An 84,519-nucleotide genomic window follows, 5' to 3' on the forward strand; every position below is an offset into this window, starting at 1 on the left:
GTGACAGGGACACAGCAAGAACGATGGCTTTCATTGGACGCATCCGTGGCGAACACCAGAGCTGCAGCGTACCGCAGCTTTGCGGCAACGCAATGGCAGGGCCTTTGTAGAGTCGAGCTTGCTCGACTGTCTTCTGCAGGCAGTCGAGCATGGCTCGATGTTACGCAAATGAAAGGGCCGCCCGGAGGCGGCCCTGGATGCAGCAGTCGAGCAAGCTCGACTCTACCGCGCGTTCTTCACGTAGGTGTCGAACCAGTTCAGCATTTCCGACACCAGCTGTTCGTTCGATTCCAGCGCGGTGTACCAGTGCGGTTCGTTCGGCAGCATCACCAGGCGGGTCGTGCCACCGTTGCCACGGATGGCCTGGTACAGCTTGCGCGACTGGAACGGTTCGGTGCCCGGGTTGGCATCATCCTCGCCGTGGACCAGCAGCAGCGGCAGCTTGATCTTGTCGGCGTAGAAGAACGGCGACGCCTTCAGGTACACGTCCTGCGCCTGCCACACCGAGCGACGCTCGTTCTGGAAGCCGAACGGGGTGAACGTCTTGTTGTACGAACCGCTGGTCGCCACGCCGGCCTTGAACAGGTTGGTGTGCGCGATCAGGTTGGCGGTCATCAGGCCGCCATGGCTGTGGCCGGTGACGCCGATGCGGTTGCGATCGACCACGCCCATGTCCACGGCCTTGTCCACCGCCGCCTTGGCGTCGGCTTCCAGCTGCTCCAGGTAGGTGTCATAGGCGGTCTTCGGGTCGCCGACGATCGGGAACGAGGCGTTGTCGATGATCGCGTAGCCGGCCAGCAGCATCAGGCGGTACGGCTGCAGGCGGGTGAAGGTCTGCTGCGAACCGGACACCTGGCCGGCCTGGGCGGCGTTGGCGAAGTCGGCCGGGTAGGCATACAGGATGGCCGGCACGCGCTGGCCTTCCTTGTAGCCCGGCGGGGTGTACAGGGTGAAGGACAGATCCACGCCGTCGGCGCGCTTGTAGGTCACCAGCTGCTTCTTGATCTGGCGCACTTCCGGCGTCGGGTCGACCAGCTTGGTCAGCGCAGTGGCCGTGGACGCGAACTGCGCCTCACCGTCCTTGGCGGCGGCAACCGCCTCGCCCTGCTGGCGCACGAACGCATTCGGCGCGTCCACCACCGACTGGTGCCAGGTGAGGTAGCGGCCCGGGGTGTTGCTGAAGCCCAGGAACTGCTCGTAGGCATCGGCGCTGCTGCGGAACAGGCGCTCGCTCTTCAGCGTGCCCAGGTCCAGGCGGTCCAGGAACGGACGATCACCCTGCGGCGATGCGCCCTGCCCGCGCAGGAACACGAAATTGCCTTCCTGGCGCACGACCGCCGCGCCGTTGGGCAGGCGCTTGAACACCAGGTTGCCCGGGTCGCCGTACAGCTCATCGCTGGACATGTCCCACAGCAGGCGGCCTTCCTTCTTCGGCTGGTCGACATCGACGATGCGGGTCTGCACCCAGTGGCGGTTCTCGTCGTTCTCGAACATGAAGGACACCGCCGGGTCCGCCGACCAGGCCAGGCCTTCGAAACGCTGCGCGGTGCGGGCGATTTCCACCGGCTTGCCGTTGAACGGGGCCTTCAGCATCAGCACGCGATCGCGGTGCGGCACGGTCACCTTCCAGTCGCCCTTGTCCAGCGCTTCGGCATAGACCAGGGTGGCCGGGTCGGTGGAGCGCCAGTCGAAACCACGCGGGCCTTCCGGCACGCCGTGCACCGGCACGCGGTCGGCCAACGGCAGGCTGGCGATGGCGGTGGCCTTGCCCGTGGTGATGTCCAGCACCGCCACATCGTTGGCGAAGCGCTGGTAGGTCACCGCATGCGAGAACGGCGGCTTGATCGATTCGGTCAGCACGTGCACGCCATCGGGCGCAGCGTTGACGTCGTTGAAGATGGCGGCGCTGCCGACCGGGCGGACGCTGCCGCTGGTGGTGTCGACCACGGCCAGCTGCGAAGCGCCGTAGTAGGCGAACAGCTTTTCGTCATACGCGCTGGTCAGCGTGTCGCGCGCTTCATAGGTACTGCTTTCGCCGCTGCTGCCCAGTGATTCCTGCGCGTCCGGGCCGGTCGGCACGCCGCCGTCGGAGGGGGCCGCGCCCTGGTTGGCCGGCACCAGCTTCACCAGCAGGTTCTGGCTGCCGCCGAGCCACTGCACGGTGCTGCCGAAGATCGGGTTGAGCTGCACGCCCGGCACCTGCTTGACCTGGCCGGTAGCTGCATCACCCACCCACAGCTGCACGCTGGTATCGACCGCATTCTGGAACGCGAAGTGGCTGCCATCGGCCGACCACTGCGCCGCACCGGCACAGCCCTGCGGCAGGTCGACCTTGGTGGTCCTGCCACTGGCAATTTCAACCACGCTGAAATCGGCCACGCAGGCCGGAATGCCGTAACCGCCGGGAGTATCGTGGCGGCTGCGGTTCTTGGGCTCCAGGCGCACACCGGCCAGCTTCAGGTACGGCTGGGCCACGCGGGCGATGGACGGATAGGTCTGCGCGGTGGTCAGCAGCAGGCGCTGGCCGCTCGGATCGACGTTCGGTGCCGGCGGCGGCGGTGCTTTGAGCACCTTCAGCAGGTGTTCCGGCGGCTTTGCGTAATCGGCAAGCGCCGGGCCAGCGGCCAGCAGGCCGAAGGTAGCAACGGCGATGGCCGCCGCCAGAGAGGTGCGATGGATGAGCATCCTTGATCCCCAGGGGTGTGATTGGGCACCCGCCAGACAGCGGGCATCGGCCGAATCTAGCACCCCGGGGAGGGTTGTGAATGGGCCGGAAGGGCTAGTGGCCGGATGCTGCAAACCACCCCGCCGGGCACCGGCAACCTCCGGTAGCGCCGGGCCATGCCCGGCGGCCACCTGCCCTCGCCTCATTGCTGCGCGTGCAGATCCCAGGTGGTCAGGTAATCGGGGTCGACCACGATCTCGCCGCCCGAACGCAGGCGGTACTCGCCCGGCTCTGCCGGCAGGTACTGGTCCAGCATCGGTGGCAGGTAACGCTCGTGGCCATCGGCCTCGTCGGCCAGCACGACGCCTTCCTCGGCACTGATGCGCAGCACCGTGCCCGAATACTGCTGCTGGTCCCGCATCTGGCCATCACCGCCGTAACGGGTGATACCGACCAGCACCACTTTGCCGATCATCTGCTCGGCCTTGGCATCGTCCAGGGTCGGCAGCAGGGAATTGGATTCGTCATTCATGGGTGCACCTCCAAAGCCTGCAAGAACATCGTGGAAACGCTTGAAGGATGGCAGCTCTAGTACACCACGGCCATCCTGGCCGGTTCATGCTCCCCGGGGATGAATGCTGCCATCGCCAGAGGCAGTGTGAAGTGAAGATGGCGCGCAATGCCGTGCCCGCCGCGCTGCCAGACAGTGGCCGTTACGTTTGGCGACTGCCTGCCCTATGCCTGGCGACCTACGCATTCATCCATGCGCCCCTGGATGCCCCCGACATGCGCGCCGACGACGTGATTCACTGCAGAAGCGCCCGTGAAGCCCAATTGAAGCTGCGCTCATGCAGTGCGAAATAGCTCGTTGGCAGGGTGATCGACAGGCATGCGAGGCCGGATTGCAATGCCGTCGGACTGCATGGCCGCAGGCCATCGAAACGCGTTGCATGCAGGCGCTCCGTCGGCGAATAGGTCAACGCATAGTCGTAGTCGCAGGTGCCGCCGAACGTCGAAGCGGTATAGAACATCAGCGGCTGCTGCAGGCGCAGCGACACCTCCCGCAGCCACGCGCGGAACGCGTCGGGCGCATCCAGGCCGCGCATGTCCATCTGCGTGATGTACGCCTGGAGCTGCGCGCCAACGGCGGCATCGACCGGCGCGGCCCCGGCGTCTGGCCGCAGCCCGTCCCAATGCACGGCACCCGGCATGCGCCCGGATTGGAACCCTTGCGGACTGCCTACGCCGCGAAGCACCAGAAGGCCCTGCTCGCCAACGCTGTGACGATGCTCATCCCCCCGTGCATCGCAGGATGCCACCGGGTCCTTCACAAGGTAGGAGATGTGTGCGAACGGCGATCCTGCTGCCCAGGCTACGGCCCGTTCCGTCGCGGCCAGATAGATTTCGTCCACACCCCACGCCATCGCAATGCTCCATTCCGTTGCCATCCACCCGTGCGCGTACCGTGCGCGGGTGGCCAAGGTAAACTGCGCGCAACCCATCCATCAACGCCCGCCGTGCGAACCGTCCACGCCCTCCGTTACATCACCCCGCTCCGCGAAGGGGGTTCCCTGCCCGCCGTGGTCGAGACCGACGACGACGGCATGGCCGTGCTCAAGTTCCGTGGCGCCGGCCAGGGTCCGAAGGCGTTGATCGCCGAGCTGATCGCCGGCGAAATGGCCCGCTCGGTCGGCCTGCCGATTCCGGAAATCCTGTTCGTGGAGCTGGACAGCGAGTTCGCCCGCACCGAACCGGACCCGGAAATCCAGGACCTGATCCGTGCCAGCGAGGGCCTGAACCTGGGCCTGGATTACCTGCCCGGCGCGATCAACTACGATCCTGCCGCGATGCCGGTGGATGCTGATCTTGCCTCGCGCATCGTCTGGTTCGATGCCTTCACCAGCAACGTCGACCGCACCACGCGCAATCCCAACCTGATGGTCTGGCACCGCAAGCTGTACCTGATCGACCACGGTGCGGCGATGTACTTCCACCACGACTGGGCCAATGCCGGCGACGCCTGCGAAAAGCCCTTCGTGCTGATCCGCGACCATGTGCTGCTGCCGTTTGCCAGCCGCATTGCCGAGGTGGATGCCGAGCTGGCCGCACGCCTGCCCGATGCGGAAATCGAGCGCATCGTCGGCCTGGTGCCGGACAGCTGGCTGGTGGACGAGCCGGCCTTCGACAGCCCGCAGGCTTACCGGCAGGGCTACATCAATTACCTCAAGCATCGCCTGAAGGTGCGTGCGGTGTTCGTGCAGGAGGCCATCCGTGCCCACGCTGCACACGTATGACTATGCGGTCATCCGCGTGGTACCGCGGGTGGAGCGCGAAGAGTTCATCAACGTCGGGGTGATCGTGTCCTGCCCTGGCGCACGCCATCTGGAAGCGGCCATCGAGATCGATGCGGCACGCCTGCAGGCGTTTGCCCCCGCGCTTGATCTGGAAGCCCTGCAACCGTGGCTGGATGCCATCGTGGCCATCTGCCGTGGCGATGCCAACGCCGGCCCGATCGCTCAGCTACCCGCGCGTGCACGCTTCCATTTCCTTACCGCCAAGCGCAGCTCGATCGTGCAGATGTCCAGCACGCACGTGGGCCGCACCGCCGATCCGGCGGGCGTGGTGGAACACTTGATGACGAAGATGGTGCGGGTGCCGCGCTGAGGCGGCATACCGTCAGCCTGGCAGGACCGCCAGGCGGACGCGGGGATCATCCCGCCGCAGCGACAGCACACGCCAGCTGGCCTTGCGCTTGCGTTCGAGCAGGGTTGCCAGGTCGCCGGCATCGGGCCTGCCCTTGCGCGTGTACTTCACCGGGGCCAGCACCAGCAGCGTGACGCGCTCTTGCGGCGGGATCGAGTCGCGCTCGTTCACCGGATTCCAGGGCTTGTCCACCGCCAGCAGTGCGTCGACACCCTCCGGCCACGGCAGATCAGTGAACGCGGGGTCGCTGCGTTCCACCAGGTGCCCCTCGCCGATCGGCCCCTGCGCGAACAGCTTCTCCACCATGCGCGACAGCAGCAGTTCCGGGAATCGCCACACACTGTCATCGGCCAGCCCGGTGCGCGGCAACGGCCAGTTGCCCTGCAGGCAGAGGAACAGCTCGGTCATCGGCGTCCCGGCGCCATGCAGTCCCGTTGTGAACAGCAGCTTGAAGTCGGATTTTCCGTCAATCAGGCTCACGTGCAGGGACGCCCTGGGATCACGCGATACCGGCGAGAACTCCGGCCGCAGCACCGGCCCGGCCGTGTTGTGCACGAAGACGATGATCGATTCGCCCGGTCCCTGCACATAGGGGCCCTCGTAATCGCGCACGCTCCTGCCCCCTTGGTGTTCCAACGTCACCGCCACCGCGGGATGCTTCCAGATGCGCGCAACGTCCAGCGACGACTGGTTCATCTGCCGGTGCAGGCGGTTGACGTCGGCGCCAGCGTGCAGCAGCAGCTCGACGATATCGCCGCGCCCGGCAACAGCGGCGGCATACAGCGGCGGGCAGGCCACCAGCGCGGTGCCATCTGGATTGGCGCCCGCCTGCAGCAGCAAGGTGCAGACCGCGGCGTGACCGCCATTCACGGCAGCCATCAAGGGCGTCGCACCGTCGTTGCCGCTGAAGCTCACGTCCACCGGCAGCCCCCACCCCAGCAGCCAGTGGCAGACCGCTTCCTGGCCGCTCGCCGCCGCCATGTGCAGCACGCTCTTGCTGCCGGCATTGCCGAAATAGGCCAGCCGCAGCAGGACGGGCTGCGCGGCTGCGATGGCGCGCACCACGTCCAGGTCCCCCGCCTCGACGGCGTTGTAGAGGCGAACGAGTTCACTCTCGTGTTCGATACCCAATGCGTGGCGATCGCTCATGCTTCATCCATGAAACCCGTGTAGATCGACCAGCCTATCGCACTGTGCGCCATTCCTGCAGCGCGCGGTCGTGCGGCAACGCTACAGCGGCAACCGCCGGGCGATGTAGTTGACCACGTTGCCCACCGCATCCGGATCAACATTGGCCAGGCCGATGACCACGTAGCCCTGCTCGGGCAGCACGACGATGGCACTGTTCGAACCCGGCGCGCCCCCTTCGTGCCCGAACTGGCGCTGGCTGCCCTGCCCCTGCACCACGAACCCAAAGCCATACCAGCCCTTGTGGTTCTGCGCGGTGGTGGCCTGCTGCAGCAGCGCCGGCGATACCAGCTTGCCGCTGCGCAGCGCCTCGCAGAACTTCAGCATGTCAGCGGCGGTGCTGTAGCCGCCACCGGCCGACATGCCACGCCACGGCAGCGATCTGGTTTCGCGCGTCCATTGGCCTTCCTTCTTCGTGTAGGCAACGGCACGCTGCACGACGTCCACGGTTTCCGGCTCGAAGCCGGTGCCGGTCATGCCTGCCGGGCGCAGGATGTGTTCATCCACATAGGCGTAGTAGGACTGCCCGGAAACGGCCTCGATGATGCGCCCGAGCACGATGAAGCCGTAGTTGGAGTAGGCGTCCTGGCTGCCGGGCGTGAACTGCGGCGCATCCTTGGCGAAACGCTGCACGTAATCATCAAGCGTCTTCAGCGAGGCCGAGTACTGGTCGAAATCATCGCCGAAGAAATCACCCAGGCCACTGGTGTGGGTCAGCAGCTGTCGCACGGTCACGGTATCGGCGACGGCCTTGTTCGGATAGTCCGGCAGGTGCTTGCCGATTGTATCGTCCAGGCTCACTTTGCCTGCCTGCACCAGCTGCAGGATGGCCACCGACGTGAACATCTTGTTGGACGAGGCCAGCCGGAACTGCGTCTGCGCGTCGACCGCCCTGTTCGTGCTGCGGTCGGCCAGGCCATCGTGCCAGTCCAGCAGCACGCGTCCGTTCTGCGCCACCAGCACCGTACCGGACAGCGCGTCCTCAGCGGCCAAGGCGTCCAGCTTTGCGCGGGCGTCGGCCATCAGCTCCGGCAAAGCGACGCGTGCGGGCTGGTACTTTTCCGGCGTGGGTGTGCCTTCCAGCTGGAACAGCTTCAAATGTTCCGGATGGGCCGGGTCCATCTCCGCGGTCACCAGCATCGCACGCTCGGTCTGCTGCGCCAGCACCAGCAGCTTCGCCTGCAGCGGCGCGCTCTCACGCACCTCCAGCAGCTTCAGTGGGCCGGTGGACTCGCGGAACTCCAGGTAATCCTGCGGGGTGCTGCCGTCCTTCTTGGCGTAACGGTCGGCGAACGCCTGCAAGCCTTCAAGGCTGCCGGCATTGAAGGCAGCCAGCCAGTCATCGGCGGCACGCCGTGCCCCGGGAGCGGGCGGCGCAGCGTGCGCGGCCCCCATGCACAACAGCATCAACAGCGCCCAGAACAGTTGGCGGGCGGCGAGACAGCGCACGAACATGGCGATTCCTTCGCAGACGAGTCGTGCGGCCATCCTATCCCAGCGCCAGCGCGTGCCGAGCGGGTAGAGTCGACCGTTGGTCGACTACCGCGCAAAGCGCGGGGCTTTTTTGGCCTGGTCGCAAAGGGCAGTCGACCAACGGTCGACTCTACCCCGGGGGGTCGTCATCCATTGGCCAGCGGCACCATCCCTGCGGGTACTCGCCCAGCCGGGTTGCCAATCCTGCCCTTATGGGGTTAGCCAGAATGTAGCGCGCATGCTTTCGCAGTGATTCCTCACTGCGGATTGCATGGTCGAAGTAGCCCGCCTGCCAGAGGGCCCCGGCGCTTCCGCGATGTTGGTTGATGAGCAAACCGCTGCGTGACTTGAAGCGCTGCACGCAGTAGCCGAGTGACTTTTCGCGAAGCTGGGCAAGCCAATGCAGGTGGTCGGGCATGACCACCCACGCAAGCGACGAGGTCAGCCCTTGTTGGTCCATTGCCTCCAGCACCTGTATCGCGATGCCGGCGTTGGCTGAGTCTTCGAAGATGGGACGACGATCTCTGCAGATCATCGTAATTGCGTACACGTTGCCGATGATGGAGCGGCGGCCGATGAGGAGTTGTGGACTGGGCATGTGGTTGAACATGCCCATGGTGGCTCCGTTCTGGCATCGGCGCGAGACCAGTCATCCCGTAGGGAAATGACTTGGCGCCGACTGGGTAGAGTCGACCGTTGGTCGACTCCCGCGCGAGGCGCGGGGTTTTAGCTGGGTCGCGAAGGGCAGTCGACCAACGGTCGACTCTACCCTCCCCCTGCCCCTCACCGTCATTTCGGTAGGAATATGACCCGGCGCCGACTGGGTAGAGTCGACCGTTGGTCGACTCCCGCGCGAGGCGCGGGGTTTTAGTTGGGTCGCGAAGGGCAGTCGACCAACGGTCGACTCTACCCTCCCCCTCTGCCCATCACATCACTTCGGCAACGCGTAGGCCATCACGTAATCGCCCTTCGGCGTTTCCATGAAGTGGTGCCCGGCCGCCACGATCACCACGTACTGGCGGCCGTCCTGCTCGTACACCATCGGGTTGGCCTGGCCACCGGCGGGCAGCTTGGCGTGCCACAACTCCTTGCCGGTCTTCAGGTCGATCGCGCGCAGCAGATCATCGGTGGCGGCGGCAATGAAGATCAGGCCGCTGGCCGTCACCACCGAACCACCGTTGTTGGGGGTGCCGATTTCAATCGGCAGGCCGGAACGGATGCCGAACGGGCCATTGCCGCGCGCACTGCCGAACGGCCGATCCCACAGCAGCTTGCCGGTGCGCAGGTCGACGGCGCGGATGCCACCGTAGGGCGGCTGCTTGCACAGCAGGCCGGTGAACGGCAGGCGCCAGCCGGCGTTGACGTCGATGGCGTACGGCGTGCCCACCTGCGGGTCGCCCGCACCTTCGGCGCCGCCCTTGTCATGGGTGATCGCCTCGCGCGGCAGCCAGCCCTTGCGGTCGGCCTCCGCGCGCGGCACCAGCCGGTTGTAGTTGGGCATGTCGTTGTAGTTGGCCACGATCACCCCGCGCCGCGTATCGATGGCCACGCTGCCCCAGTCCGAACCACCGTTGTAGCCGGGGTATTCAATGGAATGGTGGTCTGCGCTCGGCGGCGTGTAGAAGCCTTCGTAATGCGCCTTGCGGAACTGGATGCGGCACACCAGCTGGTCGATGGGCGTGATGCCCCACATGTCCTGCTCGGTCAGGTCGTGCTCGCGGCGCAGCGTGTGGTACAGCGAGAACAACTGGGTCGGCGAACGCTGCTCCGGTTCGACGCCACCGGTCGGCACCTTGCGCTCTTCCGCCGGGGTCAGCAGCTCGCCGGTGCGGCGGTCGAGGATGTACATGTCGCCCTGCTTGGTCGGCAGCAGGATGGCCGGCACCTTGCCCTGTGCGGTCGGGTAGTCGATCAGGCTGGCCTGCGAACCCATGTCGTAATCCCAGACATCCTTGCGCACGGCCTGGAAATGCCAGGCGGGCTTGCCGGTGGTCACGTCGATGGCGACCAGCGATGTGGCGTACTTGTTCTGGTTCTCGGTGCGCGAGCCGCTCCAGTAGTCGCCCGCGGAATTGCCCATCGGCAGATAGACCAGGCCCAGCTTTTCATCGCCGGTGGCGGTGGTCCACATGTTCGGGGTGCCACGCGTGTACTCCTTGCCCTGCGCCGGCAGGCCGGTCAGTTCCGGCTGGTCCATGTCCCAGGCCCAGCGCAGCTTGCCGGTCACCGCATCGTAGGCCTGGATGACGCCCGACGGCGCATCGCGGCGCTGGCCGTCCAGCACCTGGTGGCCGGTCACGATGACGCCGCGCACGATGGCCGGCGGCGAGGTGATGGACACATAGCCCGGCGGCGTGTTGCCCATGCCCAGGGTGATGTCGACCTGGCCGTTGTTGCCGAAGTTGGCGCAGGGCTTTCCGCTGTCGGCATCCACGGCGATGATGCGGCCATCCAGGGTGCCTTCGATGATGCGCGCGGTGCAGGCCGGGCGGTTGCCGGGCACGCTGGCCGCGCCGGGGGTCGGCGGCGGCGCCGGCAGTGCCAGATCGGCGGCCGCGTCGGCCAGCGCGGCATCGACCACCGCGGCGCCACTGGGCTGCTCGTAATAGGACACGCCGCGGCACGCTGCGGTATAGGGAATCGAAGCGTCTTTCACCTTCGGATTGAAGCGCCAGATTTCCTTGCCGGTACTGGCATCGAGCGCGATCAGCTGGTTGCGCGCGGTGCACAGGTACAGGCGGTTGCCGATCTTGAGCGGCGTGGTTTCCGCGCCCCAGCGGTTTTCCGGCAGGTCGCCGGTGCGGAACTGCCAGGCCGGTTGCAGCGTGGCCACGTTGTCCGGGGTGATCTGCTGCAGCGGCGAGAACCGTGTCGCGGCGTTGTTGCGGCCCCACGCGGCCCAGTCACCGTCGGCCGGTCGGTCGGAGGGCTGCAGGCCCGTGGTGTCCTCGGTTGGATCGATGCCGGTCGACGCAGCCGCGTCGGGGAACGGCTGGTCGCCGCGCACTTCGCCATGCGGCACGAAGGCCAGCGCGAAGGCCGCCACGAAGACCAGCATCAACACCGCCGCAACACCACGCGATGCGCGACGCGGGAAAGGCTGCTGCAGCGTCGGTGCCAGCAGCGCCATCACGATCGCCAGCGCGGTCACCAGGCCCAGCCGTGGCACCCAGCGCCAGTAGGTGCTGCCCGATTCCCACCACGTCCACAGCAGCGTGCCGACGAAGATGAGGGAGAACAACAGCGCGGCGCTGCGGCGGTTGCCCCACAGCAGCACGCCGCTGGCCAGCATGGCGATGCCGGCGATGGCGTAGTACCAGGAACCGCCCAGCGTGAGCAGCCAGACGCCCAAGCCGCCGATGACCGCGCCGAGCAGGATCAGCAGCAGGGAGAGAACGGTGGCCACCGGGTGCCGGCGACGCGGCGGGAGGGTCTGGCCATCGGGAGGAACAGCAGCGGGGGCGGCAGGCATTTCAGGCTCCAGGGCGCGACCGTGCGGTCGGTTGGACGGGGGGGGCTCCACTGCGGACGGCACCGTCCGCTGGTTCACCGACCGTTATCCGCCCCTGCCTGTGAAATGAATGCGTTCTTTGCCCTGCGCCACGCATGAATACCCGGCACGAGGCGGTCCCCAGACAGCCACGCCGGCAGCCCGCAGACTGCCTCAGGCCTGACCCTCACGAAATACTTACTCGTATTCGCGAAAAAGCAACTCGTTGCGCGCCGAGTGCACCAATTCAGTGTGCCAACGGCAGCGGAACCAGCCTCAATACTCCGCGAGGACTAACCGCGAACGCCTTTAATCAGAGCCGCCAATTGGTCAATGCCATCAAACGTTGACGGAATGTCCGTTCCATCCAGAACCAGCCCGCTAAAAATAAGAGACTCGAACTTACCAAGAACATCCGCCCCCTGACTTCTTATCTTAGAGGCGTAGTCGGAATAGCTTTCAATGAACTGGCAGAGAGATATCCGCAAATCCAACTGAAGAATCTGCGCCTTCACAGATTTATACTGAACAAGAACGACCCTGAAGAAGTACAGGATCATCAGCTCAATCGCAACAATCGAAGGAATGAAGTACATAAGAACACTCTTATGAGCATCCAAATACTCGAGATTCGCGAGAACCATTAGAATTTGAGCTGCGGGCAAGACGATCATGGCTACACCAAGCAACATCAGCGCCGTGAATGCCCCTCTTAGCTCAACAACCTTTTCAGAACGAAGAGCCCTAAATCCATCGACTAGGCCAACGAAATTATACTCTGAAGTTAGATTCTTAATGTTCTCGGAGAGCCCGTCGATTAGAAGCCTTTTTTGTTCAAATTCATCATCCCAAGTCTTCTTTAATTTCTCAGCCTTATCAATCGTACTTGAGAAGTTTTTAAAGCCTTCCAATCCTGGGCTCGACAGCATCTCATGCGCCATACGTGCAGGCATAAGATGCGATGCGTAAATTAGCTGCCTCTTCATCCTCGGAGAGAAGTGAATTAGGTTTTCATCCACAAATCGATGAATTCCAGAAACATCAAAATTCTCCTGAAGTCCCATCCTAAGGTCCGCCTCACACAGGAACCTATAGGAGCAAACAAAAATATCCCCCAGAACCTCTACAGCATCTATTGCCGACAGGCTACTCAAATAATTTTCAATGTCGGACTTGAACTTCTTCCCAACATGGGAAATGTTGTACTCGCAATTGTCCTCAAACGTCTTCCTATTGTCGACAATAAGAGAAATTAGAATAGACAACTGCTTGATGAAATCAGGACTAACATCACCTAGGTACTTGGAATTCGAGATTTCATTATTGAATCTCGACATCAGAGCAATCATTGAATCATCAAAAAAGTACATTCATCCCTCCGAAATTGATATGACACTCCATTTCCGAAACCACAAAGTCATGACTGCGGAAAAAGATGTCGCCTCAAAGATTGCCCTCAACTCCAAACAACGACGCCGGCACAAGGCCGGCGTCGTCGGGTACCTGTCATCGCGGCAGGATCACTCCTGCGCGGCGTCCTCGCTGCTGGCCGCAGCCGGTGCGCCGTCGGTCGTGGCCGGGGCGGCGGCAGCCACCTCGTCCTCGTCCTCGTCGATCGAGGCATCCATGCGCTCCACCGCCTGCAGCTTCTCGTCCTTGGACAGGCGGATCAGGGTGACGCCCTGCGTGTTGCGGCCGACGCGGCTGATTTCCGAGCCGCGGGTACGCACCAGGGTACCGCCGTCGGAGATCAGCAGAACCTCGTCATCGGAACCCATCAGCACCGCGGCGACCAGCTTGCCGTTGCGCTCGGTGGTCTGGATGCCGATCACGCCCTGGGTGCCACGACCCTTGCGCGGGTAGTCCGGCAGCGGGGTGCGCTTGCCGTAGCCGTTCTCGGTGGCGGTCAGGATGTACTGCACGCTGGCGTCGTCGGCGCCGTCGATCACCGCATCGCCATTGGCTGCGATGTCCTCGGCACCGTTGTCGTCCTCGTTCTCGTCCTCGCTGCCGCCGGCACTCTCGGCCACGATCAGGCTGACCACTTCTTCGCCGGCCGGCATCTTGATGCCGCGCACGCCGGTGGCGGTACGGCCCATCGAGCGGACCTTGTCCTCGCCGAAGCGCACGGTCTTGCCGTTCGAGGCAAACAGCAGGATGTCACGCTCACCATCGGTCAGGCCGACGCCGACCAGCGCATCGCCCTCGTCCAGGTTGATCGCGATCTTGCCGCGGGCCAGACGGAAGGCGAACTCGCTCAGCGGGGTCTTCTTGACCGTACCGTTCTTCGTGGCGAAGAACACGAACTGGCCATCGGCGTATTCGCGCACCGGCAGCACGGCCTGCACGCGTTCGCCCGGTTCCAGCGGGATCCAGTTGATGATCGGACGGCCGCGGGCGTTGGAACCGGCTTCGGGCAGCTGGTACACCGGCAGCCAGAACACCTTGCCCGAACTGGTGAAGGTCAGCAGCGTGTCGTGCGTGTTGACCAGCCACAGCTGTTCGATGAAATCCTCTTCCTTGGTCGCCGCCGCACTGCGGCCACGGCCACCGCGGCGCTGCGCGCGGTACACGCTCACCGGCTGGCGCTTGACGTAGCCGGCGTGGGACACGGTGACCACCACGTCTTCCGGCGCGATCAGGTCGAGGATGTCCAGGTCTTCTTCGCTGTGGCGGATCTCGGTGCGGCGCTCGTCGCCGAATTCTGCCTTGACGTTGACCAGTTCCTCGCGGATGACCTGGCGCAGGCGGTCGGGATCTTCCAGGATGTGGATCAGCCCGGCGATCACTTCCAGCAGCTGCTTGTACTCGTCGGTCAGGCGGTCCTGCTCCAGCCCGGTCAGGCGGTGCAGGCGCATTTCCAGGATCTGGGTGGCCTGGATCTCGGTCAGCTGGTAGCCGCCCTCGATCAGGCCCACGCCCTTGGGCAGGTCTTCCGGTCGCGAGGCTTCGGCACCGGCGGCGCCCAGCATCGAACCGACCAGGCCCGGCTCCCACAGGCGGGCGAGCATGCGTTCGCGCGCTTCGTTGGGGTTCGGCGAGGTCTTGATCAGTTCGATCATCTCGTCGATGTTGGCCAGCGCGACGGTCAGGCCTTCCAGCACGTGGGCACGGGCGCGCGCCTTGCGCAGCTCGAACACGGTGCGGCGGGTGACCACTTCGCGACGGTGGCGGACGAAGGCCTCGAGCATCTGCTTGAGGTTCATCAACTGCGGGCGGCCATCGACCAGCGCCACCATGTTGATGCCGAACACCGATTCCATCTGCGTCTGCTGGTACAGGTTGTTCAGCACAACCTCGGCAGATTCACCGCGCTTGATCTCGATGTAGATGCGCATGCCGTCCTTGTCGGACTCATCGCGCAGCTCGCTGATGCCTTCGATCTTCTTTTCCTTGACCAGCTCGGCGATCTTTTCGATCAGACGCGCCTTGTTCACCTGGTAAGGAATTTCAGTGACGATGATCGATTCGCGGCCGTTGTCGGCCACTTCGATATCGGCACGGGCACGGATGCGCACGCGGCCACGGCCGGTGCGGTAGCCGGCGACGATGCCGGCGGTGCCGTTGATGATGCCGGCGGTCGGGAAATCGGGGCCCGGGATGTACTCCATCAGGCCGTCGACATCGATCTCCGGGTTGTCGATCAGCGCGATGCAGGCGTTGATCGACTCGCTCAGGTTGTGCGGCGGGATGTTGGTGGCCATGCCCACCGCGATACCGGCCGAACCGTTGACCAGCAGGTTCGGGAACCGGGTCGGCATGACCGTCGGCTCCAGTTCCTTTTCGTCGTAGTTGGGCTGGAAATCGACGGTTTCCTTGTCGATGTCGGCCATCAGCTCATGCGCGAGGCGCGACATGCGCGCTTCGGTGTATCGCATCGCCGCGGCGGAGTCGCCATCGATCGAGCCGAAGTTACCCTGGCCATCGACCAGCATGTAACGCAGCGAGAACGGCTGTGCCAGACGCACCAGCGTGTCGTACACCGACTGATCGCCATGCGGGTGGTACTTACCGATGACGTCACCGACGATACGCGCCGACTTGAAGTAGGGCTTGTTGCTGTGCGCGTTCAACTCGTTCATCGCGAACAGCACGCGGCGATGCACCGGCTTGAGGCCGTCGCGCGCATCCGGGAGCGCGCGGCCCACGATCACGCTCATGGCGTAATCGAGGTAGCTCTTGCGCATCTCGTCTTCCAGGTTGACCTGGATGATTTCCTTGGCGGTTTCTGCCATTCGGGTTCCGTTGTCTGGTAGCGGTCCAGTCCGGCGCAGCCCTCTGCGGGAGGGGGTCGTGCCGGAACCTCGATTCAACCTGTGGATACTACCACAACAGGCCGTTTTCCGCCTCCCTTTACGGGGATTTTACCGGCACAAATCAGGAACTTAGGGGTCCATGGCGCCCCTGTAGAGCCGAGCCCATGCTCGGCTGCGGTGGATTCCCCGGCTGAGCCGAGCGTCGGCTCGGCTCTACAGGCATCCGACCCCGCGCGGCCTCAGCCGGCGAAGGCGGCGCGCATGTTGTCGGCGGTCGGGTTCAGGATGACGCCGCGCTCGGTCACGATGGCGTCGATCAGCTCGCCCGGGGTGACGTCGAACACCGGGTTCCAGGCGGCGATGCCCTCGGCCACGGTGCGGGTGCCGCCCACGCCGTACAACTCGCCCGGGTCGCGCTGCTCGATCTCGATCTGGCTGCCATCCACGGTCTCCATGTCCACCGTCGAGGACGGTGCCACGACCATGAACTTCACCCCGTGGTGGCGGGCGGCAATGGCCAGCTGGTAGGTGCCGATCTTGTTGGCGGTATCGCCGTTGGCGCAGATGCGGTCGGCGCCGACGATCACCCACTGCACCGCGCCGGTCTTCATCAGGTGCGAGGCGGCCGAATCGGCGATCAGGGTGGCGTCGATGCCGTCCTGCTGCAGCTCCCACACGGTCAGGCGTGCGCCCTGCAGCCACGGCCGGGTTTCACCGGCGAACACGCGGGCGATGCGGTGCTGGGCCATGCCGGCGCGGATCACGCCCAGCGCGGTGCCAAAGCCGGCGGTGGCCAGCGAGCCGGTATTGCAATGGGTGAGCACGCCGCTGCCGGCCTCGATCAGGCCCGCACCCAGCGCACCCATGTGGCGGTTGGCCGCCAGGTCTTCCTCGGCGATGGCCTGGGCCTCGGCTTCCAGCAGCGCCTTCCAGTCGGCGCCGGCGGCGGTCAGGCAGCGGCGCATGCGCGCCAGTGCCCAGGCCAGGTTCACTGCGGTGGGGCGCGAGGCGTTCAGCCGCTGCAGGGCCGGTTCCAGCTGCTGCAGTGCATGTGCACCATCGGCAGCCTGCACGTCGCGTGCCGCCAGCACCACGCCCCAGGCGGCGGCGATGCCGATGGCCGGTGCACCGCGCACGGTCAGTGCATGGATGGCGCTGGCGACTTCGTCGCTGTCATGGCAGACCACGTGTTCGACCACGAACGGCAGCTTGCGCTGGTCCAGCAGTTGCAGGGCATCGCCGGTCCACAGGATCGGGCGGATGTGGTCGTAGCGGGCGTAGTCGAGGTCGGTGGCAGTGTTCATGGGCCCATTGTAGGGCCACGCCCGGCGCGGTTGGAGCCTGCGCGGGCTCAATTCACCGAGAAATCGGCGCGGCAGCCGCCATCCACCCAGATGCCGTTGCGGCTCCAGCCCCAGGTCCTGCCTTCCTCGCAGGGCGTGCCGGACAACTGCTTGATCACCTTCGCCTCGGTGGAGATGGTGGCACCGCAGAAGCGCCGCCGCTTGGACTTGGATTCGCAGGTCAGCTTGCGTGCCACGTCGACGAACCGGCCGTCATCGTCGGCCACTTCGAAATCGCCCTGGCAGCCGCGGCTGGTCCAGACCTCGTTGCGCTTGTAGCCCCAGCCCTGCCCTTCGCGGCATGGCAGCACGGAAAGCTGGCGCAGCAGGCGAACCGGCGCGCCATCCAGCCGCACAGGGCAGCTCTGCGGTCGGCCGTTGGATTCGCAGCGCACCACGCGGCGCACCAGGCGCTTGCCCTTGCCGTCGCTGGCAGCAGTCGTGCCGGCGGCACCCTGCGCGGAACGCGCGCGGAATTCAGCACGGCAGCCCAGGGTCACCCACACGCCACTGCGGTCGGTGCCCCACTCGCTGCCACGGATGCAGGTATTGCTCGACAACTGGCGCACCAGGTCGACGCCGTTGCTGACGTCGATATCGCAGTGCACCCAGCCCATGTCGCGCGATTCGCAGGTCACCACTTCGCCCTCGTAGCCGGCCGGCTGGGCCGACGCCGACGACGGCAGCACGCCGCCCCATATCGCCATGGAGTACACCGGTGCCGCCACGACCGCAAACCACTTGACCAAAGCATTCCCCAACGGAGCGGATGAATCACGATGCCAGTGTCCCGCATCAGGCGTGATAAGACCATCATCGTGCTTGCTGAATCAAGCGCGAAATCCGTCGGTTTTGTTCAGGCGCAACGCACGCGCATGCGTTCAGGCATGCGCGAAATCGAAGGCCAGCACATCGGCGATGCGCGGCGTGCGGTTCATCGCCATCAGCAGGCGATCCACGCCCACCGCGACACCTGCACAGGCGGGCATCGCAGGCAATGCCGCCAGCAAGGCCTCATCGAGCGCCGGCTGCACCTGGCCGCGTTCGTGCCGGCGCTGCTGGTCACGTTCGAAGCGCGCACGCTGCTCGCCTGCATCGTTCAGCTCGTGATAGCCGTTGGCGAGCTCGACCGCCCCCAGGTACAGCTCGAACCGCTCGGCCAGCGCTGGCGTGCCCGCGCGGATGCGCGCCAGCGCCGCCTGGCTGGCGGGCCAGTCATGCACCACGGTCATGACCGCGTCATCGAAGTGCGGTTGGATGCGGTGGGTCATCAGCAGGTCGAGCCAGTCGTCACGGGTCAGGCCCACCGGATCGATGTGCACGTCACCCAGCGCGGTGCGCAGCGCACCTTCGTCCGCATCGAACGGATCGACGCCGGCATGCTGCTGGAACAGTTCACGGTAGCTGAGCACGCGCAGTGTTGCCGCGCGCCCGACCAGCGCCAGCGCCTGGCGCACCAGCTCGGCGGTTTCCTGCACCAGGCGATGGTGGTCCCAGCCCACGCGGTACCACTCCAGCATGGTGAACTCGGGATTGTGGCGGCCACCGGCCTCGCCATTGCGGAACACCCGGCCGAGTTCGTAGCAGTCGCCCACGCCCGCGGCGAGCAGGCGCTTGAGGGGAAATTCCGGCGACGTGCGCAGCCAGCGGCGGCGGCCACCGGCATCGACGTGGCCACTGAAATCGGTATGGAAGCTGTCGATGTTCGGTTCGGTGTTGCCGGCCACCGAGAGGATCGGCGTTTCCACTTCCAGCACATCGCGCTCGGCAAAGAAGCGGCGCACCAGCGCATTGAGCGCGGCACGCTGCTGCAGCGCGCGCAGCAGGGCCTCGCTCACAGGATGCCCTCCGGGCGCGGGTGGTCCAGCGGCAGGGTCAGCAGATCGCGGGTGTCATCGATGTAGCCGCTGGCCAGGTACAGGCGTCGCGCCAGTTCGTTGTGGTGGTTCACTTCCAGGCGCAGGCGGCTGACACCGCGGCCACGTGCACGCTGTTCGCAGGTGGCCAGCGCCTGCTTGCCACGGCCGCGGCCGCGCGCGCGATGCGCCAGGTACAGCTCGTCCAGCAGCATGAAATGGCCGCCCTGCTCCAGGCTGAAGCCCATGGCGATGACCGCGTAGCCGCAGACCTCCCCTGCCTCGTCCAGCCACAGCAGCACTTCGCCGTTGCGCGGGTCGGCCAGCAGTGCATCGACGCCACGGCGCACGCGTGCGTCGTCGAATTCGATCTTGTCTTCGGCGTAGAACTCACGCATCAGCGCGATCAGCAGCGCCTCGTCGGCACGGGTGGCCAGGCGGAAATCCAGCGGGGCGGTCTGCATCGGTTGTCCTCTCATGCGTCAGACCGGGCGCACGCAGCGCCCGGCGGGGTCATTACTCGTGTTCGGCCAGATAGGCCAGCAGGCGGTCTTCATCCCACACCGGCACCCCCAGCGACTGCGCCTTGTCCAGCTTGGAGCCGGCCTCGGTGCCCGCCACCAGGAAACTGGTCTTCTTGGAGACACTGCCGGAGACCTTGGCCCCCAGCGCTTCCAGGCGATCCTTGGCGACATCGCGGGTGAGCTGGGCCAGCGTGCCGGTGAGCACCACGGTCTGCCCATCCAGCGGACCAGCGACGACCTCGGCCAGCGCCGGCGCCTTGGCCAGGATGTGCTGCATCTCGGTCTCCGCCGCCAGCAGCATCGCGCCATGGCCATCCGTGTCCAGCCACTGGGCCACGCCGCGCGCGGTGTCATCGGGCAGGCCGGCGTTGACGAACTGGCCATGCTCGGCGTCCAGCACCGCCTGTGCGCTGGGCAGCACGGCCACCAGCTTCTCCGCACGCAGGCGGGTGATGCCGGGAATCTCGGCCTCCACCAGCAGCTGGGCCAGGTCCAGGCCCTCGCGCAGCTTGGCGCTCGGCGGATGGGCATCGCGGATGCGTACCTGGCCGACCTGCAGCAGCGCATCGATGGCCTGCTGGTTGCCCTGCTGTTCGAAGAAGTGCCCCAGCGAACGCGCCACTTCGCCCCCGATATCCGGCACGCGCTTGAACAGCGGCCACGGCAGGCGGCGGATCAGCGCCAGATCACCAAACCACAGCGCCAGCGCCTTGGCCGTGCTTTCGCCCACGTGCTCGATGCCCAGCGCGAACAGCAGCCGTTCCAGGCTGGCCTCGCGGCTGGCATCGATGGCGGCGATCAGGTTGTCGGCCCACTTGGTCGCGATCTTCTTCGTGTTCCATTCGAACACCACCGGCTGCACCAGCGCCTGCGCGCGCCATGCCGGGTCCTGGCCGTCCAGCTTGAGCACGGCATTGAGCACATCGCCACTGCCTTCGGCCGGCAGGTGCGGCTTGAGGCTGTTGGCCAGCGCCGAGGGATCCTCGGCATCGAGCACCAGTTTCAGGTGCAGCAGCTGGTCGCGGGTCAGCTGGTACAGGTCGGCAACGCGCTTGACGATGCCGGCGTCGACCAGGGTTTCGATGTACTTGTCCCCCAGCCCATCGATGTCCATCGCACGGCGCGAGGCGAAGTGCGCGATGGCTTCCTTGCGCTGCGCCGGGCAGCTCAGTTCGCCCGAGCAGCGCCACGCGGCGGCGCCTTCTTCGCGCACGATTTCCGAGCCGCATACCGGGCAACGGGTCGGCATCTGCCACGGTGTGGTGCCCTGCGGGCGGCGGTCGAGGATGACGCTGACCACTTCGGGAATGACATCACCGGCGCGGCGCACGATCACGCTGTCACCCACGCGCACGTCCAGGCGTGCGATCTGGTCCGCGTTGTGCAGCGTGGCGTTGGAAACGATCACGCCGGCCACTGCCACCGGCGCCAGGCGCGCGACCGGTGTTGCGGCACCGGTGCGGCCGATCTGGATCTCGATCGCCTCGACCGTGGTGCTCTGTTCCTGCGCCGGGAACTTGTGCGCGATGGCCCAGCGCGGCGCGCGCGAGACGAACCCCATGGCCTGCTGGCCGGCGCGATCGTCGAGCTTGTAGACCACGCCGTCGATATCGAACGGCAGGCCGTCGCGGCGCTCGCCGATGTCACGGTAGTAACCGAGCAGACCGTCAGTGCCGTCCACCACCTTGCACAGCTCGCTCACCGGGAAGCCCCAGGCCCCCAGCTGCGCCAGCGTGCCCGAATGGGTGTCGGGCAGTTCACCGCCCTGCACGTCGCCGGTGCCGTAGGCAAAGAAGCTCAGCCTGCGCTGCGCACTCATCTTCGCATCCAGCTGGCGCAGCGAACCGGCCGCGGCATTGCGCGGGTTGGCCAGCACCTTGCCGCCGTGCAGGCGCGCGCGGTCGTTGTAGGCCTCGAAATCGGCACGGGCCATGTAGACCTCGCCGCGCACTTCCAGCACGTCGGGCCAGTCCTGGCCCTGCAGGCGCTTGGGAATGTCGTTGATCTCACGCAGGTTGGCGGTCACGTCCTCGCCGGTGCTGCCATCGCCACGGGTGGCGCCCAGCACGAACGCGCCGTCTTCATAACGCAGGCTGATCGCCAGCCCGTCCATCTTCGGTTCGGCCGAGAACTGCAGGCTGCGGCGGCCGAGGCGCTCGTCGATGCGGCGCACGAAATCGGCCACTTCCTCATCGCTGAAGGCGTTGGACAGCGACAGCATCGGCACCGCATGGCGCACCTCGGCGAAGCGGCCGGACGGGCGCGCACCCACCTGCTGGGTGGGGCTGTCGGCCACGGCCAGTTCCGGGTGTTCGCGTTCCAGCGCCTCCAGCTGGCGTACGAGCCGGTCGTAGTCGACGTCGGGGATCTCCGGCGCGTCCAGCTCGTGGTAGGCGCGGTTGGCCTGGGCGATCTGCCGGCGGAGGTCTTCGGCGCGTTCGGCGGGGCTGGGGCTCATCGGGATCCGGTGTTTCTGGGATGGCCGTGAATTCTACCGCGCCCGGGCGCCAGGCCTCGTAATGCTGGCACCTCTTGGGGTCGGATCCCCGAAGAGGCTCTGACCCCGACCTCGTAGAGTCGAGCTTGCTCGACTGGCCGGGCAAGAGCAGTCGAGCAAGCTCGACTCTACAGACCACGGGTTGCCGCCCGCCCCTACCAGCGTTAGCGTGCTGCGGTTGCCCTCCGGAATCCTGCCCGTGTCCCTGCCCGCTTCCCGCCGCCACTTCCTGCAACTGGCCGGCGTCGGCCTTGTCGCCGCCGGCAGCAGCCTGCCCCGCCTTGGCCAGGCCCAGCCCACCGCGGCACCCGCTGCCGCCGGCCCGGTCCTGCTCAATTTCAATGAGTGCCCGTATGGCCCCTCGCCCGCCGCCCAGCAGGCGGCACGCGACAGCGTTGCCGGCAGCGGCCGGTATCAGTTCGCCCTGGCGGGGCAGGTGCGCGATGCCTTCGTCGCCCAGGCCGGCATCCCGGCCGATCATGTGCGCCTCTACCCGGGTTCCAGCGAGCCGTTGAACCGCGCCGCCACGCTGTGGACCGGCCCGCAGGCCGCGCTGGTGGTGGCCGACCCCACCTTCGAAACGCTCGGTGACATGGCTGCTGCGCGTGGCGCTCATGTGCAGAAGGTGCCGCTGCGCGCCGATGGTTCACACGACCTGCGCGCGATGGTGGCTGCGGCGCATGCGCAGCCGACGGGGCTGGTGTACGTGTGCAATCCGAACAATCCCACCGGCTCGATCAGCCCGCCGGCCGAACTGGCTTGGCTGCTGGCCAACAAGCCGACCAGCACGCGCGTACTGGTGGACGAGGCCTACCTGCAGTACAGCGAGCAGCCGAGCCTGATCGCACAGGTGGCCCAGCGCGATGACCTGATCGTGCTGCGTACGTTCTCCAAGCTCTACGGCATGGCCGGCCTGCGCCTGGGCGTGGCGGCGGCCCACACCGACCGGCTGCGCGAACTGGCCAGCCTGGGCGAGAACCCGCTGCCGGTGCCGGCGCTGGCGGCCGCGCTGGCCAGCCTGCAGGATCCCCGGTTGATCACGCAGCGGCGACTGCAGAATGCCAAGGCCCGGCAGGCCACCATCGCCTGGCTGGGCAAGCGCGGCTTCAGCTGCGTGCCGTCGGAAGCAAACTGCTTCGTGGTGGATGTGCAGCGCGATGGCAACGCGTTCGCCAAGGCGATGGCCGACGCCGGCGTGGTAATCGGCCGCAGCTGGCCGATCTGGCCGCAACGCGTGCGGGTGACCGTGGGCACCGAAGAGGAAATGGCCGCGTTCCGCCGCGCATTCGCGAAGGTCACCGGCGTGCCGGCGTAACCCATCCACGCATGGCGTGGATCTACCCGGGTGGGTGCCGACCGTTGGTCGGGGTGGGTGCCGACCGTTGGTCGGCACACCGGAAAAAACGCGCTTACCAGCGCGGGGTTTTGGTCAGCGGCGGGGCCTGGTGCTGGCGGTCGTAGGCACGCAGCTCGTCGCGGATGTGGGCGATGCGCTGGCGGCCCAGGGCGTTGCGGCTGTCATCCAGCACCACGCCATCGAGCAGCTCGGCCATGCGCTGCACGGTCGGCAGCATCTTTTCCCAGGCATCCAGCGCGGTCAGCGGGGCCGGCAAGGTGAGGAAGAAGGCGATGGCCGGGGTTTCCATGGCGCGGATGTTGGCCATGTCAAAGCTGCCCGGCTTCATGATGCTGGCCATCGAGAAGATCGGGCCGCGCTCGGGATGGCCTTCCACCAGGCGGTGGAACACGTTCATGTGGCCGAACACCAGGCCGGTCTTCTCGGCCGCCACCACGATGTCCTCGCCACGCAGCTGCTCACCGGCGCGGGCGGCCACGAACAACGACACGATCTTGTCGAAGTCCTGGGTCGCGCGCTTGCCCAGATCGCTGCTGCCGGCATCGGTATCGGCCAGGCCAAGCTCGGCCTGCTGGCCTTCATCGCCCAGGCCCGGCTCGCTGCGGGTCTCGGCCAGGGCCACGCCGTCTTCGCCCAGCACCGGCTCGCGGCGCTCGCCGGCAGTCGGTTCGGCGCTCTCCACGCGACGTCCCTGCGGCTTCTTCTTCGGACGGCCAAACAGGAAGATCGCAGCAACCAGCAGCAGGCCGGCGGCCAGGATGCCGATGCGCAACAGTGCCGTGTCGGTCATTCGGTAGGTACTCCGGCTAGTTCATTCAGGTAACTAGAATGGCACGTCATGCCGCGCCCGCCAATCGCGCGGCTTCTTCCAGGTCCACGCTGACCAGGCGGCTGACGCCCGGCTCGCGCATGGTGACGCCCGAAAGCTGGTGGGCCGCCTCCATCGTTGCCTTGTTGTGGCTGACGAACAGGAACTGCACCTTCTCGCTCATCTCCTTGACCATGTTGGCCAGGCGGCCGACGTTGGCCTCGTCCAGCGGCGCATCCACCTCGTCCAGCAGGCAGAACGGCGCGGGGTTGAGCTGGAAGATGGCGAATACCAGGGCCACCGCGGTCATGGCTTTCTCGCCACCGGACAGCAGCGAAATGCTGGACACGCGCTTGCCCGGCGGGCGCGCCATGATGGTCACGCCGGTGTCGAGCAGGTCTTCACCGGTCAGTTCCAGGTAGGCATGGCCGCCGCCGAACAGGCGCGGGTACAGCGCCTGCACGCCGGCGTTGACCCGGTCGAAGGTGTCCTTGAAGCGCCCGCGGGTTTCGCGGTCGATCTTGCGGATGGCGTCTTCCAGGGTTTCCAGCGCGGTGGTCAGGTCGGTGTGCTGCGCGTCCAGATAGTCCGAACGCTGCGAAGCCTCGCCGTACTCGTGGATGGCAGCCAGGTTGACCGGCTCCAGCCGGCGCATGCGGCCATCGATCTGGTGCACGGCCTGTTCCCAGTCGCCCAGGCGGGCATCATCGGGCAGCGCGTTGAGCACGTCCTGCAGCACGAAACCGGCCTTTTCCACCGCGCCCTGCAGGGTCTCGGCGCTGAGCACCAAGGCCTGCTGGTCGAGCTTGCGCTGCGAAATGCGCTCACGCTGGGCCAGTGCCTGCTCGTCACGCTGGTGGCGGGTCTGTTCGTAATTGCGCAGCTCGGCGTCGATGCCATCGAGCAGCGTGCGCGCCTCGGTCAGCACGCGGTCGGCGCGCACACGCTCTTCCAGCGCGTTCTGGTGTTCGGACTGCAGTGATTCAACCGGCGAATCGCCTTCGTCCAGCTGCGAATGCAGTTCGCCCAGGCGCGAATCCAGCTGGCCGCGCTGCGTGCTCATGCGCTCCAGCGCCTGGCTCAGCGATGCCACCTGGGCACGCTGCGATTCCAGGGTCAGGGCCAGGGCATGCGAGCGCTCGCGCACGGAACGCGCCGCTTCGCGGGCCAGGTCGCGCGCATCGGTCAGCTGGCGGCGTTCGCCTTCCAGGCCCTGCCGCGTCGACTCCAGGTCGCCCATGCTGCTGACGGCGTTTTCCAGCCGCGAGCGCGCCTCGCGCGCCTGTTCGCGGTTGATGTCCAGTGTTTCCAGCAACTGCGCCAGCTCGCCTTCGATGCGATCGATGCGCGTGCGCGCCGCTTCCACCTTGCCCTGCTGGCCCTGCAACTGGCCGGCCAGCTCGGACACCGCACGATGGGCCTGGTACAGCGTGCGCTGCGCATCCTCGCGCTGCTGCTCCGCTGCCAGCAGCTGGTCACGGAAGCCAGCGAGCTGCTCTTCCAGCTCGGCCTCGCGGTCCTGCAGCTGTTCGATCTGCTCGCGCAGTTCGTTGATCTCGCGTTCGCGCAGCAGCGCGCCCTGCTCGGCCGCGCCGGAGCGCGACACGCGCAGCCAGCCCTGGCCCAGGCGCTCACCGCCCTGGGTGATGATGGAATCGCCCTCGGGCAGACCGGCCTGCAGCGTCTTCGCTTCGGCCAGATCGCGGGCACCGTGCAGGTGCGCCAGCAGGCGGCGGATCGCGACCGGGCCGCGTACGCGTGCGGCCAGCGAGGTCGCCGCCACCTTCAGCTCGCCGGCGTCGTCGGCCACCAGCGCGATGCGGCCGTCGCCCAGCTCGCCCAGTGCATCGACCAGGCGCGCCGGATCATCCACCAGCACGCCTTCGATCAACTGGCCGAGCGCGCTTTCCACGGCATTTTCCCAGCCCGCGTCGACGTCCAGGCGCTCGCCCACGCGCGCGGCCGAATCCAGCCCCTGCGCCTTCAGCCAGGCCACGGCGGCACCCTGCTCCTGGCCGAGTGCGGCCTGCTGCAGGGTTTCCAGCGAGGCCAGGCGGCCACGCAGGCCATTGGCCTGCTTGCGCAGCTCGGCCAGTTCGTTCTGGCCGGTGCGCTGCTGTTCCTGCACGGCGGCCACGCCCTGCTTGCGCTGCTCGACGTCCTCGCCGAGTTCGTCCAGCGCGGTCTTCTGCGTTTCGTGCTGCAGGTGCAGCTGCTCGAAGGCCTCTTCCAGCGCATCCACGTCCAGCCCGGCGCGCTCGGCGGCCAGCGCCTCGCGGCGGCGGTCGGCATCGAGGATCTGCTTGTCCAGGTAGTCCACGCGGGTACGCTCGACATCGCCGGCGCGCGAAGCTTCCGAACTCTGTGAGGTGTGCTGCTCCCAGCGCTGCTGCCAGCTGGCCAGGCGGTCTTCGGCCTCGCGCAGGCTCTCCTGCTTGAATTCGTTCTCTTCCTGCAGCGCTTCCAGCTGCGGAGTGGCATCGTCGACCGCCTCGCGCAGCACCATCAGCTTGGCTTCGTCGCCGCTGATGTGCTGGCCCAGCTCGGACAATGCCTGCCGGGTTTCATCGCGCGCCTTGTGCAGGCGCTGCGACAGTTCGCGCTGGTGCTGGATCTGCTGCTCGACGCGGGCCAGGGTGCTGCCCACCTGGTAGACGGCGGCCTGCGCGGTATTGAGCGCATCGGCAGCCTCTTCGCGGCGCACGCGCGAGGTCTCGATGCGGGCCTCGGCTTCGCGCTGGTCGGCGATCAGCTGCTGCAGCTTGGTTTCTTCCTGCGAGAGGCCTTCGCGCAGCTTGGACAGGCGGCCATCAAGGCCGCGGAACTCCAGGGTCTTCCACTCGGCATCCTTGACCCGGCGCTCTTCCTGCAAGGCCTGGTACTGCTCGGCCTGCCGGGCCTGGCGCTTGAGGTGTTCGAGCTGCTTGCTGATCTCGTCACGCAGGTCGCCCAGGCGGTCGAGGTTCTCGCGGGTATGGCGGATGCGGGTTTCGGTTTCCTTGCGGCGCTCCTTGTACTTGGAGATGCCGGCGGCCTCCTCCAGGTACACGCGCAGGTCTTCCGGCCGCGCCTCGATGATCTGGCTGATCATGCCCTGCTCGATGATCGAGTAGCTGCGCGGCCCCAGGCCGGTGCCCAGGAACAGATCGGTGATATCGCGGCGGCGGCACTTGGTGCCGTTGAGATAATAGTTGCTGCTGCCGTCGCGGCTGACGGTGCGCTTGACCGAGATTTCGTTGAACGAGGCGTACTCGCCGGAAATCGTGTGGTCCGAGTTGTCGAAGATCAGCTCGACGGTGGCCTGCGAGACCGGCTTGCGGGCGTTGGAACCGGAGAAGATCACGTCGGTCAGCGAATCGCCGCGCAGGCGGCTGGCCGAACTTTCGCCCATGACCCAGCGCACGGCGTCGATGATGTTCGACTTGCCGCAGCCATTGGGCCCCACCACGCCGGTCATGTTGGTCGGCAGGTGCAGGGTGGTCGGATCGACGAACGACTTGAAGCCGGACAGCTTGATCGTGGAAAGACGCATAGAGGTTCCGGACTGGGGCCGGCGAGCGGCCTGCTTACCCTCCAAGTCATTGATCCTGCTGGGATCGCTGGCCGTGGAACGGGTGTGACGCCCTGAGTATACCGATGTGGCTGTGTTCTACGAGGGGCGTGGAACATTACCCGGGCCCGGCCGCGCGGACAGGGGCCCACAAAACAAAACGGGCACCCTTGCGGGCGCCCGTTCTGGTGACACCAGGCCTTGCGGCTTGGGATCAGGCCTTTTCGGCTTCAACCACAACCTTGACGGTGGTTTCGACGTCGGCGTGCAGGTGCACCAGGACGTCGTACTCACCGATGTTGCGGAAGGCGCCTTCGCCCAGGATGACTTCGCTCTTGTTCAGCTCGAAGCCGGCAGCGGTGAAGGCATCAGCGATTTCGCGGGCGCCGACCGAACCGTACAGCTTGCCTTCGGTCGAAGCGTTGGCGGCGATGGTCACGCTCGCGCCTTCCAGCTTGGCCTTGCGGGCGTCAGCGTCGGCGTGGATGGCCTGGGCCTTGGCTTCGTATTCGGCGCGCTTGGCTTCGAACTCGGCCTTGTTGCTCTCGGTGGCCGGAACGGCCTTGCCCTGCGGCACGAGGAAGTTACGGCCGTAGCCCGGCTTCACGTCGACCAGGTCGCCCAGGTTGCCGAGGTTGGTGACTTTCTGCAGGAGGATCAGCTGCATGGTATTGCTCCAGATAAGTTATTCGTTAGCGAGGCGATGCCCCGCAACAAAGGCTGTCCGAATAGCTGGCACAGCGGGGGCGGCACCGGGCCGCCCCGCCGGGCATCAGACGTCGTGGTTGTCGGTGTACGGGATCAGGGCCAGGAAGCGAGCGCGCTTGACGGCGGTCGCCAGCTGGCGCTGGTACTTCGACTTGGTACCGGTGACGCGGCTCGGCACGATCTTGCCGTTCTCGGTCAGGTACTGGCGCAGGGTGTTGAGATCCTTGTAATCGATCTCCTTGACACCTTCAGCGGTGAACTTGCAGAACTTGCGGCGACGGAAGAACTTGGACATGTCAGTGCTCCTTAGGCGGCCGAAGCGGCGTCGTCGCCGGCATCGTTGTCAGCGGCGGGGGTGGTTTCGCCTTCTTCGTCATCACGACGACGACGCTCACCACGCTCGGGCTTGTCACCCTTCTCGTCCTTGCTCTTCATGATCAGCGACTGCTCGGTGTCAGCCTCGTCACGCTTGATGACCAGGTTGCGCAGCACGGCGTCGTTGAAGCGGAAGCTTTCGGTCAGTTCGTTCAGAACGGCCTGGTCGGCTTCGATGTTCAGCAGCACGTAGTGCGCCTTCACCAGGTTCTGGATCGGGTACGCCAGCTGGCGGCGGCCCCAGTCTTCCAGACGGTGGATGGTGCCGTTGCCGTTCTCGACCAGCGACTTGTAGCGCTCGATCATGGCCGGGACCTGCTCGCTCTGGTCCGGGTGGACCATGAACACGATTTCGTAATGACGACTCATGTTTTTCTACCTTTCGGATGTGGCCTTGCGGCCGGACAGCCCCCCGCCGTGGTTACCGCGGTGGGGCAAGGGTTCCCGCCAGGAAGGCAGGAAGCCGCGCATTATGGCGCAGATGGGGGGTGCCGGGCAACCGGCCGGGGCCAGGCAACCTGAACCCGCCCACGGCTACCCCAGATCGACATGAAGGCGGTGCTGGCCGCATTCCAGGCACTGGAACAGGCACCCGACCATCTCGCCATCCCGGCTCAGATGCTCCAGCACCCAGCCGGCATCGCGCGGATTGACCTCGGCCACGTCCGGCCGGACCTTTTCGAGGATGGGCTGAAGGTCTTCGCTGCCGGCGTAACCGAGGAAGGCACACGGCCGTTCACAATGGCTCAGCCAGACCGACTGCTGCCAGGAGGCATAGCCCGGGGTGCGATCACAGATTTCCAGCAGCAGCTCGCGGGCAATGGTCGGCGGCGGGTCGGCCGGGTCCGGCGACACGCCCTCGATATCACTCCAGGCCGTGAATTCGCCCTCATAGCTGGCTGCGGCCCTACCATCGGCGATGCACCAGGGGCACAGATAATCCGGACGCAGGCGCGTATGGAACGGCCCCCGGTAGCGCAGCGTCCGCGGCTCGTCGCAGCAGTCGCAGGTCCCATCGATTTCCTCGAAGGAAAGCGCGTAGGCGTTGGGGTGATAGGTGAAGACCGGTCGTTCCATTCCGTGGATTCCTTCCCTGCCGACCAAGGCCGGCATCTACCCGAGCAGGCTCCGGTAGCGCCGGACCATGCCCGGCGGTCGTCAGGGCGAGGCTCAGGCCTTGTCGGCGTCGGTGGTGAAGCTTTCGCCGCAGCCGCACTCGGCGGTGGCGTTCGGGTTGCTGAACGTGAAGGTCTCGCTCAGGCCGTGCTTGCCGAAGTCGATCACGGTGCCGTCCACCAGGGCCAGGCTCTTGGCGTCGACATAGATCTTCACGCCGTCCTGGTCGAACACGGTGTCGCCGTCACGCTCGTCACGGGCCAGGTCGGTCACGTGGCCCCAGCCGGAGCAGCCGGTCTTGGTCACGCCGAAGCGCAGGCCCAGGGCGCCGGGGGTCTGGGCGACGAAGCGCTGCACGCGCTCGAAGGCGATGGGGGTCAGGCTGACGGCCATGAGGCTCACTCCAGGGGTACGGGGACATTATAAGGAGCCACGGCCGCGAAAAATGCCTCGCAAGCAGAACGCTGCAACCGGTAAACTCCCGTGTTCACAGATCGAGTCGATCAGCAGAGGATTCAAGTCATGACGGTGGTCAGCGTTGAACATGCGCTTGCCGGGAAGATCCCGGAAGGCGGCGAAGTCACGGTACGCGGATGGGTGCGCACGGTGCGCGGTTCAGCGAATCTGGCCTTCGTCAATGTGAGCGACGGTTCCTGCTTCGCGCCGATCCAGGTCGTGGCCAACGACACCCTGGCCAATTTCGACGAGATCAAGCGCCTGACCAGCGGCTGCTCGGTCATCGCCACCGGCACCCTGGTGAAGTCGCAGGGCAAGGGCCAGTCGTTCGAGATCCAGGCCAGCGCGCTGGAGGTGGTCGGCTGGGTCGAGGACCCGCTCACCTACCCGATCCAGCCCAAGCCGATGTCGCCGGAGTTCCTGCGTGAAGTGGCGCACCTGCGCCCGCGCACCAACCTGTTCGGCGCGGTCACCCGCATCCGCAACTGCCTGGCCCAGGCCGTGCACCGTTTCTTCCACGAGAACGGCTTCAACTGGATCAGCACCCCGATCATCACCACGTCCGACGCCGAAGGCGCCGGCCAGATGTTCCGCGTGTCCACCCTGGACATGGTGAACCTGCCGCGCGACGAGAAGGGCGCGATCGATTTCAGCCGCGATTTCTTCGGCAAGGAAACCTTCCTGACCGTGTCCGGCCAGCTGAACGTCGAGGCCTACTGCCTGGCGCTGAGCAAGGTCTACACCTTCGGCCCGACCTTCCGCGCCGAAAACAGCCACACCACCCGCCACCTGGCGGAGTTCTGGATGATCGAGCCGGAAATCGCCTTCGCCGACCTGGCCGAAGACGCGCGCCTGGCCGAAGAGTTCCTGAAGTACCTGTTCCGTGCCGTGCTGAACGAGCGCGGTGACGACCTGACCTTCATCGCCGAGCGCGTGGACAAGAACGCGATCACCAAGCTGGAAGACTTCATCAACGCACCGTTCGAGCGCATCGACTACACCGATGCGGTCAGCCTGCTGCAGAAGTCGGGCAAGAAGTTCGACTTCCCGGTCGAATGGGGCCTGGACCTGCAGACCGAGCACGAGCGCTGGCTGACCGAGGAACACGTCGGCCGCCCGGTGGTGGTGACCAACTATCCCGAGCACATCAAGGCCTTCTACATGCGCCTGAACGACGACGGCAAGACCGTCGCCGCGATGGACGTGCTGGCTCCGGGCATCGGCGAGATCATCGGTGGCAGCCAGCGCGAAGAGCGCCTGGACGTGCTGGATGCGCGCATGGCCCAGTTCGGCCTGGATCGCGAGCATTACAGCTGGTACCGCGATTTCCGCCGCTACGGTTCGGTGCCGCACGCCGGCTTCGGCCTGGGCTTCGAGCGCCTGGTGGTCTACGTCTGCGGCCTGTCCAACATCCGCGATGCGATCCCCTACCCGCGCGCCCCGGGCAGCGCGGACTTCTAAGCCCACCCCCAACGACCACGGAGGTACTGCCCCATGACCCTGTTCTTCGCCCTCTGTTTCGTCGGCGTCGCAGTGGCCGGGTTCAGTGCCTTCGTGATCTTCTGGCCATTGACCCTGGTGCACGTGCGCGACCGGCATCCGGCGCTCGCCGCGCGCTTCGGCAATGGCGCCTTCCTCAAGCCCGATGCCCTGGCCTGGCTGCTGCGCCGCGATTACCGCCAGCAGCCGGACCGCTCGCTGTCCGGGCTGGCGACGCCGGCCTGGGTATCGCTGCTGACCCTGCTGGCCGGACTGGGCATGGCCGCCCTGCTCTGGCTGGTCTCGCTCTGGTAACACACACATGAACGACAACAACGACGCACGTGACAGCTGGTGGCTGGCCAGCCTCGGCAACACCCTGATCTGGGCCCGCCTGCGCGTGCGCCCGGCCGGCACCGCCGAAGTGCTCGACAGCGACGGCAACACGCTGAGCTATGACAGCGAAGACACCGCGCGTTCGCAGCTGTTCGACGCCGAATTCGTCGAGTACGACGGCCTGGACGAAGAAGATGCGCTGGTGCGTGGCTTCAGCCTGCACGAAGTGCAGCCGCCGCAGGCCGGCAGCGATGAAGGCCTGCGCGGGCGCATGATCCAGTCGCTGGGCGCGCGCGCCTGAGGCGCAAATCATGTTCACCCCACGCGACTTCGCCGCGACCGACCTGCTCTGGCTGGATCGCCTGCTGGCGCGTGATCCGTTCGTCACCGTGCTGACCACCGGTGACGACGGCCTGCCCGAGCTGACCCGCGTGCCCGTGCTGTACCGGCGCGACGGCGACCGGATCGAACTGCGCGGCCACTGGGCCCGGGCCAACCCGCAGGCGCGCCACGACGGCGCGGCCAAGGTGCTGGTGGACGGCCCGCATGGCTATGTGTCGGCCAGCTGGTACCCGGACAAGGAAGCCGCCTCACGCGTGCCGACCTGGAACTATGCCGCCGCCGAACTGCGCGGCCAGCTGCAGCGTTTCGACGATACGGACGAACTGGCCCAGCTGGTCTCCGACATCGGCGACCGCTTCGAAGCCAGCGTCGGCCAGGCCTGGCAGTTCGAGCCGCAGCGTGACGACCACCGTCGCCAGCTGCGCGGCATCATCGGCTTCCGCTTCACCGTGGAACAGGTACAGCTGAAGCTGAAACTGAGCCAGAACCACCCCGAGGCCAACCAGCAGGCAGTGATCGCCGAACTGGAAAAGCTCGACACCCCGCATTTCACCGAGCTGGCGCAGTGGATGCGCTGGCACCGCGCGCAGACCGCCGCCAGCGACTGAGCGCATTGTTTCCCGCGAAGGCGCGGCCGGACGGCCACGCCCTTCGCCCACCCGACGCCAGGGACCCGAACATGAAAGACATCCACAAGCTGCTGCAGAACAACCGCGACTGGGCCGACCGCATCGAGAAGGAAGACCCCGAGTTCTTCCACCAGCTGGCCAAGCAGCAGCACCCGGAATACCTGTGGATCGGCTGTTCCGATTCGCGCGTGCCGGCCAACCAGATCATCGGCATGGCACCGGGCGAAGTGTTCGTGCACCGCAACGTGGCGAACGTCGTGGCCCACACCGATCTGAACTGCCTGAGCGTAGTGCAGTACGCGGTGGACCAGCTGAAGGTGAAGCACATCCTGATCGTCGGCCACTACGGCTGCGGCGGCGTGCACGCCTGCCTGCACAACACCCGCGTCGGCCTGGCCGACAACTGGCTGCGCCACGTGGGTGATGTGATGCAGAAGCACACCGCGATCATCGACGCCATCGAGACCGATGAGCTCAAGCACGCCCGACTGTGCGAGCTGAACGTGATCGAGCAGGTCGCCAACCTGTGCCGCTCGACCATCGTGCAGGACGCCTGGGCCCGCGGCCAGAAGCTGATGGTGCATGGCTGGGTGTACAGCCTGAAGGACGGCCGCGTGCGCGAGATGGGCATCGACGTGGGTTCGCAGGAAGACCTGCAGCCGGCTTACGAAAAGGCCCTGTCCTACGTGCCGCGCAAGGGCAAGCGCGACTGACCTCCCAGGGGAACCGACCATGCTCGCCTCGCCGATCAACCTGCACGCCTGGATCGAAGAACACCGCCACCTGCTGAAGCCGCCGGTGGGCAACAAGATGATCGACAACGGCGACTTCATCGTGATGGTAGTGGGCGGGCCGAACTCGCGCACCGACTACCACTACGACGAAGGCCCGGAGTGGTTCTACCAGCTGGAAGGCGAGATGGTGCTGAAGGTGCAGGAGGATGGCGCGGTACGTGACATCCCCATCCGCGCCGGCGAGATCTTCCTGCTGCCGGCCAGGGTGCCGCATTCGCCGCGGCGCCCGCCTGGCGGCATCGGCCTGGTGGTCGAGCGCAAGCGCCTGCCGCATGAGAAGGACGGCGTGATCTGGCATTGCGAGCGCTGCAACCACAAGCTGCACGAAGAGTATTTCCCGCTGCAGAACATCGAGACCGACCTGCCCAAGGTGTTCGCGCGCTACCAGGCCAGCCTGGAACTGCGCACCTGCAGCGAATGTGGGCATGTGGATCCGCTGCCGGTACCGGGCTGAACGTTCGCCGGGCATGGCCCTTGTAGAGCCGAGCCCATGCTCGGCTGCCGGGCCGCGAAGCCGAGCATGGGCTCGGCTCTACAGTTCAACCGGCACGCAAGCGTTCCGGGCGTCGGTCCCACCATCCCAGGCGCTACACTGGCAGCCCCGTTGCAGCCTGTTGCCCGACCATGTCCGACCTGCTCAGCCGCACCCACGCCATCGCCCTGGACGCCGCCGATCCGCTGCGCCCGCTGCGCAATGAATTCCTGATTCCGCGCCATGGCGGCGGCGAACAGACCTACTTCGTCGGCAACTCGCTGGGCCTGCAGCCGCGTGGCGCGCAGGCCGCCGTGCAGGAAGTGATGAAGCAGTGGGGCGAGCTGGCCGTGGAAGGCCACTTCACCGGCCCCACCCAGTGGCTGTCCTACCACCGTCTGGTCAGCGCGCAGCTGGCCCGCGTGGTCGGTGCGCTGCCCAGCGAAGTGGTGGCGATGAACACGCTGAGCGTGAACCTGCACCTGATGATGGTCAGCTTCTACCGCCCCACCACCGAGCGTCCGGTCATCCTGATGGAAGCCGGCGCGTTCCCGACCGACCGCCATGCGGTGGAAGCGCAGATCCGCTTCCACGGCTTCGACCCGGCCGATTGCCTGGTGGAAGTGCAGCCGGATGAAGCCAACGGCACGATCTCGATGGCCACCATCGAACGCGCCATCGGCGAACACGGCCCGCGCCTGGCGCTGGTGCTGTGGCCGGGCGTGCAGTACCGCACCGGCCAGGCATTCGACCTCGATGCGATCACCCGCATCGCGCGCCTGCAGGGCGCCCGGATCGGCTTCGACCTGGCCCATTCGGTCGGCAACCTGCCGCTGCACCTGCACGATGTCGCGCCGGACTTCGCGGTGTGGTGCCACTACAAGTACCTCAACAGCGGCCCGGGCGCCGTGGCCGGCGCCTTCGTGCATGAGCGCCACCACCGCGACACCACCCTGCCCCGCTTCGCTGGCTGGTGGGGCCACGATGAAGCGACCCGCTTCCAGATGGCGCCGCAGTTCAACCCGGCCATCGGCGCCGAAGGCTGGCAGCTGAGCAACCCGCCGATCCTCGGCCTGGCCCCGCTGCGCGCATCGCTGGACCTGTTCGAGCGGGCCGGCATGGAGGCGCTGCGCCGCAAGTCGCTGGCTCTCACCGGCCTGCTCGATGCACTGGTGCGGGCGCGCCTGCCGCAGGTGCTGGACATCGTCACCCCATCCGAGCCGGAACGCCGCGGCTGCCAGCTCTCCTTGCGCGTGCTCGCCGGCCGCGAGCGTGGCCGCGCCCTGTTCGAACACCTGCGCGCCATCGGCGTGCTGGGTGACTGGCGCGAGCCGGACGTGATCCGCATTTCGCCCACCCCGCTCTACAACCGCTACCTGGACGTGCACCACTTCGTCGAGGAAGTGGAAGCCTGGGCCGGCCTGTAAGCCGCTCCCCCACCTCTTGCTGGACAGTTCGTTGATCGCACATGCATCCCGCTCGTTGAGCATCATCGGTGCCGGCCTGGCCGGTTCCCTGCTGGCCATCCTGCTGTCCCGCCAGGGCTGGCGGATCACCCTGTACGAACGCCGTGGCGACCCGCGCGTGGCCGACTATGAAAGCGGCCGCTCGATCAACCTGGCGCTGGCCGAACGCGGCCGCAACGCGCTGCGCCAGGCCGGCGTGGAAGACGAGGTGATGGCCCGCGCGGTGATGATGCGCGGGCGCATGGTGCACCCGCGCGAGGGCGAACCGCAGCTGCAGCGCTACGGGCGCGACGACAGCGAAGTGATCTGGTCGATCCACCGCAGCGATCTGAACACCACGCTGCTGGAACTGGCCGAACAGGCCGGCGCCACCGTGCACTTCCATCGCCGCCTGCACACCGTCGATTTCGATGCCGGCTACGCGCGCTTCATCGATGACCGCGACGACAGCCCGCACGACATCCGTTTCGACACGCTGATCGGCGCCGACGGGGCCGGTTCGGCACTGCGCGCAGCCATGAACCGGCGTGCGCCGCTGGGCGAGGACATTGCCTTCCTGGACCACTCGTACAAGGAACTGGAGATCCCGCCTGCGGCCGACGGCGGTTTCCGCATCGAGCGCAACGCGCTGCACATCTGGCCACGCGGCCATTACATGTGCATCGCCCTGCCCAACCACGAAGGCACGTTCACCGTCACCCTGTTCCTGCCCAACAAGGGCGAGCCGAGCTTTGCCACGGTCAACACCGGTGCGCAGGCCGAGGCGCTGTTCGCCCGCGAGTTCGCCGACACGCTGCCGCTGATCCCGGACCTGCGCGCGGACTGGGAACAGCATCCGCCCGGCCTGCTGGGTACGCTCACCCTGCAGCGCTGGCACCAGGCCGGCCGCGCCGTGCTGATCGGCGATGCCGCGCACGCAATGGTGCCGTTCCACGGCCAGGGCATGAACTGCGCCTTCGAGGACTGCGTGGCACTGGCCCGCCACCTGCAGGAGGCGGACGACCTCGAAGGCGCCTTCGCCGCCTTCGAGGCCGAGCGCAAGCCGAATGCGCGTGCCATCCAGCAGATGGCGCTGGAGAACTACCTGGAGATGCGCGACCGCGTCGCCGATCCGGCCTTCCTGCTGCAGCGCGAGCTGGAACAGGAACTGCAGCGGCGCTGGCCCACGCGCTTCGTGCCGCACTACACGATGGTCACCTTCCTGCACACGCCGTATGCCGAAGCGCTGCGCCGCACGGAGATCCAGCGCGACATGCTGGTGGCAGCCACCGCAGGCCACCAAACCTTGGACAACATCGACTGGGCCACGCTGGAAGCGCAGATCCATGCGCAGCTGCCGGTCCTGGAGGGCGCACACTGATGGCCGACAGCTTCCTGTTCTACGATCTCGAAACCTTCGGCCAGGACCCGCGCCGCACCCGCATCGCGCAGTTCGCGGCGATGCGCACCGATGCCGATCTGAACGTGATCGACACGCCGGTCAGTTTCTTCGTGCGGCCGGCCGATGACCTGGTGCCGTCGCCCATGGCCACCCTGGTCACCGGCATCACCCCGCAGCAGGCCATGGCCGAGGGCATCAGCGAAGCCGAGGCCTTCGACCGCATCAACGAGCAGCTGTCGCGCCCGGGCACCTGCGCGCTGGGCTACAACACCCTGCGCTTCGACGACGAGTTCATCCGCTACGGCCTGTTCCGCAACTTCCACGACCCGTACGAGCGCGAGTGGCGCAACGGCAATTCGCGCTGGGATCTGCTGGACATGCTGCGGATGATGCGCGCCCTGCGCCCGGACGGCATCCAGTGGCCGCTGCGCGAAGATGGCGCGACCTCGTTCAAGCTGGAGCACCTGGCCGAAGCCAACGGCGTGCGCGAAGGCGATGCGCACGAGGCACTGTCGGATGTGCGTGCCACCATCGGCATGGCGCGGCTGTTCAAGCAGTCGCAGCCGCGGTTGTGGGATTACGCACTGAAGCTGCGCGACAAGCGCTTCGTCGGCAGCCTGCTGGACGTGGCCGCGATGAACCCGGTGCTGCACATTTCCATGCGCTACCCGGCCAGCCGCCTGTGCGCGGCGCCGGTGCTGCCGCTGGCCATGCACCCGACCATCAACAACCGGGTGATCGTGTTCGACCTGGAAGGCGAAATCGATGACCTGCTGGAGCTGCCGGCCGAAGTGATCGCCCAGCGCCTGTACATGCGCGCCAGCGAACTGCCCGAGGGCGTGGCCCGCGTGCCGCTGAAGGAAGTGCATCTGAACAAGGTGCCGGCGCTGGTGGCCTGGAACCACCTGCGCGCCGACGACCACGCACGCCTGGGCCTGGACGTGGCCGCGATCGAAGCCAAGGCCGAGCGCCTGCGCGCGGTTGCCCCGCAATTGGCCGAAAAGGCGCGCCAAGTCTTCAACCAGCCGCGGCCGGCCGTCGTGTCCGACGTGGACGCCTCGCTGTATGACGGCTTCCTCGGCGCGGGCGACAAGCCGCTGCTGGCCCTGGCCCGCACCAGTGCGCCGCAGCAGCTGGGCGCGCTGGAAGGCCGCTTCCGCGACCCGCGCCTGCCCGAGCTGCTGTTCCGCTACCGCGCACGCAACCATCCCGACAGCCTCGCGCCGGATGAACGCGAGCGCTGGCAGGATTACCGCCGCCAGCGCCTGCTCGGCGAGAGCGGCCTGGGCGAACTGAACCTGCCCCAGTACCAGCAGCAGATCGACGCGCTGGCCGCCGAAGCGCCCGATGACGCGCGCCGGGCCGGCCTGCTGCAGTCGCTGCGCGACTGGGGCCACCACCTGCAGGAGACACTGTGAGCACGTATTTCTCCGACGCCAGTTTCAAGTTCCTGCGCAGCCTGGCGCGGCATAACGAAAAGGCCTGGTTCAACGACCACCGCCAGCAGTACGAAGACCATGTGCGGCAGCCGTTCCTGCGCCTGCTGGGCGACCTGCAGCCGGCATTGACCGAAGTCAGCGACCACTTCCGTTCGGACACGCGCGGTGTCGGCGGCTCGCTGTTCCGCATCCACCGCGACGCGCGGTTTTCCAACGACAAGTCGCCGTACAAGACCTGGCAGGGCGCCCGCCTGTTCCATGAGCGTCGCCGCGAAGTGGCCGCGCCTTCGTTCTACATCCACCTGCAGCCGGGCGAGAGTTTCGTTGGCGCCGGCCTGTGGCATCCGGAGCCGGACACGCAGCGGCGCATCCGTCATTTCATCCTCGACAACCCGGGCAGCTGGAAGGCCGCCGCGCACGCGCCGGCCCTGCGCAAGCGCTTTGATTTCGAGCAGACCGAGAAACTGGTGCGGCCGCCGCGCGGGTTCCCCGCCGACTTCGAGTTCATCGACGACCTCAAGCATCGCAACTGGGTGATGTGGCGCTCGCTGGACGACGACACCATGACCGGCCCGCGGCTGCTGTCCACGCTGGGCAAGGATCTGGCCGCACTGGGCCCGTTCGTCGATTACCTCTGCGCCGCCCTGGACCTGGAATTCTGATGGCGCAGGCACTGCCCCTGGCCCGGCAGCGGCGCGTGCTCGGCCGCACCGGCCTGCAGGTGTCGCCGATCGGCCTGGGTTGTTCCGGCTTCTGGGGCCACCGCCGCTTCGCGGAAGGCGCTGCGGCCGCCGTGGTCGAGCATGCCCTGGCACAGGGCGTGAACCTGCTCGACACCGGCCACAACTATTCCGGCTTCCATGCCGAGCCGCGCCTGGGCCGCATCCTGCGCCCGCTGCTGGCGCGCTTTCCGCGTGAGTCCCTGGTGGTGTCCAGCAAGGGCGGCACGCTGACCGGCCAGGCCGGCATCAGCGGTGCCGAACAGCGTGATTTCTCCGCGGCGGCGATCACCGCCAGCTGCGAGGCGTCGCTGCGCAACCTCGGGCTGGATTACCTGGACATCTACCAGCTGCATGGCGCCAGCGAGCACGACATCAACGATGACCTGCTGGCGGCGCTGCAGCGCCTGCGCGAGCGCGGCCTGGTGCGCTGCACCGGCATCAACACGCACTCGGCGGTGACGCTGCGCTGGATGATCGCCCACCCCGAGGCCTTCGACGTGGTACTGCTCGATTACAACGCCCTGCAGCAGGACCGCGAGCCGCTGATCGACCAGCTCACCGCAGCCGGCATCGGCGTGCTGGCCGGTACCGTACTCGCCCAGGGCCACCTGCTGCCGGCCCGGCCACGCCTGCCCCGGCTGGCCGACGCCTGGTACCTGGCGCGCACGTGGCTGAAGCCCAGCAGCCGCGCACTGATGCGCAGCGCACGCGCGATGCGCCACGCGGTGGCATCGGTGCACAGCCAGCAGCCGGCGCAGACCGCCTTCGCCTATGTACTGCAGCATCCCGGCGTGGCCAGCGGCATCCTCGGCACCACCCGCGTGGCCAGCCTCGAACAGGTGCTGCAGACCCGCCTGGAGGCGCTGGATGGCGCCGATCGGCAGCGGCTGGTGGCCGCCTTCGGCGATGGCAGCGGCTCACCCAGTCACTGACGCTTAACCTGCGGCTGCCGTAGTTGCGGCAGTCTGGGCGCCATGAAGAAACTCATCGGCATTCTGGTTGCCCTCGTCCTGGCCGTGGCCGCCTGGTGGTTCAGTGGCCCGTACTTGACCGTGCACGGCCTGTCCAAGGCCATCGAGCAGCGCGATACCGCGCGGCTGGAGCGCTACGTGGATTTTCCGCGCGTACGCAGCAGCCTGCGCGCCCAGCTCAACGATTACCTGGTGCGGCAGGCGGGGCCGGACGTGGCGGCCAGCCCGTTCGGCGCGCTGCTGTACGGGCTGGGTGACCAGCTGGGAGGTGCGGCGGTGGACACCATGGTCACGCCGACCGGCATCGGCGCGATGCTGCAGGGCCACGTGCTGTGGAAGCGCGGCCGCAATGAACTGCAGGGCGGCGATGCGTTCGGCCCGACCGAACCGGCGCAGCCGTTGAAGAACGCCGAACACCATTTCGAGGCGCTGGACCGCTTCGTGATCGACGTCCAGCGCGGCCCCGGCGAACCACCGATGAAGGTGGTGCTGGAGCCGCAGGGCCTGCGCTGGAAGGTGGTGGACCTGCAGCTGGGGATGTCGGGAAGCCCGTAGCCCCATGCCCGGCGATGCCAACCAACGGTTGGCACCCACCCGTCGAATCCGCTTCAGCCCTCGTTGGCCACGCCGTGCGGGACGTGGCCGGCGGCCACGTGTTCACGGGCGCTGTCGATGTTGTGCTGCGAATCATCGAAGAAGATGTCCGCGCCGAAGGCCTGCAGGAACGGGCCCTTGTGGCGACCGCCGAGGAACAGCGCTTCGTCCAGGCGCACGCCCCACTCGCGCAGGGTGCGGATCACCCGCTCGTGCGCGGGGGCCGAACGCGCGGTGACCAGCGCGGTGCGGATCGGCGCGCTGTCGCCCGCCGGGAACACTTCCTGCAGCGTGTGCAGGGCCGACAGGAAACCGCGGAACGGGCCACCACTGAGCGGCTCGCGGGCGCGCTCGCGCTCGTGGCGGCCGAAGGCCTCAACCCCCTGCTCGCGCGAGATCCGCTCGCTCTCGTCGCCGAAGATCACCGCGTCACCATCAAAGGCGATGCGCAGCTGTCCGGCCGGGCGCGTGATATCGATCTGGTCGGCGGCAGCCGCCGCGGTTTCACCCGGGGGCTTGGGCAGGATGGTCGCCGCCGCGATGCCATGGCGCAGCGCACTGCGCACCGATTCGGGATTGGCCGACAGGAACAGGTCGGTGCCGAACGGCTTCACGTAGGGCCAGGTCGGCTCGCCGGCAGTGAAGGTCGCGCGGATGATGCCCAGCCCATAGTGCTGGATGGAATTGAAGATGCGCAGGCCGGTATCGGCCGAATTGCGCGACAGCAGGATGACCTCGACGCGCGGGTTCTCCGGGCTGGCACCCTGGTTCAGCGCCAGCAGCTTGCGCACCACCGGAAAGGCCACGCCAGGGCCAAGGATGTCGTCCTCGTGCTGGCGCTGGTACTCGGCATAGGCCGCTACGCCATCGCTCTCGAACAGCGCATGGCTTTCTTCCAGGTCGAACAGCGCGCGCGAGGTCACCGCGACGGTCAGCAGGCGGGGGGAGTTGTCGCCCATCGGTGGGGGTCCTTCAAGCGATCGGCGGGGCCGGCAGCGTATTGTCGTCAAAAAACGAACTGTTCGCTCAGGATCCGGTCTTCCAGGTTGTGTTCCGGGTCGAACAGCAGGGTCACCCGGTGCTCCTTCGACTCGCGGATGGTGACTTCCACCACGTCGCGGGTCTCGTGCGAATCGGCGGTGACGCTGACCGGGCGCTTGTAGGGATCGAGCACACGGAAGCGCACTTCGGTGTCGGCCTTGAGGATGGCACCGCGCCAGCGCCGCGGCCGGTACGGGGCCAACGGCGTCAGGGCGATGGTATGCGACCCCAGTGGCAGCACCGGGCCGTGCGCCGAATAGTTGTAGGCAGTGCTGCCGGCCGGGGTGGCCACCAGCACGCCATCGCCGATCAGCTCGGCCACCCGTTCCTGGCCGTTGAGATCGATGCCGATGTGCGCCGCCTGGCGGGTCTGCCGCAGCAGCGAGACATCGTTGTAGGCCAGCGAACCGGTGCTGGCACCGGATTCGGTCAGCGCCAGCATTTCCAGCGGCCGCAGGTTGGCCGGCTCGGCGCGGGCGATGCGTGCAACCACATCGTCTTCGGCGCGGTACTGGTTCATCAGGAAGCCAACGGTGCCCAGCTTCATGCCGAACACCGGCTTGCCCAGGCGGCCATGCCGGTGCAGGGTCTGCAGCATGAAGCCGTCGCCGCCCAGCGGGCACAGCACGTCGGCCTGGTCAGGCGCGTGGTCGCCGTAGCGGGAAACCATCGCCGCGCGGGCCATCTGCGCCGGTTCGGCGGTGCTGGCCAGGAAAGCGATGCGGGGGGTGTCGCTCATCGGTGGATCCGGGGGAAGGCTGGCCAAGAGCATAACCGAGCGCCGCTGCGCTCGCCGGGCATGGCCCTGCGCTACCTGGAACCCCGCGCCCCGGTAGCGCCGGGCCATGCCCGGCGAACGGCAGACCCCCAACGCAGAACGGCCCCGCTTTCGCGGGGCCGTTCCGTTTCACGCTTGCCGGGCGTGGCCCGGCGCTACATCACTTACGCACCATGTGCGGCCAGCTGGCCCAGGCGCTGCACCGCGACCGACACGGTCGGGTAGTCCAGGGTCTTCTGCTCGGCCAGTTCGGCCAGCATCGACAGGGTGAAGCGCAGGCTGCTGTCGTCGCGGCCGATCCAGCTGGCGACCTTGGCTTCAGCACTGCTGCCCTTGGTACCCAGCACCTGGCCGGCCAGGTTGCGGTGGTGCGCGGCCAGTTCGTCACGCAGCACGCCACGGGCGACGGCATGCCAGCGGCCGTTGACCTCCAGCGCGTCGATCTGCTCGAACAGCCACGGCAGCTGCAGGGCATCGCCCAGGCGGAAGTGGATCTTGGACACGTCCACCGGCTTCAGCTTGCGGGTGCGGGCCAGTTCGATGATGTCGAACGCCGGCTCCAGGAAGTGCAGTTCGGCCAGCTGCTGGGCCAGCGCGGACGGCAGGCCCTTTTCCTTCCACTCGGCCACCAGGGCTTCGTAGGTCGGACGCTGCGAATCCGGCAGCACACCCGAAGCAACGCGGATGTCGTTGAACGGACCCTGGTAGCGGTTGACCGCCTCGGTGATGCCCGGCATCGGGCCCGGGCGCGACAGCAGCCAGCGCACGAACGAACGCTGCAGCTTCCAGATCACTTCCAGTGCGTCGATCTGCACCGACTCCGGCAGGGTGCCGTCGAGGGCGTCGATCTGTGCCCACAGCGCGCGGGCATCCAGCGTTTCGCGGCTGATGGTGTATGCCTTGGCAACCTCGGCGATGGTGCGGCCGGTGTCTTCCTGCATGCGCATCAGGAAGGTGGCGCCCATGCGGTTGATGGTCTGGTTGGTCACGGCCGTGGCGATGATTTCGCGCTTCAGGCGGTGACGCTCCATCGCGTCGGCGTACTTCTTCTGCAGCGGGGTCGGGAAGTAGCGCTGCAGTTCCTTGGACAGGTACGGATCTTCCGGGATGTCCGAATCCAGCAGCTGGGCAAATGCCACCAGCTTGGAATAGGACAGCAGCACCGACAGTTCCGGACGGGTCAGGCCCTGGCCGCGTGCCTTGCGCTGCGACAGCTCGGCATCGGACGGCAGGAACTCGATCTGGCGATCAAGCAGGCCCTGCTGTTCCAGCGTGCGGATGAAGTGCTGCTTGGAACCCAGGCGCTTGACCGCCATCCGCTCCATCAGGCTCAGGGCCTGGTTCTGGCGGTAGTTGTCGTTGAGCACCAGATCGGCGACCTCGTCGGTCATCGACGCCAGCAGCTTGTTGCGCTGCTCGACGGTCAGCTTCTTGGCGCGCACCACATCGTTGAGCAGAATCTTGATGTTGACTTCATGGTCGGAGGTGTCCACACCGGCCGAGTTGTCGATGAAGTCGGTGTTGAGCAGCACGCCGGCCTGGGCGGCTTCGATGCGGCCCAGCTGGGTCATGCCCAGGTTGCCGCCCTCGCCCACCACCTTGCAGCGCAGCTCGCCACCGTTCACGCGCAGGGCGTTGTTGGCGCGGTCGCCGACATCGCTGTGCTGCTCGCTGGCGGCCTTGACGTAGGTACCGATGCCGCCGTTCCACAGCAGGTCGACCGGCGCCTTCAGGATCGCGCTCATCAGGTCGTTCGGCGACAGCGCCTTGACGTTCTCGTCCAGGCCCAGCGCTTCACGCACCTGCGGGGTGATCTCGATCGACTTCAGGGTACGCGGGAAGATGCCGCCACCCTTGCTGATCAGCTTGGCATCGTAGTCCGCCCAGCTCGAACGCGGCACGGTGAACATGCGCTCACGCTCGACGAACGAGGTGGCCGCATCCGGGTTCGGGTCCAGGAAGATGTGGCGGTGGTCGAACGCAGCAACCAGGCGGATGTGGCGCGACAGCAGCATGCCGTTGCCGAACACGTCGCCGGACATGTCGCCCACGCCGACCGAGGTGAAGTCCTGGCTCTGGCTGTCACGGCCCAGTGCACGGAAGTGGCGCTTGACCGATTCCCACGCACCGCGTGCGGTGATGCCCATGCCCTTGTGGTCGTAACCGACCGAGCCACCGGAAGCGAACGCATCGCCCATCCAGAAGCCGTGCGCGATGGCCAGGCCGTTGGCGATGTCGGAGAAGGTCGCGGTGCCCTTGTCGGCCGCCACCACCAGGTACGGGTCGTCCATGTCGTGGCGCACGACATCCACCGGCGGCACGATCTTGTTGTTGACGATGTTGTCGGTGATGTCCAGCAGGCCCTGGATGAACAGCTTGTAGCAGGCCACGCCGTTGGCGAACACCGCATCACGATCGCCGTTCACCGGCGGGGTCTTGGCGAAGAAGCCGCCCTTCGCGCCGACCGGCACGATGACGGTGTTCTTGACCATCTGCGCCTTGACCAGGCCCAGCACCTCGGTGCGGAAGTCTTCGCGACGGTCCGACCAGCGCAGGCCACCACGGGCGACTGCACCGAAGCGCAGGTGGGTACCTTCCACGCGCGGGCCGTAGACGAAGATTTCGCGGTACGGACGCGGCTTCGGCAGGTCCGGCACCAGGGCCGAATCGAACTTGAAGCTGATGACATGGCCATGCTGGCCGTTGGCATCGGTCTGGTAGTAGCTGGTACGCAGGGTCGCGTCGATCACGCCCATGAACGAGCGCAGGATGCGGTCCTCGTCCAGGCTGGACACGCGGTCCATCAGCTTCAGCAGCGCTTCGCGCGCGGCCTGCATCTGCGCATCGCGGTCGCCCTTGCGCGCATCGACGACGGTCTTGAGCACCTTCAGGGTGGCATCGTCGGCGGCAGCCAGCACATCGAAGTGGGCCTTCAGCTGGGCCTGGCCGGCAGCGATGTCGTCCTTGCTCTCATGGCCGGTAGCCGGGTCGAAGCGGGCTTCGAACAGTTCCACCAGCAGGCGGGCCAGCAGCGGGTAGCGCGAGAAGGTGCCTTCCACGTACGCCTGCGAGAACGGCACGCCGGTCTGCAGCAGGTACTTGCAGTAGCCACGCAGCATGGCGACCTGGCGCCAATGCAGGCCCGCGGCCAGCACCAGGCGGTTGAAGCCATCGTTCTCGGCATCGCCGTGCCACACGCGGGCGAAGGTCTCGCCGAAGGCCTCATCGACGCGGGCGGCATCGATGGCGCCGGCGGTCGATTCGACCTCGAAGTCCTGCACGTACACCGGGGCGTTGTCGACCGAAAGTCGGTACGGACGCTCCGCGATCACGCGCAGGCCCATGTTTTCCATCATCGGCAGCGCGTCCGACAGCGGGATGTCATCCAGCTGGCGGTACAGCTTCAGGCGCAGGCCATCGCCGCTTTCGCGCGGCACGGCCTGCAGGCTCAGGCGCAGGTCGTCCGGACCGGTCAGGGCATCAAGCTGGCTGACATCGTTGGCGGCAACGGCGGTGCTGTTGTCTTCGATGTAGCCGGCCGGCAGCGCCTTGCCGATGCGGGCAGCGATGCGCAGGCCTTCGGTCTCGCCATGACGGGTCACCAGCGCTTCGCGCAGGTCGTCCTGCCAGTTGCGCAGCACCTGGGCCAGCTTCTGCTCCAGTTCGGCGGTATCGACGTCGAGCATTTCGCCTGGCTTCGGGCGCACGATCAGGTGCACCTGGGCCAGCGGCGATTCGCCCAGCACCACCGAGCTGTCCACGTACTCACCGTGCAGCGCTTCCTTCAGCATCGCCTCGATGCGCAGGCGCACGTCGGTGTTGAAGCGCTCGCGCGGCAGGTAGACCAGCGCGGAAATGAAGCGGCTGTACTTGTCGCGGCGCAGGAACAGGCGGCTGCGCACGCGTTCCTGCAGGCCCAGCACGCCCATGGCGGTGCGGAACAGTTCGTCCTCGCTGGACTGGAACAGTTCTTCGCGCGGCAGGGTTTCCAGGATGTGGCGCAGGGCCTTGCCGCTGTGGCTGGCCGGGGCCAGGCCGGACTGCTTCATCACGTATTCGTGGCGCTGGCGCACCAGCGGGATTTCCCACGGGCGACGGTTGTAGGCGCTGGAGGTGAACAGGCCCAGGAAGCGCTGTTCGCCGATGATCCTGCCCTTGGCGTCGAATTCCAGCACGCCGATGTAGTCCATGTAGCCGGCGCGGTGCACGCGCGAACGGGCATTGGTCTTGGTCAGGATCAGCGCGTCCTTCAGCCCGGACGTGGTGTTCAGGCCCTGCGCGGCCAGGGTCTTGACCGGACGTGCGGCGGACTTGTCCTTGCCGCGCATCAGGCCCAGGCCGGTGTCGTTCAGCGGCGCCAGCACGTCTTCCTTGCCCTGCTTCTCAACGCGGTACTCGCGGTAGCCGAAGAAGGTGAAGTGGTTGTCGGCGGCCCAGCGCAGGAACTGCTGCGCTTCGGCACGCGAGGCATCGTCGACCGGCAGCTGGCGGCTGCCCAGGTCGTCGGCCAGCGCCAGCGCCTTGTCCTTCATCGGCTGCCAGTCGCGCACGATGGCGCGCACTTCATCCAGCGCCTTGTTGATGGCCTGCTCGATGGCGGCCATGGCTTCGGCCGGCTGGCGGTCGATCTCCAGCAGCATCACCGACTCGGCATCGCCCTCGCCGACCTTGGCCAGCTTGCCGGCCTTGTCGCGGGTGAAGCGCAGCACCGGGTGGCCCAGCACATGCACGCCCACGCCCTGTTCGGCCAGCGACATGGTGACGGTGTCGACCAGGAACGGCATGTCATCGTTGATGATCTGCAGCACGGTGTGCGGCGATTCCCAACCGTTGGCCTTGGCTGTGGGGTTGAACACGCGCACGTTGGCCTTGCCGGCCTTGCGTGCACGCGCGAACTCCAGGGTGTCTGCCGCCAGCGCCGCCCACTCTTCAGCGGTGTGGTGCGGGAACTCGTCCGACTCCATGCGCTTGTAGAAATCGGCTGCGAATGCCACTGCCTCGGCCTGCGCGGCCGCGGGGTAACGCTTGCGCAAGGCCGTGTACACCGGCTCCAGGGAGAAACCAGCGGTCACTGCGACCTCCGACTCAGCTGGCTTGGTTTTGTTTTTCACGGTCTTGGCTGCGGTTTTTTGCGGTTTCATGGCAGAGCGATGCGCTTGCTCAGTTGGGAAAATGAAATTGTAGCCCTGTTGCAGGAAAAGGCCTTGCTGCAGGACGGAATAATGAAATGCCGGGTTTGCTCCGGTTTAGACGCCTATTCAGTTCGCACCGGTATGGCGTCGTCACCCGGCGACGCGATACCGACAGGATCGGCAAACCGTGTTACCGGAATAAGCGCGCGCAGCGCCCGCTGTCGGGACGGACAGGACTATCGGCACGATTCCACAATCCTGAACTGGACGGTATAGTCCACCGCGTGAACCCGGCCTACCTCCCCGCTGCCCTGGATGCGCGCGATCAGCGCGTGTTCGATGCCGTGCGCGAACTGCTGGCCCACCAGGGCATGCAGATCAGCATGGATGCGGTGGCCCAGCATGCCGGCTGTTCGAAGCAGACCCTGTATTCGCGCTACGGCAGCAAGCAGGATCTGCTGCGGCGGGTCATGCAGCGCCACGTCGGCCACGCTACCGGGGCCATGGTCCGTGCACTCCGCACTGACGACCTGCGTGCCAGCCTTCTGCAGTTCGCCACCGACTTCCTGGAGCATTTCAACCAGCCGCATGTGGGACAGGCCTGCCGGGTGATTGCCGCTGATGCGGCGCAGTTTCCCGAAGAGGCGCGTACGCTGTACCGGCATGGAGCCGGCGCATTGACGCTTCATCTTGCTGAATGGATTGAAACCGTTTGCATGCGTGGCCAGCTCCGGCATGACGACCCGCACTTCATGGCCGAACTGCTGCTGAGCATGATCGCCGGTCAGGATTTCGACAAACAGCGTTTCCATACCCCCCATCGTGATGACGCGCAGCTGCGTCGGCGCTGGGCAGAATTCTCCGTCGACAGCTTCCTGCGCGCCTTTGCGCCAACGCCGTCGGTGGCCCCCACTACAAACCAACCCCGGAGTTCCTCCTGATGACCGCCCCACTCCGCACCCTTGCCTTGACGTGCGCCGTTGCTGTCGCGCTGGCCGCCTGCAAGAAGCCGGAACAGCAGACGCCCCCGCCGCCGGAGGTGGGCGTGATCGACGCCAAGCCGCAGACCCTGCCGCTGCAGCGTGAACTGGTCGGCCGCCTGTCGCCGTTCCGCAGCGCCGACGTGCGCGCGCGCGTGCCGGGCGTGCTGCTCAAGCGCGTCTACCAGGAAGGCAGCGAGGTCAAGCAGGGCCAGACCCTGTTCCTGATCGATCCGGCCCCGCTGCGCGCCAGCCTCAACGCGTCGGAAGCACAGCTGGCCTCGGCCCGCGCGACCTACGCCAACGCCAAGGTCGCCGCCGACCGCGCCCGTTCGCTGGCGCCGCAGCAGTACGTGTCCAAGTCCGACCTGGACAGCGCCGAAGCCGCCGAGCGCACCGCGCTGGCCGCGGTGAAGCAGGCTGAAGCCTCGGTCACCTCCTCGCGCATCAGCCTGGGCTATGCCGAAGTGACCTCGCCGATCAGCGGCGTGGCCAACAAGCAGCAGGTCACCGAAGGTGCCCTGGTCGGCCAGGGCGACGTGACCCTGCTGACCACCGTGGACCAGCTCGACCCGCTGTACGTGAACTTCTCGCTGAGCGTGGACGAACTGAGCCAGCTGCGTGCGCAGCAGGCCCGCGGCGCCCTGGCGCTGTCCGGCGATGGCAAGGCCACCGTCAACGTCAAGCTGGCCGATGGCACCGCCTACGGCGAAGCCGGCACGCTGGACTTCTCGTCCACCACGGTCGACCCGGCCACCGGTGCGGTTTCGCTGCGCGCGGTGCTGCCCAACCCGCAGAAGATCCTGCTGCCGGGTGCCTTCGTCAGCTTCCAGGCCAACCTGGGCGAACGCAACAACGCCTTCCTGATCCCGCAGCAGGCCCTGCAGCGTGACAGCGCCGGCGGCTTCGTGATGGTGGTCGGCGCCGACGGCAAGGTCGTGCGCAAGAACGTGAAGACCGAAGGCGCACAGGGCGGCAACTGGATGGTCAGCGACGGCCTGGCCGCCGGTGACAAGGTCGTGGTGGCAGGCGTGCAGAAGGTCAAGGAAGGGGCGCCGGCCACGGCCAAGCCCTGGACCCCGGGCCAGGATGCCAACGGCCAGCCCGCCGCCGGTGCAGCCCCGGCAGCCGCGGCTGCAGGCGGCGCCGAGAAGGCGCCGGCCAAGCCGGAGGCCGCCGACAAGGCCGAGCCTGCCGCCACCGAATCGAACAAGCAGTAACGGGAACCTTCCGTCATGCCTAAATTTTTCATCGAACATCCAGTCTTCGCCTGGGTGGTAGCGATCCTGATCTCGCTCAGCGGCGTGATCGCGATCCTCAACCTCGGCGTCGAGTCCTATCCCAACATCGCCCCGCCGCAGGTGACCGTCCAGGCCACCTACCCGGGCGCGAGCGCGGACACCACTGAAAAATCGGTTACCCAGGTGATCGAGCAGCAGCTGACCGGTATCGATCACCTGCTGTACTTCAGCTCGTCCTCGTCCTCCAATGGCCGTGCGCAGATCACCCTGACCTTCGAGACCGGTACCGATCCGGACATCGCCCAGGTGCAGGTGCAGAACAAGGTGTCGCTGGCCACGCCACGACTGCCTTCGGAAGTGACCCAGCAGGGCGTGGTGGTGGCCAAGGCCAACGCCGGCTTCCTGATGGTGGTCGGCCTGCGTTCGGACACCGGCACGATCAGCCGCGACGCCCTGAACGACATCGTCGGTTCGCGCGTGCTCGACCAGGTCTCGCGTATCCCCGGCGTCGGCAGCACCCAGCAGTTCGGTTCCGAGTACGCCATGAACATCTGGCTGAACCCGGAAAAGATGCAGGGCTACGGCCTGTCGGCCAGCGAAGTGCTGGCGGCAGTGCGCGCGCAGAACGTGCAGTTCGCGGCCGGTTCGCTGGGTTCGGATCCCTCGCCGGATGGCCACTTCACCGCCACGGTTTCGGCCGAAGGCCGCTTCAGCTCGCCTGAAGAGTTCGAGAACATCATCCTGCGGGCCAATGCCAACGGCTCGCGCGTGCTGCTCAAGGACATCGCCCGCGTCGCCTTCGGTGCCAACAACTACGGCTTCGATACCCAGTACAACGGCCAGGCCGCCGGTGCCTTCGCCATCCAGCTGCTGCCGGGCGCCAACGCCCTGAACGTGGCCGATGCCGTGCGCGCCAAGATGGACGAGCTGCAGCCGAGCTTCCCGGCCGGCGTCAGCTGGTTCTCGCCGTACGACAGCACCACCTTCGTCAAGATCTCCATCGAGGAAGTGGTCAAGACGCTGTTCGAAGCGGTGTTGCTGGTGTTCCTGGTGATGCTGATCTTCCTGCAGAACTTCCGCGCGACGATCATCCCCACCCTGGTCATCCCGGTGGCCCTGCTGGGCACCTTCCTGGGCATGTGGCTGATCGGCTTCACCATCAACCAGCTGACCCTGTTCGCGATGGTGCTGGCGATCGGCATCGTGGTCGATGACGCGATCGTGGTCATCGAGAACGTCGAACGCATCATGACCGAGGAAGGCCTGGCGCCGAAGCCGGCCACCCAGAAGGCGATGACCCAGATCACCGGCGCGGTGGTGGCCATCACCGTCGTGCTGGCCGCGGTGTTCATCCCCTCGGCCCTGCAGGGCGGTGCGGCCGGTGAGATCTACAAGCAGTTCGCGCTGACCATCGCCATCTCGATGGCGTTCTCCGCGTTCCTGGCGCTGGGCTTCACCCCGGCCCTGTGCGCGACCTTCCTCAAGCCGACCCACAACGACAACCCGAACATCGTCTACCGTACCTTCAACAAGTACTACGACAAGATCAGCGGGACCTACGTCGGCCACATCACCTCGGCGGTGAAGCACGCGCCGCGCTGGATGATCCTGGCCGTGGTGCTCACCGCACTGTGCGGCTTCCTGTTCACCCGCATGCCGGGCAGCTTCCTGCCGGAAGAAGACCAGGGCTACGCACTGGCCATCGTGCAGCTGCCGCCGGGCTCGACCAAGGGCCAGACCAACGAAGTCTTCTCGCAGATGCGCGGCATCCTGAAGGACCAGGAAGGCTACGAAGGCCTGATGCAGATTGCCGGCTTCAGCTTCGTCGGTTCGGGCGAGAACGTGGGCATGGGCTTCATCCGCCTCAAGCCGTGGGCCGACCGCAAGGTCACCGTGCCCGAGTTCATCCAGAACATGAACGGCGCGTTCTACGGCATCAAGGAAGCGCAGATCTTCGTGGTCAACCTGCCGACCGTGCAGGGCCTGGGCCAGTTCGGCGGCTTCGACATGTGGCTGCAGGACCGTGGTGGCCAGGGCTACGAACAGCTGACCCAGGCGCGCAACATCCTGCTGGGCAAGGCGGCGCAGGAAAGCGACAGGCTGACCGGCGTGCGCCCGAACGGCCTGGAAAACGCCCCGCAGCTGGCGCTGCATGTTGACCGCGTGCAGGCGCAGTCGATGGGCATGTCGGTGTCGGACGTGTACAGCACCATCCAGCTGATGCTGGCCCCGGTGTACGTCAACGACTTCTTCTACCAGGGCCGCATCAAGCGCGTGACCATGCAGGCCGACGCGCCGTACCGCACCGGCCAGGAATCGCTGAAGAGCTTCTACAGCCCCTCCAGCCTGACCACCAATGCCGACGGCACCAATGCCATGATCCCGCTGAACACGGTGGTCAAGTCGGAATGGGTGTCGGCACCGCCGTCGCTGAGCCGCTACAACGGCTACTCGGCCATCAACATCGTCGGCTCGCAGGCCCCGGGCAAGAGCTCGGGTGAAGCGATGACGGCGATGGAAGACATCGTCACCAACGACCTGCCGGCCGGTTACGGCTATGACTGGTCGGGCATGTCCTACCAGGAAATCCTGGCAGGCAACGCCGCGACGCTGCTGCTGGTGCTGTCGGTGGTGGTGGTGTTCCTCTGCCTTGCCGCACTGTATGAAAGCTGGTCGATCCCGGTGGCGGTGCTGCTGGTGGTGCCGCTGGGCGTGCTGGGTGCCATCGGCCTGTCGATGATCCGCGGCCTGCCCAACGACATCTTCTTCAAGATCGGCATGATCACGGTGATCGGCCTGGCCGCGAAGAACGCGATCCTGATCGTGGAGTTCGCGGTGGAACAGCGTGCCGCGGGCAAGACCCTGCGCGATGCCACCATCGAAGCGGCCCGCCTGCGTTTCCGCCCGATCCTGATGACCTCGTTCGCGTTCATCATGGGCGTGATTCCGATGGCCATCTCCACCGGTGCCGGCGCCAACTCCCGCCACGCCATCGGTACCGGCGTGATCGGCGGCATGCTGTTCGCCACCCTGCTGGGCCTGCTGATGATCCCGGTGTTCTTCGTGGTCGTGCGCCGCATGCTGGGCGACAAGCTGGATGAACCCTCCAAGGAGTTCATGGAGCGCCAGCGCGACGCCGAAGCCGCACACCGCCCGGATCGTTGATCCGGCGGTAGGCAGAAATGAAAAGGCCCCGGAGCGATCCGGGGCCTTTTTTGTTGCCGCTTTCCGTAGAGCCGAGCCCATGCTCGGCTGCTTTTGCCTTCTGTAGAGCCGGGCATGGGCTCGGCTCTACAGAAAGCGCAGGCCACGGCGCATCCACGCATGGCGTGGATCTACTGGTCGCGTGAGCCGAGCATGGGCTCGGCTCTACAGGCAACCCTGCCCCTCAGCGCAGCAGCGCGACCACGGCACACACCGCCACGATCACCAGCGCGGCCCACTGCATGGGCACGAAGAAGACATGATGCGGCGCCGCCTCGCCCTTCTGCCGCGGCGTGCGGTTCAACCACAGGCCCAGCAGCACGTTCACGGCCGCGCCAAGGCCCCCGCCCAGCAGCACCTGCTGCAGGGGAATGTTGCCCTTCGGGCCGTCGTGCGGGAAGAAGTAGGCCAGCAGCAGGATGCCTGCAATCGGCGTCACCAGCGTCATGAATCCCCAACCGCGATAGATCATCGTGCAGACCTTGATAAAAACGGCCTGCATTTTAGCGGGGCTTGCGCGCGCGATCGCTTTCTGTAGAGCCGAGCCCATGCTCGGCTGCCTGTACCGGAGCCGAGCATGGGCTCGGCTCTACAGATATCCAATGCCACGGCCCATCCACGCATGGCGTGGATCTACACACGGCCCAACGTCAGCGCGCATCCACGCACGGCCGCGCCGCCATTGCAGCGGCGCGGCCGCTTGAACTCAGCGCAGGCCCGTCTCGTTGCGGGCGATCACCAGGCGCTGGATTTCCGAAGTGCCTTCGTAGATCTCGGTGATCTTGGCATCACGGAAGTAGCGCTCCAGCGGCATTTCCTTGGAATAGCCCATGCCACCGTGGATCTGCACGGCCTGGTGGGTGATCCACATGGCCGCTTCGGACGCGGTGAGCTTGGCGATGGCCGCTTCGTTGCTGAAGCGCTTGCCCTCGCCCTTCACCCATGCCGCGCGCAGGGTCAGCAGCAGGGCCGCGTCCAGCTTGCACTTCATGTCGGCGATCTTGGCCTGGGTCATCTGGAAGGTACCAATGGCGGCACCGAAGGCCTTGCGGTCCTTCACGTATTCCAGGGTTGCCTCATAGGCCGCACGTGCGATGCCGATGGCCTGCGAGGCGATGCCGATGCGGCCGGCGTCGAGCACGCCCATGGCGATCTTGAAGCCCTCGCCTTCCTGGCCCAGCACGTCCTCGGCCTGGGCCACGTAATCGTTGAACTCGATCTCGCAGGTGGCCGAGGCGCGGATGCCCAGCTTCGGCTCGGTCTTGCCGCGGCCGAAACCGGCCTTGTCGGTGTCGACCAGGAACGCGGTGATGCCACGCGCGCCCTTGTCCGGCTCGCTCATCGCGAACAGCACGATGTACTTGGCCACCGGGCCGGAGGTGATCCAGCTCTTCTTGCCATTGATGACATAGGTACCGTCGGCCTGCTTGACCGCGCGGCAGCGCATCGCCGTGGCGTCCGAACCGGACTGCGGCTCGGTCAGGGCGAAGGCACCGATGGCCTCGCCTTCGGCGATCGCGCGCACGTACTTCTGCTTCTGCGCCTCGCTGCCATGGGTCAGGATGCCGTTGCAGAACAGCGAATTGTTGACCGACATGATCGTCGAATGCGCAGCATCACCGGCGGCGACCTCCACCATCGCCAGCACGTACGCAATCGGGTCCATGCCTGCGCCGCCGTATTCGGTCGGCACTTCGATGCCCATCAGGCCGTTCTCGCCCAGCAGGCGGATGTTCTCCAGGGGGAATTCGCCGGTGCGGTCATGGTGCTCCGCGCTCGGGGCGATCTTTTCCTGCGCGATGCGCCGCGCAACGTCCTGCAGCATCAACTGCTCTTCAGTAAAGCTGAAATCCACAACACCCTCCCAGGGACATGATGATATGGGCCACGCACAGCGTGCCCAGGTGCGCCGATTGTACCGGGGCCGGGCAACGGCGGCTGACTTGGGGGCGGTGGCGGCTTGACCGGGACAGGCGCCGTCGGCGAATATATCTCTATATCGCGATAGGTAGATATTCATGGATCTGGAAGACTGGTCGACCCGCCTGAAGGTGTTCGCCGACGCCACCCGTGTGCGCCTGCTGGCGCTGCTGGAACAGGAAGAGCTGACCGTGGCCGAGCTGTCGGCGATCACCCGGCTGGCGCAGCCGCGGGTGTCGACCCACCTGGCGCGCCTGAAGGAAGCGGGCCTGGTCCGCGACCGCCGTGCCGGCGTGTCGGCCTACTACCGCTTCGACGATGCCCAGCTGGACCCGGCGCAGCGCGCATTGTGGCATGCCTTGAGCAACGGAAGCGATGACCCGCTGCTGCGCCAGGATGCTGAACGCGTCGCTGCGGTGATGGCCAGCCGTGCCGCCGACCAGAACTGGGCCGACAGCGTGGCCGGCGACATGGAACGCCACTACTCGCCGGGCCGCACCTGGGAAGCGCTGGCACGCACGGCGCTGCCGCTGCTGGAAACCGGCGACGTGCTGGACATCGCCTCCGGTGACGGCGTGCTGGCTGAACTGGTCGCGCCGCACGCCAGCCGCTACGTGTGCATCGACACCAGCGCGCGCGTGGTGGCGGCCGCCAGCGAGCGCCTGCGCCGCCTGCCCAACGTGGAGGTGCGCGAGGGCGACATGCACGCCCTGCCCTTCAAGGACCGCACGTTCGATCTGGTGGTGCTGATGCACGCGCTGACCTATGCCAGCAAGCCAGCGCAGGCCGTGGCCGAGTCCGCGCGCGTGCTGCGCCCGGGTGGCCGCCTGCTGCTGTGCAGCCTGGCCCGCCACGAGCACAAGGCCGCAGTGGAAGCCTATGGCCACGTCAACCTCGGCTTCAGCGACAAGGAACTGCGCAAGTTCGTCGACAAGGCCGGCCTGCAGGTCTCCAGCCTGGAAACGGTGACCCGTGAAAAGCGCCCGCCGCATTTTGAAGTCATCTCGCTGATCGCCAACAAGCCCTGAGGTCGCCGTGTCCGCCCTGCCCTGGCTGCATCCCGAACGTGCCCATGCCCTGCTCGCCGCGCTGCGCGAGCGCATCCTGATCATCGATGGGGCGATGGGCACCATGATCCAGCGCCACGGCCTGCAGGAAGCGGATTACCGCGGCGAACGTTTCGCCGGGGGCTACGACCACAGCCATGGCCCCGGCTGCGACCACGGCACGCCGGAAGGCCATGACCTGAAGGGCAACAACGACCTGCTGCTGCTGACCCGGCCGCAGGTCATCGGCGATATCCACACCGCCTACCTCCTGGCCGGTGCGGACCTGGTGGAAACCAACACCTTCAACGCCACCTCGGTCAGCCAGGCCGACTACCACCTGGAACACCTGGTGTATGAGCTGAACAAGGCAGGCGCCGCCGTCGCGCGTGCCTGCTGCGATGCCGTGGAAGCAACCACGCCGGACAAGCCGCGCTTCGTCATCGGCGTGATCGGGCCGACCAGCCGTACCGCCTCGATCAGCCCGGACGTGAACGACCCCGGCTTCCGCAACACCAGTTTCGACGAACTCCGCGATACCTACCGCGAGGCCATCGAAGGTCTGATCGACGGTGGCGCCGACACCCTGATGGTTGAGACCATCTTCGACACGCTCAACGCCAAGGCCGCGCTGTATGCGCTGGAAGAGGCCTTCGATGCGCGCGGCGCACGCCTGCCGGTGATGATCTCCGGCACCATCACCGATGCCTCCGGCCGCACCCTGTCGGGGCAGACCGCCGATGCGTTCCATGCGTCGCTTGCCCACGCACGCCCGCTGTCGATCGGCCTGAACTGCGCGCTGGGTGCCGACGCCATGCGCCCGCACGTGGAAACCCTGTCCCAGGTGGCCGACTGCCACGTCAGCGCCCACCCCAATGCGGGCCTGCCCAATGCCTTCGGCGAGTACGACGAGACGCCCGAGGAAATGGCCGCCACCCTGCGCGGCTTCGCCGAGGATGGCCTGCTGAACCTGGTCGGTGGCTGCTGCGGCTCCACGCCCGACCACATCCGCGCCATCGCCGCGGCCGTGGCCGGCCTGCCGCCGCGCGCCCTGCCCGGCGCACAGGAGCAGCAGGCCGCATGAGCACTTCGCCCTATACCCGCCTGTCCGGCCTGGAACCGCTGGTCATCACCCCGGACCTGCTGTTCGTCAACGTCGGCGAACGCACCAACGTCACCGGCAGCGCGCAGTTCCGCAAGCTCATCAAGGAAGGCCGCTACGAAGAAGCGGTGGACGTGGCCCGCCAACAGGTGGCCAGCGGCGCGCAGATCCTCGACGTCAACATGGACGAGGGCCTGATCGATTCGGAAGCGGCGATGACCCGCTACCTCAACCTGATCATGTCCGAGCCGGACATCGCGCGCATTCCGGTAATGGTCGATTCCTCCAAGTGGAGCGTGATCGAGGCCGGCCTGAAATGCCTGCAGGGCAAGAGCGTGGTCAACTCGATCTCGCTGAAGGAAGGCGAGGCGCTGTTCCGCGAACACGCCCGCAAGGTGCTGCGCTATGGCGCCGCCGCGGTGGTGATGGCCTTCGACGAGGCCGGCCAGGCCGACACCTGCGCACGCAAGGTCGAGATCTGTACCCGCGCCTACCGCATCCTCGTCGATGAGATCGGCTTCCCGCCGCAGGACATCATCTTCGACCCCAACATCTTCGCCGTCGCCACCGGTATCGAAGAGCACGACAACTACGCGGTCGACTTCATCGAAGCCACCCGCATCATCAAGCAGACCCTGCCGCACTGCCATGTGTCCGGCGGCGTCTCCAACGTCTCGTTCTCGTTCCGCGGCAATGAGACGGTGCGCCAGGCCATCCACTCGGTGTTCCTCTACCACGCCATCGCCGCCGGCATGGACATGGGCATCGTCAACGCCGGCGCCATGCCGATCTACGACGAGCTGGAGCCGGAACTGCGCGAGCGCGTGGAGGATGTGATCCTCAACCGCCGCAGCGATGCCACCGAGCGCCTGCTGGAGATTGCCGAGCGCTACAAGGGCAAGAAGGGCGCGGCGAAAACCGAAGACCTCGCCTGGCGCGAAAAGCCGGTGGCACAGCGCCTGGCACATGCACTGGTGCACGGTCTGGATGCCTTCGTGGAAGAGGACACCGAGCTGGCACGACAGGCGTCCAGCCGCCCGTTGGACGTGATCGAAGGGCCGCTGATGGACGGCATGAACGTGGTCGGCGACCTGTTCGGCGCCGGCAAGATGTTCCTGCCGCAGGTGGTGAAGTCCGCGCGCGTGATGAAGAAGGCCGTGGCCTACCTGCTGCCCTACATCGAAGCGGAGAAGGCGCGCAGCGGCGACACCGCCCGCAGCAACGGCAAGATCATCATGGCCACGGTGAAGGGCGATGTGCACGACATCGGCAAGAACATCGTCGGCGTGGTCCTGGCCTGCAACAATTTCGAGGTCGTGGATCTGGGCGTGATGGTGCCGGCGCAGAAGATCCTCGACGCCGCGCGCGAGCACAACGCCGACCTGATCGGCCTGTCCGGGCTGATCACGCCCTCGCTGGAAGAAATGAGCCACGTGGCGCGCGAAATGGAGCGCCAGGGCTTCGACCTGCCGCTGCTGATCGGCGGCGCGACCACCTCGCGCGCGCATACCGCGCTGAAGATCGACCCGCACTACAAGGCGCCGACCGTCTGGGTGAAGGATGCCTCGCGCGCCGTCGGCGTGGCCCAGTCGCTGATCTCGCGCGATCTGCGCGAAGCCTTCGTCGCCGCCAACGAAGCCGACTACGCCGAAATCCGCGCCCGCCATCGCAACCGCGGCGATGCCAAGCGCCTGGTGTCGCTGGAACACGCGCGTGGGCAGAAGTTCCATGGTGACTGGGTGAACTACACACCGCCGGCACCCAAACTGCCGGGCCTGCATGTGTTCGATGACTACCCGCTGGCCGAACTGGTCGATTACATCGACTGGACGCCGTTCTTCCAGGCGTGGGAACTGGCCGGCAAGTACCCGGCCATCCTCACCGATGAGATCGTTGGCACCCAGGCCAGCGAGCTGTACCGCGACGCACGCGCGATGCTCGGCCGCATCGTCGGCGAGAAGTGGCTGCAGGCCAAGGCCGTGTTCGGGCTGTGGCCGGCCAACAGCGTCGGCGATGACGTGCGCGTGCAGCACCCGCAGGGCGAGACCACCCTGCACTTCCTGCGGCAGCAGGTGGACAAGCCGGCCGAGCGCCCGGACTTCTGCCTGGCCGATTTCATCGCGCCTGCCGACAGTGGCCGGCAGGACTGGATCGGCGCCTTCGCGGTGACCGCCGGCATCGGCATCGACGCCCACGTCGCGCGCTTCGAAGCCGACCACGACGACTACAACGCGATCCTGCTGAAAGCACTGGCCGACCGCTTTGCCGAAGCGCTGGCCGAGCGCCTGCACCAGCGCGTGCGCACGGAATTCTGGGGCTACGACCACGCCGAGACGCTGGACAACGAAGCCCTGATCGACGAAAAGTATCGCGGCATCCGTCCGGCGCCCGGCTATCCCGCCTGCCCCGAGCACAGCGAGAAACGCCGCCTGTTCGACCTGCTGCAGGCCGAGGCCAACGCCGGCATGGAGCTGACCGAAAGCTTCGCCATGCTGCCCACCGCCGCCGTGTCGGGCTACTACTTCAGCCACCCGCAGAGCCAGTATTTCGTGGTGGGCCGCCTCAGCCGCGAACAGGTCAGCGACTACGCCCGCCGCAAGGGCGTCGACCGCGCCCAGGCCGAGCGCTGGCTGGCCTCCAACCTCGACTACGATCCCGAATGAGGCGGTAGCGCTGGGCATGCCCCGGCGCCACGTGCATTATTCCCGCGATGACCGTTCCCGCCGCCCGCCTGTCCAGCTTCTACCTGTTCTATTACGCCGCGCTCGGCGCGTTCACGCCGTACTGGAGCCTGTTCCTGACCGCGCGCGGGATGAGCGTCACCGCCATCAGCGTGATGATGGGCCTGTGGTACGCCACCCGCGTGATCGCGCCCAGCACCTGGACATCACTGGCGGCGGCCTCGCCACGCCCGATCCGCCTGCTGCGGGTGGGTTGCGTGCTGACGCTGCTGAGTTTCGCGGTGTTCCTGCTGCCGCTGCCGCAGCCGTGGATGTACCCGGCGATGGTGGTGTTCTGCTTCTTCTACAACGCGGTGATGCCGCAGTTCGAGTCGATCACCCTCACCCACCTGGGCAGCGACAGCCATCGTTACGGGCTGATCCGGGTCTGGGGCTCGCTGGGCTTCATCGCCATCGTCACCCTGTTCGGCTGGCTGATCGAAGGCGACGGCAGCGGCAGCCGCGCCGGGCTGCTGCCGTGGATGATGCTGCCGCTGTTCGCCCTGCTGGTGGCTTCGGCCTTCAGCAACCAGTACGCACGCGGCATCGGCAAGGCCGAGGGCGACGCCAGCGGTTTCTGGCAGATCGTGCGCCGGCCGCCGGTGCTCGCGTTCTTCCTGGCCGCGTTCATGGAACAGCTGTCGTTCGGGCCGTACTACACGTTCTTCTCGGTCTACATGGATCACCACGGCTACCGCACCTCGACCCTCGGCCTGTTGTGGACCATCGGCGTGGTGTTCGAGGTGGGCGTGTTCTTCACCATCGGCCGCTTCTTCCGCCGCTACGACGCTAGCTGGATGCTGCTGATCGCGCTGGTCAGCTCCTGCCTGCGCTGGGCGGTCACCGCATTGTTCCCGGAGAACCTGCCGGTGATGCTGCTGGCGCAGACCGCACATGCGCTGGGCTTCGCCGCCTTCTTCGCCGCGGCCATGCAGATGCTGGCGACCTATTTCCCGGGCCGGCTCAACGGCCACGGCCAGGGCCTGCTGTACGGTTTCTCGTCCGGTGTCGGCGGCGTGCTGGGCGCACTCATCGCCGGCCAGCTGTGGCCCATCGACAACGGCCGCACCGCGTTCCTCGCCGGCAGCGGCTTTGCCCTGGTCGGCGCCCTGCTGTGCTTCTTCGCGCTGAGCCTGCCGTTGATCCGCGCGCGGCGCAGCGCCACCGGCACGCACTGACGAAAACGCCGGGCAATGCCCGGCGTCCTCGTCATCCTGCAGGCCTGCTTACCAGACCAGGTCGTCCGGCACCTGGAACTGCGGATCCGCATACGGATCTTCTTCGGCCGGTGCATTCGGATCGACCTTCAGCGCCACCGATGCGGCGAACACGGCCTCCGACTGCGCCAGCAGCTCGGCGGTCACCAGCAGGTAACGGCCGTTGAGCTGCACCACGCCCAGCTCACCCGCATTGAGCGCGGTCAGCTGCGCGGCGGTCACGTAGATGCGCTTGATCTTGCCGCCGTAGGGGAAGTGACGGGCGATGTCGGCCGCCTCGTCATTGAGCCCCTTGTCCTTCAGCAGTTCTTCCAGCTTGGCCTTGGCCTCGCGGCGCTGGCGCGCTTCTTCCTGCTTCAGGCGCTCGGTCTCGATGCGCTCTTCTTTTTCCTTCTGCGCGCGGATGGCGTAGGCCTTGGCCAGGTCCATCTCTTCGGCAGTGCGCGGCTTGCGCGGGCCCTGCTGGCCCGGGCCACGCGACGGGCCGGGCTTGCCGGCACCACCACGGCCATGGCCACGACGCTCGCCGGGCTTGTGTTCGCCCTTGCCAGCGCCCTGCGGCCTTGCATTGCCATCACCATTGCCACCCTTGCCCTGCGGGCGGCCATCACGGCGGGGGGCATCGTTCTTGCGCTCGGGCTTGGGTGCCGGCTTGAAGCCCAGGCCCATCAGCTGGTCGCGGAGGGTATCGCTCATAGGAATCGGATCAGTAGTGCGGCGGCGGCGGCTCGCTCGCCGGATCGGAAGAATTCAATGCGTTGCGGACCTTGCCCAGGTCTTCCAGCAGCACGCGCAGCACATCGGCATTGCGGCTGCCCTGCATGCTTGCAGCGGCCAGCGCATCGCTCAGTTCGGCCAGCGCGTGTTCCTGGAAGGACACGCGCATCTCCAGTTCGACCAGGCGCGCTTCAAGCGCCTGCTCACGTTCACTCGGCAACTCAGACATGCAACGAACGCCCCCGGCCAATGCCGTAATAAGCCAGGCCGGCAGCCTCGACCTCGGACGGGTCGTACAGGTTGCGGCCATCGAACACCACCGCGTCCTTCAGCTGCGAACGCAGCGCCTGGAAATCGGGGCTGCGGAACTGCTTCCACTCGGTCACCACGACCACCGCAGCGGCGCCCTGCAGGGCCTCGTCGGCACTGCCGCAGAACACCAGGTCGTCGCGCTGCCCGAAGATGCGCTGCGCTTCATGGGTGGCTTCCGGGTCGTAGGCACGCACCGTCGCACCGGCGTCCCACAGCTGGGCCAGCAGGCGGCGGCTGGATGCCTCGCGCATGTCGTCGGTATTGGGCTTGAAGGCCAGGCCCCACACCGCAAACGTCTTCCCACGCAGGCTCGCGCCCGCATCCGTGCCGTAATGGCGCTGGATGAGTTCGAACAGGTGGCCCTTCTGCGCATCATTGACCGCTTCCACGGCGTTGAGCAGCTTCGGCTCCAGGCCGTACTGCTGCGCCGTGCTGGCCAGCGCCTGCACATCCTTGGGGAAGCACGAGCCACCGTAGCCGGCGCCCGGGTAGATGAAGTGCCAGCCGATGCGCGGGTCCGAGCCGATGCCCTGGCGGACCTGCTCGATGTCGGCGCCGACGCGCTCGGCGATGTTGGCGATTTCGTTCATGAACGAAATCTTGGTCGCCAGCATCGCGTTGGCCGCGTACTTGGTCAGCTCGGCCGAACGCACGTCCATTTCCACCACGCGGTCGTGGTTGCGGTTGAACGGTGCATACAGGCGGCGCATCACCGCCACCGATTCGGCGCTGGTGGCGCCGATGATGATGCGGTCCGGGCGCATGCAGTCAGCCACCGCATCGCCTTCCTTCAGGAACTCAGGGTTGGACACCACGTCGAAGGCGATGTCCGCGCCACGCGCGGAAAGCTCGGCGGCGATCGCTGCACGCACCTTGTCGGCGGTGCCCACCGGCACCGTCGACTTGTTGACCACCACGGTCGGCACGCTCATGTGCCGGCCGATGGTGCGGGCCACGGCCAGCACGTACTGCAGGTCGGCGCTGCCATCCTCGTCCGGCGGCGTGCCGACGGCGATGAACACCACCTGCCCATGGCCGATGGCGGCTGCGGCATCGGTGGTGAACGCCAGCCGCGACGCGGCGTGGTTGGCCTTCACCATCGGCTCCAGGCCCGGCTCGTAGATCGGGATGATGCCCTGGTTGAGGCCGTCCACCTTGGCCTGGTCGATATCGACGCAGACCACCTGGTGGCCGGCATCGGCCAGGCAGGTCCCTGTCACCAGACCGACGTAGCCGGTACCGAAAATCGCAACGCGCATGTCCGTGCTGACTCCTGGGGGCTTACGGCAGAACGCCCAGCAGCTCGACGTCGAAGGTCAGCGTGGCGTTCGGGCCGATCGGGCCACCCGGGGTGCCGTTCTCGCCATAGGCCAGGTCGCCCGGGATCCAGAAGCGGTACTTGGAACCGACCGGCATCAGGGCCACGCCCTCGGTCCAGCCCTTGATGACCTGGTCCAGGCCGAACTCGGCCGGGCCACGGCTGGCGGAGCTGTCAAACACGGTGCCGTCCAGCAGCTTGCCTTCGTAGTTCACGCGCACCTTGCTGCTCGGCAGCGGGCGCTCGCCGCTACCCGGGCGGATCACCTGGTACTGCAGGCCCGAGGCGGTGGTCACCACGCCCGGCTGGGTCTTGTTCTTGGCCAGGAACGCGTTGCCTTCCTGACGGTTGGTCTGCGCAGCCTGGGCGGCCTTGGCCTGCATTTCAGCCTGCTTGGTGCTCATGAACGACTGGATGGTGGCCGTCGCGTCAGCTTCGGTCATCTTCGGCTGGCCCTTGCTCAGAGCGGTGCTGATCGCGTCAAACAGCGAGGCCGTATCGATGTCGTCCTTCAGCTGCGCCAGCGACGGGCCGACCGAGTAGGAGCCGATCATCTGAGCGACCTTGACGCGGTCGACCTTGGCCGGCTGCGAGCCCGGTGCCATGCCCGGAACCTGCTGGCCGTTGCGGGCCATCACGACCTGGCGCAGGGCCGCGTCGGTGGCCTTGGCCTGGTCCTGGGTGATCTGCGGCTGCAGGCCTTCGAACGAACGCTCGACGGCGGTGCGCAGTGCGGCCACGTCGATTTCATCGGCGATCGGTGCGAACGACTTGGCCACATCCAGACCGATGGCGTAGCCGAGCTTCTGCTTGGGGGAATTCAAGGTTGCGGTCTCCTTGGCGGCCGCCGGTGCGGCCGGTTGTTGCGACAGGGCAGCACCAGAGGTGCCCATCGCCAGAATCAGAACCGACGCCGCTGCGCCGCGCATTCCCATCTTCATTCGCTGCATTCCTGGAAGTGTCTGGGCGCCGACGTCGGCGCGAAAGCAATCATTGTCGCACGCACGCCGGAGATGTCGAGGCGTGCGTGCCGTCATTCAATGGGTGGCCGGCGCAGCCAGCGCCTTGTCGATGGCCGCTTTCAGCTGCGGATCATCCGGAGTGACCTTGCTGGCGAACTGGGCAATGACCTTGCCATCGCGGCCCACCAGGTACTTGTGGAAGTTCCAGCCCGGGGCAACGCCGGTGGCAGCGGTCAGGCGCTGGTACAGCGGCGTGGCCTCGGCACCGACCACGTGCACCTTCTCGAACATCGGGAACTTGACGCCGTAGGTCAGCGTGCAGAAATCCTGGATCTGCTTCTCATCGCCGGGCTCCTGGCCCTTGAAATCATTCGACGGGAAGCCGAGCACGGCAAAGCCCTTGCTGGCGTACTGCTTGTGCAGCGCCTCCAGGCCTTCGTACTGCGGGGTGTAGCCACACTTGCTGGCGGTGTTGACCACCAGCAGCACCTGGCCGTGGTAGCGCTTTTCCAGGTTGACCTGCTGCTTGCCGGCCAGCGGGCGGTAGCTGACATCCAGCAGGTCGGCGGCCAGGGCGCTGGCCGACCCGGCCAGGCCGAAGGCCAGCACGGTCAACAGGGACAGGCCGCGAAGGCGGCGCGGGAGAGCAGTCGGCAGAGGCATGAGGGTCGTTCCGCGGTAGCTGTTTCAGGGCTCCGGCCAGCTCCGGCCGGGAATCGGCCGAACTATAGCACCGGGGCCCGGAGCGCCTGCCGTTGCAGGGGCCGCCTCACTTTGCGCGGCGTGGCGGCTGCCGCCCCTGGGGCCCGCCATCGCACCGCCGATGACATAGCATCGATGTTGCTGAATGGAAGCGGGTCCGGAAAACACGGTTGTGCGAAGCCCGTTATCCAATCAGATCAATAACTTGAAGAAATATTGCGGTCCCGTGACCACCCCTGCCATCAGTTGGGTTGCAGCGGGTCTTGCACGACAGCGTGCCGGTGTTATAGTTGCATACAACACCAGTCACCTGAGACAGGGGGGAAACCATGAACATCCAGATGCGCCGCCGCCATGCCGCCCCTGCGGTCACGGCCGTATCCACGCTGTTGGCCCTGCTCTGGCTGGCCCTGCCGGCACCGCCGGCGCCCTCCTCCTCCCCCGACAACACCCCGCAGGACGCAGCACCCTTCACGGCCGGGAACGCCGAACCCTCTCCCCCTCCCCCGCGTCGGCTGCACAGCTCCCTGTCCATGCCGTACTTCTCGTTCGCACAGCCGCTGACCCCACGGAGCTGAATATGAGCGACATCCAGTGGAGCGACGGCGCTCCCATCTACCGCCAGCTGAAGGAGCGCGTGATCGCCATGATGCTCGACGGAATCCTCAAGCCGGGCGACGCCCTGCCTTCGGTGCGCCAGGTGGCCGCCGACTACCAGCTCAATCCCATCACCGTTTCGCGCGCCTACCAGGAACTGGCCGATGAAGGCCTGGTCGAGAAGCGCCGCGGCCTGGGCATGTTCATGACCGAGCAGGCCGCCACGCAGCTGCGCAGCAGCGAGCGTGAGCGCTTCCTCAATGAAGAATGGCCGGCGGTCCTGGAGCGCATCCAGCGCCTGGGCCTGAGCCTCGACGAATTGCTGCCCCAGGGGAAGATCTGATGAGTACCGTCGCAAGCGAAGCCGTCATCACCGCAAAGGGCCTGCGCAAGGCCTACAAGAACACCATTGCCCTCGACAACGCCAGCTTCTCCATTCCCGCAGGCCGCATCGTCGGCCTGATCGGGCCCAATGGCGCCGGCAAGACCACCGCACTGAAGGCCATCCTCGGCCTGACCTCGGTGGAGGGCGAGCTGTCGGTGCTGGGCCGCGACCCGCGGGCGCACCGCGATGAACTGATGAAGGACATCTGCTTCATCGCCGACGTAGCCGTACTGCCACGCTGGCTGAAGGTGCGCGAGGCCATCGATTTCGTGGCCGGCGTGCACCCGCGCTTCGACCGCGCCCGCTGCGAACGCTTCCTGGCCAACACCAAGCTGCAGCCCAGGCAGCGCGTGCGCGAGCTGTCCAAGGGCATGATCGTGCAGCTGCACCTGGCCCTGGTGATGGCCATCGATGCCCGCATCCTGGTGCTGGACGAGCCGACCCTGGGCCTGGACATCCTGTACCGCAAGGAGTTCTACCAGCGCCTGCTGGAGGACTACTTCGACGAGCAGAAGACGATCATCGTCACCACCCACCAGGTGGAAGAGATCGAGCACATCCTCAGCGACGTGATGTTCATCCGCGATGGCCGCGTGGTCCTCAGCGCGGAGATGGACGAGGTGGGCGAACGCTACACCGAGCTGCTGGTGGGTGCAGACCAGCTGGAAACCGCCCGCGCACTGAAGCCGATCGACGAGCGCGCCCAGGCCTTCGGCAAGACCGTGCTGCTGTTTGACGGCGTGCCGCGCAGCCAGCTTTCCACCCTGGGCGAGACCCGCAACGCGGGCTTGGCCGATCTGTTCGTCGCTGTCATGAAGGGGACCTACGCATGAATGCCGTCAACCATCCGGTCAGCCCCGCAGGCACCCTGCGCTGGCTGCTCAAGCGCGAATACTGGGAGAACCGCGGCGGCTTCCTGTACGCCCCGCTGATCGCCGGCATCGTCTCGCTGCTGATGAGCGCGGTGGGCATCGGCCTGGGCCTGTTTGCCCTGCACCGCGCCGCCCGCGACGGCGGCCTGCACGTCGATGGCGAGGACGTGAACATCAACGGCCTGGACCTGGCCCTGCTGACCCAGAAGATCAGCGCCAAGGACATGGCCGACCTCGGCAACGGCCTGGACCTGACCCTGCTGCTCAGCTCCACCTGGCCCTTCCTGGTGCTGGCCTTCGTGGTGTTCTTCTACTGCCTCGGCGCCCTCTACGACGACCGCCGCGACCGCAGCATCCTGTTCTGGAAGTCGCTGCCGCTGTCGGACACCCAGACCGTGCTATCCAAGGTGATCAGCGCCCTGGTCATCGCGCCGCTGGTGGCCACCCTGGCCGCCGTCGCCACCATGTTCGGCTTCCTGCTGATCATCAGTATCGTCGCGGTCACCCACGGCGGCAGCCCGACCACGCTGATCTGGGGCCCGGCCAGCCCGGTGTCCCTGAGCGCCGGCCTGCTCGCCGCCATCCCGGTGTACGCGCTGTGGGCGCTGCCGACCGCCGGCTGGCTGCTGCTGTGCTCGGCCTGGGCCAAGAGCAAGCCGTTCCTGTGGGCGGTCATGCTGCCGCTGTTCGCCGGCATCATCGTCAGCACCACCAAGCTGATGCATGTGTTCGACATGACCACCGGCTGGTTCTGGCAGCACATCGTCGCCCGCCTGCTGCTGGGCACGGTGCCCGGCGTGGACCTGGTCTACCGCCTCAGCGCGAACGACAAGGCCAAGAACGTCGAGTCGCTGGCCGCGCTGATGAGCCCGGCCGAGCAGCTGAAGACCCTGGCCATGCCCGACCTGTGGATCGGTGCAGCGTTCGGCGTCGCCTTCATCATCCTGGCCATCCGCCTGCGCAAGCGCGCCGGCGAAATCTAATCCCTTCCCGGAGAGACCACCATGCGTACCCTGCTCGCCTGTAGTGCCCTGTTGCTGCTGTTGCCGCTGTCGGTGCAGGCCGCCGACGCACCGAACTGCAAGCTCTCCGCGCCGCGCTCGCTGAAGCTGGACACGGCCGGTGCCAAGGCCGTGGTGTTCGAGGTCAACCAGCACGACCTGAAGGTGGTCGCCAATGCCGGCGGTGGCCAGCTGGAAGGCCGCGCCTGCGCGTCCAGCCAGGAGCTGCTGGACCAGCTGCGGCTGGACCAGCGCCGCGAAGGCGACAAGCTGGTGGTCAGCCTGCGCCGTGACAGCCGGCCCGGCATCAGCCTGGGCAACTTCCATGCCTGGCTGGACATCCGTGGCAGCGTGCCGGACAACCTGCCGCTGCAGTTCCGCATCGGTTCCGGCGATGCCAGCGTGGACAACGCGCAGTCGCTGAGCATGGATGTCGGCTCCGGTGATGGCATCGCCCGCGGCACGCGGGGCAGCGTGCATGCTGCGGTCGGCTCGGGCGACCTGGACATCGACGGCGCCGCATCGCTGAACCTGCTGTCGCTGGGTTCGGGCGACGTCAAGGCCCGCAACATCGGCGGCGACGCCGTGGTCGGCACCGTCGGTTCGGGTGATCTGAAGATCGGCGACGTGCGCGGCAACGCGCGGCTGGAAACGGTCGGCTCGGGCGACATCGGCTTCCGCCAGGTGAAGGGCAACGTGGAGATCGGCGTGGTCGGCTCCGGCGACGTGGACATCGACCAGACCGGCGGCAACGTGCACGTACGCAGCCACGGCTCGGGCGACATCACCGTCAACGGCGCCGGCGGCAACCTGACCGTCGACCACAGTGGCAGCGGTGACGTCCGCCATCGCGACATCGGCGGCAAGGTCACCCTGCCGCGCGGCAAGTAAGCCATCCATCCATTGCCTTGAGGAGAACGCCATGAACCTGCTGCGCCTGATGCCTGCCGTCCTGCTGTGCCTGCCGCTGATCGCCTGTGGCGGCACGTCCTCGTCTTCCTCTTCGCCGTCGGACACGTCGCCGGGCAAGGCCGTGGCCGATGCCACCGGCGAGATCGGCAAGAGCGTCAAGGAAGCCACCGACAAGGCCCGTGAGGAAATCGCCAAGGGCAACATCAAGATTTCCTCGGACAAGCAGCCGCGTGCGGAGATCACCCCGGATGGCCGCCTGCTGATCGCCGGCAAGGAAGTGGAGACCACGCCGGCACAGCGTCGCCAGCTGCTGGACTATCGCGGCCATATCGCCGGCATCGCCCAGGACGGCATGGAGATCGGCGTGGCCGGTGCCAAGCTGGGCGCCAGCGCCGCCAGCGAAGCGATCAAGGGCGTATTCAGTGGCGACACCGACGGCATCGAGAAGCGCATCAATGCCGAAGCCGAGAAGATCGAAGCCCAGGCCAAGCAGCTGTGCAACCGGCTGCCGGCGATGCTGGCCAGCCAGCAGGCACTGGCCCGCGACCTGCCGGCGTTCCAGCCCTACGCCACCATGGACCAGCGCGACATCGACGACTGCAACACCAACACCGTGGTCAACCGCTGACCCTGTGACACTTCGCCGCACCCGGCCGGCAACCTGACCCGTTGCCGGCCGTGCCGGGCCGCCCGGGCTTACAATGGCGGCCCCCGATGCACCCGATAGAACCGCCATGAAAAAGCTGTTGCTGCTGCTGGTCGCCCTGCTCTGCCTGGGCCTGGCCGGCTGCGACCAGGACTACCGCAACCACCGCGCCGAGCGCGGCAAGCCCAAGATCTCCGTCAGCGAAAGCATGGTGACGGTGCGCCGCCAGCCGGCGCCGAACATCATCATCCTGCCCGACGGCACGATGAAGGTGGACGAGATCCAGATCCCGCTGAACGATGGCCAGCGGCAGATGCTGCAGACCATGTTCGGCAAGCTGCAGGTGCTGCGCCAGAACACCCTGGTGGCGGCCCCGGCCGATCCGAACATGCAGCCGGTGAAGATCCAGCCACCGGAGGGCACGGAGGTGATTCCGCCGGACCTGGTGCAGACCATTCCGGAGTTCAAGGACTACACCGAGACCTTCGGCAACATCGTCGCCGACCGCCGCTGATACGAAAAACGCCGCCCCAGGGGCGGCGTTTTCGTTTGATGCGTGGATGCCGCCAGATCAGCCGCCGGCACCACCACCGCCGGCCTGGATGCCACCGGCGGTCAGCGCGGTCGGGTCCAGCAGGCGGCGCAGTTCGGCCTCGTCCAAGCCACTGTCCTCCAGCGCCACATCCAGCACCGGGCGCTGTTCCTTGTAGGCCCGCTTGGCGATGGCCGCCGCCTTCTCATAGCCGATGATCGGGTTCAGCGCGGTCACCAGGATCGGATTGCGCGCCAGCGCCTCGGCCACGCGGTCCTCGCGCACCTTCAGCCCCTTGATGGCGCTGTCGGCCAGCAGGACGGACACGTTGGCCAGCAGGCCGATGCCATCCAGCAGGTTCACCGCGATCAGCGGCAGGGTGACATTGAGCTGGAAGTTGCCGGTCTGCCCGGCCACGGTGATCGCGGTGTGGTGGCCGATCACCTGCGCGCAGGCCATCACGGTCGCCTCGGGAATGACAGGGTTGACCTTGCCCGGCATGATCGAGCTGCCCGGCTGCAGGGCCGGCAGTTCGATCTCGCCCAGCCCGGCCAGCGGACCGGCGTTCATCCAGCGCAGGTCGTTGGCGATCTTGATCAGGGCCACGGCCAGGGCATTGAGCTGGCCGGACAGTTCCACGGCATCGTCCTGCGCGGCCAGGCCTTCAAACTTGTTCGCCGCGCTGTCGAACTTGACTCCGGTGTGCTGCTTGAGGGCCTTGGCCACCTGCTCGCCGAAGCGCGGATCGGCATTGATGCCGGTGCCGATGGCGGTGCCGCCCAGCGGCAGGCGACGCACGCGCTTGAGGCTGTCTTCGATGCGCTCCTGTGCCGAGGCCAGCTGCGCCGACCACGCGCCAAATTCCTGCTCGAAGGTCAGCGGCATCGCATCCATCAGGTGGGTACGGCCGGTCTTGACCACCTTGCGCAGGCTGCGGCCCTTCTTGTCCAGGGTCTTGCGCAGGTGCACCAGCGCCGGCAGCAGGTGCTCGTGCACGGCCAGCACCGCCGACACGCGCAACGCCGTCGGGATCACATCATTGGAGCTCTGCCCCTGGTTGACGTGGTCGTTGGGATGCACCGCGGTCTTGCCCGCCTTGCCGGCACGGTTGGCCAGGGTGGCGATGACCTCGTTGGCATTCATGTTCGAGGAGGTACCCGAACCGGTCTGGTAGACGTCGATGGGAAAATGCGCGTCCCACTGACCGGCCGACACTTCGGCGGCGGCCACCTGGATGGCCTTGGCCACGACCTTGGGCAGGTGGCCCAGCTCGGCGTTGACGCCGGCGGCAGCGCCCTTCACCAGGCCCAGGGCACGGATGAAACCGCGCGGCATGCGCTGGCCCGAGACCGGGAAGTTCTCCACGGCACGCTGGGTCTGCGCGCCCCACAGGGCGTCGGCAGGTACCTGCAGTTCACCCATGCTGTCGTGTTCGATACGGAACGTCGCGGTTCCACCCTTGCTTGCAGCTTTGCTCATTGCATCAACTCCGCACTACTTCTGTTGGGGAAAGGGAAGCGGCGGCTGGCAGCGGGTCGCTTCCCGGGGCTGGCGGCTGTGCCAACGATACTCCCTTGTCCGCAGCAGGGGACAACGCCGATGGGCCGCAGCGTCCGATCGGTAGCGCCGGGCCATGCCCGGCGAGCGCGAAGCGCGGCAGCCCGCAGCGTCGTAGAATATGGCCCCCGCCGCTCGCCCCAGCCCTGCCGACATGTCCGATTACGCCCTGCTCGCCCTGTCCCCGCTCGATGGCCGCTATGCCGGCAAGGTCGACGCCCTGCGCCCGATCTTCTCCGAGTACGGCCTGATCAAGGCCCGCATCACGGTCGAGGTCGAGTGGCTGCTGGCCCTGGGCGCCGAGCCGGGCATCGTCGAACTGGCCGCGTTCTCCGAGGCGGCCACCACCCGCCTGCGCGCCCTCGCCGCCAACCTCACCCCGGCCCAGGCTGCGCGCGTGAAGGAGATCGAGCGCACCACCAACCATGACGTCAAGGCGGTGGAGTACTTCATCAAGGAACAGCTGAAGGACGACGCCGAGCTGGCCCCGGCGCTGGAGTTCGTGCACTTCGCCTGCACCAGCGAGGACATCAACAACCTCAGCTACGGCCTGATGCTGGAACAGGCCCGCCGCGAAGTGCTGCTGCCGAGCCTGGACGGCGTCGCCGCCACCCTGCGCACCCTGGCCCACGCCCAGGCCGCACAGCCGATGCTGTCGCGCACCCACGGCCAGACCGCCTCGCCGACCACCCTGGGCAAGGAGCTGGCCAACGTGGTCGCCCGCCTGGAGCGCCAGCGCCGGCAGATCGCCGCGGTCGAGCTGACCGGCAAGATCAACGGCGCGGTGGGCAACTACAACGCCCACGTGGCCAGCTACCCGGACGTGGACTGGCCGGCCTTCGCCGAGCGCTTCGTGACCAGCCTGGGCCTGGTGTTCAACCCGTACACCACGCAGATCGAGCCGCACGACAACATCGCCGAGATCGGCGATGCCGCGCGCCGCGCCAACATCATCCTGATCGACCTGGCCCGCGACATCTGGGGCTATATCTCGCTGGGCTACTTCAAGCAGCGCCTGAAGGAAGGCGAAGTCGGTTCGTCGACGATGCCGCACAAGGTCAACCCGATCGATTTCGAGAATGCCGAGGGCAACTTCGGCATCGCCAACGCGCTGTTCGAGCATTTCAGCGCGAAGCTGCCGATCAGCCGCTGGCAGCGTGACCTGACCGATTCCACGGTGCTGCGCGCACTGGGCACCGCCTTCGGCCACGGCCAGGTGGCGCTGGATTCGCTGGCCAAGGGCCTGGGCAAGCTGGAAGTGAACCCGCAGCGCCTGGATGCCGATCTGGACGCGGCCTGGGAAGTGCTGGCCGAGGCCGTGCAGACGGTGATGCGCCGCCACGGCCTGCCGAACCCGTACGAGCAGCTGAAGGCGCTGACCCGTGGGCAGGGCATCACGGCGGAGTCGATGCGGGCGTTCGTGGAGACGCTGGCGTTGCCGGAGGATGCCAAGCAGTCGCTGCGTGAGATGACCCCGGGCAGCTACACGGGCCTGGCTGAGGCGCTGGCGAAGAAGATCTAAGGGGTTTTCCTTGCGGCGGCGGCCGCGGGCGCTGCCTGCGGCAGGCAACTGCAACAGCAACTGCTAACGTCAAACATGGGGGCTCGTAGGCGCCATCCATGGCGCCTGCGGTCCCGCGAACCCAACCCGCCCCACCTCTGACAGTTTCCCGGTGACGGATGAGTAGATCCACGCCATGCGTGGATGACGTTGTCGGGACGGAATTTGAAAGAGGGACGCGGCTTCGCCGCGTCCCTCTTTGTTTTTGGGCGCCTGACAATTCCGGTTTCCGGTGGAGGATGCTCATGTAGATCCACGCCATGCGTGGATGAACTTGCTCGGGAAAGCTCCATCCACGCATGGCGTGGATCTACAGTCGCATGAACGACAGCACGAGCAAGCGCAGCGCGCGACCCGCGTTGCCTTTGCTTTTCTTCTTCCATTCCGTGGCGGGCCGCGGAGGAAACTGTCAGGGGCCGGGCGGGTGGGCTGCGCGGGGGTGTCCGCGGCATGGATGCCGCGGCCAAGCCCCCAGGGATGGGTTCACGGCGTCCCCCGCGCAGCCCACCCGCCCGGCCCAGCCCATGAACCCAGCGCATTCCGCGACCAACCACACCGCCACGAGGGGCTCCGCCGTTGGCCGGAACCCCCGCGACAAACCCGCGCACGTGCGCAATCCCCACGAACGGCGGACAATGGAGATCTCAGGCGGCCCGCCACGCCGCCCCTCCCGCTTTCCGCTGCAAGGAATCCCCCATGGCCGCCCGCAAGTCCACCGCTCCCCTCATCGAAGTCACCGCCCGCCCCGGCAAGCCGCTGGGCATGGCCCCGGCCACGTTCCTGCGCGACTTCTGGCAGAAGCGCCCGCTGCTGATCCGCAATGCCTTCCCCGATTTCCAGACCCCGGTGCAGCCGGAAGACCTGGCCGGGCTGGCCTGCGAGGAAGGCGTGCTGGCGCGCCTGATCCAGCACGACAAGGCCCAGGACGGCTGGCGCGTGCGCAGCGGCCCGTTCCAGGAAGAGGTGTTCCCCGCCCTGCCCGACCGCGACTGGACCCTGCTCGTGCAGGACGTCGACAAGTGGGACCCGGACGTGCGCGCCCTGATCGAGCACTTCAGCTTCCTGCCGCGCTGGCGCATGGATGACGTGATGATCAGCTTCGCCGCCACCGGTGGCTCGGTCGGCGCCCACGTCGACCAGTACGACGTGTTCCTGCTGCAGGCCCACGGCCACCGCCGCTGGCAGATCGACGCCAGCGAATCGATCAAGGGCAAGCGGCCCCCGCTGGGCTTCCGCCCGGACGTGGAACTGAAGCTGCTGCAGGTGTTCAAGCCGACCCACGACTGGGTGCTGGCGCCGGGCGACATGCTGTATCTGCCGCCGAACGTGCCACACCACGGCGTGGCCGAAGACCCCTGCCTGACCTTCTCCTTCGGCATGCGTGCGCCGGCCTCGGCCGAGCTGATCAGCGACTACCTGGACACGCTCATCGCCGATGCCGACGAGAACATCCGTTACCAGGATCCCGACCTGAAGGTCCCGGCCGATCCGAACGAAATCGATACAGTGGCGATGGCACGGGTGATCACCGCGCTCAACGCCATCCGCATGAACGACCCGGACAAGCTGGGCGACTGGTTCGGCCGCTTCATCACCACCTACCGCGCGGCGGGCGAAGTGATGGCCCACCAGGCGGCACCGGCACCGGAAGAAGTGGTGCAGGCGCTGGCTTCGGGCCTGCTGCTGCAGCGCCACCCGTGGGCACGCCTGGCCTGGCGCCGGGCCAAGCGCGGCGCCAGCCTGTATGTCAGCGGCCAGGATTTCGCCCTCCCGGTGAAGGACGCACAGCGTCTGGCCGGCGCCGAGCAGCTGGACGCGGCGGCCTACCGTGGCCTGTCCGACAAGGGCCGCGCGGTACTGCAGCAGCTGCTGGTCGGCGGCGTGTTCCAGCTGATCGACCCGAACGAGGTGTTTGACGCCGAGGACGAGGACGAAGGCGAGGACGCCGCAGTGCTGGGCGAAGTGGTCGAAGGCCACGACCAGGTGGCCGAGCTCGACGACGAGGTGGTCTCCGACGACGTGCACACCGTAAACGTGCACGACGATGGCATCGAGGTCATCGTCAACTTCGAAGACCACGACGAAGACGACAGCAACGACGGCCGCGCCTGAGCCATGGCCACCATCCGGGTCCAGCAGGTCAGCCACGCCGACGCCCACGCCGCCATCCACGACGTGCGGCAGCGGGTGTTCGTGCAGGAACAGGGCATCGCGGCCGAGCTTGAGCGTGATGCTCTGGACCCGGTCAGCGCCCACGCGCTGGCCCTGGACGCCGATGGCCAGCCGGTCGGCACCGGCCGGCTCTCCCCCGATGGCCGCATCGGCCGCATGGCGGTGCTGGCCAGCCACCGTAACCAGGGGGTCGGCGAGGCCCTGCTGGATGCACTGGTCGAGGCCGGGCGCACGCTCGGCCTGGCCGAAGTGCACCTGCACGCGCAGCTGCCGGCCCGTGATTTCTACGCCCGCCAGGGCTTCCTGCCCGAAGGCGAGGTGTTCGAGGAGGCCGGCATCGGCCACCAGCAGATGCGCCGCCGGCTGGGCGTGGCCAGCGCCATCGACAGCCGCGCCGAGGCCGTGGCCATCACCACCGCCATCATCCACCGGGCGCGACGCCAGCTGTGGCTGCACAGCCGCCAGCTCGACCCCGGCCTGCTCGATGCAGCGCCGGTGCAGGCGGCCCTGCGCCGCTTCGTCACCGCCCGCCACGACAAGCAATTGCGGGTGATCGTGCACGACGCGGCCGCGATTGCTGCTGCCGGTTCCCCGCTGCTGGCGCTGGCCCAGCGCCTGCCCAGTGTGATCCAGTTCCGCGAGGTCAGCGATCCGATCGACCGTGCGCTGGCCTCGGCCTGCCTGGTCAATGACGCGGGCGACTTCTACTTTCGTCTTATCGGCCATCGGCTGGACGGCGAAGCCGGGATCGCGCTGCCGGCACGTTCGCAGCCGTTCGAGCAGCAATTGCAGCGCGTCTGGGACCGTTCGCGCGATTGCAGCGAACTGCGCGCGCTCGGCATCTGAGCGCGCTGTCCCGGACAAACCTGTCTGGGAGCGACACCGGGGGACGCGCAATGCCGTTGGCGGTGCCCCTTCGTGTCCGGATGGGGGTACAATTTGGCCGTTTGAACGCGCCCGTGCAGGGCTATTCATTTTCCTGCAGGGTCCTTCTGAAGCCATACCCCACAAAGCGAATCAGCACCCTCCATCGTGGACAATCAACTGAAGCAGTTTGCGCAATCTTCGCAACTCGCCGGCGGCAACGCCTCCTATGTCGAGGACCTGTACGAGCAGTACCTGGTCTCCCCGGATAGTGTCGATCCCAAATGGAAAACCTACTTCGACGGCTTCAAGGGCCGTGAAGCAGGCGACATTCCGCACTCGGCCGTCATCTCCCACATCGCGGACGCGGCCAAGGATGCGCTGAAAGCCGGCACCGGCACGGGTGCAGGCGACGAGCGTGAGCGCAATGTCGGTCGTCTGATCACTGCCTACCGCTCGCGCGGCCACCTCGACGCGCGCCTGGACCCGCTGGGCCTGACCACGCCGGTCAACACCCCGGACCTGGGCCTGCCGTTCCACAGCCTGTCCGACGGCGATCTCAACAGCGAGTTCAGCACCGGCGGCGTCGGCGGCCAGCCGCGCATGAAGCTGCGTGACCTGCTGGCACGCCTGAAGGCAACCTACACCGGCTCGATCGGTGCAGAGTTCATGCACATCGCCGAAGTCGAGCAGCGCCAGTGGATCTACAAGAAGCTGGAACTGGCCGGTGGCAACTACCAGCTGGATGCTGACACCCAGCGCCGCACGCTGGAGCGCCTGACGGCCGCCGAAGGCCTCGAGCGCTACCTGCACACCAAGTACGTCGGCCAGAAGCGCTTCTCGCTGGAAGGCGGCGACTCGCTGATCCCGATGATGGACACCATCATCCGCAGCGCCGGCAAGGATGGCGTCAAGGACGTGGTCGTCGGCATGGCCCACCGCGGCCGCCTGAACGTGCTGGTCAATACCCTCGGCAAGAACCCGCGCAAGCTGTTCGACGAGTTCGAAGGCAAGTTCGAGCACGACGAGCACGCCTCGGCCGGCGACGTGAAGTACCACATGGGCTTCTCGGCCGACGTGGCCACCGACGGTGGCCCGGTGCACCTGGCGCTGGCGTTCAACCCGTCGCACCTGGAAATCGCCGACCCGGTGGTTGCCGGTTCCGTGCGTTCGCGCCAGGAGCGCCGCAAGGACACCGCCCGCAAGCAGGTCATGCCGATCCTCATCCACGGCGACGCGGCCTTCTCCGGCCAGGGCGTGGTCATGGAGCTGTTCCAGATGTCGCAGGCCCGCGGCTTCGCCGTCGGCGGCACCGTGCACATCGTGGTCAACAACCAGGTCGGCTTCACCACCTCCAACCCGCTGGATACGCGCTCCACGCGCTATGCCACCGACGTGGCGAAGATGATCGCCGCACCGGTGCTGCACGTGAACGGCGATGATCCGGAAGCGGTCGTGTTCGCCGCGCAGCTGGCCTTCGAGTTCCGCCAGAAGTTCGCCAAGGACGTGGTCATCGACCTGATGTGCTACCGCCGTTGGGGCCACAACGAGGCCGACGAACCGGCGATCACCCAGCCGCTGATGTACCAGGTGATCCGCAAGCACCCGACCACCCGTGAGCTGTACGCCGAGCAGCTGGAAAAGGCAGGCGTGATCGCCGCCGGCGCCGGCAAGGCGATGGTCGATGCGTACCGCGACAAGCTGGACGGTGGCGAAGTGACCACCGAACTGGCCAAGGTCGAGAAGACCCCGCCGACCAGCCCGCTGTTCGTCGATTGGCCGAAGCTGCTGGAAGGCAAGCTGTCCGATGAGATCTCCACCAAGGTGGACAAGGACAAGCTGGTCGAGCTGGCCAAGCTGATCAACACCGTGCCGGAAGAAGTGCAGCTGCACTCGCGCGTGTCGAAGGTCTACGACGACCGCCGCAAGATGGCCGCCGGCGAGATCCCGGGCGACTGGGGCTTTGCCGAGAACCTCGCCTACGCGACCCTGCTGGACGAGGGCAATGCCCTGCGCCTGGTCGGCCAGGACGTCGGCCGCGGCACCTTCACCCACCGCCACGCGATCCTGCACGACCAGAAGACCGACAACTACTACCTGCCGCTGCGGCAGCTGGTGGATTCGCCGGAAAGGGCCAGCATCATCGATTCGCTGCTGAGCGAAGAAGCGGTGATGGCCTACGAGTACGGTTTCTCGACCACCGATCCCAACACTCTGTGCATCTGGGAAGGCCAGTTCGGCGACTTCGCCAACGGCGCCCAGGTGGTGATCGACCAGTTCATCGCCGCCGGCGAAGCCAAGTGGGGCCGTATTTCCGGCCTGACCCTGCTGCTGCCGCACGGTTATGAAGGCCAAGGCCCGGAACACAGCTCAGCGCGCCTGGAGCGCTTCCTGCAGCTGTGCGCGCTGGAGAACATGCTGGTCGTGGTTCCGTCCACCCCGGCCCAGGCCTTCCACATGCTGCGCCGCCAGCAGCACCTGACCACCCGCAAGCCGCTGGTGGTGATGTCGCCCAAGTCGCTGCTGCGCCACAAGCTGGCCGTGTCGACCCTGGACGAGCTGGCCAACGGCGAGTTCCAGCACCTGATCGGCGATGCCAATGCCGATGCCAAGAAGGTCAAGCGCGTGGTGCTGTGCTCGGGCAAGGTCTACTACGACCTGCTGGAAGACCAGACCAAGCGTGGCCAGGACGACGTGGCGATCATCCGCGTGGAACAGCTGTACCCGTTCCCGCGTGCGCTGCTGGCCGCCGAACTGAAGAAGTACGGCAAGGCCACCGACGTGGTGTGGACGCAGGAAGAACCGCAGAACCAGGGTGCGTGGTACCAGATCCGCCACCACCTGCAGTTCTGCCTGGCCGAAGGCCAGAACCTGCACTACGCCGGTCGCGCACGTTCGGCTTCGCCGGCTGCCGGTCACATGGCTGACCACGTCCGCGAGCAGCAGCAGCTGGTCGCCGATGCACTGGTCAACCCGTTCAACGACACGTTCGCTGAATAACCCTCCCCCTATTTAGAAGACAAACCAGGAAGCTCCCGCAATGGCCACCGAAGTCAAAGCCCCGGTACTGCCCGAATCCGTCGCCGACGGCACCATCGCCACCTGGCACAAGAAGGTGGGCGACGCCGTCAAGCGCGACGAAAACCTGCTTGACCTGGAAACCGACAAGGTCGTCCTGGAAGTGCCGTCGCCGGTCGATGGCGTGATCAAGGAGATCAAGTTCAAGGAAGGCGACACCGTGACCTCCAGCCAGGTCGTGGCGATCATCGAAGAAGGCGCCGTGGCTGCTGCCCCGGCTCCGGCCGCTGAAGCCGCTCCGGCTGCAGCCGCTGCCCCGGCGGCCGCTGCTCCGGCCGCTGCCGCCGCTCCGGCCCCGGCTGCCAAGTCGGCTGCCGACACCCTGCCGCCGGGTGCCCGCTTCACCGCCATCACCGAAGGCGTGAACCCGGCTGACGTCGACGGCACCGGCCGTCGCGGCGCCGTGACCAAGGAAGACATCGTCAACTTCGCCCGCAACGGCGGCGCCGGCAAGGCCGGTGGCGCACGTCCGGAAGAACGCGTGCCGATGACCCGCATCCGCAAGCGCATCGCCGAGCGCCTGATGGAGTCGAAGAACTCCACCGCCATGCTGACCACCTTCAACGAAGTCGACCTGTCCAAGGTGTCGGCCGCGCGCAAGGACCTGCAGGACGAGTTCGTCAAGGCACACGGCATCAAGCTGGGCTTCATGAGCTTCTTCGTGAAGGCCGCTGCCAACGCCCTGCAGCGCTTCCCGCTGGTCAACGCCTCCATCGACGGCGACGACATCATCTACCACGGCTATTCGGACATCTCGATCGCCGTGTCCACCGAGAAGGGCCTGGTCACCCCGGTCCTGCGCAACGTCGAGCGCATGTCGTTCGCCGACATCGAAAAGACCATTGCCGACTACGCCAAGAAAGCGCGTGACGGCAAGCTGGGCCTGGACGAACTGCAGGGCGGCACCTTCACCGTGACCAACGGCGGCACCTTCGGTTCGCTGCTGTCGACCCCGATCATCAACCCGCCGCAGAGCGCCATCCTGGGCATGCACGCCATCAAGGAGCGTCCGATCGCCCAGAACGGCCAGGTCGTGATCGCGCCGATGATGTACCTGGCCCTGTCCTACGACCATCGCATCATCGATGGCAAGGACTCGGTGCAGTTCCTGGTGGACATCAAGAACCAGCTGGAAAACCCGGGCCGCATGCTGTTCGGCCTGTAAGAGACCTCCCGCCCCTCCGCGCCCGCGCGGAGGGGTTCTGGTAATGCATCAAGGAATAATTCAATGGCTGAACAATTCGACGTCGTCGTCATCGGTGCAGGCCCGGCCGGTTACCACGCTGCCATCCGCGCGGCACAGCTGGGCCTGAAGACCGCCTGCATCGACGCAGCGCTGGGCAAGGACGGCAAGCCGGCACTGGGCGGCACCTGCCTGCGCGTGGGCTGCATCCCGTCCAAGGCGCTGCTGGATTCCTCGCGCCAGTTCTGGAACATGGGCCACATCTTTGGCGACCACGGCATCAGCTTCAAGGATGCCAAGATCGACGTCGAAGCGATGGTTGGCCGCAAGGACAAGATCGTCAAGCAGTTCACTGGCGGCATCGCCATGCTGTTCAAGGCCAACAAGGTCGCCACCTACTACGGTTTCGGTGAACTGCAGCCGGGCAACGTGGTCAAGGTGAAGCAGCACGACGGTTCGGAAGTCGAGCTGAAGGGCACCAACGTCATCATCGCCGCCGGTTCGGATTCGATCGAACTGCCGTTCGCCAAGTTCGACGGCGACACCATCGTCGACAACGTCGGCGGCCTGGACTTCACCGAAGTGCCGAACCGCCTGGCCGTGATCGGCGCCGGCGTCATCGGCCTGGAACTGGGCAGCGTGTGGAAGCGCCTGGGCGCTGAAGTCACCATCCTGGAAGCACTGCCGGAGTTCCTGGCCGTGGCCGACGCCGAAGTGGCCAAGACCGCTGCCAAGGAATTCAAGAAGCAGGGCCTGGACATCCGCCTCGGTGCCAAGGTCTCCAAGACCGAGATCACCGGCAAGGGCAAGAAGAAGGAAGTCGTTGTCACCTACACCGACAGCGAAGGCGAGAAGACCCTGACCGTGGACAAGCTGCTGGTGGCCGTCGGCCGTCGCGCCGCCACCAAGGGCCTGCTGGCCGAAGGCACCGGCGTGAAGGTCAACGAGCGTGGCCAGATCGAAGTCGACGCGCACTGCCACACCGGCGTCAATGGCGTCTGGGCAGTGGGTGACTGCGTGCGCGGCCCGATGCTGGCGCACAAGGGCTTCGAGGAAGGCATCGCGGTTGCCGAACTGATCGCCGGCCTGCCGGGCCACGTCAACTTCGACACCATCCCGTGGGTCATCTACACCGAGCCGGAACTGGCCTGGGTCGGCAAGACCGAAGCACAGCTGAAGGCCGAAGGCATTCCGTACAAGGCCGGCAGCTTCCCGTTTGCCGCCAACGGTCGCGCCGTGGCGATGATCGAGCCGGCAGGCTTCGTGAAGATCCTGGCCCATGCCGAAACCGATCGCATCCTCGGCATGCACCTGGTCGGCGCCAACGTCTCCGAGCTGGTGCACGAAGGCGTGCTGACCATGGAGTTCAGCGGCTCGGCCGATGACCTGGCCCGCATCTGCCACGCCCACCCGTCGCTGTCGGAAGTGATCCACGACGCAGCGATGGCGGTCAGCAAGCGCGCCATCCACAAGGCGAACTGATCTGCATCACGGTAGGTGCCGACCGTTGGTCGGCACCTACCTGCAGACGAAAAACCCCGCTTCGGCGGGGTTTTTTGTTGCCTGCAACAGCGCCGCGTGTCTTGACCCTGCAATGCTGCGGTTCAATGATCGGGGGCATCTGACCAAGGAAGGAAAGTCCATGCGCTCGACTCCCCTCGCCCGCACGTCGCGCGCCGCTGCGGTGATGTTGATGGCAACCCTGGTTCCGCTGCTGGCCTGCGCAGCCGAACCGCTGGAAGGCGACTACCGCAGGGCCTCGGTGCAGCCGGTTGAAGTGAGCCCGCTCGGCGCCAACCAGATCCGGATCCGCTACAGCATGCCGGGCGAAACCCTGTTCCACTCACCTGGCGTCGATTACCGCTCCGCCGATGGCACCCTGCAGATCGCCATCCGCCGCTGCGGCATCAAGGACAGCGGCTGTACTGTCACGGCCAAGGCCACCTCGCCCAAGGACGATCCGTGGCGGCCGGTGGTCGTGCTGCCCTACCGCGGCGAGAAAATCATGATGATGTACAGCGATGGCCAGCAGCAGGTCGTCCCTGCACCGCCGGCAGCGGGTTCACGCTGACCCGGACTCACTGGCGGCAGCCGCCGCGCCCAGTACCTGCATGAAGACCTGCGTTGCCCGCGATGCGGGCGCCGCCGGGGAACAGACCAGGCCGAACACGCGGCGGATGCCCGGGGTGATGGGCAGCACCCGCAGCCCCTGACGATCCAACGGCAGGGTCGATTCGGGCACCAGCGAAACGCCCAGTCCCTCGCGCACCAGCACGCAAGCGCTGGCCCAGTCGCGCACCGTGATCCGCACGTCGGCCAGTTGCAGGCCTGCGTCCTCCATCAGCCGCTGGCCGTTCACGGTGCACCCGCCTGTGGCGAGGATGAAGGGCTCGGCAGCCAGTTCATCCAGCGCGATTCCGCGCTCGGTGGCGCGCCGCCCCAAGGGATGTGCCTGCGCGAGCACCGCCACCCACGCATCGCTCCCCAGGGCCAGCGGCAATCGCGCGGGTGCAGGATTCAGCACCACGCCCACCTCGACCGCACCCGAAGCCAGCCACTGTTCGACCTCCTCGTCGGTGCCCTCCACCACCACCACTTCGATGCCCGGGTGGCGGCGCTGGAAGTCGCGCAGCAGTGCCGGCAGCACGGTCGAAACGATCGAGGGGAACGTTGCCAGGCGGATGCGCGCACCGCTCAGCCCCTGGCTGTCATCAGCCAGCGCGCGGATGGCCTGCAGGCCGTCCAGCATGCGCCGCGCGTGATCGATCACCTGCTGGCCCAGCGCCGTGACGTCCACCTGGCGGCGCTCGCGGACGAACACCGGAAAGCCGAGTGCGGCCTCCAGCTGGCCGATGGCCTGGCTGGCACCGGACTGGGTGATGCCGACGCGGTCAGCCGCGCGCGAGATCGTGCCCTCGTCGGCCACGGCCACCAGCAACCGCCAATGCGCGAGATTCATCATGTGATGCAGTAGCTCAACTTATGGCAATGGAGTCGAACATTAATTTTACCACCGCGCTCGCGCTGGGCAGACTGGTCTGCAGCGGCGCTTGCCACTGCCCATTCCCTGCCATCGGAGGTTTCCCTTGAAGCTGTACTACGCGCCCTACACCTGCTCGCTGTCGCCGCATATCGTGCTGCGCGAGCTCGGCTTGCCCTTCGAACTGGTGAAGGTCGACAACGCGACCAAGCGCACCAGCGATGGCCGCGATTTCCGCACCATCAGCCGCACGGGCTATGTCGCAGCACTTGAACTTGATGACGGGCAAGTGCTGGGCGAAGGCCCGGCCATCGTCCAGTACCTGGCCGATCTGCGGCCGGACAGCGGCCTGGCGCCGCCACCTGCAAGCTGGCAGCGCGTACGCCTGCAGGAATGGCTGAACTTCGTGACCAGCGAAATCCACGCCGGCTCGGCGCCGCTGTTCAATGCGGCGCTGCCGGACGAGGCCAAGGCCTTCTTCCGGCAGAAACTGTTCAAGCGCTTCGACCTGCTGCAGGAGACGCTGGCGGCACAGGACTACCTGATGGGCGCCGCCTTCAGCGTGGTCGACGCCTATCTGTTCACTGTGCTCGGCTGGTGCCGCTTCTTTGCCATCGACCTTGCGGCATGGCCGGCACTGGAGGCCTACGTCCGCCGGATCAATGCGCGCCCGGCGGTGCAGGCGGCACTGCGCGCCGAGGCGGCCTGATGTAGCGCCGAGCCCATGCTCGGCTGGCCGGTACAAAAAGCAGCCGAGCGCAGGCTCGGCTCTACAGAAGACGGCAGCCCCATTGTAG

Annotated in this window: 71 protein-coding genes (1 of these 71 running past the window's edge); 37 read left to right on the forward strand and 34 right to left on the reverse strand. The window is 66.7% G+C overall.

Annotated elements, in window-relative coordinates:
* From QMZ26_RS05475 to QMZ26_RS05490, 4 genes are all read right to left on the reverse strand, one after another.
* Positions 1-34, reverse strand: the 5' portion of a protein-coding gene (locus QMZ26_RS05475) for a hypothetical protein (protein ID WP_283220820.1). It extends 293 nt beyond the left edge of the window; only the first 34 of its 327 coding nucleotides appear in the window; its start codon is at positions 32-34; its stop codon lies beyond the left edge, outside the window.
* 188 nt (positions 35-222) lie between these two features.
* The gene (locus QMZ26_RS05480; RefSeq protein ID WP_283220821.1) at positions 223-2,685 is read right to left on the reverse strand and encodes a prolyl oligopeptidase family serine peptidase; all 2,463 of its coding nucleotides are present in this window, start codon (positions 2,683-2,685) and stop codon (positions 223-225) included.
* 182 nt (positions 2,686-2,867) lie between these two features.
* Positions 2,868-3,197 (reverse strand): hypothetical protein, encoded by a 330-nt coding sequence (locus tag QMZ26_RS05485; RefSeq protein ID WP_108758464.1) that lies wholly within the window; start codon positions 3,195-3,197, stop codon positions 2,868-2,870.
* A 274-nt stretch (positions 3,198-3,471) separates the two neighbouring features.
* Positions 3,472-4,089 carry a hypothetical protein gene (locus tag QMZ26_RS05490; RefSeq protein WP_283220822.1) on the reverse strand — a complete coding sequence of 206 codons (618 nt, stop codon included), beginning with the start codon at positions 4,087-4,089 and terminating at the stop codon, positions 3,472-3,474.
* Between the two features lie 93 nt (positions 4,090-4,182).
* Here QMZ26_RS05490 and QMZ26_RS05495 point away from each other — a divergent pair, with 93 nt between their 5' ends.
* A complete protein-coding gene (locus QMZ26_RS05495; RefSeq protein ID WP_283220823.1) occupies positions 4,183-4,959 on the forward strand; it encodes a HipA family kinase in 777 nt (258 codons plus the stop codon).
* Positions 4,937-5,329 carry a DUF3037 domain-containing protein gene (locus tag QMZ26_RS05500; RefSeq protein ID WP_079222373.1) on the forward strand — a complete coding sequence of 131 codons (393 nt, stop codon included), beginning with the start codon at positions 4,937-4,939 and terminating at the stop codon, positions 5,327-5,329. Before QMZ26_RS05495 ends, QMZ26_RS05500 begins: the two co-directional genes overlap by 23 nt.
* Before the next feature lie 12 nt (positions 5,330-5,341).
* Here the strand turns inward: QMZ26_RS05500 and QMZ26_RS05505 are convergent, their stop codons facing one another.
* The 11 genes from QMZ26_RS05505 to ligA form a co-directional block, all read right to left on the reverse strand.
* Positions 5,342-6,517, reverse strand: coding sequence for an ankyrin repeat domain-containing protein (locus QMZ26_RS05505; RefSeq protein WP_283220824.1), 1,176 nt, complete (start codon positions 6,515-6,517; stop codon positions 5,342-5,344).
* Between the two features lie 81 nt (positions 6,518-6,598).
* Positions 6,599-8,011: a serine hydrolase domain-containing protein gene (locus QMZ26_RS05510; RefSeq protein WP_283220825.1), complete on the reverse strand. Its 1,413-nt coding sequence runs from the start codon at positions 8,009-8,011 to the stop codon at positions 6,599-6,601.
* A gap of 148 nt (positions 8,012-8,159) precedes the next feature.
* The gene (locus QMZ26_RS05515; protein WP_283220857.1) at positions 8,160-8,627 is read right to left on the reverse strand and encodes a transposase; all 468 of its coding nucleotides are present in this window, start codon (positions 8,625-8,627) and stop codon (positions 8,160-8,162) included.
* A 333-nt stretch (positions 8,628-8,960) separates the two neighbouring features.
* Positions 8,961-11,501 carry a membrane-bound PQQ-dependent dehydrogenase, glucose/quinate/shikimate family gene (locus QMZ26_RS05520; protein WP_283220826.1) on the reverse strand — a complete coding sequence of 847 codons (2,541 nt, stop codon included), beginning with the start codon at positions 11,499-11,501 and terminating at the stop codon, positions 8,961-8,963.
* A 311-nt stretch (positions 11,502-11,812) separates the two neighbouring features.
* Positions 11,813-12,856, reverse strand: coding sequence for a hypothetical protein (locus QMZ26_RS05525; RefSeq protein ID WP_283220827.1), 1,044 nt, complete (start codon positions 12,854-12,856; stop codon positions 11,813-11,815).
* Positions 12,857-13,039: 183 nt separating this feature from the next.
* On the reverse strand, positions 13,040-15,754 hold the full coding sequence (gene gyrA, locus QMZ26_RS05530; RefSeq protein WP_283220828.1) for a DNA gyrase subunit A: 2,715 nt from the start codon (positions 15,752-15,754) through the stop codon (positions 13,040-13,042).
* A 260-nt stretch (positions 15,755-16,014) separates the two neighbouring features.
* Positions 16,015-17,079 (reverse strand): S-methyl-5-thioribose-1-phosphate isomerase, encoded by a 1,065-nt coding sequence (gene mtnA, locus QMZ26_RS05535; protein ID WP_283220829.1) that lies wholly within the window; start codon positions 17,077-17,079, stop codon positions 16,015-16,017.
* A gap of 47 nt (positions 17,080-17,126) precedes the next feature.
* On the reverse strand, positions 17,127-17,867 hold the full coding sequence (locus tag QMZ26_RS05540; protein WP_108758456.1) for a DUF3011 domain-containing protein: 741 nt from the start codon (positions 17,865-17,867) through the stop codon (positions 17,127-17,129).
* Between the two features lie 132 nt (positions 17,868-17,999).
* The gene (epmA, locus tag QMZ26_RS05545) at positions 18,000-18,956 is read right to left on the reverse strand and encodes an EF-P lysine aminoacylase EpmA (protein ID WP_283220830.1); all 957 of its coding nucleotides are present in this window, start codon (positions 18,954-18,956) and stop codon (positions 18,000-18,002) included.
* Positions 18,953-19,438 (reverse strand): GNAT family N-acetyltransferase, encoded by a 486-nt coding sequence (locus tag QMZ26_RS05550; protein WP_079222381.1) that lies wholly within the window; start codon positions 19,436-19,438, stop codon positions 18,953-18,955. The genes epmA and QMZ26_RS05550 overlap by 4 nt, the downstream gene beginning before the upstream one ends.
* Before the next feature lie 52 nt (positions 19,439-19,490).
* Positions 19,491-21,962: an NAD-dependent DNA ligase LigA gene (gene ligA, locus QMZ26_RS05555; protein ID WP_283220858.1), complete on the reverse strand. Its 2,472-nt coding sequence runs from the start codon at positions 21,960-21,962 to the stop codon at positions 19,491-19,493.
* Positions 21,963-22,194: 232 nt separating this feature from the next.
* Here ligA and QMZ26_RS05560 point away from each other — a divergent pair, with 232 nt between their 5' ends.
* Positions 22,195-23,310, forward strand: coding sequence for a pyridoxal phosphate-dependent aminotransferase (locus QMZ26_RS05560; RefSeq protein ID WP_283220831.1), 1,116 nt, complete (start codon positions 22,195-22,197; stop codon positions 23,308-23,310).
* A 94-nt stretch (positions 23,311-23,404) separates the two neighbouring features.
* On the opposite strand, the gene zipA is transcribed toward QMZ26_RS05560, so the two are convergent.
* The 7 genes from zipA to QMZ26_RS05595 form a co-directional block, all read right to left on the reverse strand.
* Entirely contained in the window at positions 23,405-24,142 is a 738-nt protein-coding gene (zipA, locus tag QMZ26_RS05565) for a cell division protein ZipA (protein WP_079222384.1), read from the reverse strand.
* Positions 24,143-24,188: 46 nt separating this feature from the next.
* The gene (gene smc, locus QMZ26_RS05570; RefSeq protein WP_283220832.1) at positions 24,189-27,692 is read right to left on the reverse strand and encodes a chromosome segregation protein SMC; all 3,504 of its coding nucleotides are present in this window, start codon (positions 27,690-27,692) and stop codon (positions 24,189-24,191) included.
* A 232-nt stretch (positions 27,693-27,924) separates the two neighbouring features.
* Positions 27,925-28,377, reverse strand: coding sequence for a 50S ribosomal protein L9 (gene rplI, locus QMZ26_RS05575; protein WP_079222386.1), 453 nt, complete (start codon positions 28,375-28,377; stop codon positions 27,925-27,927).
* Positions 28,378-28,482: 105 nt separating this feature from the next.
* Complete coding sequence (gene rpsR, locus QMZ26_RS05580) at positions 28,483-28,713, reverse strand: 30S ribosomal protein S18 (RefSeq protein ID WP_002804494.1); 231 nt, start codon at positions 28,711-28,713, stop codon at positions 28,483-28,485.
* Between the two features lie 11 nt (positions 28,714-28,724).
* Positions 28,725-29,162 (reverse strand): 30S ribosomal protein S6, encoded by a 438-nt coding sequence (gene rpsF / locus QMZ26_RS05585; RefSeq protein ID WP_006376493.1) that lies wholly within the window; start codon positions 29,160-29,162, stop codon positions 28,725-28,727.
* Between the two features lie 165 nt (positions 29,163-29,327).
* On the reverse strand, positions 29,328-29,870 hold the full coding sequence (locus QMZ26_RS05590) for a CbrC family protein (RefSeq protein WP_283220833.1): 543 nt from the start codon (positions 29,868-29,870) through the stop codon (positions 29,328-29,330).
* Between the two features lie 93 nt (positions 29,871-29,963).
* Positions 29,964-30,302 carry an iron-sulfur cluster assembly accessory protein gene (locus QMZ26_RS05595; RefSeq protein WP_079222388.1) on the reverse strand — a complete coding sequence of 113 codons (339 nt, stop codon included), beginning with the start codon at positions 30,300-30,302 and terminating at the stop codon, positions 29,964-29,966.
* 129 nt (positions 30,303-30,431) lie between these two features.
* On the opposite strand from QMZ26_RS05595, the gene asnS reads away from it, so the two are divergent.
* The 12 genes from asnS (at position 30,432) to QMZ26_RS05655 (ending at position 40,951) form a co-directional block, all read left to right on the forward strand.
* Positions 30,432-31,826: an asparagine--tRNA ligase gene (gene asnS, locus QMZ26_RS05600; RefSeq protein ID WP_283220834.1), complete on the forward strand. Its 1,395-nt coding sequence runs from the start codon at positions 30,432-30,434 to the stop codon at positions 31,824-31,826.
* 33 nt (positions 31,827-31,859) lie between these two features.
* Positions 31,860-32,159, forward strand: coding sequence for a hypothetical protein (locus QMZ26_RS05605; RefSeq protein ID WP_108769256.1), 300 nt, complete (start codon positions 31,860-31,862; stop codon positions 32,157-32,159).
* 7 nt (positions 32,160-32,166) lie between these two features.
* On the forward strand, positions 32,167-32,481 hold the full coding sequence (locus QMZ26_RS05610) for a hypothetical protein (protein WP_108769257.1): 315 nt from the start codon (positions 32,167-32,169) through the stop codon (positions 32,479-32,481).
* Positions 32,482-32,491: 10 nt separating this feature from the next.
* On the forward strand, positions 32,492-33,130 hold the full coding sequence (locus QMZ26_RS05615; protein ID WP_283220835.1) for an FMN-binding negative transcriptional regulator: 639 nt from the start codon (positions 32,492-32,494) through the stop codon (positions 33,128-33,130).
* A gap of 71 nt (positions 33,131-33,201) precedes the next feature.
* The gene (can, locus tag QMZ26_RS05620) at positions 33,202-33,864 is read left to right on the forward strand and encodes a carbonate dehydratase (RefSeq protein ID WP_079222393.1); all 663 of its coding nucleotides are present in this window, start codon (positions 33,202-33,204) and stop codon (positions 33,862-33,864) included.
* A 19-nt stretch (positions 33,865-33,883) separates the two neighbouring features.
* Positions 33,884-34,399 carry a 3-hydroxyanthranilate 3,4-dioxygenase gene (locus tag QMZ26_RS05625; protein WP_283220836.1) on the forward strand — a complete coding sequence of 172 codons (516 nt, stop codon included), beginning with the start codon at positions 33,884-33,886 and terminating at the stop codon, positions 34,397-34,399.
* Between the two features lie 170 nt (positions 34,400-34,569).
* Positions 34,570-35,844: a kynureninase gene (gene kynU, locus QMZ26_RS05630; RefSeq protein ID WP_283220837.1), complete on the forward strand. Its 1,275-nt coding sequence runs from the start codon at positions 34,570-34,572 to the stop codon at positions 35,842-35,844.
* A gap of 31 nt (positions 35,845-35,875) precedes the next feature.
* Complete coding sequence (locus QMZ26_RS05635; protein WP_283220838.1) at positions 35,876-37,243, forward strand: NAD(P)/FAD-dependent oxidoreductase; 1,368 nt, start codon at positions 35,876-35,878, stop codon at positions 37,241-37,243.
* Entirely contained in the window at positions 37,243-38,682 is a 1,440-nt protein-coding gene (gene sbcB / locus QMZ26_RS05640) for an exodeoxyribonuclease I (RefSeq protein WP_283220839.1), read from the forward strand. The genes QMZ26_RS05635 and sbcB overlap by 1 nt, the downstream gene beginning before the upstream one ends.
* A complete protein-coding gene (locus tag QMZ26_RS05645) occupies positions 38,679-39,365 on the forward strand; it encodes a DUF2461 domain-containing protein (RefSeq protein ID WP_079222397.1) in 687 nt (228 codons plus the stop codon). The genes sbcB and QMZ26_RS05645 overlap by 4 nt, the downstream gene beginning before the upstream one ends.
* Positions 39,365-40,357, forward strand: a complete 993-nt coding sequence (locus QMZ26_RS05650) for an aldo/keto reductase (protein WP_200732541.1) — start codon at positions 39,365-39,367, stop codon at positions 40,355-40,357. The genes QMZ26_RS05645 and QMZ26_RS05650 overlap by 1 nt, the downstream gene beginning before the upstream one ends.
* A gap of 42 nt (positions 40,358-40,399) precedes the next feature.
* On the forward strand, positions 40,400-40,951 hold the full coding sequence (locus tag QMZ26_RS05655) for a DUF2939 domain-containing protein (protein ID WP_283220840.1): 552 nt from the start codon (positions 40,400-40,402) through the stop codon (positions 40,949-40,951).
* Between the two features lie 53 nt (positions 40,952-41,004).
* On the opposite strand, the gene QMZ26_RS05660 is transcribed toward QMZ26_RS05655, so the two are convergent.
* The 3 genes from QMZ26_RS05660 to QMZ26_RS05670 all read right to left on the reverse strand — a co-directional run bounded on the left by QMZ26_RS05660 (position 41,005) and on the right by QMZ26_RS05670 (position 47,950).
* Positions 41,005-41,949, reverse strand: coding sequence for a 5'-nucleotidase (locus QMZ26_RS05660; RefSeq protein ID WP_033831508.1), 945 nt, complete (start codon positions 41,947-41,949; stop codon positions 41,005-41,007).
* A 47-nt stretch (positions 41,950-41,996) separates the two neighbouring features.
* Positions 41,997-42,770 (reverse strand): NAD kinase, encoded by a 774-nt coding sequence (locus QMZ26_RS05665; protein ID WP_079222400.1) that lies wholly within the window; start codon positions 42,768-42,770, stop codon positions 41,997-41,999.
* Positions 42,771-42,973: 203 nt separating this feature from the next.
* The gene (locus tag QMZ26_RS05670) at positions 42,974-47,950 is read right to left on the reverse strand and encodes an NAD-glutamate dehydrogenase domain-containing protein (RefSeq protein ID WP_079222401.1); all 4,977 of its coding nucleotides are present in this window, start codon (positions 47,948-47,950) and stop codon (positions 42,974-42,976) included.
* A 275-nt stretch (positions 47,951-48,225) separates the two neighbouring features.
* On the opposite strand from QMZ26_RS05670, the gene QMZ26_RS05675 reads away from it, so the two are divergent.
* Genes QMZ26_RS05675 through QMZ26_RS05685 form a run of 3 tightly spaced genes read left to right on the forward strand, consistent with a single transcriptional unit; the run spans position 48,226 to position 53,327 of the window.
* Positions 48,226-48,882 (forward strand): TetR/AcrR family transcriptional regulator, encoded by a 657-nt coding sequence (locus QMZ26_RS05675; RefSeq protein ID WP_079222402.1) that lies wholly within the window; start codon positions 48,226-48,228, stop codon positions 48,880-48,882.
* On the forward strand, positions 48,882-50,141 hold the full coding sequence (locus tag QMZ26_RS05680) for an efflux RND transporter periplasmic adaptor subunit (protein ID WP_283220841.1): 1,260 nt from the start codon (positions 48,882-48,884) through the stop codon (positions 50,139-50,141). Before QMZ26_RS05675 ends, QMZ26_RS05680 begins: the two co-directional genes overlap by 1 nt.
* Before the next feature lie 15 nt (positions 50,142-50,156).
* Entirely contained in the window at positions 50,157-53,327 is a 3,171-nt protein-coding gene (locus tag QMZ26_RS05685; protein ID WP_283220842.1) for a multidrug efflux RND transporter permease subunit, read from the forward strand.
* Between the two features lie 223 nt (positions 53,328-53,550).
* On the opposite strand, the gene QMZ26_RS05690 is transcribed toward QMZ26_RS05685, so the two are convergent.
* Both QMZ26_RS05690 and QMZ26_RS05695 read right to left on the reverse strand, forming a co-directional pair.
* On the reverse strand, positions 53,551-53,838 hold the full coding sequence (locus tag QMZ26_RS05690; protein WP_283220843.1) for a hypothetical protein: 288 nt from the start codon (positions 53,836-53,838) through the stop codon (positions 53,551-53,553).
* Between the two features lie 234 nt (positions 53,839-54,072).
* Positions 54,073-55,221: an acyl-CoA dehydrogenase family protein gene (locus QMZ26_RS05695; protein ID WP_079222405.1), complete on the reverse strand. Its 1,149-nt coding sequence runs from the start codon at positions 55,219-55,221 to the stop codon at positions 54,073-54,075.
* A 163-nt stretch (positions 55,222-55,384) separates the two neighbouring features.
* Here QMZ26_RS05695 and QMZ26_RS05700 point away from each other — a divergent pair, with 163 nt between their 5' ends.
* Genes QMZ26_RS05700 through QMZ26_RS05715 form a run of 4 tightly spaced genes read left to right on the forward strand, consistent with a single transcriptional unit; the run spans position 55,385 to position 61,332 of the window.
* Positions 55,385-56,314, forward strand: coding sequence for a metalloregulator ArsR/SmtB family transcription factor (locus QMZ26_RS05700; protein ID WP_079222406.1), 930 nt, complete (start codon positions 55,385-55,387; stop codon positions 56,312-56,314).
* Positions 56,315-56,321: 7 nt separating this feature from the next.
* Positions 56,322-57,416 carry a homocysteine S-methyltransferase family protein gene (locus QMZ26_RS05705; protein WP_283220844.1) on the forward strand — a complete coding sequence of 365 codons (1,095 nt, stop codon included), beginning with the start codon at positions 56,322-56,324 and terminating at the stop codon, positions 57,414-57,416.
* Positions 57,413-60,097, forward strand: coding sequence for a methionine synthase (gene metH / locus QMZ26_RS05710; protein ID WP_200732536.1), 2,685 nt, complete (start codon positions 57,413-57,415; stop codon positions 60,095-60,097). The genes QMZ26_RS05705 and metH overlap by 4 nt, the downstream gene beginning before the upstream one ends.
* A gap of 47 nt (positions 60,098-60,144) precedes the next feature.
* Positions 60,145-61,332, forward strand: coding sequence for an MFS transporter (locus tag QMZ26_RS05715; protein ID WP_108746980.1), 1,188 nt, complete (start codon positions 60,145-60,147; stop codon positions 61,330-61,332).
* A gap of 48 nt (positions 61,333-61,380) precedes the next feature.
* Here the strand turns inward: QMZ26_RS05715 and QMZ26_RS05720 are convergent, their stop codons facing one another.
* The 5 genes from QMZ26_RS05720 to QMZ26_RS05740 form a co-directional block, all read right to left on the reverse strand.
* Positions 61,381-62,067 carry a DUF2058 family protein gene (locus QMZ26_RS05720; protein WP_200732534.1) on the reverse strand — a complete coding sequence of 229 codons (687 nt, stop codon included), beginning with the start codon at positions 62,065-62,067 and terminating at the stop codon, positions 61,381-61,383.
* Between the two features lie 10 nt (positions 62,068-62,077).
* Entirely contained in the window at positions 62,078-62,317 is a 240-nt protein-coding gene (locus tag QMZ26_RS05725; protein WP_079222411.1) for a SlyX family protein, read from the reverse strand.
* Positions 62,310-63,659, reverse strand: coding sequence for a UDP-glucose/GDP-mannose dehydrogenase family protein (locus QMZ26_RS05730; protein WP_079222412.1), 1,350 nt, complete (start codon positions 63,657-63,659; stop codon positions 62,310-62,312). The genes QMZ26_RS05725 and QMZ26_RS05730 overlap by 8 nt, the downstream gene beginning before the upstream one ends.
* Positions 63,660-63,681: 22 nt before the next feature.
* Positions 63,682-64,659, reverse strand: a complete 978-nt coding sequence (locus QMZ26_RS05735; RefSeq protein ID WP_108746982.1) for an FKBP-type peptidyl-prolyl cis-trans isomerase — start codon at positions 64,657-64,659, stop codon at positions 63,682-63,684.
* A 96-nt stretch (positions 64,660-64,755) separates the two neighbouring features.
* Positions 64,756-65,343, reverse strand: a complete 588-nt coding sequence (locus QMZ26_RS05740) for a glutathione peroxidase (RefSeq protein ID WP_108746983.1) — start codon at positions 65,341-65,343, stop codon at positions 64,756-64,758.
* Between the two features lie 368 nt (positions 65,344-65,711).
* Here QMZ26_RS05740 and QMZ26_RS05745 point away from each other — a divergent pair, with 368 nt between their 5' ends.
* The 7 genes from QMZ26_RS05745 (at position 65,712) to QMZ26_RS05775 (ending at position 70,309) form a co-directional block, all read left to right on the forward strand.
* The gene (locus QMZ26_RS05745) at positions 65,712-65,960 is read left to right on the forward strand and encodes a hypothetical protein (protein ID WP_108758267.1); all 249 of its coding nucleotides are present in this window, start codon (positions 65,712-65,714) and stop codon (positions 65,958-65,960) included.
* A 2-nt stretch (positions 65,961-65,962) separates the two neighbouring features.
* A complete protein-coding gene (locus QMZ26_RS05750) occupies positions 65,963-66,322 on the forward strand; it encodes a GntR family transcriptional regulator (protein ID WP_079222416.1) in 360 nt (119 codons plus the stop codon).
* The gene (locus QMZ26_RS05755; protein ID WP_283220845.1) at positions 66,322-67,197 is read left to right on the forward strand and encodes an ABC transporter ATP-binding protein; all 876 of its coding nucleotides are present in this window, start codon (positions 66,322-66,324) and stop codon (positions 67,195-67,197) included. The genes QMZ26_RS05750 and QMZ26_RS05755 overlap by 1 nt, the downstream gene beginning before the upstream one ends.
* The gene (locus tag QMZ26_RS05760) at positions 67,194-68,219 is read left to right on the forward strand and encodes a hypothetical protein (RefSeq protein WP_200732531.1); all 1,026 of its coding nucleotides are present in this window, start codon (positions 67,194-67,196) and stop codon (positions 68,217-68,219) included. The genes QMZ26_RS05755 and QMZ26_RS05760 overlap by 4 nt, the downstream gene beginning before the upstream one ends.
* Before the next feature lie 21 nt (positions 68,220-68,240).
* Positions 68,241-69,128 carry a DUF2807 domain-containing protein gene (locus tag QMZ26_RS05765; RefSeq protein ID WP_283220846.1) on the forward strand — a complete coding sequence of 296 codons (888 nt, stop codon included), beginning with the start codon at positions 68,241-68,243 and terminating at the stop codon, positions 69,126-69,128.
* 31 nt (positions 69,129-69,159) lie between these two features.
* On the forward strand, positions 69,160-69,777 hold the full coding sequence (locus QMZ26_RS05770) for a hypothetical protein (protein WP_200732529.1): 618 nt from the start codon (positions 69,160-69,162) through the stop codon (positions 69,775-69,777).
* Positions 69,778-69,883: 106 nt separating this feature from the next.
* The gene (locus QMZ26_RS05775; RefSeq protein WP_283220847.1) at positions 69,884-70,309 is read left to right on the forward strand and encodes a hypothetical protein; all 426 of its coding nucleotides are present in this window, start codon (positions 69,884-69,886) and stop codon (positions 70,307-70,309) included.
* Positions 70,310-70,366: 57 nt separating this feature from the next.
* Here QMZ26_RS05775 and QMZ26_RS05780 read toward each other — a convergent pair whose 3' ends face one another.
* Positions 70,367-71,806, reverse strand: coding sequence for a class II fumarate hydratase (locus QMZ26_RS05780; RefSeq protein WP_283220848.1), 1,440 nt, complete (start codon positions 71,804-71,806; stop codon positions 70,367-70,369).
* Between the two features lie 232 nt (positions 71,807-72,038).
* On the opposite strand from QMZ26_RS05780, the gene purB reads away from it, so the two are divergent.
* The 7 genes from purB (at position 72,039) to QMZ26_RS05815 (ending at position 82,813) form a co-directional block, all read left to right on the forward strand.
* Entirely contained in the window at positions 72,039-73,406 is a 1,368-nt protein-coding gene (gene purB, locus QMZ26_RS05785; protein ID WP_283220849.1) for an adenylosuccinate lyase, read from the forward strand.
* A 735-nt stretch (positions 73,407-74,141) separates the two neighbouring features.
* Positions 74,142-75,557 (forward strand): cupin domain-containing protein, encoded by a 1,416-nt coding sequence (locus QMZ26_RS05790; protein WP_283220850.1) that lies wholly within the window; start codon positions 74,142-74,144, stop codon positions 75,555-75,557.
* Between the two features lie 3 nt (positions 75,558-75,560).
* Positions 75,561-76,463 carry a GNAT family N-acetyltransferase gene (locus QMZ26_RS05795; protein WP_283220851.1) on the forward strand — a complete coding sequence of 301 codons (903 nt, stop codon included), beginning with the start codon at positions 75,561-75,563 and terminating at the stop codon, positions 76,461-76,463.
* A gap of 186 nt (positions 76,464-76,649) precedes the next feature.
* Positions 76,650-79,481: a 2-oxoglutarate dehydrogenase E1 component gene (locus QMZ26_RS05800; RefSeq protein ID WP_283220852.1), complete on the forward strand. Its 2,832-nt coding sequence runs from the start codon at positions 76,650-76,652 to the stop codon at positions 79,479-79,481.
* Between the two features lie 40 nt (positions 79,482-79,521).
* The gene (gene sucB / locus QMZ26_RS05805) at positions 79,522-80,724 is read left to right on the forward strand and encodes a dihydrolipoyllysine-residue succinyltransferase (protein ID WP_108746993.1); all 1,203 of its coding nucleotides are present in this window, start codon (positions 79,522-79,524) and stop codon (positions 80,722-80,724) included.
* A gap of 63 nt (positions 80,725-80,787) precedes the next feature.
* Positions 80,788-82,224, forward strand: a complete 1,437-nt coding sequence (lpdA, locus tag QMZ26_RS05810) for a dihydrolipoyl dehydrogenase (RefSeq protein ID WP_200732189.1) — start codon at positions 80,788-80,790, stop codon at positions 82,222-82,224.
* A 25-nt stretch (positions 82,225-82,249) separates the two neighbouring features.
* On the forward strand, positions 82,250-82,813 hold the full coding sequence (locus QMZ26_RS05815) for a hypothetical protein (protein ID WP_283220853.1): 564 nt from the start codon (positions 82,250-82,252) through the stop codon (positions 82,811-82,813).
* Here the strand turns inward: QMZ26_RS05815 and QMZ26_RS05820 are convergent.
* Entirely contained in the window at positions 82,805-83,701 is an 897-nt protein-coding gene (locus tag QMZ26_RS05820; protein WP_283220854.1) for a LysR family transcriptional regulator, read from the reverse strand. The genes QMZ26_RS05815 and QMZ26_RS05820 overlap by 9 nt on opposite strands.
* 127 nt (positions 83,702-83,828) lie before the next feature.
* Between QMZ26_RS05820 and gstA the strand changes: the two genes are divergently transcribed.
* Positions 83,829-84,431 carry a glutathione transferase GstA gene (gene gstA, locus QMZ26_RS05825; RefSeq protein ID WP_283220855.1) on the forward strand — a complete coding sequence of 201 codons (603 nt, stop codon included), beginning with the start codon at positions 83,829-83,831 and terminating at the stop codon, positions 84,429-84,431.
* The last annotated feature ends 88 nt before the right edge of the window (positions 84,432-84,519 follow it).

Origin of the sequence: Stenotrophomonas sp. PFBMAA-4 (assembly GCF_030053215.1) — a bacterium.
In the GTDB taxonomy this organism is placed as follows: domain Bacteria; phylum Pseudomonadota; class Gammaproteobacteria; order Xanthomonadales; family Xanthomonadaceae; genus Stenotrophomonas.

What these genes read in the sequence shown, in the direction of transcription:
- QMZ26_RS05680 (WP_283220841.1), top strand. Translation starts at nt 48,882, where the DNA reads ATGACCGCCCCACTCCGCACCCTTGCCTTGACGTGCGCCGTTGCTGTC.
- QMZ26_RS05685 (WP_283220842.1), top strand. Translation starts at nt 50,157, where the DNA reads ATGCCTAAATTTTTCATCGAACATCCAGTCTTCGCCTGGGTGGTAGCG.
- QMZ26_RS05520 (WP_283220826.1), bottom strand. Translation starts at nt 11,501, where the DNA reads ATGCCTGCCGCCCCCGCTGCTGTTCCTCCCGATGGCCAGACCCTCCCG.
- QMZ26_RS05690 (WP_283220843.1), bottom strand. Translation starts at nt 53,838, where the DNA reads ATGATCTATCGCGGTTGGGGATTCATGACGCTGGTGACGCCGATTGCA.
- metH (WP_200732536.1), top strand. Translation starts at nt 57,413, where the DNA reads ATGAGCACTTCGCCCTATACCCGCCTGTCCGGCCTGGAACCGCTGGTC.
- QMZ26_RS05700 (WP_079222406.1), top strand. Translation starts at nt 55,385, where the DNA reads ATGGATCTGGAAGACTGGTCGACCCGCCTGAAGGTGTTCGCCGACGCC.
- QMZ26_RS05610 (WP_108769257.1), top strand. Translation starts at nt 32,167, where the DNA reads ATGAACGACAACAACGACGCACGTGACAGCTGGTGGCTGGCCAGCCTC.
- gyrA (WP_283220828.1), bottom strand. Translation starts at nt 15,754, where the DNA reads ATGGCAGAAACCGCCAAGGAAATCATCCAGGTCAACCTGGAAGACGAG.
- sbcB (WP_283220839.1), top strand. Translation starts at nt 37,243, where the DNA reads ATGGCCGACAGCTTCCTGTTCTACGATCTCGAAACCTTCGGCCAGGAC.
- QMZ26_RS05590 (WP_283220833.1), bottom strand. Translation starts at nt 29,870, where the DNA reads ATGGAACGACCGGTCTTCACCTATCACCCCAACGCCTACGCGCTTTCC.
- QMZ26_RS05735 (WP_108746982.1), bottom strand. Translation starts at nt 64,659, where the DNA reads ATGAAGATGGGAATGCGCGGCGCAGCGGCGTCGGTTCTGATTCTGGCG.
- QMZ26_RS05650 (WP_200732541.1), top strand. Translation starts at nt 39,365, where the DNA reads ATGGCGCAGGCACTGCCCCTGGCCCGGCAGCGGCGCGTGCTCGGCCGC.
- smc (WP_283220832.1), bottom strand. Translation starts at nt 27,692, where the DNA reads ATGCGTCTTTCCACGATCAAGCTGTCCGGCTTCAAGTCGTTCGTCGAT.
- QMZ26_RS05485 (WP_108758464.1), bottom strand. Translation starts at nt 3,197, where the DNA reads ATGAATGACGAATCCAATTCCCTGCTGCCGACCCTGGACGATGCCAAG.
- QMZ26_RS05730 (WP_079222412.1), bottom strand. Translation starts at nt 63,659, where the DNA reads ATGCGCGTTGCGATTTTCGGTACCGGCTACGTCGGTCTGGTGACAGGG.
- QMZ26_RS05670 (WP_079222401.1), bottom strand. Translation starts at nt 47,950, where the DNA reads ATGAAACCGCAAAAAACCGCAGCCAAGACCGTGAAAAACAAAACCAAG.
- rpsF (WP_006376493.1), bottom strand. Translation starts at nt 29,162, where the DNA reads ATGAGTCGTCATTACGAAATCGTGTTCATGGTCCACCCGGACCAGAGC.
- zipA (WP_079222384.1), bottom strand. Translation starts at nt 24,142, where the DNA reads ATGACCGACACGGCACTGTTGCGCATCGGCATCCTGGCCGCCGGCCTG.
- QMZ26_RS05490 (WP_283220822.1), bottom strand. Translation starts at nt 4,089, where the DNA reads ATGGCGTGGGGTGTGGACGAAATCTATCTGGCCGCGACGGAACGGGCC.
- QMZ26_RS05725 (WP_079222411.1), bottom strand. Translation starts at nt 62,317, where the DNA reads ATGTCTGAGTTGCCGAGTGAACGTGAGCAGGCGCTTGAAGCGCGCCTG.
- QMZ26_RS05505 (WP_283220824.1), bottom strand. Translation starts at nt 6,517, where the DNA reads ATGAGCGATCGCCACGCATTGGGTATCGAACACGAGAGTGAACTCGTT.
- QMZ26_RS05760 (WP_200732531.1), top strand. Translation starts at nt 67,194, where the DNA reads ATGAATGCCGTCAACCATCCGGTCAGCCCCGCAGGCACCCTGCGCTGG.
- lpdA (WP_200732189.1), top strand. Translation starts at nt 80,788, where the DNA reads ATGGCTGAACAATTCGACGTCGTCGTCATCGGTGCAGGCCCGGCCGGT.
- QMZ26_RS05605 (WP_108769256.1), top strand. Translation starts at nt 31,860, where the DNA reads ATGACCCTGTTCTTCGCCCTCTGTTTCGTCGGCGTCGCAGTGGCCGGG.
- rplI (WP_079222386.1), bottom strand. Translation starts at nt 28,377, where the DNA reads ATGCAGCTGATCCTCCTGCAGAAAGTCACCAACCTCGGCAACCTGGGC.
- QMZ26_RS05550 (WP_079222381.1), bottom strand. Translation starts at nt 19,438, where the DNA reads ATGCAGACCGCCCCGCTGGATTTCCGCCTGGCCACCCGTGCCGACGAG.
- QMZ26_RS05625 (WP_283220836.1), top strand. Translation starts at nt 33,884, where the DNA reads ATGCTCGCCTCGCCGATCAACCTGCACGCCTGGATCGAAGAACACCGC.
- QMZ26_RS05660 (WP_033831508.1), bottom strand. Translation starts at nt 41,949, where the DNA reads ATGGGCGACAACTCCCCCCGCCTGCTGACCGTCGCGGTGACCTCGCGC.
- QMZ26_RS05515 (WP_283220857.1), bottom strand. Translation starts at nt 8,627, where the DNA reads ATGCCCAGTCCACAACTCCTCATCGGCCGCCGCTCCATCATCGGCAAC.
- QMZ26_RS05790 (WP_283220850.1), top strand. Translation starts at nt 74,142, where the DNA reads ATGGCCGCCCGCAAGTCCACCGCTCCCCTCATCGAAGTCACCGCCCGC.
- QMZ26_RS05480 (WP_283220821.1), bottom strand. Translation starts at nt 2,685, where the DNA reads ATGCTCATCCATCGCACCTCTCTGGCGGCGGCCATCGCCGTTGCTACC.
- kynU (WP_283220837.1), top strand. Translation starts at nt 34,570, where the DNA reads ATGTCCGACCTGCTCAGCCGCACCCACGCCATCGCCCTGGACGCCGCC.
- QMZ26_RS05655 (WP_283220840.1), top strand. Translation starts at nt 40,400, where the DNA reads ATGAAGAAACTCATCGGCATTCTGGTTGCCCTCGTCCTGGCCGTGGCC.
- QMZ26_RS05755 (WP_283220845.1), top strand. Translation starts at nt 66,322, where the DNA reads ATGAGTACCGTCGCAAGCGAAGCCGTCATCACCGCAAAGGGCCTGCGC.
- QMZ26_RS05820 (WP_283220854.1), bottom strand. Translation starts at nt 83,701, where the DNA reads ATGAATCTCGCGCATTGGCGGTTGCTGGTGGCCGTGGCCGACGAGGGC.
- QMZ26_RS05780 (WP_283220848.1), bottom strand. Translation starts at nt 71,806, where the DNA reads ATGAGCAAAGCTGCAAGCAAGGGTGGAACCGCGACGTTCCGTATCGAA.
- can (WP_079222393.1), top strand. Translation starts at nt 33,202, where the DNA reads ATGAAAGACATCCACAAGCTGCTGCAGAACAACCGCGACTGGGCCGAC.
- QMZ26_RS05510 (WP_283220825.1), bottom strand. Translation starts at nt 8,011, where the DNA reads ATGTTCGTGCGCTGTCTCGCCGCCCGCCAACTGTTCTGGGCGCTGTTG.
- mtnA (WP_283220829.1), bottom strand. Translation starts at nt 17,079, where the DNA reads ATGAACACTGCCACCGACCTCGACTACGCCCGCTACGACCACATCCGC.
- QMZ26_RS05775 (WP_283220847.1), top strand. Translation starts at nt 69,884, where the DNA reads ATGAAAAAGCTGTTGCTGCTGCTGGTCGCCCTGCTCTGCCTGGGCCTG.
- QMZ26_RS05750 (WP_079222416.1), top strand. Translation starts at nt 65,963, where the DNA reads ATGAGCGACATCCAGTGGAGCGACGGCGCTCCCATCTACCGCCAGCTG.
- QMZ26_RS05665 (WP_079222400.1), bottom strand. Translation starts at nt 42,770, where the DNA reads ATGAGCGACACCCCCCGCATCGCTTTCCTGGCCAGCACCGCCGAACCG.
- QMZ26_RS05595 (WP_079222388.1), bottom strand. Translation starts at nt 30,302, where the DNA reads ATGGCCGTCAGCCTGACCCCCATCGCCTTCGAGCGCGTGCAGCGCTTC.
- asnS (WP_283220834.1), top strand. Translation starts at nt 30,432, where the DNA reads ATGACGGTGGTCAGCGTTGAACATGCGCTTGCCGGGAAGATCCCGGAA.
- rpsR (WP_002804494.1), bottom strand. Translation starts at nt 28,713, where the DNA reads ATGTCCAAGTTCTTCCGTCGCCGCAAGTTCTGCAAGTTCACCGCTGAA.
- QMZ26_RS05715 (WP_108746980.1), top strand. Translation starts at nt 60,145, where the DNA reads ATGACCGTTCCCGCCGCCCGCCTGTCCAGCTTCTACCTGTTCTATTAC.
- QMZ26_RS05765 (WP_283220846.1), top strand. Translation starts at nt 68,241, where the DNA reads ATGCGTACCCTGCTCGCCTGTAGTGCCCTGTTGCTGCTGTTGCCGCTG.
- QMZ26_RS05740 (WP_108746983.1), bottom strand. Translation starts at nt 65,343, where the DNA reads ATGCCTCTGCCGACTGCTCTCCCGCGCCGCCTTCGCGGCCTGTCCCTG.
- QMZ26_RS05615 (WP_283220835.1), top strand. Translation starts at nt 32,492, where the DNA reads ATGTTCACCCCACGCGACTTCGCCGCGACCGACCTGCTCTGGCTGGAT.
- QMZ26_RS05720 (WP_200732534.1), bottom strand. Translation starts at nt 62,067, where the DNA reads ATGAGCGATACCCTCCGCGACCAGCTGATGGGCCTGGGCTTCAAGCCG.
- QMZ26_RS05745 (WP_108758267.1), top strand. Translation starts at nt 65,712, where the DNA reads ATGAACATCCAGATGCGCCGCCGCCATGCCGCCCCTGCGGTCACGGCC.
- purB (WP_283220849.1), top strand. Translation starts at nt 72,039, where the DNA reads ATGTCCGATTACGCCCTGCTCGCCCTGTCCCCGCTCGATGGCCGCTAT.
- sucB (WP_108746993.1), top strand. Translation starts at nt 79,522, where the DNA reads ATGGCCACCGAAGTCAAAGCCCCGGTACTGCCCGAATCCGTCGCCGAC.
- QMZ26_RS05770 (WP_200732529.1), top strand. Translation starts at nt 69,160, where the DNA reads ATGAACCTGCTGCGCCTGATGCCTGCCGTCCTGCTGTGCCTGCCGCTG.
- QMZ26_RS05525 (WP_283220827.1), bottom strand. Translation starts at nt 12,856, where the DNA reads ATGTCGAGATTCAATAATGAAATCTCGAATTCCAAGTACCTAGGTGAT.
- QMZ26_RS05795 (WP_283220851.1), top strand. Translation starts at nt 75,561, where the DNA reads ATGGCCACCATCCGGGTCCAGCAGGTCAGCCACGCCGACGCCCACGCC.